At 68.9% G+C, this 113,999-nt stretch carries 100 protein-coding genes and 1 other RNA gene (2 of these 101 cut by a window edge); 56 read left to right on the top strand and 45 right to left on the bottom strand.

The window, feature by feature from the left end; all coding sequences use genetic code 11:
• The 17 genes from ftsZ to rnpB form a co-directional block, all read right to left on the bottom strand.
• Positions 1 to 616: the start of a cell division protein FtsZ gene (gene ftsZ / locus ED208_RS02530; RefSeq protein ID WP_199720483.1), read on the bottom strand. 644 nt of this gene lie to the left of the window's left edge; the window shows 616 of its 1,260 coding nt (coding positions 1–616); the start codon lies at positions 614 to 616; its stop codon lies off the left edge, out of view.
• An 84-nt stretch (positions 617 to 700) separates the two neighbouring features.
• Entirely contained in the window at positions 701 to 1,936 is a 1,236-nt protein-coding gene (gene ftsA, locus ED208_RS02535) for a cell division protein FtsA (protein ID WP_123210271.1), read from the bottom strand.
• The gene (locus ED208_RS02540) at positions 1,933 to 2,769 is read right to left on the bottom strand and encodes a cell division protein FtsQ/DivIB (protein WP_123210272.1); all 837 of its coding nucleotides are present in this window, start codon (positions 2,767 to 2,769) and stop codon (positions 1,933 to 1,935) included. The genes ftsA and ED208_RS02540 overlap by 4 nt, the downstream gene beginning before the upstream one ends.
• Positions 2,766 to 3,707, bottom strand: a complete 942-nt coding sequence (locus ED208_RS02545) for a D-alanine--D-alanine ligase (protein ID WP_123210273.1) — start codon at positions 3,705 to 3,707, stop codon at positions 2,766 to 2,768. The genes ED208_RS02540 and ED208_RS02545 overlap by 4 nt, the downstream gene beginning before the upstream one ends.
• Positions 3,704 to 4,606 (bottom strand): UDP-N-acetylmuramate dehydrogenase, encoded by a 903-nt coding sequence (gene murB, locus ED208_RS02550; RefSeq protein ID WP_123210274.1) that lies wholly within the window; start codon positions 4,604 to 4,606, stop codon positions 3,704 to 3,706. Before murB ends, ED208_RS02545 begins: the two co-directional genes overlap by 4 nt.
• Complete coding sequence (gene murC / locus ED208_RS02555; RefSeq protein WP_123210275.1) at positions 4,603 to 6,024, bottom strand: UDP-N-acetylmuramate--L-alanine ligase; 1,422 nt, start codon at positions 6,022 to 6,024, stop codon at positions 4,603 to 4,605. The genes murB and murC overlap by 4 nt, the downstream gene beginning before the upstream one ends.
• The gene (murG, locus tag ED208_RS02560; protein WP_123210276.1) at positions 6,021 to 7,079 is read right to left on the bottom strand and encodes an undecaprenyldiphospho-muramoylpentapeptide beta-N-acetylglucosaminyltransferase; all 1,059 of its coding nucleotides are present in this window, start codon (positions 7,077 to 7,079) and stop codon (positions 6,021 to 6,023) included. The genes murC and murG overlap by 4 nt, the downstream gene beginning before the upstream one ends.
• A 190-nt stretch (positions 7,080 to 7,269) precedes the next feature.
• Complete coding sequence (gene ftsW, locus ED208_RS02565; RefSeq protein ID WP_233574749.1) at positions 7,270 to 8,517, bottom strand: putative lipid II flippase FtsW; 1,248 nt, start codon at positions 8,515 to 8,517, stop codon at positions 7,270 to 7,272.
• A complete protein-coding gene (murD, locus tag ED208_RS02570) occupies positions 8,514 to 9,866 on the bottom strand; it encodes a UDP-N-acetylmuramoyl-L-alanine--D-glutamate ligase (RefSeq protein WP_123210278.1) in 1,353 nt (450 codons plus the stop codon). The genes ftsW and murD overlap by 4 nt, the downstream gene beginning before the upstream one ends.
• A gap of 13 nt (positions 9,867 to 9,879) precedes the next feature.
• Complete coding sequence (mraY, locus tag ED208_RS02575) at positions 9,880 to 10,965, bottom strand: phospho-N-acetylmuramoyl-pentapeptide-transferase (protein WP_123210279.1); 1,086 nt, start codon at positions 10,963 to 10,965, stop codon at positions 9,880 to 9,882.
• Entirely contained in the window at positions 10,965 to 12,341 is a 1,377-nt protein-coding gene (locus ED208_RS02580; protein ID WP_123210689.1) for a UDP-N-acetylmuramoyl-tripeptide--D-alanyl-D-alanine ligase, read from the bottom strand. The genes mraY and ED208_RS02580 overlap by 1 nt, the downstream gene beginning before the upstream one ends.
• Complete coding sequence (locus tag ED208_RS02585; RefSeq protein ID WP_123210280.1) at positions 12,341 to 13,828, bottom strand: UDP-N-acetylmuramoyl-L-alanyl-D-glutamate--2,6-diaminopimelate ligase; 1,488 nt, start codon at positions 13,826 to 13,828, stop codon at positions 12,341 to 12,343. Before ED208_RS02585 ends, ED208_RS02580 begins: the two co-directional genes overlap by 1 nt.
• A 210-nt stretch (positions 13,829 to 14,038) precedes the next feature.
• Positions 14,039 to 15,808 carry a peptidoglycan D,D-transpeptidase FtsI family protein gene (locus tag ED208_RS02590; protein WP_123210281.1) on the bottom strand — a complete coding sequence of 590 codons (1,770 nt, stop codon included), beginning with the start codon at positions 15,806 to 15,808 and terminating at the stop codon, positions 14,039 to 14,041.
• Positions 15,805 to 16,149, bottom strand: a complete 345-nt coding sequence (ftsL, locus tag ED208_RS02595) for a cell division protein FtsL (protein WP_233574750.1) — start codon at positions 16,147 to 16,149, stop codon at positions 15,805 to 15,807. The genes ED208_RS02590 and ftsL overlap by 4 nt, the downstream gene beginning before the upstream one ends.
• The gene (rsmH, locus tag ED208_RS02600; protein ID WP_123210283.1) at positions 16,146 to 17,090 is read right to left on the bottom strand and encodes a 16S rRNA (cytosine(1402)-N(4))-methyltransferase RsmH; all 945 of its coding nucleotides are present in this window, start codon (positions 17,088 to 17,090) and stop codon (positions 16,146 to 16,148) included. The genes ftsL and rsmH overlap by 4 nt, the downstream gene beginning before the upstream one ends.
• Before the next feature lie 63 nt (positions 17,091 to 17,153).
• Positions 17,154 to 17,579 (bottom strand): division/cell wall cluster transcriptional repressor MraZ, encoded by a 426-nt coding sequence (locus tag ED208_RS02605; protein WP_123210284.1) that lies wholly within the window; start codon positions 17,577 to 17,579, stop codon positions 17,154 to 17,156.
• A 388-nt stretch (positions 17,580 to 17,967) separates the two neighbouring features.
• Positions 17,968 to 18,364: RNase P RNA component class A (rnpB, locus tag ED208_RS02610), an RNA gene on the bottom strand.
• Between the two features lie 62 nt (positions 18,365 to 18,426).
• On the opposite strand from rnpB, the gene ED208_RS02615 reads away from it, so the two are divergent.
• The 3 genes from ED208_RS02615 to ED208_RS02625 are packed head-to-tail and all read left to right on the top strand — an operon-like array spanning position 18,427 to position 21,437.
• Positions 18,427 to 18,897: an SRPBCC family protein gene (locus ED208_RS02615; RefSeq protein ID WP_123210285.1), complete on the top strand. Its 471-nt coding sequence runs from the start codon at positions 18,427 to 18,429 to the stop codon at positions 18,895 to 18,897.
• Positions 18,898 to 18,906: 9 nt separating this feature from the next.
• Entirely contained in the window at positions 18,907 to 19,674 is a 768-nt protein-coding gene (locus tag ED208_RS02620) for an ABC transporter substrate-binding protein (protein ID WP_123210286.1), read from the top strand.
• Positions 19,675 to 19,685: 11 nt separating this feature from the next.
• Positions 19,686 to 21,437: a hypothetical protein gene (locus ED208_RS02625; protein WP_123210287.1), complete on the top strand. Its 1,752-nt coding sequence runs from the start codon at positions 19,686 to 19,688 to the stop codon at positions 21,435 to 21,437.
• Positions 21,438 to 21,538: 101 nt separating this feature from the next.
• Here the strand turns inward: ED208_RS02625 and hisD are convergent, their stop codons facing one another.
• Positions 21,539 to 22,843 carry a histidinol dehydrogenase gene (hisD, locus tag ED208_RS02630; RefSeq protein WP_199720485.1) on the bottom strand — a complete coding sequence of 435 codons (1,305 nt, stop codon included), beginning with the start codon at positions 22,841 to 22,843 and terminating at the stop codon, positions 21,539 to 21,541.
• Positions 22,836 to 23,471 carry an ATP phosphoribosyltransferase gene (gene hisG / locus ED208_RS02635; RefSeq protein WP_123210288.1) on the bottom strand — a complete coding sequence of 212 codons (636 nt, stop codon included), beginning with the start codon at positions 23,469 to 23,471 and terminating at the stop codon, positions 22,836 to 22,838. Before hisG ends, hisD begins: the two co-directional genes overlap by 8 nt.
• 138 nt (positions 23,472 to 23,609) lie before the next feature.
• On the opposite strand from hisG, the gene ED208_RS02640 reads away from it, so the two are divergent.
• Positions 23,610 to 24,260: a glutathione S-transferase family protein gene (locus tag ED208_RS02640; protein ID WP_123210289.1), complete on the top strand. Its 651-nt coding sequence runs from the start codon at positions 23,610 to 23,612 to the stop codon at positions 24,258 to 24,260.
• On the opposite strand, the gene ygiD is transcribed toward ED208_RS02640, so the two are convergent.
• The 8 genes from ygiD to ED208_RS02675 form a co-directional block, all read right to left on the bottom strand.
• The gene (gene ygiD / locus ED208_RS02645; protein WP_199720486.1) at positions 24,251 to 25,054 is read right to left on the bottom strand and encodes a 4,5-DOPA-extradiol-dioxygenase; all 804 of its coding nucleotides are present in this window, start codon (positions 25,052 to 25,054) and stop codon (positions 24,251 to 24,253) included. The genes ED208_RS02640 and ygiD overlap by 10 nt on opposite strands.
• A 44-nt stretch (positions 25,055 to 25,098) precedes the next feature.
• Positions 25,099 to 25,407 (bottom strand): Rdx family protein, encoded by a 309-nt coding sequence (locus ED208_RS02650; protein ID WP_123210290.1) that lies wholly within the window; start codon positions 25,405 to 25,407, stop codon positions 25,099 to 25,101.
• Positions 25,408 to 25,415: 8 nt separating this feature from the next.
• Complete coding sequence (gene yjjJ, locus ED208_RS02655) at positions 25,416 to 26,783, bottom strand: type II toxin-antitoxin system HipA family toxin YjjJ (protein WP_123210291.1); 1,368 nt, start codon at positions 26,781 to 26,783, stop codon at positions 25,416 to 25,418.
• 103 nt (positions 26,784 to 26,886) lie between these two features.
• Positions 26,887 to 28,152: a UDP-N-acetylglucosamine 1-carboxyvinyltransferase gene (gene murA / locus ED208_RS02660; RefSeq protein ID WP_123210292.1), complete on the bottom strand. Its 1,266-nt coding sequence runs from the start codon at positions 28,150 to 28,152 to the stop codon at positions 26,887 to 26,889.
• Positions 28,153 to 28,491, bottom strand: coding sequence for a hypothetical protein (locus ED208_RS16930; RefSeq protein WP_148044661.1), 339 nt, complete (start codon positions 28,489 to 28,491; stop codon positions 28,153 to 28,155).
• A gap of 27 nt (positions 28,492 to 28,518) precedes the next feature.
• Positions 28,519 to 28,737 carry a BolA family protein gene (locus tag ED208_RS02665; protein ID WP_123210692.1) on the bottom strand — a complete coding sequence of 73 codons (219 nt, stop codon included), beginning with the start codon at positions 28,735 to 28,737 and terminating at the stop codon, positions 28,519 to 28,521.
• 20 nt (positions 28,738 to 28,757) lie between these two features.
• The gene (locus tag ED208_RS02670; RefSeq protein ID WP_123210293.1) at positions 28,758 to 29,528 is read right to left on the bottom strand and encodes an ABC transporter permease; all 771 of its coding nucleotides are present in this window, start codon (positions 29,526 to 29,528) and stop codon (positions 28,758 to 28,760) included.
• Positions 29,529 to 29,786: 258 nt separating this feature from the next.
• A complete protein-coding gene (locus ED208_RS02675) occupies positions 29,787 to 30,710 on the bottom strand; it encodes an ABC transporter ATP-binding protein (RefSeq protein ID WP_123210294.1) in 924 nt (307 codons plus the stop codon).
• A gap of 78 nt (positions 30,711 to 30,788) precedes the next feature.
• Here ED208_RS02675 and ED208_RS02680 point away from each other — a divergent pair, with 78 nt between their 5' ends.
• The 15 genes from ED208_RS02680 (at position 30,789) to ptsP (ending at position 43,721) form a co-directional block, all read left to right on the top strand.
• Positions 30,789 to 32,249, top strand: coding sequence for a cryptochrome/photolyase family protein (locus ED208_RS02680; RefSeq protein WP_123210295.1), 1,461 nt, complete (start codon positions 30,789 to 30,791; stop codon positions 32,247 to 32,249).
• A gap of 60 nt (positions 32,250 to 32,309) precedes the next feature.
• Positions 32,310 to 33,533 (top strand): RsmB/NOP family class I SAM-dependent RNA methyltransferase, encoded by a 1,224-nt coding sequence (locus ED208_RS02685; RefSeq protein ID WP_123210296.1) that lies wholly within the window; start codon positions 32,310 to 32,312, stop codon positions 33,531 to 33,533.
• Between the two features lie 35 nt (positions 33,534 to 33,568).
• Positions 33,569 to 34,540: a KpsF/GutQ family sugar-phosphate isomerase gene (locus ED208_RS02690; protein ID WP_123210297.1), complete on the top strand. Its 972-nt coding sequence runs from the start codon at positions 33,569 to 33,571 to the stop codon at positions 34,538 to 34,540.
• Complete coding sequence (locus ED208_RS02695) at positions 34,540 to 35,055, top strand: KdsC family phosphatase (RefSeq protein WP_123210298.1); 516 nt, start codon at positions 34,540 to 34,542, stop codon at positions 35,053 to 35,055. The genes ED208_RS02690 and ED208_RS02695 overlap by 1 nt, the downstream gene beginning before the upstream one ends.
• Positions 35,056 to 35,061: 6 nt before the next feature.
• Entirely contained in the window at positions 35,062 to 35,613 is a 552-nt protein-coding gene (gene lptC, locus ED208_RS02700) for an LPS export ABC transporter periplasmic protein LptC (protein ID WP_123210299.1), read from the top strand.
• Positions 35,597 to 36,139 carry a lipopolysaccharide transport periplasmic protein LptA gene (gene lptA / locus ED208_RS02705; RefSeq protein WP_123210300.1) on the top strand — a complete coding sequence of 181 codons (543 nt, stop codon included), beginning with the start codon at positions 35,597 to 35,599 and terminating at the stop codon, positions 36,137 to 36,139. Before lptC ends, lptA begins: the two co-directional genes overlap by 17 nt.
• Positions 36,136 to 36,876, top strand: coding sequence for an LPS export ABC transporter ATP-binding protein (gene lptB, locus ED208_RS02710; protein WP_123210301.1), 741 nt, complete (start codon positions 36,136 to 36,138; stop codon positions 36,874 to 36,876). Before lptA ends, lptB begins: the two co-directional genes overlap by 4 nt.
• Before the next feature lie 86 nt (positions 36,877 to 36,962).
• The gene (locus ED208_RS02715) at positions 36,963 to 38,435 is read left to right on the top strand and encodes an RNA polymerase factor sigma-54 (protein ID WP_123210302.1); all 1,473 of its coding nucleotides are present in this window, start codon (positions 36,963 to 36,965) and stop codon (positions 38,433 to 38,435) included.
• A gap of 123 nt (positions 38,436 to 38,558) precedes the next feature.
• A complete protein-coding gene (gene hpf, locus ED208_RS02720) occupies positions 38,559 to 38,882 on the top strand; it encodes a ribosome hibernation-promoting factor, HPF/YfiA family (protein ID WP_123210303.1) in 324 nt (107 codons plus the stop codon).
• Positions 38,883 to 38,999: 117 nt separating this feature from the next.
• Entirely contained in the window at positions 39,000 to 39,452 is a 453-nt protein-coding gene (ptsN, locus tag ED208_RS02725; protein WP_123210304.1) for a PTS IIA-like nitrogen regulatory protein PtsN, read from the top strand.
• A 15-nt stretch (positions 39,453 to 39,467) separates the two neighbouring features.
• Positions 39,468 to 40,298, top strand: coding sequence for an HPr kinase/phosphorylase (locus ED208_RS02730; RefSeq protein WP_123210305.1), 831 nt, complete (start codon positions 39,468 to 39,470; stop codon positions 40,296 to 40,298).
• Positions 40,295 to 41,173 carry an RNase adapter RapZ gene (gene rapZ, locus ED208_RS02735; RefSeq protein ID WP_233574753.1) on the top strand — a complete coding sequence of 293 codons (879 nt, stop codon included), beginning with the start codon at positions 40,295 to 40,297 and terminating at the stop codon, positions 41,171 to 41,173. The genes ED208_RS02730 and rapZ overlap by 4 nt, the downstream gene beginning before the upstream one ends.
• Positions 41,173 to 41,571 (top strand): PTS sugar transporter subunit IIA, encoded by a 399-nt coding sequence (locus ED208_RS02740; protein ID WP_123210306.1) that lies wholly within the window; start codon positions 41,173 to 41,175, stop codon positions 41,569 to 41,571. Before rapZ ends, ED208_RS02740 begins: the two co-directional genes overlap by 1 nt.
• Positions 41,572 to 41,582: 11 nt before the next feature.
• Positions 41,583 to 41,858, top strand: coding sequence for an HPr family phosphocarrier protein (locus tag ED208_RS02745; protein ID WP_123210307.1), 276 nt, complete (start codon positions 41,583 to 41,585; stop codon positions 41,856 to 41,858).
• A 117-nt stretch (positions 41,859 to 41,975) separates the two neighbouring features.
• A complete protein-coding gene (gene ptsP, locus ED208_RS02750) occupies positions 41,976 to 43,721 on the top strand; it encodes a phosphoenolpyruvate--protein phosphotransferase (RefSeq protein ID WP_123210308.1) in 1,746 nt (581 codons plus the stop codon).
• Positions 43,722 to 43,989: 268 nt separating this feature from the next.
• Here ptsP and ED208_RS02755 read toward each other — a convergent pair whose 3' ends face one another.
• From ED208_RS02755 to ED208_RS02770, 4 genes are all read right to left on the bottom strand, one after another.
• Positions 43,990 to 44,823, bottom strand: a complete 834-nt coding sequence (locus ED208_RS02755) for an extracellular medium-chain-length polyhydroxyalkanoate depolymerase (protein WP_123210309.1) — start codon at positions 44,821 to 44,823, stop codon at positions 43,990 to 43,992.
• 91 nt (positions 44,824 to 44,914) lie between these two features.
• The gene (locus tag ED208_RS02760; RefSeq protein ID WP_123210310.1) at positions 44,915 to 45,979 is read right to left on the bottom strand and encodes an NADH:flavin oxidoreductase/NADH oxidase; all 1,065 of its coding nucleotides are present in this window, start codon (positions 45,977 to 45,979) and stop codon (positions 44,915 to 44,917) included.
• Positions 45,976 to 46,599: an ACP phosphodiesterase gene (locus ED208_RS02765; RefSeq protein WP_123210311.1), complete on the bottom strand. Its 624-nt coding sequence runs from the start codon at positions 46,597 to 46,599 to the stop codon at positions 45,976 to 45,978. The genes ED208_RS02760 and ED208_RS02765 overlap by 4 nt, the downstream gene beginning before the upstream one ends.
• Before the next feature lie 3 nt (positions 46,600 to 46,602).
• The gene (locus ED208_RS02770; protein WP_233574754.1) at positions 46,603 to 47,616 is read right to left on the bottom strand and encodes an enoyl-CoA hydratase/isomerase family protein; all 1,014 of its coding nucleotides are present in this window, start codon (positions 47,614 to 47,616) and stop codon (positions 46,603 to 46,605) included.
• Between the two features lie 467 nt (positions 47,617 to 48,083).
• Between ED208_RS02770 and ED208_RS02775 the strand changes: the two genes are divergently transcribed.
• Positions 48,084 to 48,308, top strand: a complete 225-nt coding sequence (locus tag ED208_RS02775) for an uL11 family ribosomal protein (protein WP_158608400.1) — start codon at positions 48,084 to 48,086, stop codon at positions 48,306 to 48,308.
• Between the two features lie 67 nt (positions 48,309 to 48,375).
• Here ED208_RS02775 and ED208_RS02780 read toward each other — a convergent pair whose 3' ends face one another.
• On the bottom strand, positions 48,376 to 49,659 hold the full coding sequence (locus tag ED208_RS02780) for an O-acetylhomoserine aminocarboxypropyltransferase/cysteine synthase family protein (RefSeq protein WP_123210313.1): 1,284 nt from the start codon (positions 49,657 to 49,659) through the stop codon (positions 48,376 to 48,378).
• 282 nt (positions 49,660 to 49,941) lie between these two features.
• On the opposite strand from ED208_RS02780, the gene ED208_RS02785 reads away from it, so the two are divergent.
• From ED208_RS02785 to ED208_RS02845, 13 genes are all read left to right on the top strand, one after another.
• Positions 49,942 to 50,724: an enoyl-CoA hydratase-related protein gene (locus ED208_RS02785; protein WP_123210314.1), complete on the top strand. Its 783-nt coding sequence runs from the start codon at positions 49,942 to 49,944 to the stop codon at positions 50,722 to 50,724.
• Between the two features lie 77 nt (positions 50,725 to 50,801).
• Positions 50,802 to 52,646 (top strand): acyclic terpene utilization AtuA family protein, encoded by a 1,845-nt coding sequence (locus tag ED208_RS02790; protein ID WP_123210315.1) that lies wholly within the window; start codon positions 50,802 to 50,804, stop codon positions 52,644 to 52,646.
• 62 nt (positions 52,647 to 52,708) lie between these two features.
• Positions 52,709 to 53,422, top strand: a complete 714-nt coding sequence (locus ED208_RS02795) for a TetR/AcrR family transcriptional regulator (RefSeq protein ID WP_123210316.1) — start codon at positions 52,709 to 52,711, stop codon at positions 53,420 to 53,422.
• Positions 53,419 to 54,921 (top strand): acetyl-CoA carboxylase biotin carboxylase subunit, encoded by a 1,503-nt coding sequence (locus ED208_RS02800; RefSeq protein ID WP_123210317.1) that lies wholly within the window; start codon positions 53,419 to 53,421, stop codon positions 54,919 to 54,921. Before ED208_RS02795 ends, ED208_RS02800 begins: the two co-directional genes overlap by 4 nt.
• A 157-nt stretch (positions 54,922 to 55,078) precedes the next feature.
• On the top strand, positions 55,079 to 55,666 hold the full coding sequence (locus tag ED208_RS02805; protein WP_123210318.1) for an acyl-CoA carboxylase biotin carboxyl carrier protein subunit: 588 nt from the start codon (positions 55,079 to 55,081) through the stop codon (positions 55,664 to 55,666).
• A gap of 3 nt (positions 55,667 to 55,669) precedes the next feature.
• Positions 55,670 to 57,277, top strand: a complete 1,608-nt coding sequence (locus ED208_RS02810; protein WP_123210319.1) for an acyl-CoA carboxylase subunit beta — start codon at positions 55,670 to 55,672, stop codon at positions 57,275 to 57,277.
• A 150-nt stretch (positions 57,278 to 57,427) separates the two neighbouring features.
• On the top strand, positions 57,428 to 58,447 hold the full coding sequence (locus ED208_RS02815; protein WP_123210320.1) for a Fic family protein: 1,020 nt from the start codon (positions 57,428 to 57,430) through the stop codon (positions 58,445 to 58,447).
• 86 nt (positions 58,448 to 58,533) lie between these two features.
• Positions 58,534 to 59,850: a UPF0149 family protein gene (locus ED208_RS17540; RefSeq protein ID WP_123210321.1), complete on the top strand. Its 1,317-nt coding sequence runs from the start codon at positions 58,534 to 58,536 to the stop codon at positions 59,848 to 59,850.
• On the top strand, positions 59,820 to 60,149 hold the full coding sequence (locus tag ED208_RS16935; RefSeq protein ID WP_148044662.1) for a hypothetical protein: 330 nt from the start codon (positions 59,820 to 59,822) through the stop codon (positions 60,147 to 60,149). Before ED208_RS17540 ends, ED208_RS16935 begins: the two co-directional genes overlap by 31 nt.
• 10 nt (positions 60,150 to 60,159) lie before the next feature.
• Entirely contained in the window at positions 60,160 to 60,717 is a 558-nt protein-coding gene (locus ED208_RS02830) for a DUF1697 domain-containing protein (protein ID WP_123210323.1), read from the top strand.
• A 42-nt stretch (positions 60,718 to 60,759) separates the two neighbouring features.
• On the top strand, positions 60,760 to 61,785 hold the full coding sequence (locus tag ED208_RS02835; RefSeq protein WP_123210324.1) for an alpha/beta hydrolase: 1,026 nt from the start codon (positions 60,760 to 60,762) through the stop codon (positions 61,783 to 61,785).
• A 45-nt stretch (positions 61,786 to 61,830) separates the two neighbouring features.
• Positions 61,831 to 63,732, top strand: a complete 1,902-nt coding sequence (locus ED208_RS02840; protein WP_123210325.1) for a propionyl-CoA synthetase — start codon at positions 61,831 to 61,833, stop codon at positions 63,730 to 63,732.
• A 149-nt stretch (positions 63,733 to 63,881) separates the two neighbouring features.
• On the top strand, positions 63,882 to 64,811 hold the full coding sequence (locus tag ED208_RS02845; protein WP_123210326.1) for an oxidoreductase: 930 nt from the start codon (positions 63,882 to 63,884) through the stop codon (positions 64,809 to 64,811).
• Positions 64,812 to 64,850: 39 nt separating this feature from the next.
• On the opposite strand, the gene ED208_RS02850 is transcribed toward ED208_RS02845, so the two are convergent.
• Positions 64,851 to 67,043 (bottom strand): TonB-dependent receptor, encoded by a 2,193-nt coding sequence (locus ED208_RS02850; protein ID WP_123210327.1) that lies wholly within the window; start codon positions 67,041 to 67,043, stop codon positions 64,851 to 64,853.
• Positions 67,044 to 67,122: 79 nt separating this feature from the next.
• Entirely contained in the window at positions 67,123 to 68,418 is a 1,296-nt protein-coding gene (locus tag ED208_RS02855) for an MFS transporter (protein WP_123210328.1), read from the bottom strand.
• Between the two features lie 245 nt (positions 68,419 to 68,663).
• Here ED208_RS02855 and ED208_RS02860 point away from each other — a divergent pair, with 245 nt between their 5' ends.
• The 8 genes from ED208_RS02860 to ED208_RS02895 all read left to right on the top strand — a co-directional run bounded on the left by ED208_RS02860 (position 68,664) and on the right by ED208_RS02895 (position 79,017).
• Complete coding sequence (locus ED208_RS02860) at positions 68,664 to 70,319, top strand: DUF1566 domain-containing protein (protein WP_123210329.1); 1,656 nt, start codon at positions 68,664 to 68,666, stop codon at positions 70,317 to 70,319.
• Between the two features lie 47 nt (positions 70,320 to 70,366).
• Complete coding sequence (locus tag ED208_RS02865) at positions 70,367 to 70,912, top strand: Lcl C-terminal domain-containing protein (RefSeq protein ID WP_158608401.1); 546 nt, start codon at positions 70,367 to 70,369, stop codon at positions 70,910 to 70,912.
• A 179-nt stretch (positions 70,913 to 71,091) separates the two neighbouring features.
• Entirely contained in the window at positions 71,092 to 72,966 is a 1,875-nt protein-coding gene (locus ED208_RS02870; RefSeq protein ID WP_123210331.1) for a DUF1302 domain-containing protein, read from the top strand.
• Positions 72,967 to 73,034: 68 nt separating this feature from the next.
• Entirely contained in the window at positions 73,035 to 74,120 is a 1,086-nt protein-coding gene (locus ED208_RS02875) for an esterase/lipase family protein (protein ID WP_123210332.1), read from the top strand.
• A 124-nt stretch (positions 74,121 to 74,244) separates the two neighbouring features.
• On the top strand, positions 74,245 to 75,510 hold the full coding sequence (locus ED208_RS02880; protein WP_123210333.1) for an NAD(P)/FAD-dependent oxidoreductase: 1,266 nt from the start codon (positions 74,245 to 74,247) through the stop codon (positions 75,508 to 75,510).
• A 59-nt stretch (positions 75,511 to 75,569) separates the two neighbouring features.
• The gene (locus ED208_RS02885) at positions 75,570 to 76,805 is read left to right on the top strand and encodes a serine hydrolase domain-containing protein (RefSeq protein WP_123210334.1); all 1,236 of its coding nucleotides are present in this window, start codon (positions 75,570 to 75,572) and stop codon (positions 76,803 to 76,805) included.
• 259 nt (positions 76,806 to 77,064) lie between these two features.
• Positions 77,065 to 77,610 (top strand): histidine phosphatase family protein, encoded by a 546-nt coding sequence (locus ED208_RS02890; protein ID WP_123210335.1) that lies wholly within the window; start codon positions 77,065 to 77,067, stop codon positions 77,608 to 77,610.
• Between the two features lie 75 nt (positions 77,611 to 77,685).
• The gene (locus ED208_RS02895) at positions 77,686 to 79,017 is read left to right on the top strand and encodes an MATE family efflux transporter (RefSeq protein ID WP_123210336.1); all 1,332 of its coding nucleotides are present in this window, start codon (positions 77,686 to 77,688) and stop codon (positions 79,015 to 79,017) included.
• Here ED208_RS02895 and ED208_RS02900 read toward each other — a convergent pair.
• Together ED208_RS02900 and ED208_RS02905 are read right to left on the bottom strand one after the other, a co-directional pair.
• On the bottom strand, positions 79,014 to 79,631 hold the full coding sequence (locus ED208_RS02900; protein WP_123210337.1) for a TetR/AcrR family transcriptional regulator: 618 nt from the start codon (positions 79,629 to 79,631) through the stop codon (positions 79,014 to 79,016). The two genes, ED208_RS02895 and ED208_RS02900, sit on opposite strands and share 4 nt — an antisense overlap.
• A 93-nt stretch (positions 79,632 to 79,724) precedes the next feature.
• Complete coding sequence (locus ED208_RS02905; protein WP_123210338.1) at positions 79,725 to 82,124, bottom strand: TonB-dependent receptor; 2,400 nt, start codon at positions 82,122 to 82,124, stop codon at positions 79,725 to 79,727.
• Between the two features lie 332 nt (positions 82,125 to 82,456).
• On the opposite strand from ED208_RS02905, the gene ED208_RS17440 reads away from it, so the two are divergent.
• From ED208_RS17440 to ED208_RS02925, 4 genes are all read left to right on the top strand, one after another.
• On the top strand, positions 82,457 to 83,803 hold the full coding sequence (locus tag ED208_RS17440) for an MFS transporter (RefSeq protein WP_199720487.1): 1,347 nt from the start codon (positions 82,457 to 82,459) through the stop codon (positions 83,801 to 83,803).
• Complete coding sequence (locus ED208_RS02915) at positions 83,800 to 85,755, top strand: S9 family peptidase (protein WP_199720488.1); 1,956 nt, start codon at positions 83,800 to 83,802, stop codon at positions 85,753 to 85,755. Before ED208_RS17440 ends, ED208_RS02915 begins: the two co-directional genes overlap by 4 nt.
• Positions 85,752 to 86,648 carry an alpha/beta fold hydrolase gene (locus ED208_RS02920; protein WP_158608402.1) on the top strand — a complete coding sequence of 299 codons (897 nt, stop codon included), beginning with the start codon at positions 85,752 to 85,754 and terminating at the stop codon, positions 86,646 to 86,648. Before ED208_RS02915 ends, ED208_RS02920 begins: the two co-directional genes overlap by 4 nt.
• 90 nt (positions 86,649 to 86,738) lie before the next feature.
• Entirely contained in the window at positions 86,739 to 88,286 is a 1,548-nt protein-coding gene (locus ED208_RS02925; protein WP_148044663.1) for an InlB B-repeat-containing protein, read from the top strand.
• Between the two features lie 315 nt (positions 88,287 to 88,601).
• On the opposite strand, the gene ED208_RS02930 is transcribed toward ED208_RS02925, so the two are convergent.
• Together ED208_RS02930 and ED208_RS02935 are read right to left on the bottom strand one after the other, a co-directional pair.
• Positions 88,602 to 89,294 carry a glycine zipper 2TM domain-containing protein gene (locus tag ED208_RS02930; RefSeq protein WP_123210343.1) on the bottom strand — a complete coding sequence of 231 codons (693 nt, stop codon included), beginning with the start codon at positions 89,292 to 89,294 and terminating at the stop codon, positions 88,602 to 88,604.
• Positions 89,295 to 89,725: 431 nt separating this feature from the next.
• On the bottom strand, positions 89,726 to 91,342 hold the full coding sequence (locus ED208_RS02935; RefSeq protein WP_123210344.1) for a peptide chain release factor 3: 1,617 nt from the start codon (positions 91,340 to 91,342) through the stop codon (positions 89,726 to 89,728).
• 117 nt (positions 91,343 to 91,459) lie between these two features.
• Here ED208_RS02935 and ED208_RS02940 point away from each other — a divergent pair, with 117 nt between their 5' ends.
• On the top strand, positions 91,460 to 93,625 hold the full coding sequence (locus ED208_RS02940) for a putative bifunctional diguanylate cyclase/phosphodiesterase (protein ID WP_123210345.1): 2,166 nt from the start codon (positions 91,460 to 91,462) through the stop codon (positions 93,623 to 93,625).
• Between the two features lie 32 nt (positions 93,626 to 93,657).
• Here ED208_RS02940 and ED208_RS02945 read toward each other — a convergent pair whose 3' ends face one another.
• The 3 genes from ED208_RS02945 to ED208_RS02955 form a co-directional block, all read right to left on the bottom strand.
• Complete coding sequence (locus ED208_RS02945; protein WP_123210346.1) at positions 93,658 to 96,213, bottom strand: TonB-dependent receptor; 2,556 nt, start codon at positions 96,211 to 96,213, stop codon at positions 93,658 to 93,660.
• A gap of 197 nt (positions 96,214 to 96,410) precedes the next feature.
• The gene (locus ED208_RS02950) at positions 96,411 to 97,175 is read right to left on the bottom strand and encodes a LytR/AlgR family response regulator transcription factor (protein ID WP_123210347.1); all 765 of its coding nucleotides are present in this window, start codon (positions 97,173 to 97,175) and stop codon (positions 96,411 to 96,413) included.
• A gap of 2 nt (positions 97,176 to 97,177) precedes the next feature.
• Positions 97,178 to 98,293 carry a sensor histidine kinase gene (locus ED208_RS02955; protein WP_123210348.1) on the bottom strand — a complete coding sequence of 372 codons (1,116 nt, stop codon included), beginning with the start codon at positions 98,291 to 98,293 and terminating at the stop codon, positions 97,178 to 97,180.
• 83 nt (positions 98,294 to 98,376) lie between these two features.
• Here ED208_RS02955 and argH point away from each other — a divergent pair, with 83 nt between their 5' ends.
• The 7 genes from argH (at position 98,377) to ED208_RS02990 (ending at position 104,681) form a co-directional block, all read left to right on the top strand.
• Positions 98,377 to 99,789, top strand: coding sequence for an argininosuccinate lyase (gene argH / locus ED208_RS02960; RefSeq protein ID WP_123210349.1), 1,413 nt, complete (start codon positions 98,377 to 98,379; stop codon positions 99,787 to 99,789).
• Between the two features lie 44 nt (positions 99,790 to 99,833).
• Entirely contained in the window at positions 99,834 to 100,097 is a 264-nt protein-coding gene (locus ED208_RS17755; RefSeq protein ID WP_366512203.1) for a hypothetical protein, read from the top strand.
• 67 nt (positions 100,098 to 100,164) lie between these two features.
• Complete coding sequence (locus ED208_RS02970) at positions 100,165 to 101,361, top strand: DNA cytosine methyltransferase (RefSeq protein WP_123210695.1); 1,197 nt, start codon at positions 100,165 to 100,167, stop codon at positions 101,359 to 101,361.
• Complete coding sequence (locus ED208_RS02975) at positions 101,358 to 101,963, top strand: Eco29kI family restriction endonuclease (protein WP_123210351.1); 606 nt, start codon at positions 101,358 to 101,360, stop codon at positions 101,961 to 101,963. The genes ED208_RS02970 and ED208_RS02975 overlap by 4 nt, the downstream gene beginning before the upstream one ends.
• A 130-nt stretch (positions 101,964 to 102,093) precedes the next feature.
• Positions 102,094 to 102,858, top strand: a complete 765-nt coding sequence (locus ED208_RS02980; RefSeq protein ID WP_123210352.1) for an SDR family oxidoreductase — start codon at positions 102,094 to 102,096, stop codon at positions 102,856 to 102,858.
• A gap of 4 nt (positions 102,859 to 102,862) precedes the next feature.
• Positions 102,863 to 104,056, top strand: a complete 1,194-nt coding sequence (locus ED208_RS02985; protein WP_123210353.1) for a PQQ-dependent sugar dehydrogenase — start codon at positions 102,863 to 102,865, stop codon at positions 104,054 to 104,056.
• Positions 104,057 to 104,063: 7 nt separating this feature from the next.
• Positions 104,064 to 104,681: a class I SAM-dependent methyltransferase gene (locus tag ED208_RS02990; protein WP_123210354.1), complete on the top strand. Its 618-nt coding sequence runs from the start codon at positions 104,064 to 104,066 to the stop codon at positions 104,679 to 104,681.
• 162 nt (positions 104,682 to 104,843) lie between these two features.
• Here the strand turns inward: ED208_RS02990 and ED208_RS02995 are convergent, their stop codons facing one another.
• On the bottom strand, positions 104,844 to 106,274 hold the full coding sequence (locus ED208_RS02995) for an alkaline phosphatase family protein (protein ID WP_123210355.1): 1,431 nt from the start codon (positions 106,272 to 106,274) through the stop codon (positions 104,844 to 104,846).
• Positions 106,275 to 106,418: 144 nt separating this feature from the next.
• Here ED208_RS02995 and ED208_RS03000 point away from each other — a divergent pair, with 144 nt between their 5' ends.
• Complete coding sequence (locus ED208_RS03000; RefSeq protein WP_123210356.1) at positions 106,419 to 107,348, top strand: alpha/beta fold hydrolase; 930 nt, start codon at positions 106,419 to 106,421, stop codon at positions 107,346 to 107,348.
• A 43-nt stretch (positions 107,349 to 107,391) separates the two neighbouring features.
• On the opposite strand, the gene ED208_RS03005 is transcribed toward ED208_RS03000, so the two are convergent.
• Entirely contained in the window at positions 107,392 to 108,045 is a 654-nt protein-coding gene (locus ED208_RS03005) for a hypothetical protein (protein WP_148044665.1), read from the bottom strand.
• A gap of 370 nt (positions 108,046 to 108,415) precedes the next feature.
• Here ED208_RS03005 and ED208_RS03010 point away from each other — a divergent pair, with 370 nt between their 5' ends.
• Together ED208_RS03010 and ED208_RS03015 are read left to right on the top strand one after the other, a co-directional pair.
• The gene (locus ED208_RS03010) at positions 108,416 to 111,514 is read left to right on the top strand and encodes a M36 family metallopeptidase (protein ID WP_123210358.1); all 3,099 of its coding nucleotides are present in this window, start codon (positions 108,416 to 108,418) and stop codon (positions 111,512 to 111,514) included.
• Between the two features lie 208 nt (positions 111,515 to 111,722).
• On the top strand, positions 111,723 to 111,956 hold the full coding sequence (locus ED208_RS03015) for a hypothetical protein (RefSeq protein ID WP_123210359.1): 234 nt from the start codon (positions 111,723 to 111,725) through the stop codon (positions 111,954 to 111,956).
• Positions 111,957 to 111,968: 12 nt separating this feature from the next.
• On the opposite strand, the gene ED208_RS03020 is transcribed toward ED208_RS03015, so the two are convergent.
• Complete coding sequence (locus tag ED208_RS03020) at positions 111,969 to 112,835, bottom strand: lysophospholipid acyltransferase family protein (protein ID WP_123210360.1); 867 nt, start codon at positions 112,833 to 112,835, stop codon at positions 111,969 to 111,971.
• A 92-nt stretch (positions 112,836 to 112,927) separates the two neighbouring features.
• On the bottom strand, positions 112,928 to 113,999 hold the 3' portion of the coding sequence (locus ED208_RS03025) for an acetyl-CoA C-acyltransferase (protein ID WP_123210361.1). 212 nt of this gene lie beyond the right edge of the window; the window shows 1,072 of its 1,284 coding nt (coding positions 213–1,284); the start codon falls outside the window, past its right edge — the gene reads right to left on this strand; it ends in the stop codon at positions 112,928 to 112,930.

Consider the following 113,999-nt stretch of genomic DNA (forward strand, 5'->3'; position numbering starts at 1 on the left):
CGGAGATGCCGAGCACCGCGTTCTGCAGCACGTCGTTGGCGGCCTTGAACGCGTTCATCAGGCTCACCGAGCCGCCGAGCACCAGCTTGAGCTTCTCGTTGGGGATCACGATCAGCGAATCCACGTGCTGCTGGAGCTGGGTGATGCCGTGCATGGCCTGCGCCATGCGCTTCTTGCCTTCGCTGGGGAAGGGCTTGGTCACCACCGCGACGGTGAGGATCTTCAGCTCCTTCGCCACCTCGGCGATCACCGGCGCCGCGCCGGTGCCGGTGCCACCACCCATGCCGCTGGTGATGAACAGCAGATCGGTGCCTTCCAGCATCTCGGCGATGCGCTCGCGGTCCTCTTCCGCCGCCTGGCGGCCGATTTCCGGGTTGCTGCCCGCGCCGAGACCCCGGGTGATCTCCATGCCCAGTTGCAACTGGTTGTTGGGGATGCACTTCTCCAGATGGTCGCGATCGGTATTGGCGCAGATGAACTCGACGCCGTTGATGCCGCTCTGGGACATCTGGTTGACGGTGTTGCAACCGCCGCCGCCGACGCCCATGACGCGGATCACCGCCGTGGTTCGCAGCCCATCCACCAGTTCAAACGTTTCCTGCATTGCACCTGCCATGACGAACCTCCTCGTATTGCCCTGCTGCTATTTCATGACGGCCTTGTGCCGTCGCCCTGAAGCCAAACCCAAAACACCAAAGAACTAGAAACTGCCCTTGAACCAGGCCTTCACCCGCGACAGCACATCGCCGCCGTCGCCACCGCCGACGGCGCCGCGCGCCAACTCCGGCTTCATCCGCTTGGCGTAGAGCAACAGGCCCACGCCAGTGGCGAGCCCCGGATCCCGGGACGCCGCCTCGATGCCCTCGACGCCGTGCGGCAAGCCGAGCCGCACCGGCACTTCCAGCACCTCTTCCGCCAGTTCCACCACGCCCGGCATCTGCGCCGACCCACCGGTGAGCACCACGCCGCCGGGAATGCGGCCGAACATGTCGGCGCGGTGCAGCTCCTTGGCGACGTAGCGGAACAGCTCTTCGTAACGCGGCCGGATCACCTCGGCGAGCATGTGCCGCGAGAAGGCGCGCGGCGGGTTCTCGCCGACGCTGGGCGCCTCGATGACTTCCTCCGCCTGCACCATCCAGGGCTGCGCGCAGCCGTAGTGGACCTTGATGTCCTCGGCGTTCTGGGTCGGGGTGCGGAAGGCCACCGCGATGTCGTTGGTGACCTGGTCGCCGGCGATCGGCAGCACCGCCGTGTGGCGGATCGCACCGCCCTGGTAGACCGCGATGTCGCTGGTGCCGCCGCCGATGTCGATGCAGCAGATGCCGAGATCCTTCTCGTCCTCGGTGAGCACCGCATCGGCGCTGGCGAGATGGCTGATGACCAGCTTCTCGACCGCCAGCCCGCACTTCTCCACGCACTTCTGCAGGTTCTGCGCGGCCGACACCGAGCCGGTGACGATGTGTACGTTCACGTCCAGCCGCACCGCCGACATGCCGACCGGGTCCTGGATGCCCTCCTGACCGTCGACGATGAATTCCTGCGGCAGCACATGCAGGATCTGCTGGTCGGCCGGCACCGGCACCGCCGAGCCGTTTTCGATCACCGAATCGACATCCTTGTGGCTCACTTCACGATGCTTGATCGCCACCACGCCGGACTTGGTCTGGCTCTTGATGTGGGCGCCGGTGATCGCCACATGCGCCATGCGCGCGCGGCAATTGGCCATGTGCTCGGCGTTTTCCACTGCGCGCTGGATCGCCTGCACGGTGGCGTCGATGTTGGTGACCACGCCCTTCTTCAGGCCACGCGCCGCCTGCTGGCCGATACCGACCACCTGCAACTTGCCTTCGGGGCTCACTTCGCCCACCAATGCCGCCACCTTGGAAGTACCAACGTCCAAGGCGAAGAGGTAACTGGGTTCGGGACGGCGACTCATGGCGAAACTCCGGGAACAGCAGGGGCGGCGGGCGGGACGCCGGCCGTGGACTTCGCGGTGGTCGCGCTCGGCGCCGGGCGCCAGCTGACCGCGAAGCCGTTGAGATAGCGGAGGTCCACGGTGTGGACCTCGCCGAGGCGGCTGGCCAGGGCCGGCAGCACGGTGGTTTTCAGGCGCTCCACCGCATCCAGCGGCGAGGCGCGGCCGAAGCGCAGATGGATGTCACCATGGCTGACCGCCACCCAGTCGCCACGCGCGTCCTGGCTGAGCGAGGCCAGCGCGAACGGCGTTTCCGCCAGGCGGTCGGCGAGCTGGCGGTACATCTCCATCACCTCGCGCTCGCGGCCGGGCGCGCCAGACAGGCGCGGCAGGCTATCCGGCAGCGTTTCGCCGCCGGGCGCAAAGACAATGCCCTCGGTGGACAGCGCCTCGGTCTCGCCCCAGCGGGCGTAAGGGACCCGCTCCCAGATGCGCACCACCAGCCGTGCCGGCCACTGGCGATCAACACGGGCATGCGCCACCCAGGGCAGGCGTTCGATGGCGAGCCGCACGGCTTCCAGATCGACCTCGAACAGCTGGCCGTCGATGGCGCTGGCGGCGGCGGCGCGCACTTCGTCGGCGCGCACGTGCTGCAACAGCCCCTGCACCGCCAGCTCGCGAGCCGGCGCATCGACGCGCGCCAGCAGCAGGCGACCGGCGACCAGGGTCGCGGCCAGCGCGCCCAGGCTCAGCAGCGCATTGCGCAGCAGCGGCGGCAGGCCAGCCGGGCCGGCCTGGTGGGGATCGAGGCGCTTGGTGTAGGGAGCGGACATGGGCAGGACGAGCGCGCTCACAGCGTCGCTTCCAGCAGGCGCCAGCACAGCTCGGCGTAGTCGATGCCCACCGCCTTGGCGGCCATCGGCACCAGCGAGTGCGAGGTCATGCCCGGCAGGGTGTTGAGTTCCAGCAGCTGCGGCCGGCCGTCCTCGCCGATCAGGAAATCCACCCGCCCCCAGTGCCGGCAACCGGCCAGCGCGAAGGCCTTGAGGCAGAGCGCCTGCACTTCCGCCTCGAAGCCGGCGTCCAGCCCCGAAGGGCAGTGGTAGCGGGTGTCGTTGCTGATGTACTTGGCGTGGTAGTCGTAGAACTCGCCGTCCGGCTCGATACGGATCACCGGCAGCGCGCGGCCGAGCAGGATCGGGCAGGTGAACTCGTCGTTCTTGCCGGCGCGACCGATGAACTGCTCGGCCATCACCACGCGGTCGCTATCGCCCCGCGCCAAGGCGTAGGCGGCGTCGATCTGCTCCGCCGTCTTGATCTTGCTGACGCCGACGCTGGAGCCATCCGCCGCCGGCTTGATGATGAATGGGTAGCCGAAGGTCTTCGCCGCCGCGTGGGCGTCGGCCAGCGACTCCAGCACGCGGAAGCCCGGCGTCGGCAGGCCCTCGGCCTTCCACACCCGCTTGGTGGTCAGCTTGTCCATGGCCAGCGCCGAAGCCAGCACGCCGGAGCCCGGATAGGGCAGGCCGAGCAGGTCGAGGATGGCCTGTACCGTGCCGTCCTCGCCGCCGGTGCCGTGCAGGATGTTGAACACCCGCACATAGCCCTCGGCCTTGAGCGAGAACAACTGCTCGGGCGAGGCGACATCCACGCCGTGGGCATCGACGCCGCGCGCGCGCAGGGCGGTGACGATGCCCTCGCCGCTCCACAGCGAGACCTGGCGCTCGGCGCTCCAACCGCCCATGAGCACGGCCACCTTGCCGAAGGCTTTGGGATCGGTGACGGCGCTCATGCGGCTTCTCCAACAATCTTCACTTCGGGGTGCAAGTCGAAACCGGTCCTGGCCTTCACCGTCGCGCGAAGATGCGCGATCAGCGCCTCGACATCGGCGGCGCGGGCGCCCTCCTCGGTAATCAGGAAATTGGCGTGCAGCGGCGACACATAGGCGCCGCCGATGCGGTGGCCCTTGAGGCCGCAGGACTCGATCAGCCGCGCAGCGTGATCGCCCGGCGGATTGCGGAAGGTGCTCCCCGCCGAGGGCTTGCCGACCGGCTGGCTGGCCTTGCGCTTGGCGAGGCTGTCCTTGGTGGCACGGGCGTGGCTGCCGTCGCTGTCCTCGCCCACCGCGAAGCGTGCGGCGAGATAGCCGAGCACCTGCTCCGGCGCCTCGACATGGCGGTAGCCGGTGACGAAGGCCTGCGGCGTCAGCCAGTGGGTGCTGCCGTCGCGCAGCACCACTTCCACCTCGCGGACCACCGGCCAGGTCTCGCCGCCCCAGGCGCCGGCGTTCATCGCCAGTGCGCCGCCGACCGTGCCGGGAATGCCGGCCATGAAGCCCAGGCCGGCCTTCTGCTGGGCGGTGGCGAACTTGGCCAGCCGCGCGCAGTGGGCGCCGGCCTCGGCATAGATCCGATCCTCGGCCTCCAGGTGGATGGCATCGAGCGCGCCGTGCAGGCCGATGACGGTGCCGCGAAAGCCGCCGTCGCGCACCAGCAGATTGCTGCCCAGGCCAATCCACAGCACCGGTTCCCCGGCCGGCAGCGCACGGATGAAGGCCAGCAGATCCTCGCGATCAGCCGGCTCGAAATAGGTGTCGGCGGGGCCGCCGACACGCCAGCTCGTGCGCGGCGCCAGACGCTCGCCCTGGCGCAGCAGGCCGCGCACCGACGGCAGCTTCAGCGCGGCGCTCATGGCGCGCTCCCGAAGGTCTGGAGCATCAGGGCCGGCGCGGTGCCGATGTCGCCGGCACCCACCGTGAGCAGCACGTCGCCGTCCTGCACCAGGCCGCGCAGGGCCTCCGGCAGCTCGGCAACCGTCTTGACGAACACCGGCTCGACGCGGCCACGAGCACGGATACCGCGCGCCAGCGCCTTGCCGTCGTAGCCGGCGATGGCGGCCTCGCCGGCGGCGTAGACCTCCAGCAGCAGCAGCGCATCGCAGTGCGAGAGCACCTCGCAGAATTCGTCGAACAGATCGCGGGTACGGCTGTACCGGTGCGGCTGGAAGGCCACCACCACACGCCGGCCAGGGTGCGCGGTGCGCACCGCCTCGAAGGTGGCGGCCAGCTCGCGCGGGTGATGGCCGTAGTCGTCGATCAGTTTCAGGCGCTTGCCTTCGACCAGGACCTCGCCGTGCGACTCGCAGCGGCGGCCGACGCCGGCGAACTCGGCGAAGGCCTTGCGGATCGCCGGGAACGGCACCCCCAGCTCGCGGGCGATCGCCACCGCCACCAGGGCGTTCTGGACGTTGTGGCGGCCCGGCAGGTTCAGGTGCAGCTCCTCGCGCACGGTGCCGATCTGCACCGTGAAGCGGCTGCCGCCACGCTCGGGCACCACCTCCACGGCGCGCACGTCGGCGTCCTCGGCAAAACCGTAGGTGAGCAGCGGCCGGCCAACTGCGGGCAGGATCTCGCGCACCACCGGGTCGTCGGCGCAGAGCACGGCGAGACCGTAGAACGGCAGCCGGTGCAGGAACTCGACGAAGGTGCGCTTCAGCACGCCGAAGTCGCCGCCATAGGTTTCGAGATGATCGGCGTCGATGTTGGTGACCGCCGCCATCATCGGCGACAGGTGCAGGAAGCTGGCGTCGGACTCGTCGGCCTCGGCGACCAGATACTGGCCGGCACCGAGGCGGGCATTGGCGTCCGCACCCTTCACCTTGCCGCCGACCACGAAGGTCGGGTCCAGCCCGCCCTCGGCGAGCACGCTGGCGACCAGGCTGGTGGTGGTGGTCTTGCCGTGGGTGCCGGCGATGGCGAGGCCGAAGCGGAAGCGCATCAGCTCGGCCAGCATCTCGGCGCGGCGCACCACCGGGATGCGGTGGGCGCGCGCATGCACCAGCTCGGGGTTGTCGGCCTTCACCGCCGTCGATACCACGATGGCGTCGGCGCCCTCGGCGTTTTCGGCCTGATGACCGAAGTAGAGCTTCGCTCCAAGCTGTTCGAGCCGCCGGGTGGCGGCCGAGGGCTTGAGGTCGGTGCCGCTCACCGCGTAGCCCAGGTTGATCAGCACCTCGGCGATGCCGGACATGCCGGAGCCGCCGATGCCGAGCATGTGGATACGGCGCACGCGGTGCATGGGCGCCCTGGCCATTTCACCGGGATTCATCATGGGCGCGCTCCTGCGGCGAGCAGACGCTCGACGATGTCTTCGGTGGCGCGCGGATGCGCGGCGGCACGTGCCTTTTCGGCGCGAGCCAGGCAGTCGGCGCGGCTGGCGTCGCGCAGCACCGCCGCCAACCGCTCGGCGGAAAGGTCGCGCTCCTGGATCAGCTCGGCGGCGCCCACCTGCACCAGCGCGCCGGCGTTGGCGGTCTGGTGGTCGTCCACGGCGTAGGGGAAGGGCACCAGCACGCTGGCCACCCCGGCCGTCGCCAGTTCGGCAACGGTGGAGGCACCGGAGCGGCACACCACCAGATCGGCCCAGGCGTAGGCGCCGGCCATGTCCTGGATGAACGGCGTCACCTCGGCCTGCACGCCGTGCTGGGCATAGGCCGCCTGCGCCAGCTCGACGGTGCGGCCGCCCTGGTGGCGCACCTGCGGACGCTGCGCCGGCGGAATCAGCGCCAGCGCCGCCGGCAACTTCTCGTTGAGCGCCTTCGCACCCTGGCTGCCGCCGACCACCAGCAGGTTCAGCGGGCCGCTGCGGCCGGCGTAACGCTGCGCCGGCGGCGGCAGCGCGGCGACTTCCGCCCGCACCGGATTGCCGACGGTGATGCCGCCGGCCAGTGCGCCGTCGAAGCCTTGCAGGGCCTGCCGGGCCAGCTTGGCGAGCTGGCGGTTGGTGTAGCCGGCGGTGGCGTTCTGCTCATGCACGAACAAGGGGATGCGCCGCAGCCAGGCGGCAACGCCACCGGGGCCGGCGGCGAAGCCGCCCATGCCCAGCACCGCGTCCGGCCGCACCCGCGACAGCACGCCCAGCGCCTGACGGATCGCCCGCAGGATCAGCAGCGGCGCGGTCAGCAGCTTGAGCAGGCCCTTGCCGCGCAGGCCGCTGACCTGCACGTATTCCATGGCGATGCCCTGCGCGGGGACGGTGCGCGACTCGAAGCTCTCCGGCGCGCCCAGCCAGACCACCTCGTGGCCGCGCGCGCGCAGGGCGTGGGCGACGGCGAGGCCGGGGTAGACGTGGCCGCCGGTGCCACCGGCCATGATCAGCACTTTCATGGCTTACCTCCGCCGTCCATGGCGAGACGGAGCGCCATCGGGAGAGCCCTGGGCGCGAATGGCCTAACGGGGACTGACATTGAGTCAGTCCCCGCCCAAGCCATTCGCCCATGTGCGCCCGCGCAGCGGGGCCGAATGCCATTCAAGGCATTCGTCCTGCTTCCGTCGCGCCCCGCCATGATCAAAATCTTCATGCGCCCGCCCTCCCCGCGCCCAGGCTGCGGCGCAGGCCGGCCAGCCAGTCGCGCAGGCCCAGGGGCGCGGTCTGCACCGCCTTGCCGGACAGGGTGCGGCCACGCGGCTTGGGCAGCATCGCCAGCGCCGCGCGGTTTTCGTAGTCGACGCGCAGCATCAGGCCCAGCATCAGGCTCACCGTCACCAGCGAGCTGCCGCCGTAGCTGATCAGCGGCAGGGTCAGGCCCTTGGTCGGCAGCGCGCCCATGTTCACCGCCATGTTGATCAGCGCCTGCAGGCCCAGCCAGCCGGCCAGGCCGTAGCAGAGGTAGGCGGCGAAGCGGCGGTCGAGCTGCTCGGCCTGCTGGCCGATCTTGAAGCCGCGCCAGACCACCACGCCGAACAGGGCGATCAGGCTCAGCACCCCGAGCAGGCCGAACTCTTCGGCGAGGATCGCGAAGATGAAGTCGGTGTGCATTTCCGGCAGGTACATGAGCTTCTGCACGCTGTTGCCAAGGCCGACGCCGGTCCACTCGCCACGGCCGACGGCGATCAGCGACTGGGTGAGCTGAAAGCCCGAACCCAGCGCGTCTTCCCAGGGATTGGTGAACGAAAGCACCCGCTTCATGCGGTAGGCGACGGTCATCACCAGCACGCTCAGCACGCCGCCGGCGAGCAGGCCGAGGCCGGCGACATATAGCAGCCGGGCGCCGCCCAGGAACAGCATCAGGAAGGTGACCGCGAGCAGGATCACCGTCGCCCCGAGGTCCGGCTCCAGCAGGAACAGCACCAGGATCGGGAACAGGAACACCAGGGGATTCAGGAAGCCGGCCAGCGAGGTCTGCAACTCCAGCTGCCGCTTCACGATGTAGCCGGCCAGCCAGACGATGAAGGCCAGGCGCACCGGCTCCGAGGCCTGCAGGCGGAAGAAGCCGGCGATGTCCAGCCAGCGCTTGGCGCCGTTCACCCGTACGCCGGCGAGCAGCACGGTCAGCAGCAGCAGCATCGCACCCAGCAACAGCCACCAGCGCTGCTTCTCCCAGAAGCCGGTGGGCACGCAGAACATGCCCCAGCAGGCAACCAGACCGACGCCGATGAACACCAGCTGGCGCCAGAAGAAATACATCGAGGAACCGCCCAGCTTCTCGCCGACGGCGACGCTGGCCGAGGCCACCATCACCAGCCCCCAGGCCAACAGCGCCGCGACGGCGCCGCAGAACAGGCCGTCGAGGCCGTACTTGGGATTGGGCAGTTCCAGGTTCACGGACGCCCTCCCGCCGCCAGTTCGCGCACCGCCGCCTCGAACTGCTGGCCGCGGTCCACATAGCTCTTGAACTGATCGAAGCTGGCGCAGGCCGGCGACAGCAGCACCGAGGCGCCGGGCAGGGTCAGCGTCCGCGCGCGGCGCAGCGCGTCGGCCATGCTCGCTTCGCGGTACACCGGCAGGGCGCCGTCGATGGCGGCCTCGATCTTGTCGGCGTCTTCGCCGAACAGCACCGCGGCACTGCCCTTGGCGGCCAGCGCGCCAGCGAGCGGCGAAAAGTCCTGGCCTTTGCCCTGACCACCGCCCAGCCAGATCAGCGGCGACGGCAGTCCGCGCACCGCCGCCAGCGTCGAGCCGACATTGGTGCCCTTGCTGTCGTTGTAGTAGCGGGCACCGTCGATCTCGGCGACGAAGGCGCAGCGGTGCGGCAGGCCACGGAAGTCCTGCAGGGCGCGCAGCACGGTGGCGCGCGGAATGTCGGCGGCCTCGATCAGCGCCAGCGCCGCCAGCACATTGGCGGCGTTGTGCAGGCCGGCGATCTTCAGCGCCGACAGCGGCAGGATGCGGTCGCGGGCGGTGGCCAGCCAGAGCTCGCCGCGCTGTTCGATCAGGCCGTACTCGCCGGGTGCGCGCGGCGCGTCCAGGCCAAAGCTGAGGCGGCGGCGGGCGGCATCGCTGTTGAGCCGGGTGGCGACATCGTCGCGGTTGACCACCGCCACCTGGCAGCCGTTGAAGATGCGTGCCTTGGCGGCGCCGTAGGCGGCCATCGAGCCGTGGCGGTCGAGATGGTCTTCCGAAAGATTCAGCACCGCCGCCGCCCGGCAGCGCAGCGTGTGGGTGGTCTCCAACTGGAAGCTCGACAGCTCCAGCACGTAGAGCTGGGCGCTGTCGGAGAGCACGTCCAGCGCCGGCGGCGCCAGATTGCCGCCGACCCCGACCTTGAGGCCTGCCGCCTTCGCCATCTCGCCGACCAGGGTGGTGACGGTGGACTTGCCATTGCTGCCGGTGATGCCGATGACCGGCACCTTGGCGTGGCGGGCGAACAGCTCGATGTCGCCGATGATCGGCACTCCGGCGGCGCGCAGAGCCTGCACGAAAGGTTCATTCAGCGAGACCCCGGGCGATACCACCGCCTCGCTGAACTGGTTCAGCGGCTCCGGCGCGGCGAAGCCGCCCAAACGGAACTCGAAGCGGCCGAACTCGGCGGTGAGCTGCTGGTGTCCGGCCGGCTCGGCGCGGGAATCGGTGATGACCAGGTCGGCATCCTCGCGCGCGAGGTAGCGCAGCGCCGAGACTCCGGAGAGTCCCAGCCCCACCACCAGCATGCGCTTACCCGAGTAGCGGCCCATGGTCAGTGCGTCCTCACCGGATCTTCAGCGTGGACAGGCCGATCAGCACCAGAATCAAGGTGATGATCCAGAAGCGGACGATGATCTTCGGCTCCGCCCAGCCCTTGAGTTCGTAGTGGTGGTGCAGCGGCGCCATGCGGAAGATGCGCTTGCCGCCCGAGTACTTGAAGTAGCCCACCTGCAGCGCCACCGAGATGGTCTCGGCGACGAACACGCCGCCCATGATCGCCAGCACCAGCTCCTGACGGACCAGCACCGCCACCACGCCCAGCGCCGCGCCCAGCGCCAGCGCGCCGACATCGCCCATGAACACCTGCGCCGGGTAGGCGTTGAACCAGAGGAAGCCCAGGCCGGCGCCGGCGATGGCGGTGCAGAACACCGCCAGCTCACCGACGCCGGCGATGTAGGGGATTCCCAGGTACTGCGCGAACTTCACATTGCCGGTGCAGTAGGCGAATACCGCCAGCGCCGAGGCGACCAGCACGGTCGGCATGATCGCCAGACCGTCGAGGCCGTCGGTGAGATTCACCGCGTTGGAGCTGCCGACGATCACCAGATAGGTCCAGACCACGAAGAACACCCCGAGCGGGATCGACACGCCCTTCAGGAAGGGCACGATCAGCGCGGTCTCCACCGGGGTCTTGGCGGTGAGATAGATCGCCAGCGATACCGAGAAGCCGGTGAGCGACAGCCAGAAGTACTTCTTGCGGGCGATCAGACCCTTGGGGTTCTTGTGCTTGATCTTGATGTAGTCGTCGGCAAAGCCGACCGCGCCGAACGCCAGGGTCACCGCCAGCGCGAACCAGACGAACTTGCTGGTGAGGTTGGCCCAGAGCAGGGTCGCCACCGTGATCGCCGCCAGGATCAGCAGACCACCCATGGTCGGCGTGCCGGTCTTTTTCAGGTGCGAGGCCGGGCCGTCGTCGCGGATCGGCTGGCCGAACTTGAACTGGTAGAGCCGCTCGATCAGCAGCGGCCCGAACACGAAGCTGAAGATCAGCGCCGTGAGGATGCCCAGCACCGCCCGCACGGTGAGATAGTTGAACAGGCGCAGGAAGGAGTAGTCCGCCTGTAGCCATTGCGCGAGGTGATAGAGCATCAGTGACTCCCCTCGGCGAGCGTGGCGCCGGGTTTTTCGTTGTTGTTGTCGGTGAGCGCGGCGACGACGCGCTCCATGCGCGCCGAGCGTGAGCCTTTAACCAGGATCGTGGTGCCGGCCGTGAGCTGGCTGCGCAGAGCGGCGATCAGTGCGTCCAGCTCGCTGTGCGATTGCGCGGCGCCGCCGAAAGTGCCTGCCGCCTCGGCCGACAGGCGGCCCAGCGTGTAGAGGCCATCGAGTCCCAGCGTGCGGGCCCGCAGGCCCGCGTCGGCATGCAGACGCGCCGCGTCCGGACCCAGTTCAGCCATGTCGCCCAGCACCAGCAGGCGTCGGCCGGACTCGCGCGCCAGCAGTTCCATCGCGGCGTTGAGCGAGGTCGGGTTGGCGTTGTAGCTGTCGTCGATCAGTCGCGCGCCGCTGACGTGGGTCTTCACGGCGACCCGGCCCTTGGGCGCCTCGACCTTCGCGAGCCCGGCTGCGATCACCGCCGGCTCCAGGCCCAGCGCGAACCCGGTCGCCGCCGCCGCCAGCGCGTTGGCGACGTTGTGGCGGCCGGGCAGTGGCAGCTGTACCTCGGCCTCGCCAGCCGGCGTGACCAGGAGGAAGCGGCTTTCGTCGGCGCCAGCCACCAGGCGCTCGGCACGCACGTCGGCGTGGCCGGCAAAGCCGAAGCTGACGATGCGGTTGTCGGCGGCGAGCTTGACCCAGAGGCCGGCATAAGCGTCGTCGGCGTTGATGACGGCGACGCCGCCATTGAGCGCAGCGAACATCTCGCCCTTGGCCTTGGCCACCCCCTCGCGCGAGCCAAAGCCTTCCAGGTGCGCGTCGCCAGCCTGGGTGACGATGCCGACGCCGGGGCGGGCGAGCCGGGCCAGCGCGGCGATCTCGCCGGCATGGTTGGCGCCCATCTCGATGACCGCCGTGCGGTGCTCGCGGCGCAGCCGGCACAGCGTCAGCGGCACGCCGATATGGTTGTTGAGATTGCCCTCGGTGTAGAGCACCGAGCCGCGCGCCGCGAACACCGCCGCCAGCAACTGCTTGGTGGTGGTCTTGCCATTGCTGCCGGTGACGCCGATCACCGGCCCGCCGAAGTGCCGCCGCCAGCTCGCGGCATAGCGTTGCAGCGCCACCAGGGTATCGGGCACCAGCAGTTGCGCGATGGGCGCATCCACCGAACGCGACACCAGCGCCCCGACCGCGCCCTTGGCGGCCGCCTCGGCGAGAAAGTCGTGGGCATCGAAGCGCTCGCCGGCAAGCGCCACGAACAGATCGCCCGGCTGCAACGCGCGGGTATCGGTGACCACGCGCGAGAACGGCGCGTCGTCGCCCTGCAAGGGCACACCGAGACGGCGCGCGGCGTCGGACAGGCGTTCCATCATGAGCCCGCTCCTACCAAGGCAGCGACAAAGGCGCGATCACTGAACGGCCGCACGTCCTTGCCATAGGTCTGGGTGGTCTCGTGGCCCTTGCCGGCGACTACCACCACGTCGTCGGCACCGGCCTCGGCGACGGCGGCGCGGATCGCCTCGGCACGGTCGTGGATGACACGGGTGCCGGCGCCCGCACCTGCGAGGATGTCGGCGACGATGGCGGCCGGGCTTTCGCTGCGCGGATTGTCGTCGGTGACGATCGCGAGGTCGGCGCCCCGCACTGCCGCCGCGCCCATCAGCGGCCGCTTGCCGCGGTCGCGGTCGCCGCCGCAGCCGAACACGCAGATCAGCCGGCCTGCGGTATGCGCGCGCACGGCTTTCAGAATCTGCTCCAGCGCCTCCGGCGTGTGGGCGTAGTCGACCACCACCAGGGGCTTCGCGGCCGGACCGCGATAGCCCTCGATACGTCCGGGCACGGTGTGCACCTGCGCCATCGCGCGCAGCGCATCCGGCAGGCTCGCGCCGCGATGCAGCAGCGCGGCGAGCGCGGCCAGCAGGTTGTAGGCGTTGAAGCGGCCGAGCAGACGGGTCTCCAGCCGGCCTTTACCCCAGCTGCTGTCGATCTCCATCGCCAGGCCATGGCTGGAGAGCTGGAGCTGGCGGCCGAGCAGATAACGCCCGGCGCTGGGGATCTCGCCATCGAGGCCATAGACCGTCACCGCGCGCCCCTCGGCGAGCAGTGCCGCCGCCCAGGCGGCGCCAGTGGCGTCGTCGCGGTTGAGCACCGCCATGCCACGGCAGTAGTCGCTGAACAGCCGGCGCTTGGCCGCCGCGTAGGCCTCGACCGTACCGTGGTAGTCGAGGTGGTCGCGGGTGACATTGGTGAGGATGGCCAGGTCGTAGCCAATACCGGAAACACGGGCCTGATCCAGGGCGTGGCTGGACACTTCCATCGCGCAGGCCTGCAAGCCCTCGGCGACGAAACCGGCTAGCAGCTCTTGCAGGCGGATCGGGTCGGGCGTGGTGTGGCTGGCTTCGCGCAGCGCACCCAGGCGGCCGAAGCCAATGGTGCCGAGGTAGGCGCAGCTGTCACCCAGGGCTTCCAGCCCCTGCGCGACCAGATAGGCGCTGGAGGTCTTGCCGTCGGTGCCGGTGACCCCGACCGTGAACAACTGGCGCGCCGGCTCGCGGTGGAAGCGCGCGGCGATCTCGCCGACGCGGCGCGACAGGCCAGGCACGGCGACCTGCGGCACCGGCAGATCGGCCGGCTCGGCGATGCCCGGCGCCGGCTCCCAGACCACCGCCGTGGCGCCGCGCGCCAGCGCGGTCTCGACGTGCGCCAGACCGTGGCCGGCGACACCCTTCACCGCCAGGAAGGCATCGCCCGGTTCCACCCGGCGGGAGTCGGTCTCGACGCCAGTGACTTCCAGCTCGGGGTTGTCGCTGGGCGCGGGCGCGAGGCCGGCCAGCAAGTCCTTCAGCAGGCGGCTCATGCGCGCGCCTCCACGAATTCATCCCCAGACTCAAGCGCAGCCGAGTCGGCGCGCGGCGCGCATTCCCGCACCCACGCTCGCAAAAAACGCTCGCGGCACCGTGTCATGCGCGCGCCTCCACGAATTCTTCCCCAGACTCAAGCGCAGCCGAGTCGGCGCGTGGCGCGCATTCCCGCACCCACGCTCGCAAAAAACGCTCGCGGCACCGTGTCATGCGCGCGGCTCCAGTGTGGCCGCCGAGGGCGGTAGGGAGACGGTCTGCGGCGCGGCGGCGTCCACTGGCTGGTCCTGCGGAATCTGCAGCAGGCGGGCAGCGCCGCCCATCACCGCCGAGAACACCGGCGCGGCAACCTTGCCGCCGTAGTACTGCCCGGCGGTGGGCTCGTCGACGAACACCAGCCCGACCAGACGCGGCGACTGCGCCGGCAGCACGCCGACGAAGGCCGACCAGTGACGACGGTCTTCATAGCCGCCGCTGGTCTTGAGCTTGCGCACGGTGCCGGTCTTGCCGGCAACGCTATAGCCCGGCACCGCCGCCTTGATGGCGGTGCCGTCGATGCTGACCACGCCGCGCATCATCGCCAGCACCTGGTCGGCGCTGCTGGCGCTGATCGCCCGGCGCGGCGGCGGCAAATGGTCGCGCTTGAGCAGCGAGAGCTGTGGCATCAGGCCGCCATTGGCCAAGCCAGCGTAAGCGCGCACCAGATGCAGGGCGCTCATCGACACCCCGTAGCCGTAGGCGGCGGCGGCGGTGTCGGACTGCCGCCATTTCTGCGGCATGCGCAGGGTGCCGGTGACCTCGCCGGGGAAGCCGAGCTGGATCGGCTCGCCGATGCCGAAGTTCTGGTAGCCGGTCCACAGCGCCTCCGGCCCCATCTTCAGGCCCATGATCGCGGCGCCGACATTGCTGGACTTGGCGAGCAGCTTGGCGAGGTCGACCACGCCCTCGGCGTGCACGTCGTGCACGGTCCAGGGGCCCACCGCCAGCTCGCCGTTGCCGGTGTCGATCAGGCTGCTCGCGGTGTAGGTGCCGGTTTCCAGCGCCTGGGCGACCATCAGGGGCTTGATGGTGGAGCCCGGCTCCAGGCGGTCGGTGATCGCGCGGTTGCGCAGTCCGACCTTGCGATCCTCCGGATTGTTGGGGTTGTAGGCCGGCTGCGCGGCGACCGCGAGGATGTCGCCGGTCTGCACGTCGGCGACCACGATCATGCCGCCGCTGGCCTTGTTGCGCTCCACCGCCGCCGCCAGTTCGCGGTAGGCGAGATATTGCAGGCGCAGGTCGAGCGTGAGTTGCAGATCGGCGCCGGCACGCGCGGCCTTCTCGCTGCCGCCATCCTCGACGATGCGGCCGTCGCGCGAGCGGATCACGCGGCGAAAGCCCTTCTCGCCTTCGAGCATGGTGTCGTGGGCCTTTTCCAGGCCTTCCAGGCCGTGACCCTCGGTGCCGCAGAAACCGACCACCTGGCCCACCACCTCGCCCGCCGGGTAGTAGCGCGAGTAGCCGCGCTCGGCGAACACGCCCGGCGCCTTGATCTTCAGCAGGCGCGCGACCACTTCCGGGTTCTGGTTCTTGAGCAGGTAGACGAACTTCTTCTCGCCCTGCGCCTTGAGGAACTTCTCGAAGTCCTTGGGCTTGCGTTCGAGCAGTTGCGCCAGCGCCTCGCGGTAGGGCGCGGCCTCGGGCGTGAGCAGTTCCGACGGCACCGCCCACAGCGAGTCCACCGGCGCCGACAGCGCCAGCGGCTGTCCGTTGCGGTCGAGGATGGCGCCGCGATGACCGATCAGCTCGACGGTGCGGATGTGGCGCTTGTCGCCCTCGGTGACCAGAAACTCGCGGTCCAGCACCTGTAGGTAGAAGGCGCGTCCGAGCACCGCCAGCGAGGCGGCCGCGAGCAAGCCGAGCACTGCCTGGCGGCGCCAGGGCGAGACCGGTTGCACGCCCGGCGGCGGCGCGGAGGTACGGCGACCGGGGACGCTCATTGCCCACCCCCGGCCGGCGCCGGCGCGCCGCTGCGCCCGGACACCATCACCGTCTCGCGCGGCTCGATCATCTTCAGCTGCTCGCGGGCGATCTGCTCGATGCGCGCGTGACTGCTGTGCGCGGCTTCTTCCAGCTGCAACTGCGACCACTCCACTTCAAGGTGGTCGGCCTCGTCGCGCAGGCGGCTCTGCTCGTTGGTGAGCGCGCGGTTGCCATGCTTGATCTGCACCACCCAGACCGCCGACACCAGGGCGGCGATGGTCAGCAGCAAGGGCAGCATCAGGCCGCCACCGGTCGGGGCGGTGCGCGGCGGCAGGCGCCGGGTCATCGGCGCGCTCACGCCGGCACCTCGGTGCGCTCGGCCAAGCGCAGCACGGCGCTGCGCGCGCGCGGGTTGCGGGCGCACTCGGCGGTGCTGGGGAACACCCGCTCCAGCTCGCGCAGCGGCGCGCTGGAAGCCGCCGGCGCCTCCTTCAAGTGCGCGTACTTGTCGCGCGCCAGGCGCGGGCCGGCGTGATCGCGGATGAACTGCTTGACGATGCGGTCTTCCAGGGAATGGAAGCTGATCACCGCCAGCCGGCCTCCGGGAGCCAGCACCGCGAGGCTGGCCTGCAGCACCTGCTGCAAAACCTCCAGCTCGCCGTTGATATAGATGCGGACGGCCTGGAAGCTGCGCGTCGCCGGGTTGATCTTGTGACTGCGCGGGCCGGGCACCGAGGCGATCAGGCTGGCGAGCTGGGCGGTGCGGGTGATCGGGGTCTCGGCGCGGGCTTCCACCAGCTTCTTGGCAATGCGCCGGCTGTTGCGCTCCTCGCCGTAGACGAACAGCACGTCGGCGATCTCCTCTTCCTTGGCGCGCGCCAGCCAGTCGGCGGCCGAGAGACCGGCGCGCGGGTTCATGCGCATGTCCAGCGGGCCGTCGTGGGAAAACGAGAAGCCACGCTCGGCGTCGTCGAGCTGCGGGCTGGAGACCCCGAGGTCGAGCAGGATGCCGTCGACCTTGCCGGCAAAGCCTTCGGACGCCGCAACCTCGGCCAGCGCCGAGAAATTGCGGGCGTGAAAGTGAAAGCCGGGACGCGCTGCAAAGTGGACGCGGGCGCTGGCCTCGGCTTCCGGGTCCTGGTCGAAGGCATGCAGGCTGCCGCCGCGCAGGGCGTCGAGGATGGCGCCGGAGTGGCCGCCGCGGCCGAAAGTGCCATCGACATAGAGCCCCTGCGGGCGCGCAGAGACACCGAGGCCGGTGAGCGCCTCGTCGAGCATCACCGGCCGGTGCGCGTGCATATCGCTATTGACCCCCGGCGTGGTCGCGCGGGGAAAGCTGGCTCCGTCCATGGCGCGCGAGCATCAGATGTCGAGCGCCGCGAAGGCGGCGGAATAGTCGTCGGCGACCGCGCTCCTGCGCGCCGCCCAGCCGGCTTCGCTGTACAGCGCGAAGAAATCGACCTGACCCACCAGAACCGCCGAGGAGCCGAGTTCGGCGCGGTACTGCGCCGGCACCAGCACACGGCCCTGGGCATCCATCTCGACCGCCATCGCCTCACCGACGAACTGCAGGCGCAGGGCGGCGCGCTGTTTCAGGTCGTGGTGATTGGGGATGACGTTCTTGGCGATGTGCTCGAACACCGGCTGCGGGTACAGCCGAAGTCCATCGGGCGTGCGCGTCAGGCTGAGCTGGCCCTGCGCCTCGGACAACAGCGCCGCGCGAAAACGAGCCGGGACGGCCATGCGCCCCTTCTCGTCGATCGTCACCGCGTGGTTGCCCGAAAACATCGTCGTCGCCCTGGCAGAGAGTGGAGCCCCGGTAGCTCCATTTCACTCCCTTTCATGGGCGATTATCCCACTTTCAACCACTTGCGCAAGCGATTTGCCGCAAAATTTTGTTTGTCGGCAATGACTTAGCTCAAGCTCATCATTTGTTTTTCAACATCATCAATAATCAATGAGTTACGAAACATTCTTAATGTTGAAGATTAAAAATAAATCGGAACCTGAATGCCCGCTGAGCGGACTTAGTTTGGTTTTTTGACACCGGCGCAGCTCCGCCAGGCCGTACCCCGGCCCAGCCCCGGCAGCCGGCCCGGAACGGTGATTTTTCATCCGGACCGACAGCCGCATGCGGCAGCCCGGTGCGGGCCGGCGCCTTCATGCCGTCGAAAAAAGTGGGAGCCGGCCTATAAGCCGGGTTCTGTCATAACCGCCGCCGCTTGCGCGACCACGGCCGGGACAACCATTCCTCTAGACCCACCGTCACCGGTGGGTTCCAGCAGCCTACCCGGAAGGGACGTGGGCCACGCCTGCTGTCTTGCGACAGCTCCTTCCCTATTTGGCCTTGCTCCGTGTGGGGTTTGCCGTGCCGGTCTGTTGCCAGACTCGCGGTGCGCTCTTACCGCACCGTTTCACCCTTGCCTGATCCCCTTGCGGGGCCATCGGCGGTTTGCTCTCTGTTGCACTTTCCGTCGGCTCGCGCCGCCCAGCCGTTAACTGGCACACTGCCCTGCGGAGCCCGGACTTTCCTCCCCCGTGACCGTCACGGCGGCGGTTGTCTGACCGGCTCCCACGCGCATTATCGCCCATTGGCGCAGACCAAGGGCCATCAAACAATCTGGAGGAGATCCCCATGGGACAGAAGAAATCCCAGCGCAGCCTGCGCTTCAGCCGCCAGTTTTCGGCGCCGCGCGGCAAGGTGTTCGCGCTGTTCGCCAGTCACGAACGCTTCGGCGCCGCGCTCGGCGGGCCGGCCGGCGTCAAGCTCGGCGCCCTGCGCCGGATCAAGACCAGCGAGGACGCCGGCAATCCCGATGGCATCGGCTCGGTGCGCCGCATCGGTTTCGGCCCCAGCGCCTTCGAGGAAACCATCGTCGGCTTCGAGCCCGGCAAGCGCATCGAGTACCGCATCAGCCGTGGCAGCCCGCTGAAGAACCACCTCGGCCAGATCGAGTTCCGCGACGTGCCGGGCGGCACCCAGGTGGACTACACCATCCGCTTCGAGCCACGCATCCCCGGCACCGGCACCGCCTTCGCGCTGCTGCTGCACAGCCTGATCTCCAGCGGCCTCAACCGCATCGAGAACGAATTCGGCGCCCTTTAAAGCGCCGCCATGCGGATCGTCTCGCACACCTGCTCGAACACCGAGATCGTCTGCGCGCTCGGCGCGGCGGACTTGCTGGTGGGCGTCGATGCCGATTCCGACCACCCTGCCGAAGTGGTCGCCGGCCTGCCGAAGCTGGGCCGCGACCTGTCGCTGGACATCGCCGCCGTGCTGGCGCTGAAGCCCGATCTGGTGCTGAGCTCGCGCACCCTGCCCGGCCACGATCCGCTGGTGCAGGCGCTGGAAGCCGCCGGACTGCGCACCCTGGTCTGCGAGCCGCTGCGCCTCGCCGACGTCTATACCGACATCGCCCGCATCGCCGAGGCCATCGGCCGCGCCGAGGAAGGCCAGCGCCTGGTCGCGCGGCTGCGCGAGGAGCTGAAACCCCACCCGCTGCGCGGCCGTCGTCCGCGCGTGCTGCTGGAATGGTGGCCCAAGCCGGTGATCGCGCCGACGCGCGACTCCTGGGCCACCGAGCTGATCGAACTCGCCGGCGGCGAGAACCCCTGGGGCCAGCGCCCGGGCAAGAGCAGCCCGCTGAGCGAAGCGGAGATTCTGGAAGCCGCGCCCGAGCTGGTGGTGATGAGCTGGTGCGGGGTGAAGGTGGAGAACTACCGCGCCGAGCTGGTGCGGCGGCGCCCGGGCTGGCAGTCCGTGCCGGCGGTGCGCGCGGGACAGATCCACGCCATCAGCGAGGAATTTCTCGGCCGCCCGGGGCCAAGGCTGGTGCAGGGCTACCACGCGCTGCGCCGCCTGATTGAGCAACACGTCCAGTAAGCCCTGAAATCATGACGACCCCCAAGCATCCTGGGCCCAGCTTCGCGTCCCCGGCCTCGCACCGACGCTGGCATCGACCTCTGGGGCCGCTGCTGCTCGCCTCCAGCCTCTGGCTGGTGGCCTGCGAGTCCGGCGAGGCGCCGAGCACGGACGACGGCCCCGGCGCAGTCGCCGAACGCGCGGCACCGACGCTGGAGTCGCGCCTGCCCGGCATCCGCACCGTGCCCGACCCACTGTGTCTGGAGGAGTACGCCGGCACCACCGGGCTGCTGACGCCCTCGCTGCTCGATGCCGATCAGTACAACGCGCTCGAAGGCGGCGCCGAGGCGGCGCCGGAAGTCGCCCGCGAGCTGCCTGGCGTGGTGCATCTGCGCGGCCGCCAGCAGTCCTTTGACGGCGAGCACTACTACGCGGTGCACGAAGGCCGCATCTACCTGAAGGCAAACCGCGAGACCACCGGCATCGACCAACCCTGGCGCGCCTTGCGGCTGCCGCGCTGCCTGGACGGCCAGGTGAGCGAGATCTCCGCCGACGGCAGCGTGTTGCTGGCGCTCAACCAGGCGCGGCAGATCTACACTCTGGACTACGCCAACGGCGCGATCGGCGCCGGCGGCTGGACCCGGCGCTGGGGGCCGTTCTTCTGGACCGACCTCGGCGGCTGGATCTTCGAGGACGTGCGCGACTGGGCCACCACCCATTTCACCGGCAGCGATGAGTACTTCGTCGATGGCGGCGGCTACAAGCAGGCGCCGGCCGGCATCCTCAATGTCTTCCTGCTGCGCGGCGACGGCCTGCGCATCACCTATCTCGACCCCTGGCTGCCGATGGATCAGAGCCGCGAGGTCTGCGGCCCCGAGCGCGGCACCACGGTAATGGCGGGCCTGAGCGGCAGCGGTTCGACCGCGATGGTGGTCGCCGCCGACGGCGAGATCTACACCCGCCTCTACGAATTCGATGTCTCCGGCGGCAACGCCATCTTCCTCGACTACAGTTGGCAGGATCAGCGCGAGCTGGCGCAGCCGAAGATCCAGTTGCCGCCGCCGGACTGGATACACCATCCGCGCGTACCGGGCCGCATCACCGACCGCATCAGCCTGCGCAAGCTGCCGCCCGGCAGCGAGCACCGCCTGATGCGCGTCGAGGGCCTGGATGCCAGCGGCAACAGCGGCTACTGGGAAAAGGATCAGGCCGACAGCAGCGCCCGCGCCTGGCGCTTTGTCGCCACCGGCGAACCCCTGCAAGGGCGCCTGCTGCCCCTGCCGCAACCGCATCGCGGCCAGGCCGAGGACTACCAGTATCAGGGCAGGCTCGACGGCTATTCGGCCGAACTGCTCGACTTCAACCCCTATTGCTCGCCGGCCCGGCTGCGCGTCGATGTCGCTGGCGAGGCGGTGGAACTGGAGCTGCACAGCACCGACGGCCTGCGCCAGGAACGCCGCGCGCGGGGGCTGGATCTCTACCCACGCTATTACCGCGCGGCGGTGAAGGTGCCCGAGCCACTCTGGCAGACGCGCAGCCAGCGCTCGGCGGCGGTGCAGGCCTTCCTGAACAAGCACTTCGCCGAGCGACCGGTGCTGGAAACCGAGCTGTACGCAACGCTGGGGCAAGTCCGCATCGCCCAGGCCTGCTGGACGCTGAGCCGCGACCCGGGGAACCTGCTCGACGCACTCACCCAGCCACCGCTGCTCGACCCTGGCACCGTGCTGGCGATTCTGCTGGCGCAGCAGGAAGACGGCCGTCAGCCGCCACTCTGCCTGCTCTAGAGAGCTTTAACGCCACGGGGAATAGTTGCGGCGGAAGGCGCCTCGCGAAGCGCTCCTGCACAGAAACGCCGCGATCACCGCAGCGCCAAGGGATCCTGGCGCTAGCTGCGGTCGCGAGCGCTGGCGGCGTGCGCCTGCAGGCCCTCGGCATCGGCGAGCGCGCCGGCGATCACCGCCAGCGGCTTGGCGCCGGAAGGCGTGCAACGGATCAGGCTGCTGCGCTTCTGGAATTCGTAGACGCCCAGCGGATTGCTGAAGCGCGCGGCGCGGCTGGTCGGCAGTACATGGTTGGGGCCGGCGCAGTAGTCACCGAAGGCCTCGGGCGTGTGGCGGCCCAGGAAGATCGCGCCGGCGTGGCGGATCAGCGGCAGCAGCGCCTCGGGCTCGGCCACCGAGAGTTCCAGATGTTCGGCGGCGACGCGGTTGGCGAGCGCAGCCGCCTCGGCGAGATCGCGCACCCGCACCAGGGCGCCGCGCTCGCGCAGGGCGGCACGGGCGATCTCCGCGCGCGGCAGCTCGGCAATACGCGCGTCCAGCGCCGCCTGCACGGCATCGAGAAAAGCCGCGTCCGGCGACAGCAGGATCGACTGCGCGTCCTCGTCGTGCTCGGCCTGGCTGAACAGGTCCATGGCGATCCAGGCCGGATCGGTCTGGCCATCGCAGATCACCAGAATCTCCGAAGGCCCGGCGATGGCGTCGATGCCGACGCGGCCGAACACCAGCCGCTTGGCGGCGGCGACATAGGCGTTACCAGGGCCGAATATCTTGTCCACCGCCGGCACCGTCGCAGTGCCATAGGCCAAGGCCGCCACCGCCTGGGCGCCGCCGATGGTGAACACCCGGTCCACGCCCGCGAGATGCGCCGCCGCCAGCACCGTGGCATTGGCTTCACCGCCCGGCGTGGGGGTGACCATCACCAGCTCGCCGACGCCGGCGACCTTGGCCGGGATGGCGTTCATCAGCACGCTGGAGGGATACGCCGCCTTGCCGCCCGGCACGTAAAGACCGGCACGGTCCAGCGCGGTGACCCGCTGGCCGAGCGTGTTGCCGTGCTCGTCCTCGAAACTCCATTCGGCGATCTTCTGGCGCTCGGCGTAGGCGCGGATGCGCGCGGCGGCGGCTTCCAGCGCCTGCTTCAACTCGGGCGCCAGGCCGTCCCAGGCCGCCTTCAGCGCCGCCTTCGGCAGCTCCAGCTCGGCGGCACCGGCCAGCGTGCGGCGGTCGAAGCGGGCGGTGTACTCCACCAGCGCGGCATCGCCGCGCAGGCGGATCGCTTCGACGATCTCGGCGCTGCGCGCGGCAACCTCCGGCGAGGACTCGGGCGCGCGATCCAGCAGCGCTGCGAACGCGGCTTCGAAGCCGGCCTTGGCGCTGTCGAGACGGCGGATGGCGACCGCTTCAGCCACGGACCGTCGCCTCGAACTGCACCAGCAGCTCGCGGATGCGGGCGTGCTTCATCTTCATCGAGGCCTTGTTGACCACCAGCCGCGAGGTCACCGGGCCGATCTGCTCGATCTCCACCAGGCCGTTGGCGAGCAGGGTCTTGCCGGTGGCGACCAGATCGACGATCACGTCCGACAGGCCGACCAGCGGCGCCAGCTCCATCGAGCCGTAGAGCTTGATGATCTCCACCTGCTCGCCGCGCGCCGCGTAGTGGCGCTTGGTGATTTCCGGGTACTTGGTCGCCACCCGCAGACGCTTGCCCGGCGTCGGGACATAGCCCTTGGGCGCAGCCACCGAGAGACGGCAGCGGGCGATGTTGAGATCCAGCGGCTCGTAGAGCGCGGCGCCGCCGTGCTCCATCAGGATGTCCTTGCCGACGATGCCCATGTCGGCCGCGCCGTATTCCACGTAGGTGGGCACGTCGGTGGGGCGGATGATGAGGAACTGCACGTCCGCCGCCTTGCTCGGCACCCGCAGCAGGCGGTCGATGTCGCCCGCCGGCTCCAGGCCCAGGGCCGACAGCAGCGGCAGCGACTCTTCGAGGATGCGGCCCTTGGAGAGCGCGATGGTGACGACGTTGGCGGAGTTCATGGCGCGCGCATTTTAGGTAGCTAGTCCCGGAATGTCTCATGCGGAAGCTTCACCCCGCCGATTACCGGCGGCTATCGCGGCCCGGCACGGCCCTTGCGCCCCTTACACTTCCTGCCTAGTCAGATTCCGGAGTCCGGCATGAAACTGGTCATCGGCAACAAGAACTACTCGTCCTGGTCGCTGCGCCCCTGGCTGCTGATGCGGGCGCTGGATCTGCCCTTCGAGGAGGAGCTGGTCCCGCTCTACCGGGAAGACTCCAAGCCGCGCCTGCTGCAGCACGCACCCTCCGGCCGGGTGCCGGCACTGCACGACGGCACCCTGGTGGTCTGGGATTCCCTGGCGATCGTCGAATACCTCGCCGAGCAGTACCCGGGCGTGGCGGTCTGGCCGCGCGATACCGAGGCCCGCGCGCATGCGCGCAGCATCTGCGCCGAGATGCACTCGGGCTTCACCGCGCTGCGCAGCCACATGCCGATGAACCTGCGCGCCTCGCATCCCGGCAAGGGCCAGACGCCAGCGGTGCTCGCCGACATCGCCCGCATCGACGACATCTGGCAGGACTGCCGGCGCCGCCACGCCCTGGAAGGCCCCTATCTGTTCGGCGAGTTCAGTGCCGCCGATGCCTTTTATGCGCCAGTGGTGACGCGCTTTGTCACCTACCAGGTGCCGCTCACCGAACTGGGCGACGAATACGTGGAAACCCTGCGCGGCCTGCCGGCCATGCAGGAGTGGTACACCGCCGCGCTGCAGGAAACCGAGCGCATCGAGGCCAGCGAGCCCTACGCCTGAGGCGCCGCCGGCGCGCCGATGCGGACCGCCATCATGCTGATCGAGCCCATCTCGATGCCGTCGGTGACGATCTCCGCCGCTTCTCCGGGCCGCTGCGCGCCGAGCACCGGCAGCAGCGGCCAGTAGTGCTCGGTGGTGGGCACCGACAGGCGCCCGGCTTCGCCCTGGCTGCGCCAGTCGATCAGGGCCTGGTGCTCGCCAGCGAGTATCCGCGCCCGCGCCCAGTCGTTGAACTGCGCGGCCCAGTCATAGGCCGCGCCGCCGTGCCAGTGGAGCGTGCGCAGGTTGTGCACGACGTTGCCGCTGCCGAGGATCAGCACGCCTTCCTCGCGCAGCGCAGACAGTTTTTGTCCCAAGGCGTAATGGAAGGCTTCGGGCTGGCTGGCGTCGAGGCTCAGTTGCAGCACCGGAACCTGGGCGTCCGGGAACAGATGCACGAGCACCGACCAGGCGCCGTGGTCCAGGCCCCAGGACTCGTCCAGCGCCACCGGCAGCGGCGCCAGCCGTTCGGCCACCCGCGCGGCCAGTGCCGGCGCACCCGGCGCCGGGTACTGCACCGCGAACAGCTCGCGCGGGAAACCACCGAAATCGTGGATGGTGCGCGGCTGCGGCATGGCAGTCACCGCCAGCCCGCGCGTCAGCCAGTGCGCGGAAACACAGAGCACCGCCTTCGGGCGCGGCAGCGACTCGCCCAGCCGCCGCCAGGCCTCGGTGTAGGCATTGCGCTCCAGGGCATTCATCGGCGAACCGTGGCCGATGAACAGCGCGGGCATGAGGGCGGCGGGCTGGGGCATGAGGTTTCCTCGGGATCGGATCAACTCAATTTGGGGGCGCGCGCTCAGTTTTCAGCCGACGGCCGGCGCTCGCTATGCCCCAGGTCGCGGTCCGGGGCGATGCGGTCCCGCAGACGCTGCTTGAGCTGCGCGAGATCGGGGAAGCCGCCGTCGGCCTTGCGGTCGCAGAGCAGCTCGCCATTGAGCCGCACCAGGAACACCCCGCCCTGCCCCGGCTTCAGGGCCACCTCGCCCAGCTCCTCGGCGAAGGTGGTCAGCAGCTCCTGCGCGACCCAGCCGGCGCGCAGGAGCCAGCGGCACTGGGTGCAGTATTCGATTTCGACGCGCGGTCTGCCGGACTGAGTCTGTTCCATAACTGGGCCTAAGCCAGACGCTCCGCGAGCCGCCGTAGCTCAAGGTGATTTTCGGCGGCGATGGTTCTGAATCCGCTGGAAACCCGCGCGTCGTTCGCCAGCCGCTGCCAGAAGTCCTGGGCCAGCGGCAACATCTCGCGATACGCGGACTCCAGTCCGCTCAATGGCGCCGGCGGCGCGAACCGGGGCGTCAACACCTCGCCCGCGCGCGGCACATACAGCATTGGCAGCATGTCGTAGACCGGCGCCAGAACGAACTGCCCATAGCCCGGCCGGGCAGGATCGTCATGGTGCAGACCCAGATTGCCGTTGTGCATGTCGGTGTTGGCGATCAGATAGCCAAAGGCGGCGATGCGCTCGATCCGCGCGCCGTCCTCCGCAGCCAGCCTTTGCCCCGCAACGAGGGCGCGGGCAATCGCCGGCCAGGCGCCACCGAGGCCGACGAACTCGGCATCGACGGCTTCCAGGCTGACCAGACTGCGTCGGCCATGCGCGCCGACGCGGTCGAAGCGCTCGACTTCCAGAAAGGCCCGCCCCCCGCACTCCAGCCATTCGCTGCCGGCGGCGGCGATCCCGGCTTCACGCAGCGTCATGAGCGCCAGATGCTCGGCGCGGAGCAGGTCGGCCCAACGCAGACCGATGGATTCCGAAACCGGCGGCGAGAACTTGACCAGCACGTCGAGTCCGTCCGCCCCTCGCCGCCGCCGGAGCAGGAACTTCGCCTGTTCGCCAGCCGCCGACGAACCGGCGGGCTGCCCCTGCATGGTCTGGTCGGCGAACTGCGGGTAGAGCGCCGGGCGCTGCGCGTCGTCCACCCCAGGCCGCGCGCCACTGGGCTCCAGGCTGGCGTCCCACCAGCGGCGGTAGGCGACCTCGCCCAGCAGGAGATCGCCTTGCAGATCGTCGCCGCGCATGCACAGGGCATAGAGGGTGGTCGCGGCATCCCATTGGCGGACATCGGCGGGCAGCCGCAGCTCGGGGTAGCGCTGCGGGAACAGGCGTCCCAGGAATCCCTGCGGGCGCAGATCGTGGATCCACCAGGGCAAGTCGGAGTAGAGCCGGGTGGCGGCGCGATCTCCGAGCGCGGATTCGAACCAGAACTCGCCGGCAGCGAGGCTGTGCAAAGTGCCGAGACGAATCGCCTCCCCCGCCCCGCTGACCCGGTAGATGGGAATCCCGCTGCCGAGATCGCGGACGGTCGCCAGCAGGCCGTAGCGCCGCGCCCTCGCCGCGCCCATGGGCAGCACCTGAGCGCGCAGGGCGGTCAGTCGCCGGGATAGCGTCGGCTGGCTCAGGCCGGAGAGCTCGGCAAGCTCCCTCGCGCTAGCCGTACCGAGCCCCAGCCGGCGGAGCAGATTGGAGGAAACGGCGTCCATGAATGCATCAATGAATGGATTCTCGAATCCATTATTGACGCAACCACCATTTCAAAACAATTAGTTACTTATTTTCAGCGAGCGATGATGAATGGATTCTCGCTCAAAACTGCCGGCCCACCCGCTTGATCTTCGCACCCAGGGCGCTGAACTTGCCCTCGATGTCCTCGTAGCCGCGGTCCATGTGGTACACGCGGTCGATCACCGTCTCGCCCTCGGCCATCATCGCGGCGATCACCAGCGCCGCCGAGGCGCGCAGGTCGGTGGCCATGATCGGCGCGGCGGCCAGGCGATCCTTGCCGGTGGTGATCGCGGTGTGGCCGTCGATGCGGATCTCGGCGCCCAGGCGGATCAGCTCCTGCGCGTGCATGAAGCGGTTCTCGAAGATGGTTTCCTTGACCACGCCGACGCCCTCGGCCAGGCAGTTCATCGCCATGAACTGCGCCTGCATGTCGGTGGGGAAGCCCGGGTGCGGCATGGTGTGGATGTTGACTGCCTGCGGCCGCCGCCCCTGCATATCGACCTCGATGAAGTCAGTGCCTGTGCGCACTAGGGCGCCGGCCTGCTGGAGCTTGACCAGCACCGCGTCGAGCATGGCCGGATCGGTGCGGGTAACGCGCACCTTGCCGCGCGTGGCCGCGCCGGCGACCAGGAAGGTGCCGGTCTCGATGCGGTCCGGCAGGACCGCATGACTGGCCTCGTGCAGCGCCTTCACGCCCTGGATGCGGATGGTGGTGGTGCCCTCGCCCTCGATCTTCGCGCCCATGGCGCGCAGGCACTTGGCGAGATCGACCACTTCCGGCTCGCGGGCGGCGTTTTCCAGCACCGTCTCGCCGTCGGCGAGGGTGGCCGCCATCATCAGGTTCTCGGTGCCGGTGACCGTCACCGTATCGAAGACGATGCGCGCGCCCTTGAGCTTCGCCGCCTTGGCATGCACGAAGCCGCCTTCCAGCGTGATTTCTGCGCCCATGGCCTTGAGGCCCATCAGGTGCAGGTCCACCGGCCGCGCGCCGATGGCGCAGCCGCCGGGCAGCGAAACGTGCGCCTCACCGCGCGCCGCGACCAGCGGCCCGAGCACGAGGATGGACGCCCGCATGGTGCGCACCAGCTCGTAGGGCGCGATGTGGGTGGTGATGGGCTTGGCGTCGAGACTGATCTCGTGCTCGCCGGTCTGCTCCACCTTCACACCCATCTGCGACAGCAGCTTCTTGGTGGTGTTGATGTCCCAGAGCTTGGGCACATTGCTCAGGTGCAGCGGCGCGTCCGACAGCAGCGCGGCGCAGAGAATCGGCAGGGCGGCGTTCTTGGCGCCGCTGCTGGCGACCTCGCCGGTCAGGGGGCCGTTGCCACCGACTATGAACTTGTCCATTCAATCCACCACGTAGAAATAAAAGTACTTCGGACGTTCACGTCCGGGGCCGAAAACCACGCTCGTCGCGACTCCCCGCTGTGAAACAGTAATATTCCAATCGAGAGTGTCCCCAAATTTCTCAACAAGACCGAGGTAACCCCCAACACCTTCGCGTCGAGTATCGGAATTAAGCTTGAAGAGCAGCCCCATGTCTTCGACAAAAATCCAAGGAGTCCTTCCTTGCTGCTCAGGGTCGCCAACGACGGTGTCTCGCCCACTCATCCACCAATCAAACAAAAGCTGATGAAATTCAGACTTGGTTAGCGCCGAGTCTCGTCCTATCTTTGGTAGTGGCATGACGCCAATTAGCCTCCAACGGTTACTTCAAGGCGTTCGGGTCTTGAGCTGAAGCGCGTGGATCTCACGACCCATCTTGTCCCCCAGCGTGGCGTAAACCAAACGATGCTGAGCAATCGGCATCTTGCCGGCGAACTGGGCCGAGACCACTTCGGCCTCGAAGTGCTGGCCGTCGTCGCCTTTCACCGTCACCTGGGCGTCCGGCAAGCCGGCCTGGATCAGGGCGGCGATCTGTTCTTTGGTCATCATTGGGGTTGGCCTTGGTCTTACTTGCGCATCCGGTAGCCGGTCATCAGCATCCACAGCGCCACGCCGGAGCAGACGATGAAGAAGCCGCTCATCCACAACAGGCTCTGCAGGATCGGCACGTCGGCGTGGCCGAAGAAGCCGTAGCGGAAGCCGTCGATCATGTAGAAGAAGGGATTGAGGTGACTGGCGGTGAACCAGAATTTCGGCAGCGAGTGCACCGAGTAGAACACGCCGGACAGGAAGGACAGCGGCGTGATCAGGAAGTTGGTGAAGGCGGCGATGTGGTCGAACTTCTGCGCCCAGATGCCGGCGATCAGACCCAGCGCCGCGAGGCTGCCGCCGGCGAGCAGGAATACGCCGACCAGGGCGAGCGGCTCGGCCACCGGCAGCGGCACGAACACCAGCGCGGTACCCAGCATCGCCACCGCCACCAGCAGGGCGCGCACCAGCGCTGCGAGGATGTAGGCGCCGAACCATTCCAAGGGGGAGAGCGGGGCCATCAGGGTGAACACGATGTTGCCCATCACCTTGCTCTGGATCAGCGAGGACGAGGTGTTGGCGAAGGCGTTCTGGATCACCGTCATCATCACCAGGCCCGGCACCAGGAACTGGGTGTAGGTGATGCCGTCGTAGCCCGGCACCAGGCGCCCCTGCAGGGCCTGGGCGAACACCAGCAGGTACAGCAGCGCGGTAATCACCGGCGCCGACACGGTCTGCCCGAGCACGGCCCAGAAGCGCATGACCTCCTTCTTCAGGAGGGTGACAAAGCCGATCTGGTCGGGGCTCATAAAGGCCTGTTAACACTATGGGAGTCGCTGCGGCCGAAGGCTGTTTTGGCGCAGCGCAAGGAAGGGAGGCCGCGCGATGGTTGATGCCATCGAAGGACTCGCTGACGCCGCGATGCGCCAAAACAGTCCGGCCCCGAAGGGTTGCTGACCCAAAGGCCGCCATGCGGCGTTGCCGGCCTCGCCAAGGCTCCAGCCTTGGCGTCGTTCGGCGCCTTGCCTGGCGACCTTTGGGTTAGCAACGCAGCGATTCCCATAGCGTTAACAGGCCTTAGTCAGCTCCAGGAAGATGTCTTCCAGATCGGGGTCGCGGGTGTGTACGTCCTCGATGTCGAGGCCGGCGGCACGCAAGGCGGCGAACACGCTGCCGATCGGGTGCTTGGAGGTTTCCAGCTTCAGCTCGAGGGTGCCGCCGGGAAGCTCGCTGGCGACCAGCGGCCGCAGTGCCTCCGGCAGTGCGCCACCGTTGCCCAGCTTCAGGCGCAGGAAGCGGAACGGATGGCGCGCCAGCAGTTGCGGCGTGGTCTCCAGCGCCTTGATCTCGCCCTTGTCGAGGATGGCGATGCGGCTGCACATCTCCTGGGCTTCTTCGAGGTAGTGCGTGGTCAGCACCACGGTGGTGCCTTTCGAATGCAGGTCGCGCATGAAGGTCCACAGCGTGCGGCGCAGTTCGACGTCGACACCGGCGGTGGGCTCGTCGAGGATCACCACCGGCGGCTTGTGCACCAGCGCCTGGGCGATCAGCACCCGGCGCTTCATGCCGCCGGACAGCGCCCGCATCGAGACATCGCGCTTGGCCTTGAGATCGAGCCGCTCCAGCATCTCGTCGATCCAGGGCCAGACCTCCTCGCCACAGCCGTAGTAGCCGGCCTGGATGCGCAGCATGTCGACGACGTTGAAAAACGGGTCGAACACCAGCTCCTGCGGCACCACGCCCAGCCGGCGGCGGGCCTGGCGGAAATCACTGACGGTGTCGTGGCCGAGCACCGCGATCCTGCCCGAGCTGGCGCGGCTCAGACCGGCGATGATGCTGATGAGGGTGGACTTGCCGGCGCCGTTGGGGCCGAGCAGGCCGAAGAACTCGCCGCGCCGGATGCTGAAGCTGACGCCCTTGAGCGCCTGCAAGGAACCGTAGGATTTGCGGACCTGGTCGATGACCAGCGCGTCCGGGGAGGGGGTATTCATTTCGGCGCGGATTATACGGGTGGCCGAGTGGCCGCTCGCGCCGCATCCAGACCTTTTAAGCCGCCGTAGAACGCTTTCATGCACTCCACCGACACCGCCATCGTCTGGCTCCGCCGCGACCTGCGCCTGGCCGACCAACCCGCCCTCCACGCCGCCGCCCAGCGCCACGCCCGGGTGCTGCCGCTGTACCTGCACGCCCCGGAGGAGGAGTCGCCCTGGCTGCCGGGCGCGGCCAGCCGCTGGTGGCTGCACCATTCCCTGAGCGCCCTGGCCGAGAGCCTGGCGGCACTCGGCAGTCCGCTGCTGATCCGCCGTGGCCCCAGCACGGAGGCGCTGCGTCAGCTGGCGCGCGAGACCGGTGCCGGCGCCGTCTACTGGACCCGGCTATACGAGCCCACCGGCATCGCCCGCGACCGGATGGTGAAGGAGGCCCTGCGCGCCGACGGTCTGCTGGCCGAGAGTTTCAATGCCGCCCTGCTGTTCGAGCCCTGGGAGTTGAAGACCGGCGGCGGCGAGCCCTACCGGGTGTTTTCCCCGTTCTGGCGCAATGCCGAGGCGCGACTGGACCACTTGCCGGCGCCACTGCCGGCACCGGCGCGTCTCAGCCCACCCGAACGCAGCGTCGCCGGTCTCAGCATCGCCGAGCTGAACCTGCTGCCGCGCATCCCCTGGGATGAAGGCTTCTACCCGCACTGGACGCCCGGCGAGGCCGGCGCCCGGCAGCGTCTGGAACAGTTCGCCGCCAGCGCCATCGGTCGCTACAAGGAGCAGCGCGATCAGCCTGCGGTGCCCGCCACCTCCGGCCTGTCGCCGCATCTGCACTTCGGCGAGCTGAGCCCGCGCAGCGCTCTGCTCGCGGCCCGCGAGGCGGCGCGCACTGCCAGCCCCGGCTGGCTGGCCAGCGCCGAGCACTTCGTCCGCGAGCTGGGCTGGCGCGAGTTTTCCCACCACCTGCTGTTCCACTACCCGGCCACCGACCGGCTGCCGATGTACGACAAGTTCGCCGCCTTCCCCTGGCGCCAACCGGACGACTACGCCAGCGACCTCGCCGCCTGGCAGCAGGGACGCACCGGCATCCCCATCGTCGATGCCGGCATGCGTCAGCTCTGGCAGAGCGGCTGGGTGCACAACCGGGTACGGATGATCGTCGCCAGCCTGCTGACCAAAAACCTGCTGATCCCCTGGCAGGAAGGCGCGCAGTGGTTCTGGGACACGCTCGTCGACGCCTCGTTGCCGCAGAACAGCCTCGGCTGGCAGTGGAGCGCCGGCTGCGGCGCCGACGCCGCGCCCTACTTCCGCATCTTCAACCCGGTGCTGCAGGGCGAGAAGTTCGATCCCGAAGGCAGCTATACCCGGCGCTGGTTGCCGGAACTGGCGCGGCTGCCGGCCAAGTACCTGCACCGCCCCTGGGAGGCTCCCTCGGAAATCCGCCGGGCCGCCGGCCTCGGCCTGGACAGCGTCTACGCCCGCCCGATCGTCGATCTCGCCCGCTCGCGCGACCGGGCGCTGGCGGCTTACGAGCAGATCAAGGCCGGCTAGCCGGGGCGGGGCGGTCGTGGACGCCGGCCTGCGTCCAACCTGCCACGTAAACTGTCGGCGATGAGCGACTCCCCCTCCTACCGCCGCGCCCACGTGGCCCGCGCCCGCGCCGCCCTGGCCGACATCGCCAGCGGCGGCCGCCCGGCCGACCAGATCCTCGACGCCCTGTTCCGCAGCCACCGCGAGATGGGCAAGCGCGACCGCGCCCAGGTCAGCGCCCTGGTCTACGGCGTGTTGCGCGACGCGCTGCGTCTGCAGGTGCTGACCGGCACCGAACCGGCCGCCTGGCTGGCGCGCCATCTCGCCGACCTCGGCGCCGACCCGAGTGCGTATGAGCTGCCGGCGGCTGCGGCACTGGCGCCGGTCTCGGCCGCCGCCGAGGCGAATCTGCCAGAGCCCATCCACGCGGCATTCCTTGCACAGTACGGCGAGGACGAAACCCGGGCGCTGGCCCAGGCACTCAACCGCGAAGCCCCGGCCGACCTGCGCGCCAATACGCTCAAGCTCGGCCGCGACGCGCTGCTGGCGCAGCTCGCCGACGAAGGCATCGCCGCGACCGCGACGCCGCTCTCGCCCTGGGGCATCCGGCTAAGCAAGCGCATTGCCAGCGGCGCGCGGGTGTTCGCCGAAGGCCTGGCCGAACCGCAGGACGAGGGCAGCCAGCTGCTGGCCCTGCTGGTGGCGGCGCAGCCGGGCGAGACGGTGATCGACTTCTGCGCCGGCGCGGGCGGAAAGACGCTCGCGCTCGCCGCCGCCATGCGCGACCGAGGCCGGCTGGTCGCCGCCGACAGCGCCACCGGCCGGCTGGCACGGCTTTCGCCCCGACTGGAACGGGCCGGCGTGGCCGGCGTCGAAGCCCGGCCGCTGGCCGCCGACGACCCCGAGCCCTTTCCCGATCTGGTCGGGCAGGCCGACGCGGTACTGGTCGACGCCCCCTGCTCCGGCACCGGCACCTGGCGGCGCAACCCGGAACTGCGCCTGCGCCCGGTCGATACGGCGGCGCTCGCCGGCCAGCAACTGGCCATCCTGGAGCGCGCGGCACGGCTGGTACGCCCGGGCGGGCGGCTGGTCTACGCGACTTGCAGCCTGCTGGCCGCCGAGAACGAGGCGGTGGTCGATGCCTTTCTCGCCCGGCATCCGGACTACGCCCCCGACCCCGCCGCCGGCCAACACTGGCCGCCGCTGGCCGCCCTGCTGGGCGCCGACCGGCGCCTGCGGCTGCTGCCGCACCGGCACGGCAGCGACGGCTTCTTCGCCGCGCCGCTGCGACGCCAGCCAGCCTGAGGGGTGCCCGGGCGAGCGCCTACAATAGCCACCCCATGAACTCCGAAACCCTGCTCGCCAGCGCCCGCCGCACGCTGGAAATCGAACGCGACGCCGTCGCCGCGCTGCTCCCCCGGATCGGTGCGGATTTCACCCGCGCCTGCGCCGCCGTGCTCGCCTGCAAGGGCCGGGTGGTGGTGACCGGCATGGGCAAGAGCGGCCATATCGGCGGCAAGATCGCCGCCACCCTCGCCTCCACCGGCACGCCGAGCTTCTTCGTGCACCCCGGCGAGGCCAGCCACGGTGACCTCGGCATGATCACCCGCCAGGACGTGGTGATCGCCATCAGCAACTCCGGCGAAACCGCCGAGGTGCTGACCATCCTGCCGCTGATCAAGCGCCTGGGCGTGCCGCTGATCGCGATGACCGGCAAGCCCGGCTCCACCCTGGCCAAGGCCGGCGACGCGCATCTGGATGTCTCGGTAACACAGGAAGCCTGCCCGCTCAACCTCGCCCCCACCGCCAGCACCACCGCCACCCTGGCGATGGGCGATGCGCTGGCGGTGGCGCTGCTGGAGGCGCGCGGCTTCACCCCCGAGGACTTCGCCTTCTCGCACCCGGGCGGCGCGCTCGGCCGGCGCCTGCTGCTGACCGTCGAGAACCTGATGCAGAAGGGCGAGCGCCTGCCGCAGGTGAGCCGCGAGGTGCCGCTCACCGCCGCCCTGCTGGAGATGACCCGCAAGGGCCTGGGCATGACTGCGGTGATCGACGCCGACGGCGTGGTCCAGGGTGTGTTCACCGACGGTGATCTGCGCCGGGTGCTGGACAGCGGCGTGGACGTGCGCACGGTGCCCATCGCCCAGGTGATGACGCCGGGCGGCAAGCGCATCGCCGCCGGTGCGCTGGCCGCCGAGGCGGTGCAGAAGATGGAAGCCGCCAAGATCACCTCGCTGATGGTGACCGACGCCGCCGGCAGGCTGATCGGCGTGATCCACCTGCAGGATCTGCTGCGCGCCGGGGTGGTCTGATGAACGCCCCCGCACTGCCCCCGAGCGCCGAGGAGCGCGCCCGCCAGATCCGCTGCGTGATCTTCGACATCGACGGCGTGATGACCGATTGCAAGCTCTACCTCACCCACGACGGCGAGGAGATCAAGGCGGTCAACGTCCGCGACGGCCTCGGCATCAAGCTGCTGATGAAGAACGGCATCGAGGTGGCGGTGATCTCCGGGCGGCCCAGCGTGGCCATGCAGAAGCGGCTGGAATTCCTGGACGTGAAGCACATCTGGCTCAACACCGAGGACAAGCTGCCGGCCTACCGCAAGCTGCTCGACACCGTCGGCATCAGCGATGCCCAGTGCGCGCACATGGGCGACGACGTCCCCGATCTGCCACTGTTCCTGCGCGTCGGCCTGGCGCTGGCGCCGGGCGACGCCCACCCCAAGGCCAAGGCGGCGGCGCACTGGATCAGCCAGGCACGTGGCGGCGATGGCGCGATCCGCGAGGCGGTGGACTTCATCCTCGCCTGCCAGGGCAAGGACTAATCCGGCATGGCCGCGCGCCTGCTGCTGGGCCTGCTGGCCTTGGCGCTGTCGGCCTGGCTGCTGGTCGGCGACTTCCACGCGCCGGTCGATCCGGTGGCGGAAGCCGCCCAGGGCTTTGCGCCGCGCTACAGCCTCGACCAGCTGAAGCTGTTGCGCACCGATGAAACCGGGCAGCCGGTGCTGGCCCTGAGCGCCGCCCACGCCGACTACTTCGACGACGGCTCGGCGGAACTGAAGACCATCGAGGCGCGCGGGCTGAGCGGTCTGGCGGCGCCCTGGCAGCTGCAATCGCCGCGCGGCCTGGTGCCGGTGGGCGAGCAGCGCCTGCAATTGCAGGCGCCGGTCACCGGCCTCGGCCGCTGGCCGGACGGCGAGCCGCTGAAGCTCTCGGCGAGCCAGGTCTGGATCGACGATCAGCACAAGCGCATTGAATCGGCGCAGCCGGTCGCCATAGAAAGCGAGTCGCGGTCGGCCACGGCGCGGAGCTTCAGCGCGCCTTTCAATGCCGCTTCGCTGCAACTGAATTCAGTGGAGATGCGCTATGCGCTACGCGATTAGTTTCCTGCTGCTGGCGCTGACCGCCGGCCTGGCCCAGGCCCAGAGCCCGGTGCGTCCCAGCGGCCCGATCACCATCACCGCCAAGAGCGGCGAGTGGCAGGACGGGGTGATGATCTACAGCGGCGACGTGCTGATGAAGTCCAAGACCCTGGAACTGCGCGGCGCCCGGCTGGAACTGCGCCAGCCGGGCGGCAACCGCGCGCCCTACGAGATCACCCTCACCGGCGAGCCGGCGTCCCTGCTGCACGCCAGCGAGACGCCGGCGGAGCTGCCGGTGGAGGCGCGCGCCAGCCGCATCGTCTACCGCTCGGCCAACCAGGACGTAGAGCTGTCCGGCAGCGCCCGGCTGCTGCGCGGCAAGGACGAGATCAACGGCGAGAAGGTGCGCTACAACGTGCCGAGCCGGCGGGTGCAGGCCGACGGCGGCGACGCCGGTCAGGTGCGGATCGTCATCGACGTGCCGGAGGAGGGCGCCGCCATCAGCCCGCCGAAGCCGGACAAGTCCAGCCCGGCGCCGCAGCCATGAGCACCCAGACATCGGCGCGACTGGTCGCGCGCAATCTGCTCAAGCAATACAAGAAGCGTACGGTGGTGCGCGATGTCTCGCTGGAGGTGGCGGCCGGCGAGATCGTCGGCCTGCTCGGCCCCAACGGCGCCGGCAAGACCACCTCGTTCTACATGGTGGTCGGTCTGGTCCCGGCCGACGGCGGTCGCGTCGAACTGGACGGCGAGGACATCACCCGCCTGCCCATGCACGCCCGCGCCAAGCGCGGCATCGGCTATCTGCCGCAGGAAGCCAGCGTGTTCCGCAAGCTGTCCACCGCCGACAACATCCTGGCGATCCTGGAAACCCGCGACGACCTCGATGCCGCCGGCCGCAAGGCCGAACTGGAACGCCTGCTCGGCGAGCTGCACATCGAACACATCCGCGACGGCCTGGGCATGAGTCTGTCTGGCGGCGAGCGGCGGCGGGTGGAGATCGCCCGCGCGCTGGCGGCGAATCCGCGCTTCATCCTGCTCGACGAACCCTTCGCCGGCGTCGATCCGATCGCGGTGCACGACATCCAGGCCATCGTCCATCACCTGAAGGCGCGCGGCATCGGGGTGCTGATCACCGATCACAACGTGCGCGAGACGCTCTCTCTCTGTGAGCGCGCCTACATCCTCGCCGAGGGCCGGGTGATCGCCGGCGGTTCGCCGGCCGAGCTTCTGGAAGACGCCACCGTCCGGCGGGTCTACCTCGGCGAAGGCTTCAAGCTGTAGCAGCCTGGAGTCTGGCCCACCGAGCTTGACATGCAAAACCTGTACCGCCGTTACAATGCGGCCATGAAGATGGACAGGGACACCCCATGAGGCAGGCGCTAGGACTGCGCACCGGTCAGGCGCTGACCATGACGCCGGCTTTGCAGCAGGCGATCCGCATGTTGCAGCTCTCGACCCTGGATCTGAAGCAGGAGATCCAGCAGGCCATCGAATCCAATGTGATGCTAGAGCTGGACGAGGACGCTGCCGGCGAGTCGCCGGACGACCTGGCGCCGGAGATGCAATCGCAGGATGGCGGCGGCGAAGATCACGACTCCGGCGAGGTCTCCGACCTGCGGGTCAGCGAGGACAACATCCCCGAGGAGATGCCAGTCGATGCCGACTGGAGCGACATCTACGACACCGCCCCCAGCCGCGAGAGCGGCGGCGAGGACGAAGAGGACCTGGCCGAGTTCCGTCGCGCCAACCTGCGCGAAAGCGAGACCTTGCAGGAACACCTGCGCTGGCAGGCGCGGCTGGCGCCGTTCAGTGAATGGGAAGCCGAAGTCGCCGACTACCTGATCGACGCCGTCAACGAAGACGGCTACCTGGAGAACTGGGACGAGGCCTGCGTGCATTTCCGCGAGACCATGGGCCTGGACCCGCGCCGGATCGAGAAGGTGCTGCGGGTGGTGCAGGACTTCGATCCGCCGGGTGTCGCCGCCCGCGATCTCGGCGAATGCCTCACGCTGCAATTGCACCTGCTGCCGGCCAACACCCCGGGCCGGGCGGCGGCACTGGCCCTGGTCGCCAAGCATCTGATGCTGATCGCCCGCCGCGATCTCGGCGCCCTGCGCCGCGCCTCGGGTTACGACGAGGCGGAGCTGAAAGTGGCGCTGGCGCTGATCCGCAGCCTGCAACCGCATCCGGGCCGGCCCTACGCGGCGCACGAGAGCGACTACATCGAGCCGGACGTGTTCGTCACCAAGCACCAGGGCCGCTGGAAGGTCAGCCTCAACCGCGAGGCCTCGCCCTCGGTGCGGATCAATCCGCACTACCTGGCGATGGTCAAGCGCGCCGACAGTTCGCGCGACCAGGTGACGCTGAAGACGCATCTGCAGGAGGCCCGCTACTTCCTGCACAGCCTGCAATCCCGCAACGATACGCTACTTCGGGTTGCCCAATGCATAGTTGAAGAGCAGCGCGCTTTTCTGGAATATGGGCACGAAGCCATGCGCCCGCTGGTGTTGCGGGATGTGGCCAGTCAGCTGGGGATACACGAATCAACCGTATCGCGCGCCACTGCCAACAAGTACCTGCTCACGCCCCGTGGGCTGTTCGAGCTCAAGCACTTTTTCTCCAGCCATGTGCAGACGGTCGGCGGCGGCGTGGCCTCGGCCACCGCCATCCAGGCCATGCTCAAGCGCCTGATCTCCGGCGAGCAGCCCAACCAGCCGCTGTCCGACGCCACTCTGGCCGAACTCTTGCAGAAAGAGGGCATCCAAGTAGCGCGGCGTACGGTTGCCAAGTACCGGGAAGCCCTGGGCATTCCGCCCTCACACGAAAGGAGGCCGCTGTAGTCGAGTAAGCAGAACCGGTTCGTGAGCCGCTGTGCCAGCGGCGACTGACGAACCGCTTTTGCGCCAAGCGCAGGAACCGTCAGGGGCTCCGGTTTGTAGGGCACCCACCTGAAGGAGTGAACGATGAATCTCACCATCTCCGGCCACCATCTCGACCTGACCGCGCCGATCCGCGCGTACACCAAGGAAAAGATGAAACGACTCGAACGCCACTTCGATCACCTCATCGACGCACAGGTGATCCTCTCGGTGGAAAAAGAGCGGCAGAAGGCGGAGGCGACGATCCGTTGTTCCGGTGCCACCCTGCATGCGGAGGCCATCCACAGCGACCTCTACGCGGCCATCGACCTGCTCGCCGACAAGCTCGACCAGCAGACCCGCAAGCACAAGGACAAGCGCCGCGACCACCACGCCAGCGAGGTGGTGCATCACCAAGCCAGCCTCTGAGCCCGGCGCTTAGACCAAGGACGGGACGCTCAAGCGTCCCGTTTTTGTTGGCGGCACCGCTATCATGTGCGCCTGAGCCAATAGAGCCCTGCCACAAGCCTTTCTGGAAGACCCACGATGAAACTCGCTGAAATCCTCTCCGCCAGCCGCGTCGTCGCCGGCGTCACCGTCACCAGCAAGAAGCGCGCGCTGGAAGAAATGAGCAAGCTGCTCGCCAAGGGCGCCGGCACGGTCACCGACGCCGAAATCTTCACCAGCCTCACCTCGCGCGAGAAGCTGGGCTCGACCGGCCTTGGCCATGGCGTCGCCATCCCGCACGGCCGCATGAGCGGCGTCGAGAACAGCATTGGCGCGCTGATCCGCCTCAAGCATCCGGTGGACTACGACGCCCATGACGGTCAGACCGTCGATCTGCTGTTTGGCCTGGTGGTGCCGCAGCAGGCCACCGAAACCCATCTCAAGCATCTGGCCGCCATCGCCGAGCTGTTCTCCGACGAAGCTTTCTGCAAGCAGGCGCGGGCAGCGGCAGACGATGCCGCGCTCTATGCGCTGGTCACCAGCCGCAGCTAAGTCAGCGCACGCACCATGACGGCTGCGCAGGCGGCCGTCGGCCTGTTCGATCCAGTACACCCCGCCCGCACCCTGGTGTTGGGCGAAGCGGCGTCTGCCTGGTGGCACAAGGCCGACGCCCAGACCCGGGAAGTGTTGCCCGCACACCTGGCCAGCGCCGGCGTCCGCGAGGTCTATCGCTGCCGTGGCGCCCCGCTCCTGGATGCGCCGACCTGGCAGCAGGCTGGCATCGGTCTGCACCAAGATCCCGGAACCGCCGCCCAGCAGCGGCTGGCGCGGCTGCGCGCGACCTGCGCCGACGCCTCACCGGGCATCACCCTGCACGGCGTGTTCCTCAGTGTGCTCGGGCTGGGCGTGCTGATCACCGGGCCGTCCGGCGTCGGCAAGAGCGAACTGGCGCTGGATCTGATTTCGCGCGGACACGCCCTGGTCGCCGACGACGCGGTGGAATTGCAGCGCCGCGCGGCGGACCTGCTGGTCGGCCGCAGCAGCCCCCTGCTGGCCGGCTTCATGGAGGCCCGTGGCCTGGGCGTGCTCGACATCGGTCGCTGCCACGGCCCCGGCGCGGTGAAGGCCCGCGAGCGCCTGGATCTGATCGTCCACCTCGACGACTCGCCGCGCCCGGGCTTTTCCGGCGAGGAGCGACTGCGCGGCCGTCGGTCCCTGCGCACGGTGCTGGAGGTCGCGGTACCGGAAATCTTCCTGGCGCGCGGCCTCGGGCATAATCTGGCCCCGATGGTGGAAACCGCCTGCCGCGACCACTGGCTGCGACTCACCGGATACCACGCCGCCGACGCCTTCGAGGCCCGGCAACAACTGCAGATCCTCGACCCGCCCACGCCATGAGCGAGACGCCCGCGCGCATGAAGCTCACCATCGTCAGCGGCCTGTCCGGGGCCGGCAAGACGGTGGCGCTGCGCCAGTACGAAGACCTCGGCTGGTTCTGCATCGACAACATTCCGCTGGGCTTGATCGAGCCCTTGCTGGTGCATGCCCTGCACAGCGGCGATGCCCGCTACAACCGGGTGGCCATCGGCGTCGATGCCCGCGCCGCACCGGCCGAAATCGAGGATTTCCCGCGCAGTGTCGAAGAACTGCGCGGCCGCGACATTGATGTCGACGTGCTGTTCCTGCAATGCGACGAGCAGGTGCTGCTGAAGCGCTACAACGAAACCCGCCGCAAGCATCCGCTGTCCGACGCCGAGACCTCCCTGGTCGAGGCCCTGCAACGCGAGCGGCGGCTGCTGAAACCAGTATCCGACGCCGCCGACAGCGTGCTCGATACCACCGGCCTCAACCTGCACGAGCTGCGCGAGGCCATCCACCGGCGCTTGCCGGAGGCACGCGCCGGCCGGCTGTCGGTGCTGTTCCTGTCGTTCGGTTTCAAGAACGGCGTGCCGGACGGCGTCGACTTCGTGTTCGACGCCCGCTGCCTGCCCAACCCGCACTGGGATCCGAACCTGCGTCCGCTCAGCGGCCGCGATGCCGCCGTCGCCGGCTGGCTGCGCGGCCAGGCCGGCGTGCTCGACTTCGAGCGCGACGTCGGCGGCTTCCTGTCCAGCTGGCTGCCGCGCTTCCAGGAGCAGGACCGCGCCTACGTCACCATCGCCGTCGGCTGTACCGGCGGCCAGCACCGCAGCGTCTATCTGGTCGAAGCCCTGGGACAGCAGTTCCGCGAGCGCTTCGGCCAGGTCATCGTCAAGCACCGGGATCTGGGCTGATGGCCGCCGGCATCCTCCTGGTCACCCACGGCAAGCTCGGGCATTTCCTGCTCGACACCCTGCGCGACATGATGGGCGAGCTGCCCAGCAAGGCCGACGTGCTGGAAGTACGGCGGGTGCAATCGCACGAGGCGCTGCTGCTGCAGGGCCAGCGCATGCTCGACAACCTCGACAGCGGCGATGGCGTGCTGCTGCTCACCGACGCCTACGGCTCCACGCCCAGCAACATCGCCAACAAGCTGGGCGCGCTGCGCAGCGAGCGCAGCCTGGTGGTGGCCGGCGTCAACCTGCCGATGCTGATGAAAGTCTTCAATTACCCGCAGCTGCCGCTGGACAAGCTGGCCACCGCCGCCATCGAAGGCGGCCAGCGCGGGGTCACCCTCTGCCCGCGCCCCTAAGGAGAATCCCCATGCCCGCCCTCGAACGCACGGTCGAAATCGTCAACCGCCTGGGCCTGCACGCGCGCGCCTCGGCCAAGCTGGTGACGCTGGCCAGCAAGTTCACCGCCGACGTGCGTCTGCGCAAGGATGGCCGCGAGGTCTCCGCCAAGTCGATCATGGGAGTGATGATGCTGGCTGCCGCCAAGGGCAGTTCCGTGACCCTGATCGCCGAGGGCGAGGACGCCCCGCAGGCTTTGGACGAGCTGGCGCAGCTGATCGCCGAGCGGTTTGGCGAGGAGGCCTGAGGTGAAGCAATTGCGGATTGCGGATGGCGGATGGCGGATTGGAAAGCCGGCGCGCGTCGACGCCGGTCAATCCGCCATCCGCCATCCGCAATCCGCAATCGTCTGCCGGAGCCCGGCATGAGCCTCTGGCTCAACGGCATCGGCGTCTCGCGGGGCGTTGCCATCGGCCGCGCACTGCGGCTGCACGCCAGCGATCTGGAGATTCCCGAACGCAGGCTGGCGGCCGGCGACATCGAGCACGAGATCACCCGGTTCTACGGCGCCCAGCGCCGCGCCCGCGACGAACTGCGCTCGGTACGCGAGCAGATTCCGCTCGGCACGCCCGGCGACATCGCCGCCTTCATCGACACCCATCTGCTGATGATGGACGACCGCTCCATCGTCGATACCACCGTCGCCAACATCCGCAGCCACCAGATCAACGCCGAGGCAGCGCTGAAGAAGAGCCGCGATGTGCTGGTGGCGGTGTTCGAGCAGATGGACGATCCCTATCTGAAGACCCGCAAGGACGATGTCGAGCACGTCGTCGCACGCATCCAGCGGGTGCTGATGAAGCAGGCGCAACCGAGTGCGCCGGCCGAGGGAGCGCCGAAATTCGACATCGCCGAGCCGACCGTGATCGTCGCCGACGACATCACTCCGGCCGACATCATCCTGCTCAGCCAGCAGCAGGTGGTGGCCTTCATCACCGAATTCGGTGGTCCGCTCTCGCACACGGCCATTCTTGCGCGCAGCCTCGGCATCCCGGCCATCGTCGGCCTGCGCGACGCCCGCCGCTGGCTGCGCGAAGGCGAGACGGTCATCGTCGACGGCGAGCAGGGCCATGCCCTCGCCGACCCCGACGCCCAGGCACTGGACTTCTTCCGCGCCAAGCAGCAGCGCCTGGCCGCCGAGCGTGCGCAGCTGGACCTGATCCGCGACCAGCCGCCGGTATCACGCGACGGCGTGAAGATCCGCCTGCTGGCCAACATCGAGCTTCCCGAGGACGCCGCCCACGCGGCCGGCATGGGCGCCGAGGGCGTCGGCCTGTACCGCACCGAATTCCTGTACATGAACCGCAAGGACCTGCCCGGCGAGGAGGAGCAGTACGACGCCTACGCCAAGGTGGTCAGCGCGGTGCAGGGGCCGATCACGATCCGCACGCTCGACCTGGGCGCCGACAAGCAGGTCGACTCCGGCGCGCGGCTCGGCCCCACGCCCAACAACCCGGCACTCGGCCTGCGCGCGATCCGCCTGTGCCTGAAGGAGCCGGAGCTGTTCCGCACCCAGGTCCGCGCGCTGCTGCGCGCCAGCCGTTTCGGGCAGATGAAGATCATGCTGCCGATGATCTCCAGCGTCGGCGAGTTCCGGCAGGCACTGGCGGTGATCGAATCGGCGCGCGCGCAATTGCTGCGCGAAGGCCAGGTGCTGGCCGACGACGTGCCGGTGGGCGCGATGATCGAAGTGCCGGCGGCCGCGCTTGCCGCGCCGATGCTGGCGCGGGTGGCGCGCTTCTTCTCGATCGGCACCAACGACCTGATCCAGTACACCCTCGCCATCGACCGCGTCGACGACGAGGTGAACTACCTCTACGACCCTTTGCACCCGGCGGTGCTGCAACTGATCCAGCGCACCATCGAAGCCGGCGTGCGCGCCGGCATCCCGGTGACCATGTGCGGTGAAATGGCCGGCGACGTGCGCTACACCCGGCTGCTGCTGGGTCTGGGGCTGCAGGAGTTTTCCATGCACCCGGCCAACGTGCTGGAAGTGAAGCGCGCGGTACTCGACGCCGATCTGCGCGAACTGCACGCCAAGGCCCTGCGCATGCTGGCCTCGGCGGATGTCGAGGAACAGCAGTCGCTGATCGCCGCGATTGGCCGCTAGACGCGGCGCCTGATTCGGCGCCTCACCCGGCCCTGGATGCCCGGCCGACCGGAACTCGGCGCCCGGCAGCCCCCCCGGATAATCGTCCCCGCAGAGGCTGCACACGCCGGCGTTCGACGGGCGCCTGACCCGCGCCATTCGGAGACAGCGCCGGCCCGGCCTTGTCCGCAACAGCGCTACCCCAGGGCCGGATCATCGAGCCGTGGCTCCCAGATAGACACGGTGGTGCGCCCGGACCAATCCCGCGATGGCGGGACGAAACCCAAGGCTAGTGGCTGCGCACCCAGTCGAGCACTTCCTGCGGCGCGGAAGGCAGGATCGAGTGCCGCACGCCCGGCTCCAGGCGCTGCCGAACTTCCACACCCATCGCCCGCAGGCGGTCGTAGTAGAGCTGCATGGTGGCGGGCGGGACGATGCTGTCGTCGGCCCCGTGCAGGAACAGCGTCGGCGGATGATTGGCGGGCAGCTGCGCCGGCAAGGTGCAGGTGCTGCCATTGCAGGTGGCGTAGGAGGCCGACTGGATGATCAGCGCCCGGAACCGCCCCGGGAAGCTCACGGCCATGCGCGAGGTGTTGTAACCGCCGCTGGACATGCCGGTGGCGTACAACCGGCGGGTGTTGATTGGCCCGAACTGGCCGGCACCCAGACCGTCGAACACCGCAGTCAGCACCCGGTAGTCCTCGGTATCGGTGTAGGGCTGGCTGACATCGACGCCGTAGGCGTTGGTGTCCCAATACTGCAGCAGGCGCGCCTGGTTGACAGTCGGCGCGATCACCGCGTAACCGGCATCCAGCAACTTGGCGAACAGCTGTGATTCGTACTGGAGGCCGGCGAGCATGGTGCTATTGCCGTTCCAGTAGTTGGGAAAGACGCCGGTCTGGTACCAGAGCACCGCCGGCCAGCCGCCGGCGGGCGGCGTGCCGTCCGGCAGCTGGTATTCCACCGTGCGGGTTCCGAGCCCGCCGGTCGGCACCTGCTGGGTGCGGTATTGGCAGCGCAGGCTGTCGATGCCGAGGAAACTGGAGGCTTTGCAGGACGAACTCGCCTGCGCCACCGGCGCAGCCAGCAGGGCCAGAATCAGCAGCAGAGGGCGTGCGCGCATCGGAGTTCCCGGTAAACCATGCCGGCACCGAAGAGCGCTGGCTGCGCATATTTTCACCGGACCTGAACCGGATTGCACGTTTCTCCGTCGTTCACCAGGCGCGCTGATACTGCGGCGGCGACGCCAGCGCCTGGCCCAGGGCCTTGGCGGCGTGGTAGGGCCAGTAGGGGTCGCGCAGCAGTTCGCGCGCCAGCAGCACCAGATCCGCTTCGCCAGCAGCGACGATCCGCTGCGCCTGCTCCGGCTCGGTAATGAGACCGACCGCAGCGGTGGCGATGCCCGCCTCCCGACGGATACGCGCCGCGAACGGCACCTGGAAACCCGGCGCCACCGGGATCGTCGCGCGCGCCAGCGTACCGCCGCTGGAAACATCGATCAGATCCACGCCCAGCTCCCCGAGCTGCCGTGCCAGCGCGATGCTCTGCTCGATCTCCCAGCCGTCGGAATCCGCCCAGTCGGTGGCGGAGAGCCGCACCAGCAGCGGCAGCCGCTCCGGCCAGACCGCGCGCACCGCCGTCACGATCTCGCGCAGCAGCCGCGTGCGATTGTCGAAGCTGCCCCCGTAGAAGTCCTCGCGCCGGTTGCTGAGCGGCGACAGGAACTGGTGCAGCAGATAGCCGTGCGCCGCGTGCAGTTCCACCAACTCGAAGCCGGCGGCCAGGGCCCGCTGCGCCGCCTGCACGAAAGCCGCCTTGATCGCTTCGATGCCGGCCAGGTCCAGCGCCTGCGGGGTTTGCGAGGCCTCGTTGAAGGCCAGGGCACTGGCCGCCAGCAGCGGCGACCAGCCACCGGCCTCGGCGCCGACCGGCCGGCCGCCCTCCCAGGGCGCGGCGGTGCTGGCCTTGCGGCCGGCATGCGCGAGCTGCACGCCCGGCACCGCGCCTTGAGCGCGGATGAAGGCGGTGACCGGCGCCCAGGCAGCGACGTGTTCCTCGCGGTAGAGCCCGGCGTCGGCCGGCGAGATGCGGCCCTCGGGACTCACCGCGCTGGCCTCGGCGATCACCAGGCCGGCACCACCGACGGCGCGACTGCCCAGATGCACCAGATGCCAGTCGTTGACCCGGCCATCGACGCAGGAATACATGCACATCGGCGAGACGGCGATGCGGTTGCGCAGGCTCAGTCCGCGCAGCTTGAATGGGTCGAACAGGTTCAAACGACAGTCTCCAGGGAAGAGGGGCGGGACTCGCGCAGGCCCTGCGCGAGCAGTTGTAGCGCCGACTGCCGCAGGTCGGCGAGCAGCTCGGCGAGATGCGGCCGCAGCGCCTCGGCGGCGGCCGGCCAATGCGCCGCCGCCGCCAGCAGCGGCTCCGGCTTGCGCAACCGCGCGGCGGTGCGGCGGATCGCCAGATCGATGCCGGCCGGCTCGCCGTAGGAGCGCAGCAGCGCGGCGAAACCAGCAGCGCTGCTGCTGCGGCCACCGGCGAGCAGGAACCACGCGCTGGCGTCCTCGATGGCCTGGCCGGCGCGGTCGCAGAACGCCGCCAGCGGCTCGTTCGAGTAATGCGACCAGTCCTGCACCAGCGCGTAGTCGGCGACCAGATCGAGCAGGATGCCGGCGTAGCGACGGCCGCCGTCCGGCCAGGCCGCGCGCAGGGCGAGGCTGCGCGGGTGCTGGTCGGTCAGCGCGTCGATGCGCCGGTGCAGCCGGATGCCCTCGGCGATCTCTAGCGGATAGGCGGAGAGCTCCGCCCCGTGCACGACATCGCCCAGCACCGAACCGGCGAGCGAGGTGCCGGTCTGGTCGGCGAGCCAGAGGTGGGCGAGAAAATTCACCGCTCAGTCCTCGATGGCATCGACCAGGCCCCAGGCCAGCGCCGTGGCGGCGTCGATCCGCCGCCCGGACAAGACCCAGCCGGCCAGCCGCTGACGGCCGATGCGGCGGGCGATGCTCACCGTGCCGCCGGCGCCGGGGATCAGTCCGAACTTCAGCTCCGGCAACTGGAACCAGGCGTCCGGCGTGGCCACCAGCCGACCGGCGAAGGCCGGAAACTCGATGCCCGAGCCGACGCAGGCGCCGTGCAGACGCACCGTCGTGCGCGGCGCGCAGGCCGCCAGCAGGCGCCCCGGCAGGGCGAGGCTGCGCACCAGATGCGCGGTCGCCGGGTCCGGCGCCGTACCGAACTCGCTGAGATCACCGCCGGTGGAAAAGCACTTGCCCTCGCCGCCCAGCGAGACCGACTCCAGGCTGTCGTCGGCCAATACCAGTTGCAGGGCCTCGATGAGCGCGTCGCGCATCTCCACGCTCATGCCGTTGCGCAGGCTGGGGCGATTGAGCCTGAGGCGCAGCACGCCGCTCTCGCGTTCGATCAGCACCGCCGGCCCGAGGTCACGGTGCCGCAGGGGCTCCGGCGCGCGATGCGTCCGCAGCCAGGCGCCGAACTCCGGTCCGGTCTGCAAGGTCGAGTAGGCCAGCGACTCGGCGAACAGCGCCGCCTCCAGCGGCAGGCCCTCACTGGCGCGCAGCAACTGCACCAGTACCGTCGCGGCCAGCGGCGTCCGGCGGATACCCGCGACCAGCGACTCGGCTTCGGCCAGCGTCGCCACCCGGGCATCGCAGGCCGCCGCCCAGGGCCCATCGCCGGAGCCGACCGCGATGCTTGGCCCCGGCAGCGCACGCAGCCAGTCCAGCAGCGCCGCGTACGGCGCGTGCGCGGCGTCGCCAGTCAGGTCCAGCAGCAGGAAGGGCGTCCCGCCCAACGCGGAGATCGCGGAGCGCGCGCCCGGATCCCGCGCCAGCAAACCCAGTTCGGCGAGGGAGGTCAGTGGCGGCATCGGCAGGGGATCGGACATGTCGCGAGCTTAATGCAGGCGGTCTGCGGAACAGCGCGCCGACGGAGCCACGATGACAGGCGCAGCGACATCAGCGGGTGCGCGGGCGCCTCGGCAGCGACCTGCGCCAGGTCGGCTTGCCACCGATCCAGGCCGCGACACAGGAGCGGTGGCTCAGCGGGCGGTACTCGGCCCGGCCTCGTTGAAATACCGGAGGGGCTTCCATGCGCGCGCGACCCCGCTTAGATTGGGTCACGGGAAAAAATCTTCGTCACACCGACGAAGCCAGAAAATCAGCAAGGGATGCATTCGCCCGAGAACGGGCAGGTTGTGGGGATCGTCGTAGTGACGCGCCGGGAGTGCTGCACACCCCGGCAGACCGCCGCTGTCTGCGGAGTCGGCGTCATCGCGGGCGACGGCCCCGCTGCGCGGATCCATCTCCATGAATGGAATCAACCGGCCGCAAGGTCATTCAACGGAGAGGGCGCATGTCGAGAAAAGTGCAGGGAATCGTCACCTTGGTTCTGGTCGCGGGCAACGCGGGGTTGTCGGAAGTCCTCGGGGCGGCGCTGGGGGCCTTCGGCGTCAACATCGAGTCCTTCATCAAGGACTTCAATGCCGCCACCGGCACCGGCTACTTGCCCGGCACGCTGTTGGCAACGACGGTGACCATCTACGACGACTACTCCTACACCTTCGTCACCATGCCCTGAGAGGCCGGGCACGCCAGGGGAGCAGCACTCCCCTGGCGTGCCCCGACACAGCACGAAGCGGGGCTGACTAAACCGCCGCCAGCGCCTGGTCGAGATCGGCGATCAGGTCGTCGATATGCTCGATGCCAATCGACAGCCGGATGGTGTCCTCGGTGACGCCCGCCTTCACCAGTTCCTCGGGCGAGAGCTGGCGATGGGTGGTGGAGGCCGGGTGCGCCGCCAGCGACTTGGCATCGCCGATGTTGACCAGCCGGGTGAACAGCTGCAGCGCGTCCTGGAAGCGCGCCCCGCCCTCGCGCCCACCCTGCACCCCGAAGGTGAGCAGGCCCGACGGCCGGCCGCCGAAGTAGCGCTGCGCCAGCGCGTGGCTGGGATGATCGGCCAGGCCGGCGTAGTTGACCCAGCGCACGCGCGGATGGCTCTGCAGATGCTTGGCCACGCGCAGCGCGTTTTCGGTGATCCGCTCCATGCGCAGCGCCAGCGTCTCGATGCCGGTCAGGATCTGGAAGGCGTTGAACGGCGACAGCGCCGCGCCGGTATTGCGCAGCGGCACCACCCGCGCCCGGCCGATGTAGGCCGCCGGCCCCAGGGCCTGGGTGTAGACCACGCCGTGGTAGCTGGGGTCGGGCTCGTTGAGCTGCGGGAAGCGCGCGGCGTGCTCGGCCCAGGGGAACTTGCCGGAATCGACAATCGCGCCGCCCAGGCTGGTGCCGTGGCCGCCGAGGTACTTGGTGAGCGAGTGGATCACGATGTCGGCGCCGTGCTCGAAGGGTCGCAGCAGATAGGGCGTGGCCACCGTGTTATCGACGATCAGCGGCACCCCGGCGGCGTGCGCGATCTTGGCCAGCGCGGCGATGTCGGTGATGTTGCCCAGCGGGTTGCCGATCGACTCCACGAACAACGCCTTGGTGCGCGCGTCGATCAGGCCGGCGAAACTTTCCGGCGCGCGCGGATCGGCGAAGCGCACCTCGATGCCGAACTGCGGCAGGGTGTGCGCGAACAGGTTGTAGGTGCCGCCGTAGAGGGTGCTGGCCGAGACGATGTTGTCGCCGGCGCGGGCGATGGTCTGGATCGCATAGGTCACCGCCGCCTGCCCCGAGGCCAGCGCCAGCGCCGCGATGCCGCCTTCGAGCGCGGCCAGCCGCTGCTCCAGCACATCGTTGGTCGGGTTCATGATGCGACTGTAGATATTGCCGGCCACCTTCAGATCGAAGAGATCGGCGCCGTGCTGGGTGTCGTCGAAGGAGAACGCCACCGTCTGGTAGATCGGCACCGCCACCGCGTGGGTGGTCGGGTCCGGCTTGTAGCCGGCGTGGACGGCGAGGGTTTCAAACTTGTGCGGGTTCGACATGGTCGTCACTGGGCCTGCGGTCGTGAAGAAAACCGGCTCCTGCGAAGGCAGGAGCCACCGCCCCGAACCTCGGGGAGCGCCGCACTCTAAGCGTCCATCGACCTGAATGCCTATGCAGTCCACTAGACCGATTTTGTCTTTGCTCAGTCCCGCTCGGGATCAGCCGCGGACGGCTGCCCGCAACGCGCCATCCACTGCGCCGCCGGCGGCTCCCATAAATGGGTGAGGCCGACTCACCAGGCTTGCCTCAGGCTTGCAGCCACTCTGAAGGAGAGCCTGCGAATGTCCGAGCAAGTCCTGATCGAGCGCCGTGGCGCTGTGCAGTGGATCATCATCAATCGCGAAGAGCGCCGGAACGCGCTCAACGAGGACGTGGTCCGCACCATTGATCGCGGCATCAAGGAGGCGGTCGAGGGCGGCGAGGTGAAAGCCATCGTCATCACCGGGGCCGGCGACAAGGCCTTCTGCGCCGGCGCCGATCTCGCCAAGGGCACCAAGGGGTTTGCCTTCGCGGTCGACTTCTCGCGGCCCAAGCACTACATCGTCGATCTGTTCAAGCGCCTGCAGGAATGCACCCTGCCGGTGATCGCGCGGGTGAATGGCCATGCGATGGCGGGCGGCTTCGGCCTGCTCTGCGCCTGCGACATGGCGATTGCCGCCGACGACATCCGCATCGGCACCACCGAATCGAAGATCGGCGTGACGCCGATGATGATCCTGCCCTACATGCTGCGCGTGCTGCCGCCGCGCAAGTTGCAGGAGATGTGCATCACCGGCGAGCAGTTCAGCGCGCGGGAAGCCTACGACTGGGGCCTGCTCAACTACCTAGTGCCGCGCGCCGAACTCGACAGCAAGCTTGACTGGTTGCTGGCGCGCATCACCGACAAGTCGCCGACCGCGATCCGGCTCGGCAAGCAGGCCTTCAACGCCACCCGCGACATGGGCCTGCGCGAGGCGCTGGAGTATGCGCAGGCGATGGTGCCGGTGATGTCCAGCACCAACGACGCGAAGGAAGGCATGGCGGCCTTCCAGGAAAAGCGTGCGCCGAACTTCACAGGGACGTGAACGTAGGGTGGGCTTAAGCCCACCGGACCAGCGACGCGTGGGCTGAAGCCCACCCTACGATGCAAAGGAAATTGGCAATGAGAGAACAGGTTCGTATTGGTTGTGGCGCCGGCTTCTGGGGCGACTCGGCCGAAGGCCCAAAGCAGCTCGTCGACTCCGGCGAGATCGACTACCTAGTGCTCGACTACCTGGCCGAGATCACCATGAGCCTCCTGGCACGCGCCCGGGCCAAGGACCCGGCCGCCGGCTACGCCACCGATTTCCCCTCGCTGGTCGCGGCGCTGGCGCCGAAGCTCAAGGAGCGCGGCATCAAGGTCGTCACCAATGCCGGCGGCGTCAACCCACAGGCCTGCAAGGCGGCCATCGAGGACAAGCTGCGCGAGAAGGGCATTGATCTGAAGGTCGCCATCATCACCGGTGATGACCTGCTGCCGCGCGCCGCCGAGTTTGCCGACACGAAAGAGATGTTCAGCGGCGAGACCCTGCCCGCCAAGCTGTGGAGCATGAACGCCTATCTCGGCGCCTTCCCCATCGCCCAGGCGCTGGATGGCGGCGCCGACATCGTGCTCACCGGCCGCTGCGTTGACAGCGCGGTGGTGCTCGGCCCCCTGATCCACGAGTTCGGCTGGCAGGCGACCGACTACGACCAGCTTTCCGCCGGCAGTCTCGCCGGCCATGTGATCGAGTGCGGCGCCCAGGCCACCGGCGGCGTCAGCACCGACTGGCAACTGGTGAGCGCCGACTGGGACCGCATGGGCTTTCCCATCGCCATCTGCAAGCCGGACGGGAGCTTCGTCGCCACCAAGCCGGTCGGCACCGGCGGCCGCGTCACGCCGGAGACCGTGGCCGAACAGATCGTCTACGAGATCGGCGACCCGGCCAGCTACATCCTGCCGGACGTGGTCTGCGACTGGCGCGAGCTGAAGCTCACCCAGCTCGGCGACAACCGCGTTGAAGTCCGTGGTGCCAAGGGCCGTGCGCCGACCACGCACTACAAGGTCTCGGCGACCTACCAGGACGGCTTCCGCAGCACCGGCACGATGATGATCGGTGGCGTCGATGCGGTGGCGAAGGCCGAGGCCGTCGCCGCCGCCATCCTCAAGCGCACCCGCGCGCTGATGACCAAGCGCGGGCTCGCCGACTACCTGCGTACCGACATCGAGGTGCTGGGTAGCGAGGCCAACTGGGGGGCGAATGCCCGCCGCCGCGACACGCGGGAGGTGATCCTGAAGCTGTCGGTGCACCACGCCGACAAGAACGCACTGGAAATCTTCGGCCGCGAGTTCATTCCGCCGGCGACGGCGATGGCGCAGGGCATCACCGGCTTTTCCGGCGGCCGGCCTTCGCCCACACCGCTGGTGCGGCTGTTCTCCTGCCTGGTGCCGAAGACGGCTGTTTCCATCGAGGTGGATGGACAGAGTTTTTCCCCCTCCCCCCTCGCGGGGGAGGGGCGGGGAGAGGGGGGCGTGCGCGAAGCGCAGGTGGAGACCTCACCCGAGAGCGCCCCGCCCCCTCTCCCACAAGGGGAGAGGGGACTGAGCGCACAAGAAGCGGGGAGTGTGTCGGTTCCCCTGATCGCCCTCGCCTACGGCCGCAGCGGCGACAAGGGCGATGCCGCCAACATCGGCGTGCTCGCTCGCAAGCCCGAGTTTCTGCCGCTGCTGCGCGCCCAGCTCACGCCGGAAGCAGTCGCCGCCTACTTCGCGCACTACATGCCGAGCAAGGTCGAGCGCTTCGAGATTCCGGGCCTGAGTGGCTTCAACTTTCTGCTCCACAACGCGCTCGGCGGCGGCGGCATGGCCAGCCTGCGCTACGACCCGCAGGGCAAGATGATGGCGCAGATCCTGATGGATTTCGCCGTGCAGATTCCGGCCCATCTCCTCCCCCCGCAAGCGGGGGGAGGTCGGGAGAGGGGCGGTTAGGTGCTACGCCAAACGCCCCCACCCCAACCCTCCCCCGCAAGCGGGGGCGGGAGTCAAAGCCCATGAGCAGCGCCAAGCCCGCCCGCGTACATGCCCCGCGCCTGGCGCGCGAGCAGCGCGTGGACGAGATCCTGCTGGCCGCCCGCGACTTGTTCTGCGAAAAGGGTTACGAGCTGACCGCCGTCGCCGAGATCGCGCTCAAGCTGGGCGTGGTCGAGGGCACCATCTACAAGTACTTCGCCACCAAGCGCGAGTTGCTGCTGAAGGTGCTGGAGTACTGGTACGAGGAGATGTTCGGGGACTACGCCCGCGACCTCGCCGGGCAGTCCAGCCACCGTGCGCGCCTGCACCTGTTGATCTGGCGTCACCTGCGCTCAGTGCGCGACTTTCCGCGCCTGTGCCGACTGATGTTCCGGGAAGTGCAGTCCGAGCACGACTACCGTGGCTCCCTGCTGCACGACCTCAACCGTCGCTATACCCAGCTGCTGGTCGATGTGATCGAGGCCGGCATCGCCGGCGGCGAGTTCCGCGCCGACCTGCCGGCGCCACTGCTGCGCTCGCTGGTCTATGGCGGAATCGAACACCACAGTTGGGCCTACATCATGAACGCGACCGTCAAGAACGGTCGCAACGTCTGCGGACGCGGGGCGCTCGACATCGACAGCCTGGCCGAACAGCTCACCACCCTGGTCTGCGAGGGCATCGCAGTCCGTCATTCCCATCCCTCCTCCGCCCCGATCCGGGGCGAGGACATTCCGCGCGGAGCCAGTGCATGAGTGCAGTCCCCGATACCTCACAATGGCCGTTCAAGTCGGTGCTGGTCGCCAACCGTGGCGAGATCGCGGTGCGCGTGCTGCGCACCGTGCAGCAGCTCGGCCTGAAGGGCATCGTCGTCTACCACGCGGCGGATCGCGGCACCGCCGCAGTGAAGATGGCCGATGAGGCCATCGAGATCACCGGCGCCACGCCGGTCGCCAGCTACCTCGACGGCGCGCAGATCATCGCCGCCGCGAAAGCCAGCGGCGCCGGCGCGATCCACCCCGGCTACGGCTTTCTCTCCGAGAACAAGGGCTTCTGCCAGGCTGTCGAGGCGGCCGGCATCCGCTTCATCGGCCCGACGCCGGAGCAGATCGACCTGATGGGCGACAAGGTGCGCGCGCGCAACTTCGTCGAGAAGGCCGGCTTTCCGGTCGCGCCCTCGGCCATCGAGGACGACGATCCCAAGACCTTCGTCGAGCGCTCGCGCAAGGTCGGCGCGCCGCTCTTGATCAAGCCCAGCGCCGGCGGTGGCGGCAAGGGCATGCGCATCGTCCGCGACCTCGCCCTGCTGGAGCAGGAGATCGAGCGCGGCCGCAGCGAGGGTCAGCGCTACTTCGGCGACGGTCGTCTGTATTGCGAGCGCTACATCGAGAACCCGCGCCACATCGAGGTGCAGGTGCTGGGCGACGGCCAGGGCGGTGTCGTGCACGTGTTCGAGCGCGAGTGCTCGGTGCAGCGGCGCTTCCAGAAGATCGTCGAGGAAACCCCCTCGCCGGCGCTCAGCCCCGAGCTGCGCGAGAAGATCTGCGAGACCGCCGCCGGCATCGCCCGCTCCATTGGCTACCGCAACGCCGGCACGGTCGAGTTCATCTTCGGCCAGCAGGGCGAGTTCTATTTCCTCGAAATGAACACCCGCCTGCAGGTCGAGCACCCGGTCACCGAGCAGATCACCGGCATCGACCTGGTGCTGCAGCAATTGCGTGTCGCCGCTGGCGAAAAGCTCGGCTTTGGCCAGGGCGATGTGAAGTCCAAGGGCCATTCCATCGAGTTCCGCATCTACGCCGAAGACGCCGCGCGCGGCTACACGCCCACCACCGGCCCGGTGCTGGTGCTGCATCCGCCGCAGGGCGAGGGCGTGCGCTGGGACAGCGGCATCCTCCAGGGCGGCGAGGTGACCTCGGCCTTCGACCCGATGATCGCCAAGCTGATCGTCACCGGCAGCGACCGCGCCGACGCCATCGCCAAGGGCGACGCCGCGCTGCGCGACACCGTGCTGCTCGGCTGCAAGACCAACACCGCCTTCCTGCGCCGGCTGATCGCCCATCCGGCCTTCGTCAGTGGCGATGTGCACACCGGTTTTCTCGACGCCAACCCGCAGATTGCCGCCGAGCCGGAGCTGCCGGGCGGCACCTTGCAAGCCCTGCTCGCCGCTTCCGCGCTGAGCACCCGGCCTATGCGCGACATCGCCGACGCAGTGCCGGACATGCATGCCGCCATGGGCGGCTGGAGGAATTGATATGAAGCATCAGAAGCACTCGCGCGATGCGCTCGCCCCCCTCTCCCTTAATCCCTCCCCCACGAGGGGGGAGGGAGACGAGGGGCGCGGCCTCGCGGTTGTTTGTCTCCTCTCCCCCCTCGTGGGGGAGAGGTCGGGAGAGAGGGGGAGCCTCTAAATGCAACACGCCTTCAAGCTCGGCGATGCCGAGCACAACACCGCGCTGTCGCGCTCCGCCAGCGCCTACCGTCTGCACTTCGGCGAGCAGGTGCTCAATGTCGATCTCAAGACCGGCGCCGACGGCCGCGCCTGGCTGACTGTCGGCGAGCGCCACCTCGAGGTCGTGATCGCCACGCGCGGCGACGATGTCTTCGTGCATTTCGACGGCGAGGCCTACCAGCTCCGCTACCGCCATCCGCTGGATCGTCTCGCGGCGGCCGGCGGCGGCAGCGCCGAAGACCACATCCGGGCGCCGATGCCGGGCAGCATCGTCAGCGTCTCGGTCAAGCCCGGCGATGCCGTGACCAAGGGCCAGACCCTGCTGGTGATGGAGAGCATGAAGATGGAAACCACCATCGCCGCGCCGCGCGACGGCGTGGTCGCCGTCGTCACTTACGAAAAAGCGCAGACCTTCGACCGCGATGCGCTGTTGCTGTCTCTGGTTTCCCTCCCCCGCGATGCGGGGGAGGGCCAGGGTGGGGGCGGTTCGACCCCCAAGAAAACGCCCCCATCCCAACCTTCCCCCGCGAGCGGGGGAAGGAGCTAAGCCATGAAACGCATCGAATCCAAACTCAACACCGCGTCCGCCGACTTCCAGGCCAATGCCGAGCACAACCGCCGTCTTGCCGAAGAGTTCAAGGCCAAGCAGGAAGCCGTCCGCCACCGGCGTCCGCAGCGCGACATCGACCGCCTGCGCCAGCAGAAGAAGCTCTTGGTGCGCGAGCGACTGGAGCTGCTGCTCGACCCGGGCACGCCGTTCATGGAGCTGTCCTCGCTGGCCGCCAACGAGGCCTACGACGGCGAGGTGCCGGGCGCGGCCTGCGTCACCGGCATTGGCATCGTCTCCGGCCGCGAAGTGGTCATCAACGCCGGTGACGCGAGTGTGAAGGGCGGCGCCTGGTATCCGCTGACGGTGAAGAAGACCGTGCGCGCGCTCGACATCGCCATCGAGAACCGCCTGCCGGTGGTGCACCTCTGCGACTCCGCCGGCGGCTTCCTGCCCTTGCAGGCCGATCTATTCGCCGACAAGTACATGGCCGGCCGCATCTTCCGCAACCAGTGCATGCTCTCGAAGATGGGCGTGCAGCAGGTCTCGGTGGTGCTCGGCCACTGCACGGCGGGCGGCGCCTATGTGCCGGGCCTCTCCGACTACAACGTGATCGTGCGCGGCACCGGCGCGATCTTTCTCGCCGGCCCGCCGCTGGTGAAGGCGGCGACCGGCGAGGACGTCAGCGTCGATGAACTCGGCGGCTGCGACATGCACACCAGCGTCTCCGGCACTGCCGACTACCCGGCCGGCTCGGAGGAAGAAGCGATTGCCATCGCCCGCGACATCGTCGCGCAATTCAAGCGTCCCCAGAAATCGCACATCGAATGGCAGGCGCCGGAGTCGCCCTACTACGACGGCCGCGAGCTGTATGGAATCTTGCCGCGCGACATCAAGGCGCAGTTCGACATGAAGGAAGTGATCGCGCGCCTGGTCGACGGCTCGCGCTTCCACGAATACCAGCCCAATTACGGCAAGACCCTGATCTGCGGCTACGCGCATCTCTGGGGCTACAAGGTCGGCATCCTCGCCAACAACGGCGTGCTCTTTAACGACAGCGCGCTGAAGGGCGCGCACTTCATCGAGCTCTGCAACCAGGCGCGCACGCCGATCATCTTCCTGCAGAACATCACCGGCTTCATGGTCGGCAAGGAATACGAGCGCCGCGGCATCACCAAGGACGGCGCCAAGATGATCATGGCGGTCAGCAACTGCGAGGTGCCGAAGTTCACCGTGATGTGCCACGGCAGCTTCGGCGCCGGCAACTACGGCATGAGCGGCCGCGCCTTCGACAGCCGCTTCCTGTTCAGCTGGCCGCAGTCGCAGACCAGCGTGATGGGCGCCGAACAGGCCGCCAACACGCTGGCGGACGTGAAGATCCGCCAGCTCGCCAAGCAGGGCAAACAGCTCAGCCAGGCCGACATCGACGCCATCCGCGACCCGGTGCTCGGCGAGTTCAAGCGCAAGCAGAGCGCCTGGTACACCACCTCCGAAATCTGGGACGACGGCATGCTCGATCCGGTGGATACCCGCAATGCGCTCGGCATCGCGATCTCGGCGGCGCTGAATACGCCCATCGGCGATCCGCGTTACGGGGTGTTCCGGATGTAAGGCCGGAGCCAATTGCGGCGAGTCTTGATGGGCGCTCACTCTCGTCGTCCTTATCCAAGATTGGAGGCCGAACATTGGATAAGAACCACGAAGCGAGGCGCACTGGACCAATAACTTGACTGATACTGGACCAATAACTAAGGTCCGGTCATGGCCTACCAGCCCCACTTCGAGATCACTCCGCCGCTGCTCTCGCGCGTCGAGCAGATTGCCGCGCTGCGCGAGCGCATCCTGGCGGCGGCAATCCAGGTCTCCTGGATTCCGGCGTTGCAGCGCGACAGCCGTTCGCGCAACGTCCACGCCTCGACCGCCATCGAAGGCAACCCGCTGACCCTGGAGCAGGTCCGCGCTCTGGAGGAAGGACGCGCCCTCTCCACCCCTGGAGAACGCTCGCGCCGCGAGGTGCTGAACTACTTCGCCGGCCTGCGCTACGTCGAGAAGCACGCCAAGCTCGACCGCATCGGTCACGACGATCTGTTCGAGCTGCACCTGATCCTCGCCGGCGAAGTCATGGACCAGGGGCAGGCGGGCCGCTACCGCACCATCAACGTCCGTGTCGGCAATTACGTACCGCCACCGCCGGCCGAGGTCTCGGGCCTGATGTTCGAGCTGCTGGATTGGTGGAACCGCCAGTCCAGCCAACTATCGCCGGTGCTGAGTTCAGCGATTCTCCACTACCGCTTCGAGGCCATCCATCCGTTCGCGGACGGCAACGGCCGAACCGGCCGGGCGCTCGCCCTGTGGGAGCTGTACCGGCGCGGCTTCGACACCCACCACATCTTCTCGGTGGACGAGTACTACTGGGAGGACCGCCCTGGCTACTACCGTGCGCTCAATGCCGTCCGTAAACAGGGCGAAGACCTCAGCGACTGGCTGGAGTACTGCGCCGACGGCTTGTTGAAGACCCTGGAACGGGTCTGGCTGCGTATCCAGAGCCTGAATACCGCCCGACCCGAGCGGCTAGTACTCAAGCCAAGGCAAGAGGAGCTGCTGCACCTGCTACGCGATCACGACGGCCTCGCGCCCGCTGAAATCTGGGCCGCGATGAAGCTGTCGCGACAGGGCGCGCTGGACCTGCTGCGGCCGCTGATCGAGGCCGGGCTCGTCGAGAAGCGCGGAACCCAGAAGAGCGGGCGATACTTTCTGAAACCGATTCGACCTTCCCCCTAGGACCCATGCCCACACTCAACTGGATCGGCAAGGAAGCGCAGGCGCCGCGATTGATCACGGCGTATCCCGCCAGTTGAGCAGGGCGCATGACCACCCTGCGCTGCACCGCCAAGCTACTCAAGGCACTCAAGGCCACGCCGGTCGAGTCACCGCCACCGCCTGACAACCGTCTGGGCGAGTGGACAGCGAATCTCGTCCGCTACGGCCGCAAGGCCTTCGTGCTGGCGGTGAACGAGCCAACGCGGCTGGGGCTGATGATCGACGCTGCTCCCTACGCCAGCCTCGGTGAGCGCTTCACCGAGCAGTTGCTCAACAGCCTGCTGTGGCTGGGCATACCGCCCGAGCAGGCTCTGGCCGAGGCCGAGGCGAGCTGCCCGAGGGGTTTCGCGCGCAGCAACTCGGCCTCGGTGCTCGCGACCATCAACCGCTACTGCTTCGATATGGAGGCGCACTACCACTACGACCGCGAGTTGACGGCGATCGACCTAAGCCGGCGTCTGCTGAATGAGGTGGTGTTGAGCCCGGCGCATATCCGCTTTCCGGCCGACCGGGTGCGCGAAGCCTTTGACCTGCCGCCCGAGCGTCCTCGTCGCGTCGCCTTCGTCGAGCCGCCGCCCGACCAGCCTGGCGCGACTCGCCTGCTCCGGCCGGAGCCGCGCCCATCGGCCGGTGTGTCCGGCGGATACGGGGCCGGGATACCCAAGCCACCCGCCGGCTTCGTTGATCCGGGCGCGTCACTCACCGCCGGCGAGCTGGACGAGCTGAGCGCTTTTCTCGCCCAACCCCGCCTGCGCGAGCGGGCGATGGACCTCGCCATGCTGGAGGGTTACGCCGCTGCGGTGGTGATTGCGCCGGAGGTCGTGCTGCCCTCCGACTGGCTGCCCTGGGTCTGGGACCTCGACGACGGCGCCGAGCCGGCCGACTTCGAGACCGAGGCCGAAGCGCAGCGCATCCTCGGCCTGGTGATGCGCCTCTACAACGGCGTGGCCCGCGCGTTCACGCACGAGCCGGTCGACTTCAAGCCGCTCTATCTGCGCGACAGCCGCTGGGACGCCCGCCGTTGGTGCGAGGGCTTTCTGATCGGCCTCGACTTCGACGAGGCGCAATGGTTGTCGCTGATGGACCAGGAGCGGACCTGGTTCACGCCCTTCGCGCTGCTGGGCAACGGCGAGGAAATCCTTCAGGAGGAGTACGACTGCGGCAATGTCGAGCGCTGGAAGGCGATCATTCCGCAGCGGCTGGTGCAGATGCGCGACCACTGGCGCCGGCATCGTCCCGAGCCGGAACCACCACCACCGCCAATGCGCAGAAGCGAGCCCAAGGTCGGTCGCAACGATCCCTGTACCTGCGGTAGCGGCAAGAAGTTCAAGAAGTGCTGCGGCGCGCCGCAGACCCTGCATTGAGCTTAACGCCATGCACGACCGTTCCTTGCCTGCTGATCGTTCCCCTGCTGGAGGCCGCGCCTGCTCCCACAGGCCGCCCCGACTACTCACATCTCGGCGATGCCGAACTTCAGCACAGCATGTCCGCAGTCAGTTGCTGGCTGGCGGCGATGGCACTGCTGGGCCTCTACGCCTGGTGGCGCTATCGGCGCAGTTACCGGCCGGCAAAGGGAGGCTTCACGCCGCGACCGGCATTGCGGCTCGTCGTCGTCGTCGCGGCCGCCGCCACGGAGGCGCTGGTCAAGCTCGGGTTGCTCTGAGCCGATAGCCATGACGCGCTGGATCGCTCTGCTCCGCGCCGTCAACGTCGGCGGCACCGGCAAGCTGCCGATGGCGGAGCTAAAGGCGATGGCCGAGGCGCTGGGCTTCGCGCAGGTGCGCACCTACATCGCCAGCGGCAACCTGCTGTTCGAGAGCCACCTGAGCGAGGCGGCGATCAAGGCGGCGCTGGAATCGCGCCTGGCGCAATACGCCGGCAAGCCGGTCGGCGTGTTGGTGCGCACGGTGGCGGAGATGGCCGCAGTGGCAGCGGCGAATCCCTTCGCGGACGCGCCGGGCAACCGCGTGGTGGCGATCTTTCTCGACGCTCCGCCCGGCGCTGAAACGCTCGCGCAGGTCCGGCACCAGAAGGACGAGCGGTTGGCGCTGGGCGCGCGCGAAATCTACGTGCACTACGGCGCGGGCATGGCCGACTCCAAGCTGGTGATCCCGGCGGCGAAGAGCGGCACCGCGCGCAACCTGAACTCCGTCGCCAGGCTGGCGGCGATGGCCGCTGAACCCGGCTGGAGCCGTGCCGGGCCGGACCAGCTGCCCGCCCCACTCGCCTGAACGGACGACGCCCGCACCGCGCGGCGGCCTAGACTGCCGGGCATGCGCAATCCCGACTCCGCCGCCATCCCCGCCCAATCCAGCGCCCCCGATGCGCCCCAGCCTCTGGGCCCAGGCCCGGTACGGCTGAAAGCGGTGCGGGTCAGCCTGCGCAGCCGGCTGATCGTCTGGCTGCTGCGCAAGCTGCTGCGGCCGCTGGTGGGCTGGGCCGCCAACGGCTCCTACGCGCGCATCGCCAGGGTGCAGTTGCTGCTGGCTTCCCAGGCCTGCAAGGACAGCAGCGGCCTGCCGCTGGACTACCGCGTGCTCGGCCAGGTGCCGGGGCATGTGGTCGGCGACATCCAGGACCGCAGCCAGCCGGTGATCCTCTATCTGCACGGCGGCGGCTTTCTGGCGCCGGCGGTGCCGGCCACCCATGTCTGGCTGCTGGCGCGGATGTGCGCGGAGCTGGGCGCCTCCGGCTTCATGGCCGACTACCGGCTGGCGCCGTTCAACAAGTTCCCCGCCGCGCTCGACGATTGCGAGCGCGCCTACCAGGCGCTGCTGGACCTCGGCCATGACCCGCGCCGCATCGTGGTCATGGGCGAGTCGGCCGGCGGCAATCTCACCCTCGGCACCCTGCAACGCATCAAGAAGCGCGGCTGGGCGATGCCGGCCTGCGCGATTCCGATCTCGCCGGTCACCGAGATGGGCCGCGTGCACGCGCCGCCGTCGCGGGCGCTGAAGATGAAGCGCGACCCGATCCTGCCGATCGACACTCTGCAGCGGGTGGACGAGCTGTATGCCGGCGGCTGGGACGCCTCCGATCCCGAGCTGTCACCGCTGTACATGGATTGCAGCGGCCTGCCGCCGCTGTACTTCCTGGCCTCCGACAACGAGGTGCTGCTCGACGACACCGTGTTGCTGGCGCGGCGCGCGCAGGCCGCCGGCGCGCTGGTACAGCTGGATGTCTGGCCGGTGTTCCCGCACGCCTTCCCGCTGTTCGGGCAGCTGTTCCCGGAAGTGCGCGCGGCGCGGGCGGACATGCTGGCCTTCATGCGCAAGCACCTGGCGAAAACGGCGGCGTGAAGCCGGTCTCCCGGTCACCGGGAGCAGAACAAGAATGGAGGACCGATGAGCCATTACCAGAACACCTACCGGCGCTCGCTGGATCAGCGCGACGCCTACTGGGCCGAACAGGCCGCGCAACTGCACTGGGACCGCCCCTGGGACCGCGTGCTGGATGACTCGCGCCCGCCGTTCTACCGCTGGTTTCCCGGCGGCCGGCTCAACACCTGCTACAACGCGCTGGACCGCCATGTCGATGGCGGCCGCGCCGAGCAGGCGGCGCTGATCTACGACAGCCCGCTGGCCGGTGTGGTGAAGAGCTACAGCTACCGCGAGCTGCGCGACGCGGTGGCGCTGTTCGCCGGCGCGCTGCGCCAGCAGGGCGTGCAAACCGGCGACCGGGTGGTGATCTACATGCCGATGGTGCCGGAGGCGGCCATCGCCATGCTCGCCTGCGCGCGCCTCGGCGCGGTGCACTCGGTGGTGTTCGGCGGCTTCGCGGCGCCGGAGCTGGCCAAGCGCATCGACGACGCGCAACCGGTGCTGATCGTCTCCGCCTCCTGCGGACTCGAACCGGGCAGGACCATCGCCTACAAGCCGCTGCTCGACCAGGCCATCGAGCTGTCCACGCACAAGCCGTCTCGCTGCATCGTGCTGCAACGGCCGCAGTGCGCGGCCTCGCTCATCGCCGGCCGCGATGTCGATTGGCAGGCAGCACTCGCCAGCGCCACGCCGGCCGACTGCGTGAGTGTGGCCGCCACCGATCCGCTCTACGTGCTCTACACCAGCGGCACCACCGGCAAGCCCAAGGGCGTGGTGCGCGACCACGGCGGCCACGCGGTGTCGCTGGTGCATTCGATGAACGTGGTCTACGACACCCAGCCTGGCGAGGTGTTCTGGGCGGCTTCCGACGTCGGCTGGGTGGTCGGCCACGCCTACATCGTCTACGCGCCGCTGCTGCAGGGCTGCACGACGGTGATGTACGAAGGCAAGCCGGTGGGCACGCCGGATGCCGGCGCCTTCTGGCGGGTGATCGCCCAGCACCGGGTGAAGACCTTCTTCACCGCGCCCACCGCCTTCCGCGCGATCAAGAAGGAAGACCCCCAGGGCGAGCTGCTGAAGCAGTACGACCTCTCCGCCTTCAAGGCGCTGTACCTGGCCGGCGAGCGCAGCGACCCCGACACCATCCGCTGGGCGCAGCAGTTGCTGAAGGTGCCGGTGGTGGACAACTGGTGGCAGACCGAGCTGGGCTGGCCGGCCATCGCCAACTGCCGTGGCGTCGAGGAAAAGCCGGTGAAGCCGGGCTCTGCCAGCGTCGCCGTGCCCGGCTACGACATCCGCGTTCTCGATGCCGAGGGCGGCGAGCTGGACGCCGGCGAGATCGGCAACCTCGCCATCAAGCTGCCGCTGCCGCCCGGCACGCTGCCGACGCTCTGGAACAACGAGGCCGGCTACCGCGACACCTACCTGAGCCGCTACCCCGGCTACTACCTGGCCGGCGACGCCGGCTATGTCGATGAGGACGGCTACTGGTGGGTGATGTCGCGCATCGACGACATCATCAACGTCGCCGGCCACCGGCTCTCCACCGGCGCGATGGAGGAGGTGCTGGCCGGGCACCCGGATGTCGCCGAATGCGCGGTGATCGGCGTGGCCGATGCGCTCAAGGGACAGTTGCCGGTGGGCCTGGTGGTACTCAAGGCCGGCGTCAGCCGCAGCCCGGAGACGGTCTGCAAGGAACTGGTCGAGCGGGTGCGGCAGGAAATCGGCGCGGTCGCCGCGCTCAAGCAGGTGGCGGTGGTCGCGCGCCTGCCCAAGACCCGCTCCGGCAAGGTGCTGCGCGCCACCATGCGCGCCATCGCCGACGGCGCCAGCTACAACGCGCCGGCCACCATCGACGACCCGAAGACGCTGGAAGAAATCGCCGCCGCGCTGCACGGCCTGGGATATGCCGGCGCCAAGGGCTGAGGCACCCCCTTCCGTCGCTACGCGCCACCTCCCCTGCAAGCAGGGGAGGCACCGATACGCCTCCCCTACGTCGTAGGGGAGGTGGCGCCGAAGGCGACGGAGGGGTCGCCGTCAAAGCTTCGGAGAATCCGCAATCAGGAGCAGCCACCATGAGCCACACAGCCTGGACCCGCGCCCACCTGCCCTCGCTGGCCGGCCGGCAGGCCATCGTCACCGGCGCCAACAGCGGCCTTGGCCTGGAGACCGCCGTCGGCCTCGCAGCGGCTGGCGCGCACCTGGTGCTGGCCTGCCGCAGCCCCGAGCGTTCCAGCGCCGCGCTCGCCGAACTGCGGCGGCGGGTGCCGGGCGCCAGCGCCGAGCTGATGCGGCTGGATCTCTCCGACCTCGCCTCGGTGCGCGCCTTCGCCGACCAGTACGGTGGGCGGCGGCTGGACATCCTGGTCAACAACGCCGGTGTCATGGCGCTGCCCTATGCGACCACCAAGGATGGCTTCGAGCTGCAGATCGGCACCAACCATCTCGGCCATTTCGCGCTCACCGGCCTGCTGCTGCCGCGCCTGCTGGCGACGCCCGGCGCGCGGGTGGTGACGGTGGCCAGCATCGCCCACCGCGCCGCCAGCGGCTTCGCGCTGGATGACCTCCACTGGCAACAGCGCCCCTACAACAAGGCGCAGGCCTATGCCTGCAGCAAGCTCGCCAACCTGCTGTTCAGCCTGGAGCTGGACCGCCGCCTGCGCGCCGCCGGCCACGGCCTGATCGCGGTCGCCGCGCACCCCGGCTATGCCGCCACCAACATCGGCCTCAACACCGCCGACGGCGAGCGCAATGCCCTGGAGAAACTGGCGATCCGCATCGGCAACGCGCTGTTCGCGCAGTCCGCCGCAGGCGGCGCCCTGCCCAGCCTGCGCGCGGCCGGCGACCCGGCGGTACGGGGCGGCGAGTACTACGGCCCGCGCGGCCTGTTCCAGTTCGTCGGAGCGCCGGTGAAGGTGGGCCATCACCCGCGCGCCGGCGACCCGGAGCTGGCTCGCAGGCTCTGGCAGCAGTCGGAGCAAGTCACCGGCCTGCGCTACCTCTAGGGCGAACGGGGGCGCTGCGTCGGCGATGCGACCGGGCGCTCAGAAGCTCAGCGCAAGCTGTATCCCGATCCGGCGCGGATCGCCCTGGCGCGCATACAGCGTGCCCAGGGTGGCGCGGTTGAGGCTCTCGACGTAGCGCTCGTCCAGCAGGTTGTCGGCATAGAGCGTCCACTCGACACGGCCGCCGGCGTCGGCCAGCGACAGTTGCGCGCCCAGCAGCGAGCGCGCGTCGGCACGAAAGCTCGGCAGATTCGAGGGCTGGGTGAAGAAGGAGCTGCGCCAGTCGTAGAGCAACTCGCCACGCAGGGTATCGAGCCCCAGCCAGGCCTGCGCCAGACGGCGCCGGTAGTCCAGCGAGGCCGAGCCGCTCCAGGCCGGCGCGAACTCGCTGCGACGGCCGGAAAAATCGACGCCCGCACCGCCACCGTCCTTGAACTCCCGGTACTCGGCGTGCAGCCAGGCGGCGGACAGCCGGCCGCCGAAGCCATGCCAGCCGGACCCCGCCAGCTCCAGCTCCGGGCCCCAGATCCGCACCTTGCCGGCGTTGGCCATCACCGGCACCACGAAGCTGCCGTTCGGCTGGAACTGCGAGACCTGGAAGTCGCGGTACTCCGACACGAACAGCGCCGCGTTGGCGCGCAGCCGGCGCGCCAGCCAGTCGCTCTTGAAGCCGAGTTCGAGGCTGTCCACGGTTTCCGCCTCGAACCGCGCCGGCTGGGTCCGGGGCGCGAACTGGGTGTCGACGTCGTAGCCGCCGTCCTTCACCCCCCGGGCATAGCGCAGGTACAGGCGCGCCTGCGACCAGGGGCGATAGCTCAGCGCCAGATCGGGCGATAGCGACAGCGCCTCGTCGCGGTCGAGCGCCTGCGGAATCGCCGACACCCCCAGCGACTGGTAGCCGCCGCTGACCTCGGAGCGGTAGCGCAGCCGTTGCGCCAGCCAGGTGGCGCGCACCCCGGCATCGAGCCGCCAGTCCGCCGCCAGCCGGTAGCCGAGCGTGCCGAACAGCGCCAGCGAGCGGGTGTGCACTTCCGGGTAGAGGTCGACGAAGTCACCCGGCGCCAGCGCCGGCACCACCGCGCCGATCTCCGACAAGGCCAGCAGCTGCCGCTCCGAGTGCGGCCGCTGGTCGTAGTAGTAGAGCCCGAGCAGGCCGTCCAGACCCAGGCCGGGCCAGTCCCGGCGCAGCCGCAGTTCCTGGCTCAGGCGCGGGTAGCGGTCGGTGTAGTCGATGAGGTTGTAGTCGCGCGGCGAGTAGTCGAGATCCACCCGCCAGTGCCGCACGGCGTAGCGGTAGGCGCTGATCGAGGTCAGCTCCACCGGGCCCGGCGTCCAGTGCAGAGTGGCGGCGAGGCCGCCGTTGCGGTTCTGATCGGTCTGCGGGGTGTTGAGCGCGACCTGGAACAGCGCCGGTGGCAGCGCCGGCCCAGTGCCAAAGGTGCCGCTCAGCGACTCGCCGGTGGGCATCTGCGAGGCCTGCAAGGCGAGATCGCCGGCGAGGTCGAGCCGCAGCTCCGGGTCCGGCTGCCAGCGCAGGCGCCAGCGGCCAGCGGCCTCGCGGTTCTGGTCCAGCTCGCGGCCGTCGACCTGGTTCAGCGTATAGCCCTGGCGCCCCGCCAGCGACAGGCTGGCACGCATGCGCAGGGCCGGGCCCGCCAGCGGCGCGTCGAGCGCCGCCGCCAGCCGGCCGTAGCCGCCGTCGCCGTAACCGGCGCGGACCTGCAAGGCGGTGTCCTCGCCGGGTTCGCGGGTCATCAGGCTGATCGCGCCGGAGACGGTGTTCTGGCCGAACAGACTGCCCTGCGGGCCGCGGATCACCTCCACCCGGTCCAGATCAAGCAACAGCGCATTGGCCGAGGGCGGCGTGCTCAGCAGCACCCCGTCCACATAGAGCCCGGCGCGCGGCTCGAAGCCCACCTGCCGGCCGCCGCCACCGACGCCGCGCAGGTACACCGCGCGCACGCCGTTGAGGTCGCCGAGTTGCAGGTTGGCGACCCGGCGACTCAGCTGGCCGACGCTGGTGAGCCGCTGGCTTTCCAGCGTCTCGCCGTCGAGCACGCTCAGCGAGGCCGGCACCTGCTGCTCGGGCGCGTCCTGCGGGTGGGCAAGGACCACCACCGGGTCCAGCCGCAGCGCCAGCGGGTCGGCGGCCAGTGCCGCGCCGGCCACGCAGAGCCCGGCGCCGGCCAGCAGCAGGCGGGGGGCACGGCTACGCCGGGTCTTTCTGGGCATGCCCGTTTCTCCTCCGGGAATTCGCGAGCGGCAGATTAGCGGCTTGGCGGCATTTGCGGCGTGCCGCCGGACTCGCCGCTCAATGGACGGCCGTGGCCTCGGCGGCCGGCGGCCGCGCCGCCCGCAGGGCGGCCCTCAGCAGCAGGGCAGCGAGCAGCTGTGCGCCGCCGCAGACGATGAACATGGACTTGTCCAGCGCCTGGTCGTCGTTGAACACGGCGTGGTTGAGCACCCCGACCAGGGTGGGCCCGAGCCCGAGCCCGAGCAGGTTGGTGAGCATCAGGTTGAGCGCGACGGCGCGGCCGAGCACCTCCACCGGCAGCAGCCGCTGCAGCGCCGCCGGCCAGAGCACCGAGGGCATGGACAGCAGGAAGGCGGCCGGCACCACGCCGGCCATCGCCAGCCGGCTATCCACCGGCAGCAGATAGCCGAGACCGAACAGCAGGCTGGCGACGGCGGTGTAGACGCCCAGCCGCAGGGGGGCGGCGGCGTCGCCACGGTGGCGCGGCCGGTCGGCCAGCCAGCCGGCAAACAGCACGCCCGCGCCGCCGGCGAGCATGACGCTGAGGCCGTAGGCGAGGCCGAAGGCGCCGGGCGTCCAGCCGTGATTGCGGATGAAGTAGCTGGGCAGCCAGGCGGCGCTGGCGTAGGCCGAGAGCGCGAACATGGCAAAGCCCAGGTTGTGCAGCAGCAGCAGACGCCGGTGCGCCCATAGCAGGCGCAGACCGGGCCGGCGGCCGCCGGCCGGTGCCGGGCGGGGCGGTTCGCGCACGGTCAGCAGCAACAGGGCGAGTAGCGGGCCGGCCAGGGCCAGCAGCACCAGCACGTACTGCCGGGGCCGCAACTCGCCGAGCAGCGGCAGCGTGGTCGCTCCGGGCTGGACGCTGACCTGGGTCAGCAGGCCGCCAATGGCGACGGCGGCGCCCACCCCCAGGCAGACGCCCAGGGCGTAGATGCTGTTGGCGCGGGCCACCTGGTGCGGCGGGAAGCTGCTGGCGATCAGCGAATAGGCGGCCGGGGCCAGGGCGGCCTCGCCGACCGCCACGGCGGCGCGGGCGATGAGCAGATCGCCATAGCCGCGCGCGTAGGCCAGCGCCGCCACCGCGCCGCTCCAGAACAGCAGCCCGGCGATGATCAGATTGCGCCGGTTGCCACGGTCGGCGAGCGCGCCCAGGGGCAGACCCGCCACCGAGTAGGCCACCGCGAAGCAGAGGCCGAGCAGCAGGCCGACCTGGCTGTCGTTGATGCCGAAGTCGGCACGCAGCGAGCCGACCAGCAGGTTGAGAATCTGGCGGTCGAGCAGCGACAGCGTCGAGGCGAGCATCAAAACGCCAACGACGTACCAGGGGTAGTAGCGAGAAAGGGGCTGGGGCATATCCCGCCAGCTTAGCGGTGCAGCTCCGCCTTTGGCGGCTGGCTTAAAGAGACGCGACCGGCGACGGCCGCCCCGGCGTCGTGCTGGAACTGGGCGATGCAGGGCGGTCCGGAAACCCCGAGAACACCTCAAGGCGCGCAATCCCCTCCCCAAATGGGGACTGCCCGGCGTCGCCCCCGCGCACCACCATCGCTCCCGACCTGTCACAGCCCCCCGTGGCAGGCGCTCACCGCCTCGGGAACCACATGGACGACCTCATTCACACCGCTGCGGCCCACCGGCCGCACCAGCCCGGGCGCCGTCACTGGCTGAGCCTGGCCCTGCTGCTCAGCGCCGGCCTCGCCGCCTGTGGCAGTGACCAAGCCAGCGTCGATCTCACGCCGCCGGTGACACCCACCACCTTTACCGCCAGCGCCAGCGCCGGCAGCGGCGGCCGCATCAGCCCGGCGAGCCAGACGGTGAACGCCGGCAGCACCGCCAGCTTCACGGTGAGTGCCGACAGCGGCTTTCACCTGCTCGGCGTCAGCGGCTGCGGCGGCAGCCTGAGCGGCAGCAGCTACACCACGGCGCCGATGAACGCCAACTGCGCGATCAGCGCCAGCTTCGAGGCGGACGTGGTCACGCCCAGCCGCTACACCATCAGCACCAGCGCCGGCGCTGGCGGCAGCATCAGCCCGACCAGCCAGGTCGTGGATGCCGGCGCGGTGGCGAGCTTCACCATCACTCCCGACAGCGGCTTCGTCGTGCAGGATGCCAGCGGCTGCGGCGGCGCCCGTGACACCAGCAACGTCTACACCACCGCCGCGATCAATGCCGACTGCACCATCACCGCGAGCTTCGTCGCCGAACCGCCGGCGCCGCTGGTGACGGTCACCGCCAGCGCCGGCGCGGGCGGGCAGATCAGCCCCGCCAGCCAGCAGGTCCGGCGCGGCGGAACCACCGTCTTCACCGTCACCGCCGATAGCGGCTTTCGCATCCGCGCGGTCAGCGGCTGCGGCGGCAGCCTCGCCGGCAACAGCTACACCACCGGCGCGATCATCGACGCCTGCGAGGTGAGCGCCAGCTTCGAGGCCGAGGCGCCGACGGCGGCGGCGCGCAAGCTCAACGACACCGGCGTGGTCTACTGCGCCCGCGAGGTCGGTCGCAACGACGGCGACAATCGCGTCGAATGCGGCGATGCCAGCGTCACCAACGCCGCCCAGCAGGATGTCAGCCAGGGCCGCGACGCGCAGGCGCTGGCCGGCACGCTCACCAAGGTCGGCGCCAGCACGCCCAACGCCGGCACCAAGGCCAACGGCTTCGACTTCACCAAGCTCGACAAGGACGGCAATGCCCTGGCAGCCGACGCCGCCTTCTGGCGCTGCACCCGGGACAACGTCACCGGCCTGATCTGGGAAAACAAGACCGACCAGGACGACCCCAGCAATCCCAGCGACGGCAGCCTGACCACGGCCGACCTGGAGCTGCACGACAAGGACAATACCTATAGCTGGTTCAACAGCGACGCCAACAGCAACGGCGGCAACTCCGGCACCGCCACCAACGGCGTCTGCGCTCCGTCCACCCGCTGCGACACCGAGAAGTTCGTCGCCGACGTGAACGCGATGGGCCTCTGCGGCGCCAGCGACTGGCGGCTGCCGACCGTCGATGAATTGCAGAACATCGCTGACCGTGGCCGCCAGTTCGGCACCCGGCCGGAGACCAGCATGGCCATCGACCCCGGCTACTTCCGCTTCACGGAGTACTTCCAGCCGCAGGTGTACTGGTCGAGCAGCCCGGCGGTGCTAGCCGAAGAGGTGTGGGTAGTGAGCTTCAAGGACGGCATCCGCGGCGACGATTTGAAGCGCCGGAACTACTCGATCCGCCTGGTTCGCGATCCAGCGGCGGCCGTGCCGCGCTGAACCCGGCCATGCACTCCCTCACTTACGTCCACCACAGGAGCACGGCCATGCCGGTTTCCAAATTCCACCGCACCCTCCTCACGGCGCTGCTGCTGGGCCTCGGCCTGAGCGCCGGCGCCCAGGCGCAGCAGGTCTGCAATGCCAGCCTCGCCGCCACCCGGCCTGACAGCCAGTACCGCATCAGCGCCGACGGCAGCGAGGTCACCGACCTGACCACCGGCCTGATCTGGAAGCGCTGCGTCGAGGGCCAGAACTGGGACGCCGACAACCAGCAGTGCAGCGGCACGCCGACCGCGATGGCCTGGCCGGCGGCGCTGGTGCACGTCAGCGCCCAGACCGGCGGCTGGCGGCTGCCCAACCTCAACGAGGCGCTCAGCCTGCTGGAGGCGGGCTGCAAGACCCCGGCGCACAACGTCTCGGTATTTCCCTCACCGACCACCGCCAGCCAGCTCTACCACCTGAGCACCAGCACGCCGCACGCGGACAGCGACGGCGACCGCTGGGTGATCGACTTCCAGGCCGGCGTGGATCGCCAGAGCACCAAGCGGGTCGCCACCTCGCTGCTGCGCCTGGTGCGCGAGCCGCAGCCTTGAGCCGGCCCGGCGCCGGCGTGGAAGCCGGCGCCGGGGGCAACTGACGGCCGAGTCCTCGTCAATTCGGAGGAGTGAGCCGGGCCTGCGGGCCACTACATTGCCAGGGAGGTTCCGGTTCCGCTCCGGAGCCACGGCAGGGCCCACGGAATAGGCGCCCGCACACATGGCATGGAGGCGACATGGCAGCTGGCAACGGCGCCCGGGCGGGTTTGGCCCTGGGTCTGATGGGTGGTATCGCGACGGGCACGGCACAGGCCGCTTCCTATGACTTCTTCGGCCTCGATGCCGAAACCCAGTTCCAGGCCGGCTACGCCCTGGGCCTGCGTCTGGAAGACCCCGACAACCGCATCATCGCCACGCCGCCGAGCCCGAAGATTCCGATCCCCGACGCGCTGAAGCTGCCGGAGTCGAACAACTACGACGACGGCGACCGCAACTTCAAGAAGGGCGCGCTGATCAACAACCGCGTCACCGCGCTCGGCGAGATCATGCTCAAGAAGGACGAGTACGGCCTGCTGCTGCGTGGCGATGCCTTCTACGACGACGTCTATCGCCGGCTCGACAACGACAACAACTCGCCCGACACCATCAACAAGACCGGCGGCCGGGTGAACGAATTCACCCATGCCGCGCGCTACTACGACGGCCAGCGCACCCGCCTGCTCGACGCCTATGTGTACGGCAGCTGGTACATCGGCGACAGCGCGGCGTTGAACCTGCGCATCGGCCAGCAGGTGGTGGCCTGGGGCGAGAGTCTGTTCTTTTCTGGCGTGGCGCTGGCGCAAGGCCCGGCCGACGCCACCAAGGCGACGGTGCCGGGCGCGGATGTGAAAAGCATCCTGCTGCCGGTCAACCAGGTGTCGCTGCAACTGGCGCTCAACGAAGACCTCACTCTGCTCGGCCAGTACAAGCTGGAGTTCAAGGAGGTCGAGCTGAATCCGGTCGGCGAGTTCTATTCGGTGAGCGACGTGGTCGGCCCCGGCGCGGAATTCATCTACGGCATCAAGAACCCGGTGCACAAGGATGTGCTGGCCGACACCATCCTCAACGCGCCGGACCTGCTGGGCGCGCTCTACCCGGCGCTGCAACCGCTGTCGCCGCTGCTGAACCCGGTGCTCGGCTTGCCGCTGATCCCGGAAGTGGTGCGCGGCGTGGTCGGCCTGGTCGGCGCCACCGGCGTGCTCGACGGCGCGCCGAAGAACATCAACGTGCAGCGCCGCGAAGACATCCGCCCCAGCGACTACGGCCAGTGGGGTCTGGGCCTGCGTTACCGGCTGACGCCGGAAACCACCGTCGGCGCCTACCGCCTGCGCTACCACAACACCACCCCGGCGCCGGTGCAGAACTACGGCTACGCGGTTCTGCTGCCGGGCGCCGGCGGCCTGCCCGACATCACCACCCAGTTGCTCGGCGTGCAGGTGCCGGTGACCTACAACATCCGCTACTTCGACGGCATCGACCTGTCGGCGCTGAGCTTCTCCACCAGCCTGTTCGGCGCCAACGTCGCCGGCGAGGTGATCTACCGCGAGGGCGTGGACGTGCTGGTGGATGTCGATGGCGGCCTGCTCGGACCGGTGCCGACGCCGACCCGCGGCAAGGTCGGGCAGGCGCTGCTGTCGGCGATCTACACCATCGGTCCGCGCGCCTTCTGGGACTCCTTCACCCTGGTCAGCGAACTGGGCTATGTCCACGTCGAGGATGTCGATGCCGCCTGTGGCCCGACCAGCTGCTCGGAGCAGCTCACCTACACCCGCGACGCCTCCGGCTATTCGATACTCGGCATCCTCGAACGCAAGGCGGTGTTCGATGGCTGGGACCTGCAGATTCCGGTGACCTTTGCCGGCGTGATCGGCGGTCATTCCTCGCTGCTCTCGGGCCTGGGCTCGCTGATGGGCGAGGGCGACTACCGCGCCAGCCTGGGCGTCAACTTCACCCGCCTGCAGACCTTCACCGTCGGGCTCAACTACAGCGCCTTCCTGGGCGAGCCGGACTTCAAGGAGCGGCCCTACGCCGACCGCGACAACGTCTCGCTGAGCCTCACCTACCGCTTCTAAGCCGAGTGGCCGAGGCGGGTAGCGGCGCTGGCGCGATACTGCGCGCCAACGCCAGCGGGAGGAGAACCATGGCCAGGAACCAGCGCGGACGCCGTATCCGCGTCGCTACAGGCTTCAGCGCCTTCGGTCTGGCGCTGCTGCTGGCCGCCTGCGGCAGCGAGGCCGAGCCAGCCAGCGCCGCCAACGGCTGGGCCGGCGAGCCCAAGCTGGAGACGCCGGTCGAACAGCTCGACGCGGCGCTGCACTGCACGCCCTTCGAGCACCCGGACAAGCCGCCGGTGCTGCTGGTGCACGGCACCTTCACCACCGGTGCCGAGCAGTACGAGTGGACCTACATCCCGCTGCTCAGCGAGCGCGGCTACGACGTCTGCGCGGTGACCTACCCCGACCGTGGTCTGGGCGACATGCAGGTCTCGGCGGAGTACGTGGTGCATGCGCTACGGCGCATCCACGCCGAGACCGGCCGCCAGGTAGCGATGATCGGCCACAGCCAGGGGGCCGGCATGCCGCGCTGGGCGCTGAAGTGGTGGCCTTCGGCACGCGCGGCGGTCGCCGACTTCGTGTTGCAGGCGGGGCCCAACCACGGCACCGCCATCTCCGATCCGGCCAGCCTGCTGGCCGGGCTCGGGCTGCCCTTGCCGCTGCCCAGCACCGGTGGCCTGCCGGTGCCGCTGCCGGCGGCGGTGCGGCAGTTCGCGCCGGCCTCGCTGTTCACGAGCGCCGTCAATCGCGGCGACGAAACCCCCGGCGACATCGACTACACCAGCCTCTACACCCAGTTCGACGAGCTGGTGCAGCCGGTGAGCCCGGTGCCGACCGCCGCCCTGGACTGGCAGCAGAACAATCCCAAGGTCAGCAATCTGCTGTTGCAGGATCTCTGCCCCGGCCGCTTCGTCGATCACGTCAGCATCGGCCTCACCGACCGCCTGGCCTTCGAGCTGACGCTGGACGCGATCAGCCAGCCCGGCCCGGCGAATCCCCAGCGTGCTGGCGGCGCCGCGCTCTGCGGGCTGGCGGCGATCATCCCCGACCAGATCATCAGCACCAATGCCGCCAGCGGCCTGGTCAACATCCTGCGCGCCGAGCTGAGCGGCGGCGCGCCGGCCCTGCACCTGGTCAGCGAGGAACCAGCGCTGAAGGACTACGCGCGTTGAGCCGGCACCGGCGCCGGTACTGCAAACGGGCGAAGACGCCGGCGGCCGGCTTGCCGACCATCGGCGCGCCATAATTGCGCTCCCCGCGCAGCCTGCGCTCCACACCGAATGGGCCTTACGCCGCATGAGCGACACCGATAGCAGCAGCACCGCCGGCAGCACGCCGGAATCCGTTTTCGTGATCGTCGGCGCCGGCCAGGCCGGCGGCGAGGTTTCCGGCGAACTGCGCAAGCAGGGCTACACCGGCCGCGTGCTGCTGATCGGCGAGGAGGAGCAGATCCCCTACAAGCGGCCGCCGCTGTCCAAGGGCTTTCTCGCCGGCAGCGTCACCGAGGAGTCGCTCTACGTCAGCCCGCGCGCCAAGCTGGAGCAGCTCAACATCGAGTTTCTCGGTGCGACCCGGGTGAGCCGCATCGACCGCGCGCGCCGGGTGGTGGTGCTCGCCGACGGTCGCGAGCAGCGCTACGACAAGCTGGCCCTGACCACCGGCGGCCGCGCCCGCCTGCTGTCGCTGACCGGCGCCGACAAGCCCAACGTGCTGCCGCTGCGCAGCATCGCCGACGTCAAGAAGCTGCAACCGCTGTGCGTCGCCGGCAAGCGCGCGGTGGTGATCGGCGGCGGCTTCATCGGCCTGGAAACGGCGGCGGTGATGCTCAAGCTGGGCCTGCACGTCACCGTGCTGGAAGGCCTGCCGCGCGTGCTGGCCCGCGTCACCGCGCCGGAGGTGTCGAGCTTCTTCGAGCGCATGCACCGCGAAGCCGGCGTCGATCTGCGCACCGGCGTGCAGATCAGCCATCTGGAAGGCGAGGCGCAGGTCGAGACGGTGGTGCTCACCGACGGCAGCCGCATCGCGGCGGACTTCATCATCGTCGGCATCGGCGTGGTGCCCAACACCGAGCTGGCCGCCGAAGCCGGACTGGAACTGGACAACGGCATCGTCGTTGACCAACACGCCCGCACCAGCGACCCGGACATCGTCGCCGCCGGCGATTGCAGCAATCACCCGAGCAACTTCGCCGGCCGCCGCATCCGCCTGGAGTCGGTGCAGAACGCCATGGAGCAGGGCCGCATCGCCGCGCGCTCGATGCTCGGCAAGGACGAGGCCTACCAGAACGTGCCCTGGTTCTGGTCCGACCAGTACGACCTCAAGTTGCAGATGGTCGGCCTCTCGCAGGGCTACGACCAACTGGTGCTGCGCGGCGACCCGGCCACGCAGCGCAACTTCGCCGCCTTCTACCTCAAGGCCGGCAAGCTGATCGCCGCCGATACCGTCAGCCGCCCCGGCGAGTTCATGCTCGCGAAGAAGTGGGTGGCCGAGGGCGCGGTGCTGCCGCCAGCGGCCCTCGCCGACGACAGCCAGCCGCTGAAGAACCTGCAAACGGCGGCCTGAAGCGCTGACGGACTGAACCTCAGACGCCACACGAACAAGAACGGCACCGGATCAATCGGATGAGCAAGAGCCGCTGGGTGCAGGTGCCGAAGGATCTCGGGCCGCTGAGTCAGATCGACCACGCCGCCGAGCGCAGCGCGCAGGACACCGGCGTCAGCGACGCCGACCGCGAGCGCATCTGGGCGGCGATGCAGGGCCTCTACCGCGCCGGCGTCCACCCCGCCATCACCCTGGTGATGCGCCGCCAGGGGCAGATCGTGCTGAAGCGCTCCATCGGCCGGGTGTCGGGCAATGCGCCGGGCGAGATCGGGCCGGAAGTGCCGCTGCACCCGGACTCGCCGGTCTGCCTGTTCTCGGCCTCCAAGGCGATCACCGCGCTGCTGGTGCACAAGCTCGCCGAGCAGGGCCGCCTGCGGCTGGATGATCGCGTCGCCGACTACATCCCGGAGTTCGCCGCGCGCGGCAAGGGCGCGGTGACCATCCGCCAGTTGCTGGCGCACCGCGCCGGCATCCCGACCCTGCCGGTGAAGCACCCCGACCCCTCGCTGCTGCAGCACTGGGACGCGCTGGTGCACCTGCTGTGCCTGGCGCCGCCGTTCGACCCGCGCTTCGAGAAACAGGCCTACCACGCGCTCACCGTCGGCTTCATCGTCGGCGAGCTGATCCGCCGGGTCAGCGGCCGCGAACTGCGTGACTACCTGCATGAAGTGCTGACCGGGCCGCTGAAGCTGGACAGCATGAGCTTTGGTCTGGCCCCCGAACGCCGGGCACTGGCGCCGAAGAGCCATGGCACCGGGCCCAAGCCGTTCTGGCCGGTGACGCAGTACGCGCAGCGCATCATCGGCGTCAGCTTCGAGCGCGCCGCCGAGGCCGCCAACGAAGACGGCTTCCTGTCTTCGGTGGTGCCATCCGGCAACATCTTCGCCAACGCCGACGACGCCTGTAAGGTGTTCCAGATGCTGCTCAACGGCGGCGAGCTGGACGGCGTGCGTATCCTCAAGCCGGAAACCGTCGCCGAGGCGGTGCGGCCGGTCGGCAATATCCAGTACGACGGCATGCTGATGGTGCCGCTGCGCTTCTCCGCCGGCTTCATGCTCGGCGAATCGCCGTTCGGCCTGTTCGGCCCGAAGAGCCACGAGGCCTTCGGTCACCTCGGCTTTGTCAGCGTGCTGTGCTGGGCCGACCCACGCCGCGACATCTCGGTGGCGCTGCTCAACACCGGCAAGTCGATGGCGCCGACGGCCTTGCTGCAACTGGCGCGGCTGTTGGGCGCCATTGGTCGCGCTGGGCGCTGAGCCGCTGAATCGCTGAATCGCTGAATCGCTGAGTCGCTGAGTCGCTGAGTCGCTGAGTCGCTGAGTCGGTCGAAGCTACGCACTACTCCTCTCTCCCCTCGTGGGAGAGAGGCTGGGAGAGAGGGGGGCTTTACCGTGCGCTCCGAACCCGCCCCCTCTCCCCTACCCCTCTCCCACCAGGGGAGAGGGGAACCCATCCGTTTGTTTGTGGCGGCGCTTGCGGTCTAGGCTGGCGTTGGTTCTGCTCACAAAAGCCGCCATGCCTCATCCACTGTCCTCACTCCTGCTGGCCCTGCTGCTGAGCCTCGCCGGCCCCGCCGCACAGGCCGCGCCCAGCCTGGTGCTGCTGGTGCGCCATGCCGAGAAAGCCAGCACTCCCGGCCACGACCCCGGCCTTTCCGCCGCCGGCGAAGCGCGCGCGCAGGCGCTGGCGGCGGCGCTGGCCGAGGCGCGGGTCGGCGCCATCCTCACCAGCCCGCTGCGGCGCACCCGCGACACCGCCGCGCCGACCGCTGCCGCGAATGGGCTGAAACCGCAGGTCGTCGGCTTCGAGGGCGGCACCGCCGCCCATGTCGCGGCGGTAGCGGCCGCCGTGCGCGCGCAGGACGCCGCCACCGTGCTGGTGGTCGGCCACGGCAACACCGTGCCGGCGATCCTGGCGGCGCTGGGCGGGCCGGTGCTGCCCGACTTCTGCGAGAGCTCCTACGGCCACCTGCTGGTGCTGAGCCTGGATGCGAGCCCGCCGCGCCTGCTGCGCGCCCGCTACGGCGCCGCCGATCCGGCGCCGGCGAGCGGCTGCCAGTAAGGCGCGCGAGGCGCGCAGGCGCCAGAATGCGCGGCGGCCAACCGGCCGCCGCCCGCCACCGGAACCTCCCGCCCCTTGCCGACCACCCCCGCCAGCCGCCGTCGCGAGATCTGGGCGCTGTCGCTGCCGATCATCGGCGGCATGACCTCGCAGAACGTCCTCAACCTGGTGGACATGGCGATGGTCGGCCAGCTCGGCTCCTCGGCCCTGGCCGGCGTCGGCCTCGCCAGCTTCATCAACTTCATGGCGATGGCGCTGGTCACCGGGCTCTCGGCCAGCGTGCAGGCGATCGCCGCGCGGCGCATCGGCGAAGGCCGGCCCGAGCAGGCCGCCGCGCCGCTCAACGGCGGGCTGATCCTGGCGGTGCTGATCGGCCTGCCGATCTCGCTGCTGCTGATCGCGCTGGCGCCCTGGCTGTTCTCGGTGCTCAACCCCGACCCAGCGGTGGCCGCGCAAGGCGTGCCCTACTTGCAGATGCGCCTGCTGTCGGTGGTGGCGCTGGGCATGAACTTCTGCTTTCGCGGCTACTGGAGCGCGGTGAAGCTGACCCGGCTGTACATGCGCAATCTGATCTGGATGCACAGCCTCAACATCGCGCTCAACTACTGTCTGATCTTCGGCAAGCTCGGCCTGCCGGCGCTAGGCACCACCGGCGCCGGCCTGGGCACCAGCATCAGCCTGGTGATCGGCACCGCCACCTACTTCTGGCTGGCGCGCCGGCACGCGGCGGGCAGCGGCTTTCTGCAACGCCGGCCCAGCCGCGAGGAATGCCTCAGCCTGGTGCGCCTGGGCCTGCCCAATGCCGTGCAGCAACTGCTGTTCGCCACCGGCTTCGTGGTGCTGTTCTGGATCGTCGGCCGCATCGGCACCGCCGAGCTGGCGGTGGCCAATGTGCTGGTCAACATCACCCTGGTGACGGTGCTGCCGGGCATGGGCTTCGGCATTGCCGCCGCCACCCTCTGCGGCCAGGCCCTGGGGCGCGGCGCCATCGACGACGCGCAGCGCTGGGCCTGGGAAGTGTTCCGCCAAGCCGTGTGGCTGCTGGCGCCGCTGGCCGCCGCGATGCTGCTGCTGCCGGGCCTGATCCTGTCCGCCTTTGTCACCGATCCCGCCCTGGTGGCGCTGGGCCGCGTGCCGCTGCAACTGGTCGGTGCGACGGTGCTGGTCGATGCCCTGGGACTGATCCTGATGAATGCCCTGCTCGGCGTCGGCGCCGCCAAGCTGGTGATGCTGGTCGCCGTGGGCCTGCAATGGGGCCTGTTCCTGCCGCTGGCCTGGCTGCTCGGGCCAGAGCTGGGTCTGGGCCTGAACGCGGTCTGGCTGGCGATGCTGGCCTATCGCGGCGTGCAAACCGGGCTGTTCACGCGCGCCTGGCGGCGGCGCGGTTGGGCGGGGATTCGGGTCTAGCGGCCTGGCGCCGTCGCTTGCGCTTGCGCGCCGACGACCAGCAATTCGATCTGGCGCCGGGCCGCCGCCGTATCGGCTTCCACGCCCAGCAGAATCTGGCGGTCCAGATCGTTGAGCACCGCGAGCTGGCCGCCGACCAGCGCCTCAAGCAATTCGGGGCGCGCGATCACCGCTTTACCCTCCGGCAACAGGGCAACAGCCCGCGCGAGAAAGGAGCGCCAGGCTTGGAGGCTGGAAAGGAACTGCGCGCGAATCTTGGCGTCCTGCCTTGCCAGGCCCATCAACTCCATCGTCAGCACGCCCAGAGCCAGGCCCTTGGCGGCGCGGTAACGCGCCAGGCAGTGGTCGATGATTTCCCAGAAGTCGGTGCTGCTGGCGAAGCGCTCGAAGAAGAAGCCCGAGTCGAAGCGCAGGGTGTTGCGTTCGATCAGCGCCAGCAGCATCTGGTCCTTGCTGCGGAAATGGCTGTAGACCGCTCCAGTGCTCATGCCCGACTCGCGCACCACATCGGTCATCGCGGTGTCGGTGATGCCTTTCTTGCGGATGCAGCGGGCCAGAGCGTCGAGCACTTCCTCGCGCCGCTGCAGCATGTAGCTTTCACTTCTCTTCGGCATGTTGGGGCGGTATCCGCCGCGACTGAAGGTTGACCCGGCCCGGCTGGTTGTCGGGGCCGGATTGTAGCTTCGAGACCTCGGCGCGGCGCCGGCTTAGAACTCCAATGCCAGACGCAGACTCAGGGTGCGCGGCCGGTTGTAGGTGGTCGAGAGATGATCCTCCTCCGGTGAGCCGCCAGCGATACTGACGATGGCGCGGGCATCGGTCAGATTGGTGAGGGCCAGGCTGAGGGTAGGCCGCAGCGCCCAACGGGTGGCGGTCGCGCCCAGATTGAGGTTGTAGGTGCTGAAGCCAAAGACCGGATAGTCGTGCTGGATGTCGTTCCAGGCGTGGCCCTGGTAGCTGTGGAACAGCGCACCGCTGAGCTGCCAGGCATCGAACTCGCGTTTGTAGGCCAGCGTGGTGGCGCTCTGGATCTTCGGCGACAGCGGCATCTCCGAGCCCACCGGCACCTCGGTGCCGTCCTCGCTGGTGAACACCTCGGTGGTCCGTGCCTGGATGTAGGCGCCGGCGTAGGACAGCGACAGGCCACGGATCGGCAGCAGCAGGCGCAGCGTGCCCTCCACACCTTGGCTGCGCGCACCGCCGACGTTGTCGACATAGGACGACAGTCCGCTCGGCGCCACCTGGAAGACCTGCGGATTCTTCCAATCCAGCAGGAAGGCGGTGACATCCAGGCGCAGGCGCCGCTGGAACCAGTCGGTGCGGACGCCGATCTCGTGATTCCAGAGCGTGCTGGAGTCGAAGGTCGGATGCGATTCGTCGGAGCCCGGAACTGCAGTGGGTTGCAGGTTAACGCCGCCGAACTGGAACCCGCGCGAGACGTTGGCGTAGAGCAGGACGTTGCGGCTGAGCTTGAGCGTCGCCGCCAGCTTGGGGCTGAAGCCCTTGCTCTCCACCCCGATGTTGCGCGGCGCGGTATCGCCACCACGGGCAAGGGTGGTCACCAGCCCCTTGGACTCGGCGTCGCCGGACACTTCCGAACGGTACAGGCGTGCGCCGGCGGTCAGTTCCAGGCGGTCCCAGAACTCGGCCGACAGCTCGCCGAACACCGCGCGCTCGCGGGCCACCAGCGGATGGAAGCTGCTGTTGGCCAGGCTCAGGCCCTGTTCGGTGGTCGCGCCTTCCACCAGCCCCGGCAGCAAGGGGCCGAGCAACTGCAGAAAATCGGTCAGGTACTGGGTGTTGGGAACGTAGACATTGGTCAGCGTGTCGGCGCTGTATTCGCTCAGGTAGACGCCGCCGAGCCAGTTCCATTGACGCTGACCGGCAAGCGATTGCAGGCGCAGCTCCTGCATGTAACCGCGCGCGTCGGAAAGCTCGGACCCGCCGATGCTGGCGATACCGGCGGTGGCCAGTTCCGGCGCCACGGTATAGCTGGCATCGAGGTCGTAGTCGGTGAACTTGGTCTGGTAGGCGCTGACCGACACCAGTTGCGCCCAGTCAAAGCGGTAGCGGGCCTCCAGACTGGCCAGCTCGAACACGTATTTGGTGGGGCTAGAGCGCGGTGCGTCGTCGCGCTCCAGGCGGCCGTCCTGGTTGGTGGCGAAGCCCTGTTCGTCGCTGCTGCGCGACTGCCGCATGTAGGCGGCGTTCAGACTCAAGCGCTCGCCGGGCTCCCAACGCCCCATCACCCGTCCACTCCATTTGCGGGCAGCGTCGGCGTCCTCGCGTTGCTCCTGGGCCGTTCCAACGTCATACACCCCAGGAATCCGCTGCCAGACGCCGGCGGCGCGCAAGGCGGCCGAGCTGCCCATCGGCACATTGATGGCGGCACCATAGGTCGGTCCGTACCCGCCCTGCTCGATGCGCGTGCCTTCGGCAAAGGCCTTGCCCTCCCAGCGGCCGAGTTCCGGCGCGTTGGGGACATAGCGGATGACTCCGTTCAGCGCCGAGGCGCCGAACAAGGTGCCCTGCGGCCCCTTCAGCACTTCCACCGTGCGCAGATCGAAGGGGTCAGGGTCGACCACGAAGAAGCTGCCGTAGGGGTCGGTCAGCGAGACATCGCCGATCAGGCTGCCGGTGGTCTGGTTGGCCCCGTCGCTCGGCCCCACGCCCCGGATGGACAGCTTGCGCGCCTTGTCGGCGCTGGCGTCCTGCATGCTCAGGCCGGGCACCTGATCAATGAAATCCTTCAGCTCACGGGCACCGATGCTTTCCAGCTCGGCGCCACTGAGCGCGCTGATGCTCGCCGGAATCTTGCGCACCGAGCGCTCGCGTTTGGTCGCCGTGACCACCACTTCCTCAAGCTGGGTCGCCGAGGTTGGCGGCTGCTTTTCGGCGGTCGGCGCCGGCTCGGTGGCGGACAGCTCGGTGGCGGACAGCTCGGTGGCGGACAGCTCGGTGGCGGACAGCTCGGTGACCGGCAGGGTCGCCAGCGCTGGCGATTCCACCGGCTCCGGAGCCGGCTGCGCAAGGGCGACCTGCCCGGTCACGACCAGAGCAGCCAGCAACGCGGCCGAGGACAGCGCCAGGGCGCGGGACGAGCACATGATGAATCCCCTATAAAAGAACGACTCGTCGTTATATTTTCACGATTTCACGAACTTGTCACCTCCGCCCATTCGCCGCTGCGAGACAAGGCGGAATATCGCCATTATTATATTGTTTTTTCTGATTATTTTAACAATAAAGCACTCCTTAAAATGTCATCACAGAGGCCTACAATTTCTCATAAATCGACATCTTGTTCGTTTTTAAATAGACTACGTCCTGCCTCGAAACCGGCCATCGCCGTGCAGCGCACCACGCCCCCGATCCCCACCCCAGCAGCCACCACCGGCAGGTCAGACCCGGCAGACCCAGCCCCTCGGAAGCAGCGGTCATGACCCGCGACTGGCGGCAATCGCTGGCCTTTGGCCTGGGCGCCGCGGCAGCGTCCTGGCCGCACACCCTGATCGCGGTGTACCTGTTGTTCTTTCTTACCGAATACGCGGGGATCAACCCGGCGCTGGCCGGCCTGGTGCTGGCGGCCCCGCGCATCTGGGACATGGCGATGGACATCCCAGTCGGCCGGCTTTCCGACCGCTGCGCCCACGGCCCCGGTGGCCGGAGGCGCCTGGTGCTGTGGAGCGCCATCGCCCTCAGCAGCCTGCTACCGCTGACCTTCTACCTCCCGCCCACCGACAACGTCTGGCTGCGCGCCGCCTTCTTCACCGTGGTCGGCATGGCACACGCCTCGGCGTTCTCGGCGTTCAGCGTCAGCTACATGGTGCTCGCCGACGAGAACGCGGGGGGCCACACTCGACGCAACGTGCTGATCGCCGCCGCCGCGATCTGCACCGTGGCTTTCAACGTCGCGCTGACCGCGCTGGCGCCGAAGCTGATCGCGCTCGGCGGCGATGGCCCCGACGGCTATCTGTTCATGAGTCTGGCCTTGCTGCCACCGGCAGTCCTGTTCTTCGGGTTTGGCTATCGGGCCGTGGGCCAAGAAGCCGGCAACGCGCCTGCGGCATGGCCACCGCGACACGAGCGCCTGCTACCGCAATTGCGCAGCACCTTCGGCAACCGGGCGTTCTGGATGCTGATCGGCATCCTGCTCTGCCACACCCTGGGCATGGGCTGCCTCAACGCACTCGGCATCTACGCCAACAAGTACCTGCTGGAACGCCAGGCCGAAGACCTGGTGGCGCTGCTCTCGCCCATCGCCGTTGCCGCCCTGGTCGGCATGCCGCTGGCGGTGCCACTGGCCAATCGCCTGGGCATAGCCACGGCCATCAAGCTGGGCCTGGGTGTGCAGGCCCTGGGGCTGTTCCTGCTCTGGCTGGCGATGGTGCAACTGCCGGCGCTGCTCATCCCCGCCGGGGCACTGGCAGGCTTGAGCACCGGCGCGCTGACGCTGTGGCTGATGGGCGCAGTGCTGGACCTCTGCAAGAGCGAGGGCGATCCGGTGCCCAAGGGCGTCTATCTGGGCATCTACTACGCCGTGCAGAAACTCGGGCAGTCGGCCGGCGGCCTGCTAGCCAGCGGCGGCCTGGCGCTGATCGGCATCGGCTCGGGCACCCCCTCGACGCCGGAACTGCGTCTGGACCTCGCGGTGCTGACGCTGATTGGCCCCTTCGCCCCTCTGTTGCTGGGCTTCTGGCTGGCGCTGCGCATGCCCTGGCCCCAGCACCCACCCCCCTCACCCGACTCCGCGACGCCCGCCGTCGGCGCGCCGCCACCTCCATGACGCTCTCCGCCCCCCTCATCCCGCGACGCCTGCTGCAGGGCAACCCCAGCCGTCTGCAAGCCCAGATCAGCCCCGACGGCAGCCGCCTCAGCTTTCTGGCGCCGGTCGATGGCGTGCTCAACCTCTGGCTGGCGCCGGTGGCGACGCCGGAACAGGCACTGGCCCTGACCCGCGACCGCCAGCGCGGCATCCGGCAGTACGGCTGGACCCCGTCCGGCCGCCAGCTCTGGTATCTGCAGGACCAGGGCGGCAACGAGGACTTCCAGCTCCATGTGGTGGATCTGGACGAGGGTCAGGTCCGCAACCTGACGCCGTTCCCCGGCACCCAGGTCCGCCTGATCGGGCTCAGTCGCCGCTATCCAGAGCAGGCGCTGGTCGCCATCAATCGCCGCGACCGGCGCTGGCACGATGTCTTCCGCCTCGACCTGCGTAGCGGCGAGCTGGCGCTGGTGCTGGAGAACAACAGCTACGCGCTGTTCCTCGCCGACGACGAACTGCGCCTGCGCCTGGCGGCCAAGGCCACCGCCGACGGCGGCATGGAAGTCCATGTGCCGGAAGACGGGGAGCGCTGGCGTGCGCTGTTCCGGGTCGGCGCCGAAGACGTGGTCACCACCAAGCCGCTCGCGATGGGCCCCGCCGCCGAATCCACGGCCTACTTTCTCGACAGCCGTGGCCGCGACACCGCGGCGGCGGTCGCCATCGACCTGATCAGCGGCGAGCGCAGCCTGCTGGGCGAGCACCCTGCGGCCGACGTCCTGGAGTTGCTCGTCAACCCGATCAGCCTGCGTCCCGAAGCCTGCCGCAGCGACCATCTCGCGCCGGAATGGCTGGTGATCGGTGCCTCGCTGAACGAGGATCTGGCGCGTCTCGCCGCCCATGCCACCGGCGGCGATTTCCAGATTCTCAGCCGCAGCGCCGACGACGGCCGCTGGATCGTCGCCTTCAGCAGCGATACCCAGCCAGGCCAGTACGCGCTCTATGAACGCGACAGCGGCAACATCCGTCCGCTGTTCGTCGCGCGCCCGGAGCTGGAAGGCTGGCCGCTGGCGCCGATGCGTTCCCTCACCCTGCGCGCCCGCGACGGCCTGCCGCTGGTGTCCTACCTGACGTTGCCGGCCGACACCGCCCTCGACGCCGCCGGCCGTCCCCGGAACCCCTTGCCGATGGTGCTGCTGGTGCACGGCGGCCCCTGGGCGCGCTACCACTATGGCTACAACGCCGAACACCAGTTCTACGCCAGCCGTGGTTACGCGGTGCTCGCGGTCAACTTCCGCGGCTCCACCGGCTTCGGCAAGGCCTTCGTCAACGCCGGCAACCACGAATGGGGCGGCAAGATGCACGACGATCTCGTTGATGCCGCGCACTGGGCCGTGGGCGCCGGCATCGCCCAGCGCGAGCGGATCGCCATCATGGGCGGCAGCTACGGCGGCTACGCGGCGCTGGTGGGCTTGAGCTTCACCCCCGATCTGTTCGCCTGCGGCATCGACATCGTCGGCCCCTCCAACCTGGAGACCCTGCTGGGCTGCTTTCCGCCGTACTGGGGGGCGATCTTCGAGCAGTTCGCCCTGCGCACCGGCGACCCGCGCACCGAGGACGGCCGACAACTGCTGCGCGAGCGCTCGCCGCTGCACCGCGCCGAGGCCATCCGTAAACCCTTGCTGATCGCACAGGGCGCCAACGATGTGCGGGTAACTCGCCAGGAATCCGACCAGATCGTCGCCGCCATGAAGGGCAACGACCAGCCGGTGACCTACGTGCTCTATCCCGACGAGGGGCATGGGTTCGGCCGCGCCGAGAATCGGCTGTCGTTCATGGCGCTGACCGAAGCCTTCCTGGCCCGCTTCATGGGTGGCGCCTGCGAGCCGCTGGGCGATGCGCTGGACGGCAGCAGCCTGCAAGTCCTGGAAGGCGCCGAATGGATTCCCGGCCTTGGCGGTCCCCGCCAAGCATGACCCGCCCCATCGCAGCAAGCAGCGGCGGGCTGGACTTGCTCTGCCCGGTCGGCGACGGCCTGCAACTGGCTTGCACCGTGCGCGGCGCGGCCGACGAGTCGCCCTGTTTTGTCCTTGAGTCCGGCGCTGGCGGGATCGCCGCCGCCTGGGATCACATCGCCAACGCGCTGGCCGGGACCGCCAAGGTCATCAGCTACGACCGCGCCGGGCTGGGCGACAGTCTGGGCTTGCCAGTGCGGCAGGACGCCGAGGCCGGCGCCCAGCGCCTGGATGCCCTGCTCGCCAGCCTGCGACAGACCCGACCCTGCATTCTCGTCGGCCATTCCCTGGGAGGCCTGCTCGCCCAGTACTACGCGGCCACCCGGTCCGGGCGCGTCGCCGGGCTGGCTCTGATTGATCCGACCCCGGCCGCGCCCTCGCTGCTGGCCGGCCGTCGCCTGCTGGGCACCTACCGACTGCTGCTACGAGGCCTAGCGGTACTGACACGCCTGGGGCTGCGGGCCGCGCTGCCGAAATCCGCCACCGGTCGGACGCCGCCGCCCGCCCTGGTCCAGGCGGCGCGGCGCGCGGCCGGCAACCCGCAGCACCTGCGTGCATTCGCCGGCGAACTGGCGGCGCTGGATGCGACGCAAGGCCAGGTCCGCGCGCATCCACTGCCGGCCTCCATGCCGATCCTGATCCTGTGCGCCGACCACCGGCTGGACCCGGACGGCGGCGACTCGGAGCTGTGGCGGCACCGGCTCGCCCTCGCCGACGACCAGGGCGGACAGTGCCTAAGCATCGCCGGCGCCAGCCATCTTTCGCTGTTGCTGGAGCCGGAGCACGCGCATCAGGTGAGCCAGCATCTGCGCACATTCGCTACCCTGCTGGCCGGGGCGGCCCGGTCCGGCTGAGCAGAGGACGCCGCCCGCCGGTTGTCACTGATCGTTCACCATCGGTCGCTAGGCTCGCGCGCCTTCCGCCCGAGCCCACGAGCCTCGACCATGCCATTGCTCCGCTACATCGCCCTCGGCCTGCTGGGACTGCTGGCCGCCTGTTCCACGAATGAGGACCCGGCAACCGCCACAGTTCCAGCGCCACCCAGCCAGTACCAGCTCAACCTCAGCAAGATCGGCGCGGGCCGGGTGCTGTCCACCCCTACCGGCATCGACTGCGGCGAAACCTGCACCAGCGGCTTCGCCGCAGGCAGCACCGTGAGCCTGCGCGCCGAGGCGGCAACGGCACAGCGTTTCGTCGAATGGCGCGGCGCCTGCACCGGCAGCGGCGAATGCCGGGTGACCATGGACAACCACCATCTGGTGACGGCGGTGTTCGAGCCGGAGCTGATCGTCGATCCGCCGCCCACCGCCCAGACCTGCGATCCCTACACCGGCCCGGCGCTGAGCAGCCTGCACGCCTACGAGGGCTCGCTGCACGAGCACTCCAGTTATTCCGACGGCGACATCCACAGCACGCCCGGCGACTACTTCCGTCTGATCCGCGACCAGGGCTATGCCTACACCGGCTCCTCCGAGCATTCCGACACGCTCGATGCCGGGGTGTTCATCTCGCTGGGCAGCGACTGCTTCAGCACGCCCGACGGCCTGCTCACCTGCCTGACGCCCAGCGTCGATGAACTGGCGAAGTGGAACAGCGTCGCCAGCCAGGTGGCGGAGGTCAGCGATGGCCACAGCTTTCTGGGCATCCGCGGCTTCGAGTGGACCTCGGACCGCTTCGGCCACATCAACGTCTACTTCTCGAAGAACTTCAGCAATGCCAAGACCGACGGCGGCTACCTGCTGACCATGGAGAGCTTCTGGAGCTGGTTCACCCGCGACCCCGGCATGCCCGGGCTGGGCGGCTCGCTGACCGCGCCGGTGCCGTTCGGCGGCGGCAACGACGGGCTGGCGCACTTCAACCACCCCAACGACAAATGCCTGTCGGACAGCGATGCCGGTTGCGACTGGAACGGCTTTGAACTGATCCCCGACGCGGTGGAGCGGATGTTCGGCATGGAGGTCTACAACGACGGCAATGGCGACGACCGCTACCTGCCCTACTACCTCACCGCGCTGGACAAGGGCTGGCGGCTGGCGCCGATCGGCTCCGAGGACGAGCACGAGCTGCACTACGGCAGCGAGGATCGGCCGAAGACCGTGACGCTGGCGGAGTCGCTGGACGAGACCGGCTTCCGCGCCGCCTGGCTGGCACGCCGCACCTACGCGCTCTCGCCAGGCTGGCATCTGCGCGCGGAGCTGAGCGCCGACGGCGGCCATCCGATGGGCTCGCAGCTGAGCTGCGCGGCCGGCAAGACCGTGCCGCTGGAGGTGAAACTGCGCCAGAAGGACGGCAGCGCCTTCAGCGGCGAATACCGGCTGTACGCCAGCGGCGGCAGCGAGCCGCTAGCCGTGCAGCAGGGCGACTCGGCGCGCTTCGAGCTGCCGGTGCCAACGGTCAGCGGCGAGACCCGCTGGTACTTCGTGCGCGTGCACGGCGGCGCCGACAACAAGTCGGTGGCCTATCTCGCACCGGTGTGGGTGAGCGCGAAATAGGCGATTGCCTTGAATGGCAATCGCCCGCGCGAACGCCAGGCCATGGATGGCCTGGCCGGGGGTTGGCGAATCCGCAGGGTCGCGCCAGGGACGGCAAGCTAAGGCCCCCACAAGAACCCAGAACCGGCTTGCGCACGGCCAGCCGTATCCGGGGCCGGCCAACGCCCCCACCCCAACCCTCCCCCGCGAGCGGGGGAGGGAGCTGGTCGGGAGGGAACTCTCGGGCAGGTACTACCGACTGCAAGCGCCGCTGCTGCAAGCCGCCCACAAAAAACGGGGCCTATCCAGGCCCCGTTTCGGTCTGCCGCGCCGTGCTCAGATGCGGATCAGATTGCTGCCTTCGACGCGGACCCGCTCGCCGGAGCTGATGCCGGAGGGATCGGCCACCCGCACGGTGCGGGTGCTGCCGTTGTCCATCTGCACGGTCACGTCGTAGACGGTGCTGCTGCGCATGCGCTTCTCGATCTCGTTGCCGGCGTAGCCGCCGCCCGCCGCGCCCACCACCTTGGCGGCGGTGTTGCCCTGGCCGCGACCGAACTGGTGACCGATCACCGCACCGGCGATGGCGCCGGCCACCGCACCCATACCGCTGCCTTCGCCCTGCACCTGCACGGCGCTGACGCCGGCGACGGTGCCGCAATCCTGGCAGACCGGCTTGGGCTCGGGCTTGCTGACCGCCACCGGGGTGGGGGCGGCAGCCGCAGCCTGCTTCTTCTTGCTCGCCTTCTCGGCGGCGGCGGCGCGCGCCTTGGCGTCCTCGGCTTCCTTGCGGGCGGCTTCAGCCTCGGCCTGGGCGGCCTCCAGTTGCTTTTGTGCTTCCTCCGCCTTCGCGGCGGCTTCCTGCTCGCGCAGTGCCGCCAGCTCCTGCTCGGCCTTCTCGGCCTGCGCCTTGGCCTCGGCGAGCTGCTGCTCGACCTGGGCAGCGGTGCTGTCGGACTTGTTGCAGGCAACCACGCCGAACGCCAACGGCGCGGCCAGCAAAACCAGAATCAGTGACTTCTTCTTCATGACACCCTCCTGTGGGTGATTATTGAGTCGCGCTCAGCCTGCGGTAGACGAATGAATCGAGGCTGAACCCTAAACGCCCTCCTCGCCCGGATGTCGCGGCGGCCAAAACCGTCGCGGAGCGCGGCGCGATTGGACACTGCGGTGGGGGGATTTGTCGATGCTTGGGGGCATAGCCCGGGGCGGACAGCCACTGGCTGGCACTTCGACTCAAACAGCGTCGCTGCCATCCATGGCGGGGCTACTCACCCCGATCTACCCCCTGGGCGACCATCCATGGTCGCCCGTCGCAGGGGCGGGACAGCCACTGGCTGGCACTTCGGTGCAGGCTGGATCGCTGCCATCCATGGCGGGACCACTCACTCCGATCTACCCCCTGGGTGGCCATCCATGGCCACCCGTCGCACGGGGCGGACAGCCACTGGCTGTCCGCCTTATCCGTGCGACCCCACTACATGCGTTCGGGTATCCAGGAACTGGATGTCGGGGAAGCGCTCCTTGGCCATCGCCAGGTTCACCGCCGAGGAGGCCAGGTATACCAGCTCGCCGTAGTGGTCCTTGGCGATGCGCAGCTCGTTCTTGTCGACGAAGTCCTTGAGCTTCTTGGGGTCGCTGCACACCACCCAGCGAGCGCAGTGCACGGTGACCGGCTCGAAGGCGGAGGCGACGCTGTACTCGTCCTGCAGGCGGTACTGCACCACGTCGAACTGCAAGGTGCCGACCGCGCCCAGCACCACGTCGTTGTTGGTGATCGGCCGGTAGACCTGGGTGGCGCCTTCTTCGCAGAGCTGGTCCAGGCCCTTGTTGAGCTGCTTGGCCTTGAGCGGGTCCTTGAGGATCACCCGCCGGAACAGATCCGGGGCGAAGCTGGGGATACCGGTGAAGCGCAGGTTCTCGCCCTCGCTCAGGCTGTCGCCGATGGCGATGGCGCCGTGGTTGTGCAGGCCGATGATGTCGCCGGGATAGGCTTCTTCCACCGCCTCGCGGTCGGCAGCCATGAAGGTGAGCGCGCTGTTGACCCGCACCGGGCCATCGAGCCGCACCGAATGCAGGCTCATACCCTTGCGGTAGACGCCGCTGCAGACGCGCAGAAAGGCCACGCGGTCGCGGTGCTTGGGATCCATGTTCGCCTGGATCTTGAACACGAAGCCGGTGAACTTGCCGTGCTGCGGGTAGACCTCGCGCTCCACGCCGTTGAACTCGGCGATGCGCGGCAAGGGACTCGGCGCCCAGTCGGTGAAGCCGTTGAGCAGCTCGCGCACGCCGAAGTTGTTGATGGCGGCGCCGAAGAACACCGGCGTCAGCTTGGCGGCGCGGTAGTCGTCCAGGTTGAAGCCGTCCCCGGCCATCTGCACCAGGTCGATCTCGTCGAGCAGGGTCTGGTAGACATCGCCGAAGCGCTCGGCCAGGCCGGGCGCGCGCAGGCCGTCGATGGTCTCGATCTCCGACACCCGGTGCTTGTCGCCGGAGTAGAGGTAGAAGCGGTCTTCCAGCAGGTGGTAGACGCCCTTGAAGTCGCGGCCCATGCCAAGCGGCCAGGTGATCGGCGTGCACTTGAGGTTGAGCACCTTCTCCACCTCGTCGAGCAGCTCCAGCGGCGGGCGGCCCTCACGGTCGAGCTTGTTGACGAAGGTGATGATCGGGGTGTCACGCAGCCGGCAGACCTCCATCAGCTTGATGGTGCGGGTTTCGACGCCCTTGGCGGCGTCGATCACCATCAGCGCCGAGTCCACCGCCGTCAGGGTGCGGTAGGTGTCCTCGGAGAAATCTTCGTGCCCGGGGGTATCAAGAAGATTGACCACCTTGCCGTTATAGGGGAACTGCATCACGGAGGTGGTTATGGAAATGCCGCGCTGTTGCTCCAGCGCCATCCAGTCGGAGGTCGCGTGGCGCGAGGCCTTGCGCCCCTTGACCGTGCCCGCGAGCTGGATCGCCCCGCCGAACAGCAGCAGCTTTTCGGTGAGCGTGGTCTTGCCGGCATCAGGGTGGCTGATGATGGCGAAAGTGCGGCGCAGCTCGGCTTGCTGCGCGATGCGCTCGAGGACGGACATGAGACGCGGGAGGCAATTCAGGGCCGCGCATTGTAGGGCCTGCGCCGGCCGGCCGGGCCGAGCCCCGGGCCGGCGCCAGGGCCTGACGCGTCTGCGCGGCTCCGGAGCCTGCCCGCCATGAACCAGATTCCACGCGGCCTGCGCCTGGCCGGATCCGGTCGCGGCACCGGCGTGCGGCTGCGGCTGCGGCTGTTGCTGGCCGGCCTCGCCACCCTGCTCGCCTGCGCGCTCTACCTGGGCTGGGCCGGCGTCACCGACAGCCGCGCGGATCGTGCCCTGTCGGCGAGGGTCGAGCACACCCTCGATGGCTTGGAGAGCATCCTCGAAGCCCAGAGCGCACTGACCAAGCTGCGCCGCATCCTGTTCGTCAGCGCCGACCTGGGCGCGGCCCAGGGCCAAGCCGGTGCCGAACTGGGTCCGGCGGCACTCTCGGCGCTGGGCGAGTACCAGAGCGTGGTGAGCGCGCTGGAGCCGCTGGACGCCAGCGTGCACCAACTGCTCCAGAGAACCGGCGAGGAGCTGGTCGCCACCGCGCTGAGAGCCGCCACGCCGGAAAACGGCGATGTCCTGAGCGCCAGACGCCGGTTGGTGGTCGATTTCCCGAGGATCAGCGGCCCGGCCGAGCTGGCGCTGAGCCAGCTCGCCACCGGCTTCCAGCGCGATTTCAACGCCGCCCAGACCCAGGCCCGGACCCAGGAGTCACGCGCCGAGACGATCAGCGTGCTCGCCATGGTGGTGCTCGGCGCGGTGATCTTCGGCCTGGCCTACCTGGTGTCCGGCTCCATCCTGGCTCCGCTCAACCGCATCCACGCCTCGCTGCTGCGCCTCAACGCCGGCGAGCGCCTGGAGGCCTCGCCGGTGGCCGGCAACGACGAGTTCGGTCAGATCGGCCAGGCCTTGCACGAACTGTCGCGCTTCACGGGTCACTTGCAGGAAGTCGCCTTCGTCGATGGCCTCACCCGGCTGCCCAACCGGCCCCGCTTCGAGACCGATCTGCAGGACTGGATCAGCCGCCAGCGCTCGTTCGCCCTGGTGTTCGCCGATCTCGACCAGTTCCGCACCATCAACGACGGCTACGGCCACCGTTTCGGCGACAGCGTGCTGTGCAGCGCCGCCGAGCGCCTGCGCACCCTCACCAACCAGGGGCAGGTCTACCGCTACAGCGGCGATCTGTTCGTGATGCTGCTGCCCTATGCCGGCGAGGACTACCGCAGCCAGATCACCAGCCAGGTCGAGTTGCTGCGCCAGGGCATGGCCGAACTGGGCCTGGTGCAGGACCGCCGGCTGCCGTTCTGCGCCAGCTTCGGCGTGGCGGTGTACCCGGACGACGGCAGCGCGCCGGAAACCCTGGTGTGCGCGGCCGACGCGGCGATGTTCCACGCCAAGCGCCAGGGCCGGAACACCGTGCAGTTCGCCCGCCACAACTACGCGCTGCAGGCGCGGCAGCGGCTGGATCTGGCCGACGAGATGCGGGTGGCGCTGCGCGAGGGACAGATCACGCCCTACTTCCAGCCGATCATCGACCTCGGAGTCGGCGAAGTGGTCTGCGCCGAGGCGCTGGCGCGCTGGCGGCACCCGGTGCGCGGTTTCGTGCCGCCCGACGAGTTCATCGGCATCGCCGAAGATTCCGGTCAGCTCGATGCCCTCACCGACCAGTTGCTGCGCAGCGCCTGCGCCGCCGCCGCGCAGTGGCATGCCGCCGGGCTGAATCGCCGGCTGGCCTTCAACCTGTCGGCGCGGCAGGTGCGGCCCGGCGTGGTGGAGATGATCTCGGGCGTGCTGCGCGAAACCGGCCTGCCAGCCCAGCGCCTGGAGGTGGAGATCACCGAAAGCGCCTTCATCGAGCGGCCGGAGCTGGCGGAACGGCTGCTGCGCGAGCTGCGCGGCCTGGGGGTCGGCGTGGCGCTGGACGACTTCGGCACCGGCTACTCCTCGCTCAGCTACCTGCTGCGCTTCCCCATCGACAAGATCAAGGTCGACAAGAGCTTCGTCAGCCAGCTCGAAGGCCAGCGGCAAGCGGCGAAGATCGTCGCCGCCACCATCGCGCTGGCCTCCAGCCTGGAGATCACCCTGGTGGCGGAGGGCGTCGAGCGACTGGGCCAGATGCTGACGCTCTACGAACTGGGCTGCCGACAGCAGCAGGGCTGGCTGTTCGCCAAGGCGATGCCCGCCGCCGAGTTCGAGCAATGGGTGCGCAGCGCGCCGCTGCGGCTGGACGGCGTGGTGCGCAAGCAGATGGACGCCAGCAACGAACCTCTGGGCGAGGCCGGGCGCCGCGCCTGAAGCCGCGAGGCCAGGGTTCACCAGGGAGCGGCTCAGCGCAGCTCCAGTCGCGCGCTGAGGCCATACGTGCGCTGGTCGCCGACCACCGCACCGTAATCGCCAACGCCGTAGATCGGATTGATGGCGGCGATGTAGTCCTCGTTGAACAGGTTGCGCACCCAGACGGAAACCTCGACACCGCGCGCGTGTTTCAGCCCGAGGCGCAGATTGCTGAGGCTGTAGGCGGCGATCTCCGAGCCACGGCCGCGCTCCACCGTGCCGTAGTAGTCGCTGCGGTAACTGGTGTCGAAGGCGCCATAGGCCTCGACGTTGTCGGCCAGGGCGCGAGTCACCTCGATGCCACCGGTGGCGGTGATGATGGGCGCGTTGTACAGGCGCTTGCCGGAGAGATCCTTGGTGCTGGTGCGGGCGTCTTCGTCCGGCGCGTTCTTGAAGTCGACGGTGACCGCCCGCCCGTAGCTACCGCCGGCGCGCAGGCTCAGCCAGGACCAGGGCCGCGCGCGGCCCTCCAGCTCCAGGCCTTGCAGGCGCACCTTGCCGACGTTGAGCAGGTTCACCTGCGCCGGATTGGGGAACAGCGTCGGCTCGTTGTCGAAGGTCAGCGCCTGGTAGTTGCGGACGATGCTGTGGTAGGCGGCGAGATTGAGGCCCAGGCGACGGCGGAAGAACTGGCTCTTCAGGCCCAGCTCGAAGCTGGTGGCGGTCTCCGGCTCGAAGGTCTCCTTCACCGACGCGCCGGTGACGCCGAGGTTGATGCCGCCGGCCTTGTAGCCGTGGCCGATGCTCAGATAGCTGCGCACCGCCGGGGTCCACTGATAGCCCAGCGCGAACTGCCCGGAGAACTGGCCCTCGTCATAGCTGGTGGCGCGGCTGTAGGGCGCGCCGATCACCTGGTCGAGAATCAGCCCGAGCGTGTAGTTGCGCGGGTCCGGGAGGCCGAGCGCCGCGAACAGCGCGCCCGGCAGTTGCGGCAGGCTGGCGGGATCGTTCGGGTCCACCGTGCCGCCGGTGTTGGAGGCGGTACGGGTACGCACCACGCTGCCCTTCTTCAGCTCGCGGGTATAGCGCAGGCCGAAGGTGGCGTCGAAGCGCGGCGTGAGGTGCCAGTCCAGCGAGCCAAACAGGGCGCCGCTGCGGCTGGTCTGCTCGCCGCGGGTGAGGTTGGCGGTGCCGGCGGCGTTCTCGCCGGGTGCGATGAGGTCGAACAACAAGCCGGAATTCGACTGCGTCAGCGGCAGGCCGGTGACATCGCGCAGGATGCCGCCGAAGGCCCAGGGGATCAGATCCTTGCCGACCACGAAGCGGTCCAGGGCTACCAGCCGCTGCTCGATCAGGAACAGGCCGCCGACCAGATCGACATCGCCCTGCTGGCGGGCCAGGCGCAGCTCCTGCGACCACTGTTGGTGATTGTTGATGGAGCCGGACAGCGGCACCAGCTCGCGGCTGGTGGCGTCGTCGTTGTAAGGCACGAAGCGCCAGTCGCGCCAGGCGCTGATGCTGGTCAGCGTGGTCGCGCCGCCGTCGCCAAAGCTCCAGTTGATCTCGTTGCTGACCGCCTTCTGGTGCATCTCGATGCTGACCTGGCTGTCGTACTGCACCTGCCGGGCGTAGGGGTTCACCGGCTCGCGCTGGTACTCGATGTAGGCATCGCGCTGCTGGATCGCCTCCCGGTAGCTGGTGAGCAGAAACACACAGCAGTCCTCGTGGGCGTCGGCGTACTCGTAGATCAGCCGCGAGCTGAAGCTCTCGCTCGGCGCCCACAGCAACTGGCCACGCAGGCCGCCCTTGTTCTGGTTCTGGAACGTCCGGTCGTCATGGAGGTTCTCGATGCTGCCGTCGCGGCGGGTCAGGTAGCCGGTGAGCCGGCCGGAGAGCGTCTCGCCGATCAGCCCGCCGTTGATGCTGCCGCGCCACTGCCGGTAGCCGAGGTTGCCGACGCTGCCCTCGGCTCTGGCCTCGAATTCCGGGGTCGGCGCCTTGGTGACGATGTTGAAGGCACCGGCGGTGGTGTTCTTGCCGAACAGCGTGCCCTGCGGACCGCGCAACACCTCCACCCGCTCCAGATCGACCAGATCGAATACCGACAGCCCCTGGCGGCCGAGGTACACGCCATCGAGGAACAGGCCGACGCTGCTCTCCAGACCGTCGTTGGCCGACGACGAACCGAGGCCACGGATGGTGTAGCTGGTCAGGCGCGGATTCGGCACCGAAACCACCAGGCCGGGCACGCGTTCCTGAATGTCCTGCGGACGGTACAAGCCGGCAGCGGCGAGTTGATCGCCGTCGAGCACGGTCATCGAGATCGGCACCACCTCGACCTTTTCCTTCTTGCGACGGGCGGTGACCACCACGGTATCCAGCGCTGCGGGACTCTGTACCGTCTCGGCCGCCACCGGCGGCGTCGGCGCCGCCGCCGCCGGCAAGGTCTGCACCGGCAGACTCTCCAGCGTCGGATTGGCGCCGGTGGGCTCCGGTTCGGCGCGCGCGAGCTGGCTGGTCAGCAGCAGGAGCAGCAGGAGCAAGCCCCGGGAAGCCATCGGGAGCAGGGGCTTTTCGGCCAAGGCGCTGGCCAGCAATTTCGGACGCATGGGAACCGGGACCGCAAGGAAATTGCGGCCTATTCAACCCACTGCGCGGGCACCAAAGAAATATCGATTGCTTCTATCGACATTCGCGAACGCCGGCGTGGCCGGCCCATGCGGGGCTTCAGCGCGGGGCGACCGGCTGGCTGCCCGGCACCTCAGGAGCGGCCCGCAACCTGGTCAGGCGCGCCCCGGGCGCGGTCTCAGGCTTCGCCCTCGTGCGTCAGGAAGCGCCGGACCTCCGACAAGCGCCGGCGTGACACCGGCAGCAGGGCGGTGGAATGCCGCACCCGCAGGCCGTGGGCGGAGTCGTCGTCTTCCTCGGCGCCACGGCGGCGCTCCAGGCTGGCGATGTACTTGGTGGCGACCAGGGCCTTGCGGTGGATGCGCAGGAACAACGGCGCCAGGTCCTCTTCCAGCGTCTTCAGCGACTCTTCGATCAGCACCTCGCCGTGCAGATGGCAGACGGTGGTGTATTTCTGGTCGGCCAGGAAATACAGCACGTCGTCCACCGGCACCCGCACCAGGCCCTCGCGGGTGGTGGCGAGGATGAACTCGCGCGCCGGCTTGGCATTGGGGTCGTGGGCCGGCGGCGCTGGCTTCTGGGCGCGCGACAGCTTGCGCACCTTGAGCAGCGCGTCGCGCAGCTTTTCCTTGCGGATCGGCTTGAGCAGGTAGGCGTCGGCCTGGGCATCGAAGGCCGACAGCGCGTGTTCGGCGTAGGCGGTGGTGAAGATCACCGCAGGCGGGGTGTCGAGCTGGGCCAGCTGGCGGGCGACGGTGATGCCATCGACGCCGCCCATGCGCACGTCGAGCAGCACCAGATCGGGCTCTTCGTCCTCGATCAGGTCGAGCGCGGTTTCACCGTCACCGGCTTCGCCGATCACTTCGTAGCCGGGAAACTCCGCCATCAGCCGCCGCAGGCGCTCGCGCGCCAGCGGTTCGTCGTCCACGATCACCACCCGCATCGTCAATCCCCCTCGTCACTGGCCCCTGGCGTTCCGCTCTGTAGGCCCTGAGTGTCTTCCGTCGTATAGGGAACCTGGATCCGCGCCCGGTAGACCGGCCCGGTCTCGGTGCGCTCTGGTCCCTGCTCAAGTGTTGCGGTGTCACCGTAAATCAGCTTGAGCCGCTGGGCAATGTTTTCCAGGGCCACACCGGTAGATTCGCGCTTTGGGGCGTCTTCGGGTGGGATCGGGTTCTCAACATCAATCACCAGGCGGCTGCCCTCGCGATGGATCGCGACGGTGATCCCGCCCCGGGCGCGCAGGCGCGACACCCCGTGATGGACGGCGTTCTCCACCAGGGGTTGCAGGATCAGCAGCGGCACCCGGGCGGAGTGCGCCTCCGGCGCGATCTCCCAGTTGATCCACAGCTTGTCGCCCAGGCGCACCCGCTCGATGCGCAGATAGGTCTTGACGAACTCCACCTCCTCGGCGACCCGCACCAGGCGGTTGCGCTTTTCCAGGCTGGCGCGGAACAAGTCGGCGAGGTCGATCACCATCTCCTCGGCCTGCTCCGGATTGGTGGAGATCAGCGAAGCGATGGAATTGAGCGAGTTGAACAGGAAGTGCGGGCGGATGCGCGCCTGCAAGGCCAGGTAGCGCACTTCCGAATCGGCCCGCACCTGCGCCTGCAACTGCGCCCGCCCCCAGAAGTAGCGCAGCAGCAGCAGCGACAGGATGGCGCTGATGGCGACGTTGCGGACGATGAACTCCTCGCGGGTCTCGCTCACCGGCTGTGCCCAGGCCACGTACTTGAGCAGCCACCAGCTGGCGTCGGAGATCACCAGGGTCACCAGCACCAGCAGCCCCCAGCAGACGAAGAACACCACCCCGACCCGCGCCAGCCGCAGCCAGCGGCGTGCGAGGCACAGCACCACCGCGCTCGACAAGCCCAGCCACTGCAGATAGAGCGACAGCAGCATCAACTGCTGCAGGGCCTCGCCGCCACGTTCGGCGCCGACCAGGGTGAGGATCACCGCCACCATCTCCATCACCAGGATCAGCAGCCACACCGCCTCGCCCCGGCAGAAATTGGGGATCAGGTTGTGCTGGCTTTCCGGTTGGACGACCGCTTTGTTCATGAGGGGTCTGGCAGAGGGACGGCGCACCTATAATGCCGCGCCCGCCGCCACTGCGGCGCCCACCGAACGCCGTAGCCGACCCCATGAGCCAGGACGCCAGCCCCCCCGCCGCCGGAGCCGCAACCAAGAACGCGATGTGGAGCGGCCGCTTCAGCGAGTCCACCTCGGCCCTGGTGGAGCGCTTCTCGGAGTCGGTATCCTTCGACCAGCGGCTTTGGAAGCAGGACATCGCCGGCTCCCAGGCCCACGCCCGCATGCTCGGCAAGGTCGGCGTGCTCGCCGCCGCCGATGTCGAGGCGATCATCACTGGGCTCGACGGCATCGCCGCCGACATCGCCGCCGGCCGCTTCGCGTGGAGTCAGGCGCTGGAAGACGTGCACATGAACATCGAGGCGCGGCTCACCGAGCGCATCGGCGAGGCCGGCAAGCGCCTGCACACCGGCCGCAGCCGCAACGACCAGGTCGCCACCGATGTGCGCCTGTACGTGCGCGACGCCATCGACGAGCTGGTCGGCTTGATCGACGCCCTCGCCGCCGGCCTGCTCGATCTCGCCGAGCGCGAGGCCGACAGCGTCATGCCCGGCTTCACCCACCTGCAGGTCGCCCAGCCGGTGACCTTCGGCCACCACATGCTGGCCTGGCGCGAACAGGTGCTGCGCGACAAGGCGCGCCTGCTCGATGCCCGCAAGCGCGCCAACATCCTGCCGCTGGGCAGCGCCGCGCTGGCCGGCACCGTGTACCCGCTGGACCGTCATTACGTCGCCGAGCAACTCGGCTTTGCCGGCATCACCGAAAACTCGCTGGACGCAGTCAGCGACCGCGACTTCGCCATCGAGACGGTCGCGGCGTGCAGTCTGGTGATGGTGCATCTGTCGCGCTGGAGCGAGGAACTGATCCTGTGGTCGACGCCGATGTTCGGCTTCATCGCCCTGCCCGACCGCTACTGCACCGGCAGCTCGATCATGCCGCAGAAGAAGAACCCCGACGTGCCGGAGCTGGTACGCGGCAAGACCGGCCGCGTGGTCGGCGATCTCAACGCCCTGCTGGTGCTGATGAAGGGCCAGCCACTCGCCTACAACCGCGACAACCAGGAAGACAAGGAGCCGCTGTTCGACGCCCTCGACACCGCCCGCGACTGTCTGGCGCTGTACGCCGACATGGCGCCTAACATCGTGGTCAAGCGCGACAACTGCCGCGCCGCCGCCGCCAAGGGCTTCTCCACCGCCACCGACCTCGCCGACTACCTGGTGAAGAAGGGCCTGCCGTTCCGCGACGCCCACCACGTGGTCGGCAACAGCGTCGGCTACGCCGCGAAACAGGGCCGCGACCTGCCGGAGCTGTCGCTCCCGGAACTGCAGCAGTTCAGCCCGCTGATCGCCGAGGACGTCTACGCCCACATCTCGCTGGACGCCAGCGTCGCCGCCCGAACCACCTACGGCGGCACCGCGCCGGCGCAGGTGCGCGCGGCCATCGCGCGGGCGCGGGCGAAGACTTAGCAGTGGACACGCTGTCTTCAGGCGAGCGCTGCCGCCGCATGGGGATGGTCAGAGGGCGGGACACCAAGCCGGAGCCCTTCGTCCGTGGATACGCTCACAGGCTTGGTTACCGCTACCGTCTCGCTGTCGCCGATCTGCCGGGACCAGCGGATTTGGTTTTTCCGCGTTATCGCAAGGTGATTTTCGTGCACGGCTGTTTCTGGCACCGGCACGCAGCCCAAACCTGCGCATTGAGCAGGTCGCCAAAATCACCCGTGACCGTCGTAACATCTCCGCACTACGGCGACAGCACTGGGGCGCGTTGGTGATTTGGGAGTGTCAGTTGCGGAACCCTAATCGCATTGAAAGCCGTATCGGGAGATTCCTGGGATGAGCATCCGAGCACTTGAACTATTCGCTGGCGCGGGCGGATTGGGCATGGGGATGAGCCTATCCGGCGTTAGTCCGGTCGCGGTGGTCGAATGGGATTCCTGGGCATGCGACACCATCCGAGAGAACCAGCGCCGGGGGCATCCCGTTGTTGGCGACTGGCCGGTCGTTGAAGGCGATGTTCGCGATATCGACCTTTCGTCGCTACCAGCCGACTTGGACTTGGTTACCGGTGGCCCACCTTGCCAACCATTCTCCATGGGCGGCAAGCACCTAGCCCATGACGACAGCCGCGACATGTTCCCGGCGGCGATCAACATCATCGCCAGGCTTAGACCTCGTGCATTCCTCATCGAGAACGTGAAGGGACTGACCCGGTCTAGCTTCGCCAATTACTACCAGTACATCCTGTTGCGGCTGGAATATCCGGAAGCCACGCCACGCCCCGGAGAGGACTGGATGGAGCATTTGCGCCGCCTGCAACAGGCACGCAGCAGCGGTGGCTTGCGTCAGTCCTTGGCCTACAACGTGACTCCGACGCTGGTGAACGCCGCCGATTACGGTGTGCCGCAGCGACGCGAGCGAGTATTCATCGTCGGGTTCCGGCGCGACCTCGGAGTCGAGTGGCACTTCCCGCGTGAAACACATTCCCTCGACGCGCTGCTGCACTCTCAGTGGGTTACCGGAGACTACTGGCGTCGCCACGGCATGGAAGCTCCAGCAATGCCTGTCGGGCTGGCGGCCCGAGTGCGCCGCTTGCGCGAGAGTCTTCTTCCTCCAGAGCACCAACCCTGGCTGACCACGCGCGACGCATTAGTGGGACTACCCGAGCCAGGGACGAGCGACCTCTTTCCGAATCATCGTCAGCAGCCAGGTGCGCGGGCTTATCCAGGCCATACCGGCTCCCCCCTGGACCTGCCAGCGAAGACGCTCAAGGCGGGCGACCATGGTGTACCAGGCGGAGAAAACATGCTGGCCTATCCCGATGGCCGGGTGCGCTACTTCAGCCTGCGCGAAGCAGCCCGCATTCAGACCTTCCCGGATGGCTACGTCCTCCATGGCTCTTGGAGCGAGGCGATGCGGCAGTTAGGCAACGCGGTGCCAGTGCGACTCGCTCAGGTCGTCGCTTCCAGCCTGGTGGAGAAGCTCGCGCTATCGCGAATGGCGGAGGCCAAGTCTCGGGCCGGACGGCGGGCAGCATGAGCAACGGGAAAGTCGTCACGTTCAATCCACTGGACCGACTGAACCTCGGGGCAAGCGTCACCAGCGCGCTACTCCAGTCGGAGGCGGTTCCGTTAGCGGGCCTTCCTCGTTTTGTCGGCGCTGGAATCTACGCCCTCTACTACCGCGGCTCATTCGACGCCTACCGATCCCTCGCCTCCCAGAACCGAGAAGCTTGGAGTCAGCCAATCTACGTCGGCAAGGCCGTTCCGGCGGGTGCGCGCCAAGGTGGCATGGGGCTAGGAGACAATCCCGGCGTGGTCCTGCATACGCGACTGCGCGAACATGCTGAAAGCATTCGGCAAGCCGAAAACCTATCGGAGGCCGACTTCGCATGCCGCTACCTGGTCGTGGAAGACATCTGGATTCCGCTCGCCGAGTCCCTGCTGATCGCTCGCTTCGCTCCCCTCTGGAACAAGGTCTTGGATGGCTTCGGCAATCACGACCCGGGCAAGGGCCGGCACCAAGGCCTACGTCCTCGCTGGGACTGCTTGCATCCGGGACGGCCATGGGCCGCTCGACTGCGAGAGCGCCCGGAGCCGGCCTCTCTCATTGAGTCCGAAGTTCGCCAGTACTTGGGTTAACTCAATCAGTTCGCGGCACCGTCGGAATCGCCAACCCGAACCGCACCGGTTGCACCCACCCAAGCCGACACAGGTGACGGCACCGCCGCCCTTGCGCAAACTGACGGCCTTTCGCCGGCCGACCTTAGCAATGAAACCGCAAACCGTCCTCGTCACCGGCGCCAGCGCCGGGTTTGGTGCCGCCATCGCCCGCCGCTTTGCCGCCGATGGCGCCCGGCTGATCCTCGCCGGCCGCCGTGGTGAGCGTCTGCAGGCGCTCGCCGCAGAACTATCAGTGCCCTGTCTGGCGTTGCCGCTGGACGTGCGCGAGCGCGCGGCGGTGGAGGCGGCGGTCGCGGCGCTGCCGGCGGAGTTCGCCGGCATCGATCTGCTGGTCAACAACGCCGGCCTGGCCCTGGGCATGGAGCCGGCGCAGCGCGCCAGTCTCGACGACTGGGAGCAGATGGTCGATACCAACATCAAGGGCCTGCTGTACCTGACCCGCGCGCTGCTGCCGGGCATGGTCGCGCGCGGTCGCGGCCACATCGTCAATCTCGGCTCCATCGCCGGCGAATGGCCCTATGCCGGCGGCAATGTCTATGGCGGCACCAAGGCCTTCGTCCGTCAGTTTTCGCTCAACCTGCGCGCCGACCTGCTCGGCACGCCGGTGCGGGTCAGCAATGTCGAGCCCGGCCTGTGCGGCGGCACCGAGTTCTCCAATGTGCGCTTCCACGGCGACGATGCCCGCGCAGCCAAGGTCTACGAAGACACCCAGCCGCTGAGCGCCGAGGACATCGCCGACACCGTGCACTGGATCGCCACCCGGCCCGCGCACATCAACATCAACACCATCTCGCTGATGCCGACCTGCCAGGCCTTCGCCGGCCTGGCCGTGCATCGCGGCCCCTTGGGCTAGCGCGATGCGACTCGCGCGCCCCGGGCGGCGCAGCCTGTTGCTCGTCGGCGCGCTGGCGGCGCTGTCGCTGCTGGCCTACCGGCAGGGCGATCTGCGCGCCACCGCAGCGGCGGTCGGACTGCCGCTGCAATTCCCCTCGCAGGCCGGCACCCTGGTGGTCAGCGAGCTGGCGCGCGGCCTCGAACAACCCTGGTCGCTGGCCTTCCTGCCCGACGGCAGCCTGCTGGTCAGCGAGCGCCCAGGGCGACTGCGCCTGGTCAGCCGCGAGGGCCGGATCGGCGCGCCGATCAGTGGCGTGCCGGCGGTGCACGCGCGCGGCCAGGGCGGCCTGCTGGACGTGGCGCTGATGCCGGACTTCAGCGCCAGCGGCGGCGTTTGCTTCAGCTACGCCGAACCGCGCGGCGAGGACGCCAGCGCCACAGCGGTGGCCTGCGGCCGCCTCGACCGGGCCACGGCCAGCCTGCGCGAGCTGCGGGTGATCTACCGCCAGGAACCGGCCCTGGCCGACAGCGACAACCACTACGGCTCGCGGCTGGCCTTCGCGCCGGACGGCACTCTGTTCGTCACCCTCGGCGAACGCTATTCCGGGCGAGAGCAGGCGCAGACGCTGGACAACGGCCTGGGCAAGGTGGTGCGCCTGCGCCCCGATGGCGGCATCCCTGCCGACAATCCTTTCGTGGGCCGTGCCGGCGTACGGCCGGAGATCTGGAGCTACGGCCACCGCAATCCGCAGGGCGCGGCGATCCACCCGCAGACCGGCGCACTGTGGATCACTGAGCATGGCCCGAAAGGCGGCGACGAGCTGAACCGGGTGCTCCCGGGCCGCAACTACGGCTGGCCGGTCATCACCTACGGCCGCGAGTACTCGGGCCTGAAGGTCGGCGACGGGCTCAGCCAGAAAGAAGGCATGGAGCAGCCGCAGCACTACTGGGTGCCGTCAATCGCCACCAGCGGCCTGGCCTTCTACACCGCCGACCGCATCCCCGCCTGGAAGGGCAGCGCCTTTGTCGCCTCGCTGAAGTTCGGGCAACTGGCGCGGTTGAGCCTGGACGGCGACAAGGTAGTCGCCGAGGAGCGGCTGCTGGAAGGCCTCAACCGCCGTCTGCGCGACGTGCGCCAGGGGCCGGACGGCGCGCTCTATCTGCTGACCGACGAAACCAATGGCGCGATCCTGCGCCTCGATCTGCTGAAACCCTGACGCCGCCATGGGCCTCTACGACCGCTACCTGCTGCCGCACCTGATCGACTGCGCCTGCGGCAACCGCCATGTGCGCGGCGAGCGCGCCCGCATCGTGCCGCTGGCGCAGGGACGGGTGCTGGAGATCGGCATCGGCACCGGCCTCAATCTCGAGCACTACGACCCGGCGCGGGTGAGCAGCATCTTTGGCGTTGATCCCGCCGCCGAGATGCAGGCGCTGGCGCGCCAGCGTGCCGCGCGCATCGGCATTCCGGTGCAGACCGTGCCCCTGGTGGTGGAGCAGATCGGCGCCGAGGACGCCAGCTTCGACAGCGTGGTCTGCACCTTCACGCTCTGCACCATTCCCGACGGCATCTCGGCGCTGCGCGAAATGCGCCGCGTGCTCAAGCCGGGCGGCGAGCTGCTGTTCTGCGAACACGGCCTGGCGCCGGACGCCGGCGTGCGCGCCTGGCAACACCGGCTCAATCCCTGGTGGAAACCGCTGGCCGGCGGCTGCCATCTCACCCGCGATGTGCCGCGACTGCTCGAAGACGGCGGCTTCCGGACCACCGCGCTGGAGCGCAAGTACCTGCCCGGCCCACGGCCGATGACCTACGTCTATAGCGGCCGCGCGGTCGCTGCCTGACGAAGTTTTCTCAGAGCGCGCGGTCGGCTTTCGCCGAGGGCGATCAGCGCCGCCGGTTGGTCCCTCCGCCGCTCTCGCTCGCCCCCTCCCGACCTTTCCCCGCAAGCAGGGGGAAGGAGACCGGCCGGCAGACGGACATGGCGCCAGAGCGACGCGGGCGCACTACCAGCGGAAGCCGGCGCGACGGGCCTTTTCCTGCAGGGCCTCGATCTCGTCGGCGTGCGCGCGCATCGAGCCGGTCATGCCGGCCGCGCCCGGCGCCGGCAGGCCGATGCCGCCCAGGGCGCAGATCTGGCTGTAGGGATTCAGCGGCACGCTGAAGGCCGGCGCCTCCGTGCGCGGCGCGCTGTTGAAGTCCAGCGCGTAGGCGAGGTTGTTGGTCGCCGCCGCGCGCACCCCGAGCGGCTCCAGGCCCCAGCGCCATTCCATGAACTTGAGGATGGAGTTGGGCTCCAGCAGCATTTTTTCGACATGACCGCGCCTGGCGCGCGGGCCGATCAGCACACAGGGCACGCGGAAGCCCAGGCGGCCGTCGTTGCCGACCTCGTCGCGCTCGGCATCCGACACCGGCATGTACGGCGGCTCGACGTGGTCGAAGAAGCCGCCCCACTCGTCGTAGCAGATCACCATCAGGGTCTTGTCCCAGGTCGGCGACCGGCGCAGGGCGTCGTAGATGCCGTTGAGGAAGGACTGGCCGTTGCGGACGTCGGCGTGCGGGTGGTCGTCGTTGCAGAGGTGATCGAGGCCGTCGTTGTAGAAGAACGGATCGACGTAGCTGATCGCCGGCAGCAGGCCGGCAGCGGCCTCCAGCGCGAAGCTGGCGTAGGGCCGCGAGATGCCCAGGTACTTGCCGCCCCAGATCGCGGTGTAGGGCAGATTGTTGAAGTAGTAGCCGGTGCTCACGCCAGCCTCGGCGGCGGCGTCCCAGACGGTGCGCAGGGTGGAGGTCTTGGGCAGCACGTCGAACAGGCCGCCGCTGTTGTTGTTGCGGTCGCTCTGGCCGCAATGGATGTACATGCGGTTGGACTGCGTGGAGGCGAGCATGCCGCTGTGGTAGCGGTCGCAGATGGTCCATTCCTGCGCGCAGCCGGCGTAGAAGGGCAGCTCTTCGGCCGTGTAGTAGCCGATCGGGAACAGATCGCCCACCGGCGTATCGCGCAGGAAGCCGTCCATGCGACCGCCGTTGATGATCGCGTGGCCATGGTCGTAGCCGTGCGGCGGGTCTTCCAGTCCGCAGCCCTGATAGTCGGTGGACAGCCGGTGCGTCGCCTGCAGCTTGCCCTCGGCATCCGGGTACAGCAGCCCGGCCTGACGGCCGTTGGCGCCCGGCACCCAGCCCAGCATGTGGTCGAAGGAGCGGTTCTCCATCATCACCACCACGAGGTGCTCGATGCCCGACTCCTTGGGGTCCGGCAAGGGCCCACTCGCCGAGGGCGCGGTGATCCACTGGCCCGCAGCGGCGCTGTCGCCGCCCGGCGCCGAGGAGCTGCCACCGACGCCGCAGGCGGCGAGTCCGCCGGCCGAGACGGCAGCGCCGACCAGGCCGGCCTGCTTGAGGAATTCGCGACGGTCCAACGGTGGCGGCGGTGGCATGAGGGCTTCCCGGAAAATGCTGTCCGGCAGGGTAGAACAGGCTTGATGACCAACCGTGCAGCAACGGCCGGTTGGGGCTGATTTACTACCGCCGGCCGGCCCGGGCGCTTTCAACAATGGCGATTGTCGGTAGCGTCGGCGGCCATGTCACACGCCCCCATGCGCGACGGCGCACGCCTGCACCATCACAGCCTCGGACGCGGGCCCACGGTCGTCCTGCTGCACGGCTTCGCGATGCCGGCCGCGCTCTGGCTGCCCTTCATCGCACCGCTGGCGGCGCGCTACCGCTTCGTGCTGCCGGACCTGCGCGGCTTCGGCGGCTCGCACCAACTGGCGCTGGCGCAGCCGCGACTGCTCGACCAGCACGCCGACGATCTCGCCGACCTGCTGGCGCATCTGGGCGAGAGCGAGGTGATTCTCGGCGGCCTGTCGATGGGCGCCTGCACCAGCCTGCAATACCAGCGCCGCTACGGCATGGCCGGCGTGCGCGCCTATCTGCACATGGACCAGGCACCCTGCGTGCTCAACGGCCCGGACTGGCGCGACGGCCTGCTCGGCAGCCGGCAGGCGATCAAGCTCGGCCAGTGGAGCGGCCTGATGCGCGATCTCGAACACTGGCGCGGCCAGCGCTTCGAGCAGATTCCGGCGGCGCTGCGCCAGCGGCTCTGGCAGACCCTCGCCGAGTTCTTCAGCCACGCCTTCGCCGGCCGCGCCTGGCAAGGCATCAGCGGCCTGGCGCGCCACGAGACACTGATCCGCCGGGTCGCCCCGACCAGCAACTGGCCGGTCTACATGGACGCCCTGCGCAGCTATCTGCGCGACGACTACGACTGGCGTCCGAGCCTGCCGGCAATGCCGGTGCCGATGCGCGCCTTCGTCGGCATGGACTCCACCATGTACCCGGCGCGCGGCCAGTTGCGCCTGCCGGAATGGGTGCCGCACTGCGAGCTGGTGCGCTTCCAGCGCTGCGGCCACGCGGTGCCGTTCGAGAGTCCGCGCCAATTCGTCTGGGAACTCGGCAAGTTCCTGGCGGCGCACCGTCGCGAGTTGCGGCCTGTGACCGTCACCGCCTGAGAGCAAGCCGCAGATCGGCGGCGCGCTCGGGCCGCCGCTCCGCTCAGTGGTTGCGGCAGTTCAGATCCCACATCCGGGCGTTGATCCGGCGCAGCTCCTCCCGATAGCGCTCCGCCTGCCAGCCGCTGTGCGCCTGTCGGGTCGCCGCATTGATCTGCTGCTTCAGGTCCTCCAAGCGTTCGCATTCGAGAGGCGGTCTCGGCACCAGTGTCGGCGCCCGCTGCGCTGTCCACGCCGTCGCCGGCTTGGACGATCCGGGCACCATCTCCAGCACCTCCGGCAGGGCCACGGCGCCAAACCCATGCAGCTGCGCATAGCGCGCGTAATCGCCACAGGCCGAACGTTGTAGCGAGGGATACTCGCCGCCGGCATTCATCCGCGTCATCCGCTGGCAGTAATCCCGCAGCGACTCCAGGCGACTCCACTCGGAGGCGCTGGGGCCGCTGGGCACCGACGGCGGCGGCACGGGCTGCGCTGGCGAGTTCACCACCGACGGTGCTACCGGCGAGGTCGGCGCCGGCTCTGCAGCAGGCGGCAGCGATGGCGACGTGGGCGGCGGCTTGCCGTACTGGTAGGCGAACATCAGCCCGACCAGCAACACCAGAGCGACGATCACCACTTTCAAGCGCTCGCCCGATTCGTCCCTGGGCGGCCCACGCCGATAGGCCGGTCGCACCGGCGGCCTTAAGTCTTTCATCCCTAATTCCCCGAGTCCCTGGTTTCTAGGTTACGGGTCTCCGCAGTCCCTCGCGGCGCCCATCGCAATCCTGCCCGGCACCGGCGCAAGCTGCCAGCTCCATCCCGGAATCCCAACCTGAGACTGGTGTCGGCACGACTTGTGCTGCATATTCGCCGCCCGCCGGAACTCGCGAAATTCGAGAAAGCCGGCAACAAACGACGCAGGAAGCGCAGAGAAAGTTTGGAATTTGTCGAGCTTTTGTCAATTCGACCGATTCCATCCCCAGTCTTCAAAGTCAGCCGCCCAAGGAAGGCTGACGGCAGGGACTGGATCTGGGTCTTCCGCCGGGTTTGATCCCTCAACCTTTGCCTTTGACCTTCGAGTTTCGATGAAACTGCAAACCTTCTGCCTTTCCTCCACCTTGGGCCTGGCCCTGGGTGCGAGTGTCGCGCCTCTTTACGCCGCCACGGGCGGCACACCCGCCGTCGTCGCCCACAGCGTCGCCGCCTCGAAGGCCTCGACCACCAGGGTCGGCGAGCGCGTCAACGGCCTGCCCAACGTGGATCGCTTCGGCCTTGATCTGCGCAACGCCAAGGCGCTGGCCCCGATTCCGCAGGCCGGCTTCGAGGGTCGCCCACAGTCGGCGCTGTTTGATCGGCAACTGGGTCTGCCGACCTTTCTCTGGGCCCGCACCGACGCCCAGCCGGTGGCGGTGGGCGCGCTGACCACGCGCGAGCAGCTCATCGCTCGCGCCCGTGCGCAACTGCGCGCCGAAGCCTCGCTGCTGAAGCTCAGCGAGGAGATGATCGCCAACGCCAAAGTCACCGACGCCCAGTACAACGGCAACGGCGCGGCGGTGGTGCGTTTCAAGCAGCAGATCAACGGCCTTGAGGTGTTCAGCCGCAGCCTGAACGTCATGCTGGACCGCACCGGCAAGCCGGTTGCTGTTTCCGGCTACTTCGCCAGCGGGCTGGATGCCGCCTCCCTGGCCGGCCCGGCGTTTTCGCGCAGCCCGGCGCAGGCCATCGCCGCTGCGGCCAGCAGCCTGGGCCTCGGCAAGGCGCTGAGCACCTCCCTGATCCAGCCGATGGCGAAGGCGCTCAGCCCGCAGTCCGGCAGCTTCCAGTGGTTCAAGGCGCCGGCGCTGACCGGCGGCAACCAGATCTGGGAGCGCATGCCGCGTTCCAAGGCGATCTACTACCCGCGTGGCAACAACACGGTCGAGCCGGCCTACTACGTCGAGCTGTTCAGCCTGAACAAGAACGACGGCGCCCGGAGCGGCTATGGCCTGGTGGTCTCGGCCGCCAACGGCCAGATCCTGCACCGTCGCAACCTGGTTTCGGATGCGGTGCCCTTCAACTACACGGTGTTTGCCGACGGGTCCGACAACAACTTCCACCCCTGGGATTCGCCGCTGGGCAACGGCTACGCGCCGTTCCCGGCCGACGCCGACCCCAAGGTGAAGCTGCCGCGCATCTCGACCGTGGAAACCGCGCCCAAGGTCACGCTGGTGGCGACCAGCGGCCTTGAGGAAAGCCACCCCTGGCTGGCCGACGATGCGACCACCACCAAGGGCAACAACGCCGAGGCCTGCCTCGACCTGTTCGACCCCTCCGTGGTGGCCGGCCTGATCCAGATTCCGCTGCTCAACCGCTGCGACGCGGCGTTCGGCGACCTGTACCCCACGACCACCAGCGCCAACACCTTCGACTACGCGATCGCGCCGAACGAGGACCCCAGCCACGAGAACGCGCAGAGCGCGGCGGTGGTGAACCTGTTCTACATGGGCAACTGGCTGCACGATCTCTGGTACGTGCACGGCTTCAACGAAGAGGCGGGCAATGCCCAGGCCGACAACTACGGCCTGGGTGGCCAAGACGGCGACCCGCTGTTCCTGCAGGGCCAGGACGGCTCGGGCCGCAACAACGCCAACATGTCGACCCCGGCCGACGGCTCCTCGCCGTCGATGCAGCAGTACCTGTTCGATGGCCCTCCGAACGGCTTCGTGAAGCAGGCCTCGCCGACCGAGCTGGACTACGTGTTCTCGGTGGGCACGTTCACGCCGCAGAACTACGACGTGTCGGCCACCGATGTGGTGCTGGCCGACGATGGCATCGGTGAGGCAACCGACGGCTGCGGCATTGCCAACCCGATCCCCGACCCGACCGGCCTCGGCCTGCTGCCGAGCAACCTGCCGCCGCCGCCGGACTTGAGCCTGTACGGCAAGATCGTGCTGGTCGACCGTGGAACCTGCGCGTTCACCACCAAGGCGCGCTGGGCGCAGATCTCCGGTGCCGCCGGCATCGTCATCGTCAACAACACCGGTGGCGAGCCGATCCCGATGGCGAACTCCGACCTGCCGATCGATCTGCCGCTGCCGCAGTTGCCGGAGCCGCTACCGCAGTTGCCGACCAACACCGACTTCACCTACACCATCCCCACGGTGATGATCCGGATGGCCGACGGCGCGGCGATCAAGGAGCAACTCGCGGCCGGCACCACGGTGCAACTGGCCTTGCACCGCGAGCCGAGCATCGACATCGACGGCACGATGGACAACCAGATCATCGCCCACGAGTTCTTCCACTACGTTCACCATCGTCTGACCAACTCCAGCAACCAGCAGTCGGGAGCGATGAGCGAGGGCTGGGGTGACACCGATGCGCTGATGGTGTCGGTGCGCCCGGATGACCAGCTTCTGGCCGGCAACGACCACTGGCAGGGCGCCTATGGTCTGGCGGGTTACGTGATCGACAACTTCTACGCCGGCATCCGCCGCGTGCCATACACCACCGACATGGAGAAGAACGGCTTCACCCTGAAGCACATCTCCGACGGTGAACCGACCCCGGACGGCGGCGCTGGCGCCAGCAACTCGGAAGTGCACAACGCCGGCGAGATCTGGGCCAACCAGATGTGGGAATGCTACGCCGCGATCCTCAACCGGCATCCCTTCCCCGAAGCGCAGACCCGCATGAAGGACATCATCATCGCGGGCCTCAAGGGCACGCCGGACGACGCCACCTTCACGGAAGCGCGCGACGCCATCCTGGCGGCGGCCAAGGTCGTTGATGACTGCGACTACCGCGCCTGCGCCAATGCCTTCGCGAAGCGCGGTTCCGGCCCGAACGCGGTTTCGCCGGCCCGCGACAGCTCCGACCTGACCGGCGTCGAGGAAGACTTCACGGCCTACGCGGAAGCCTGCCCGGTCAGCGGCTCGTCGTCGGGTGGCAGCAGCTCCGGCGGCTCCTCCGGAACCTCCTCGGGTGGTAGCAGCGGCACCAGCTCCGGTGGCAGCTCCGGCACCTCCGGCAGCGGCTCGGGCTCGGGCGGCTCTTCCGGCACCTCCTCGGGCAGCAGCAGCGGCGGCACTTCCTCGTCCTCGGGCGGCAACACCGGCAGCTTCGGCGGTGGCGCGCTGGGTCTGCCCATGCTGCTGAGCCTGCTCGGCATGGGCCTGCTGGGACGCCGTCGGCGCCAGGCCTAAGCCGAACGCGCGGTAACAAAAAACCCCGGCACCGTTTTGGTGCCGGGGTTTTCTTTTGCCTACGGCCCAGACCGCCCGGCCCGACTGTGAACTGGCGCAAGCACTCACCCGATCCGGGGACGCCCGGCAGCCCGCGCTTGGCACGGTCGATGAATGAATCCTGGCAAGTCTTCCGGGATTCCCGCTTTCCCTGCCAGGCCGTACTGCCATGCTCCTGCCCTACTTCGACTACCAAAGCCCCCTGGGTGCACGCTACCGCTATGTGGTGACCGGCCAGATGCTGTCCAGCGGCTACGAATGGGTGGCCAAGCTCTGGCGCGACGGCGAGAAGCAGCCGGCCTTGCGCGGCCGCCTGCCGGAGGCGAGCAGCGCCATCGAGGAAGCCCGTCTGCGGGCGGCGGTGGAAGCGGCGATCCGCGCAACCGACGCGGTTGCCGCCTGAAGTCTGCCGGCGCTAGTGGCGGTAGAAGTCCGGCTCGCCGGGCGGACGCCGCCGGAAGCGCTTGTAGCCCCACCAGTACTGCTCCGGGCAGGCACGCACGCACCGCTCCAGACCGGCGTTCATCGCAGCGGTGGAGATCAGCACATCGGGGTCGTAGATGCCAGCCGGCGCTTCCAGGTAATGGCCGATGTAGCCGCGTGCGCCGGGCAGACGCTCGCCCCACATGAACACCACCGGCGCGCCGGACTCGGCCACCAGCCGGGCGATCAGCGTCGGCGTGTGCGCCGGCACGCCGAGGAAGGGCACGAACACGCCACGGCCTTCCGGCGGATCGTGATCGGGCATGTAGTACACGCCCAGCCCCTCGGCCAGCAGCGGCAGCGCGGCACGGCGCACGCCGGCCTCGGCCTTGACCATACGGCCGCCGAAGCGGCAGCGGCCGCGCAGTGACAAGTCGTTGAGCGCGCCCTTCTGCGGCTTGTAGAGGCCGTAGAAGGGATAGCTGGCCGACATCGGGATTGCCACCGCCTCGAAGGCGCCCTGGTGCAGGGTCAGCAGGATCACGCCCTTGCCCTGGGCGAAGGCGCGGTCCAGCACCTCGATGTTGCGCCACTCGCGCACGCCCTCGCGCACCGCGCGCGCCGGGCCGAGCCAGACCCGCGCGGTCTCGACATAGGTCATGAATTCCTGCGCCAGCGAGGCGCGGACGATACGCGCCTGCTCGGCGGCGCTCAGCTCCGGCAGGCAGTGGGCGATGTTGATCAGCCCCACGCGCTTGCGGCTGGAATTGCTGATCCACAGCAGCCAGCCGATGAAACGCCCCAGGCCTTGCAGGACAGGCAGCGGCAACCAGGCCAAAACGGTGAACAGGACGCGCATCGGCGGGGCTCGATGGGGCAGGAATGAGGGGCGGCAGCCTAGCAGCTTGCCGCCCCTTGTCACTCCGCCGATGGGAGGGCGTCCCGCGAATCTCAGGCCGCTTGCAGCAGCACCACGCTGCCCTGACCGCCGTCGGCGCAGATGCTGACGATGGCCAGCGTGCCGCTGGGCATCGCCGCGAGCTCCTTCACCGCCTGGCTGAGGATGCGCGCGCCGGTGGCGCCGAAGGGATGGCCGAGGGCGACGCTGCCGCCATTGGGATTGACCCGCTCGCGCGGGAAGCCGCCCAGCTCGGCCGTGACGCCGGCGCGGTCCCTGAGAAAGGCCTTGTCCTCCAGCGCCTTGATGTGGAACAGCACCTGCGCCGAGAAGGCCTCGTGGATCTCCCACAAGCCGACATCGCTGTACTTCAGCCCGCGCCGCGCCAGCAGCCGCGGGATGGCGAAGGCCGGCGCCATCAGCAGGCCCTCGTGGCGGAAGTCGATGGCGGCGATCTCCCAGTCCACCAGCTTCACCTTGGGCGTGTTCGCCGGCAGCTTGCCCAGGCCGGCCTCGGTGCCGACCCAGATCGCGGCGGCGCCATCGGTGAGCGGCGAGGAATTGCCGGCGCTGAGCGTGCCCTGGCCGCTGGTACGGTCGAAGGCCGGCGGCAGCTTGCCGAGTTTTTCCAGCGTGGTGTCCTTGCGCGGAATGCCGTCGCGTTTGGTTTCACCGACCGGGATCACCAGATCGTCGAAGAAGCCGCGCTCCCAGGCCGCCACCGCGTTGCGGTGGCTGTCGTAAGCCGACTGATCCTGCTCGGTGCGGCCGATCCGCCATTCCTTGGCGGTGATCTCGGTGTGCTCACCCATGCTCTTGCCGGTGGTGCGGTTGGTCACCGCCGGGATGTAGAGGCCGACATCGGCGAGCTTGAGGCTGGCGAGGTGGCCCAGCTTGTCGCCGATGGTCTTGGTCTTCTGGAACTTGCGCAGCCAGTCCGACAGCGTCTGGCCGAGGCCGATCTGCACGCGGCTCATGCTCTCCACGCCACCGACCAGCGCGAGCTGGCGGCTGCTGTCGTTGAGCATGCCGGCCGCCTCGATGGCGCCGATCATGCTGGTCGAGCAGGCCATGATGGTGGAGAAGGCGGTGATGGTCGGCGGCGCGCCGGCCTCCATCAGCACC

The sequence above is a fragment of the Stagnimonas aquatica genome, assembly GCF_003730135.1.
Taxonomy (GTDB): Bacteria; Pseudomonadota; Gammaproteobacteria; order Nevskiales; family Nevskiaceae; genus Stagnimonas; species Stagnimonas aquatica.

Bases quoted from the DNA above. Each gene is read 5' to 3' on its own strand.
- ftsA (WP_123210271.1), bottom strand. From the start codon at position 1,936: ATGAGTCGCCGTCCCGAACCCAGTTACCTCTTCGCCTTGGACGTTGGT.
- ED208_RS02545 (WP_123210273.1), bottom strand. From the start codon at position 3,707: ATGAGCGCCGTCACCGATCCCAAAGCCTTCGGCAAGGTGGCCGTGCTC.
- murB (WP_123210274.1), bottom strand. From the start codon at position 4,606: ATGAGCGCCGCGCTGAAGCTGCCGTCGGTGCGCGGCCTGCTGCGCCAG.
- murC (WP_123210275.1), bottom strand. From the start codon at position 6,024: ATGATGAATCCCGGTGAAATGGCCAGGGCGCCCATGCACCGCGTGCGC.
- murG (WP_123210276.1), bottom strand. From the start codon at position 7,079: ATGAAAGTGCTGATCATGGCCGGTGGCACCGGCGGCCACGTCTACCCC.
- murD (WP_123210278.1), bottom strand. From the start codon at position 9,866: ATGGGCCGCTACTCGGGTAAGCGCATGCTGGTGGTGGGGCTGGGACTC.
- mraY (WP_123210279.1), bottom strand. From the start codon at position 10,965: ATGCTCTATCACCTCGCGCAATGGCTACAGGCGGACTACTCCTTCCTG.
- ED208_RS02580 (WP_123210689.1), bottom strand. From the start codon at position 12,341: ATGGAACGCCTGTCCGACGCCGCGCGCCGTCTCGGTGTGCCCTTGCAG.
- ED208_RS02585 (WP_123210280.1), bottom strand. From the start codon at position 13,828: ATGAGCCGCCTGCTGAAGGACTTGCTGGCCGGCCTCGCGCCCGCGCCC.
- ED208_RS02590 (WP_123210281.1), bottom strand. From the start codon at position 15,808: ATGAGCGTCCCCGGTCGCCGTACCTCCGCGCCGCCGCCGGGCGTGCAA.
- rsmH (WP_123210283.1), bottom strand. From the start codon at position 17,090: ATGCACGCGCACCGGCCGGTGATGCTCGACGAGGCGCTCACCGGCCTC.
- ED208_RS02605 (WP_123210284.1), bottom strand. From the start codon at position 17,579: ATGTTTTCGGGCAACCACGCGGTGACGATCGACGAGAAGGGGCGCATG.
- ED208_RS02615 (WP_123210285.1), top strand. From the start codon at position 18,427: ATGGGACAGAAGAAATCCCAGCGCAGCCTGCGCTTCAGCCGCCAGTTT.
- ED208_RS02620 (WP_123210286.1), top strand. From the start codon at position 18,907: ATGCGGATCGTCTCGCACACCTGCTCGAACACCGAGATCGTCTGCGCG.
- ED208_RS02625 (WP_123210287.1), top strand. From the start codon at position 19,686: ATGACGACCCCCAAGCATCCTGGGCCCAGCTTCGCGTCCCCGGCCTCG.
- hisG (WP_123210288.1), bottom strand. From the start codon at position 23,471: ATGAACTCCGCCAACGTCGTCACCATCGCGCTCTCCAAGGGCCGCATC.
- ED208_RS02640 (WP_123210289.1), top strand. From the start codon at position 23,610: ATGAAACTGGTCATCGGCAACAAGAACTACTCGTCCTGGTCGCTGCGC.
- ygiD (WP_199720486.1), bottom strand. From the start codon at position 25,054: ATGCCCCAGCCCGCCGCCCTCATGCCCGCGCTGTTCATCGGCCACGGT.
- ED208_RS02650 (WP_123210290.1), bottom strand. From the start codon at position 25,407: ATGGAACAGACTCAGTCCGGCAGACCGCGCGTCGAAATCGAATACTGC.
- yjjJ (WP_123210291.1), bottom strand. From the start codon at position 26,783: ATGGACGCCGTTTCCTCCAATCTGCTCCGCCGGCTGGGGCTCGGTACG.
- murA (WP_123210292.1), bottom strand. From the start codon at position 28,152: ATGGACAAGTTCATAGTCGGTGGCAACGGCCCCCTGACCGGCGAGGTC.
- ED208_RS16930 (WP_148044661.1), bottom strand. From the start codon at position 28,491: ATGCCACTACCAAAGATAGGACGAGACTCGGCGCTAACCAAGTCTGAA.
- ED208_RS02665 (WP_123210692.1), bottom strand. From the start codon at position 28,737: ATGACCAAAGAACAGATCGCCGCCCTGATCCAGGCCGGCTTGCCGGAC.
- ED208_RS02670 (WP_123210293.1), bottom strand. From the start codon at position 29,528: ATGAGCCCCGACCAGATCGGCTTTGTCACCCTCCTGAAGAAGGAGGTC.
- ED208_RS02675 (WP_123210294.1), bottom strand. From the start codon at position 30,710: ATGAATACCCCCTCCCCGGACGCGCTGGTCATCGACCAGGTCCGCAAA.
- ED208_RS02680 (WP_123210295.1), top strand. From the start codon at position 30,789: ATGCACTCCACCGACACCGCCATCGTCTGGCTCCGCCGCGACCTGCGC.
- ED208_RS02685 (WP_123210296.1), top strand. From the start codon at position 32,310: ATGAGCGACTCCCCCTCCTACCGCCGCGCCCACGTGGCCCGCGCCCGC.
- ED208_RS02690 (WP_123210297.1), top strand. From the start codon at position 33,569: ATGAACTCCGAAACCCTGCTCGCCAGCGCCCGCCGCACGCTGGAAATC.
- ED208_RS02695 (WP_123210298.1), top strand. From the start codon at position 34,540: ATGAACGCCCCCGCACTGCCCCCGAGCGCCGAGGAGCGCGCCCGCCAG.
- lptC (WP_123210299.1), top strand. From the start codon at position 35,062: ATGGCCGCGCGCCTGCTGCTGGGCCTGCTGGCCTTGGCGCTGTCGGCC.
- lptA (WP_123210300.1), top strand. From the start codon at position 35,597: ATGCGCTACGCGATTAGTTTCCTGCTGCTGGCGCTGACCGCCGGCCTG.
- lptB (WP_123210301.1), top strand. From the start codon at position 36,136: ATGAGCACCCAGACATCGGCGCGACTGGTCGCGCGCAATCTGCTCAAG.
- ED208_RS02715 (WP_123210302.1), top strand. From the start codon at position 36,963: ATGAGGCAGGCGCTAGGACTGCGCACCGGTCAGGCGCTGACCATGACG.
- hpf (WP_123210303.1), top strand. From the start codon at position 38,559: ATGAATCTCACCATCTCCGGCCACCATCTCGACCTGACCGCGCCGATC.
- ptsN (WP_123210304.1), top strand. From the start codon at position 39,000: ATGAAACTCGCTGAAATCCTCTCCGCCAGCCGCGTCGTCGCCGGCGTC.
- ED208_RS02730 (WP_123210305.1), top strand. From the start codon at position 39,468: ATGACGGCTGCGCAGGCGGCCGTCGGCCTGTTCGATCCAGTACACCCC.
- rapZ (WP_233574753.1), top strand. From the start codon at position 40,295: ATGAGCGAGACGCCCGCGCGCATGAAGCTCACCATCGTCAGCGGCCTG.
- ED208_RS02740 (WP_123210306.1), top strand. From the start codon at position 41,173: ATGGCCGCCGGCATCCTCCTGGTCACCCACGGCAAGCTCGGGCATTTC.
- ED208_RS02745 (WP_123210307.1), top strand. From the start codon at position 41,583: ATGCCCGCCCTCGAACGCACGGTCGAAATCGTCAACCGCCTGGGCCTG.
- ptsP (WP_123210308.1), top strand. From the start codon at position 41,976: ATGAGCCTCTGGCTCAACGGCATCGGCGTCTCGCGGGGCGTTGCCATC.
- ED208_RS02755 (WP_123210309.1), bottom strand. From the start codon at position 44,823: ATGCGCGCACGCCCTCTGCTGCTGATTCTGGCCCTGCTGGCTGCGCCG.
- ED208_RS02770 (WP_233574754.1), bottom strand. From the start codon at position 47,616: ATGTCCGATCCCCTGCCGATGCCGCCACTGACCTCCCTCGCCGAACTG.
- ED208_RS02775 (WP_158608400.1), top strand. From the start codon at position 48,084: ATGTCGAGAAAAGTGCAGGGAATCGTCACCTTGGTTCTGGTCGCGGGC.
- ED208_RS02780 (WP_123210313.1), bottom strand. From the start codon at position 49,659: ATGTCGAACCCGCACAAGTTTGAAACCCTCGCCGTCCACGCCGGCTAC.
- ED208_RS02785 (WP_123210314.1), top strand. From the start codon at position 49,942: ATGTCCGAGCAAGTCCTGATCGAGCGCCGTGGCGCTGTGCAGTGGATC.
- ED208_RS02790 (WP_123210315.1), top strand. From the start codon at position 50,802: ATGAGAGAACAGGTTCGTATTGGTTGTGGCGCCGGCTTCTGGGGCGAC.
- ED208_RS02795 (WP_123210316.1), top strand. From the start codon at position 52,709: ATGAGCAGCGCCAAGCCCGCCCGCGTACATGCCCCGCGCCTGGCGCGC.
- ED208_RS02800 (WP_123210317.1), top strand. From the start codon at position 53,419: ATGAGTGCAGTCCCCGATACCTCACAATGGCCGTTCAAGTCGGTGCTG.
- ED208_RS02805 (WP_123210318.1), top strand. From the start codon at position 55,079: ATGCAACACGCCTTCAAGCTCGGCGATGCCGAGCACAACACCGCGCTG.
- ED208_RS02810 (WP_123210319.1), top strand. From the start codon at position 55,670: ATGAAACGCATCGAATCCAAACTCAACACCGCGTCCGCCGACTTCCAG.
- ED208_RS02815 (WP_123210320.1), top strand. From the start codon at position 57,428: ATGGCCTACCAGCCCCACTTCGAGATCACTCCGCCGCTGCTCTCGCGC.
- ED208_RS17540 (WP_123210321.1), top strand. From the start codon at position 58,534: ATGACCACCCTGCGCTGCACCGCCAAGCTACTCAAGGCACTCAAGGCC.
- ED208_RS02830 (WP_123210323.1), top strand. From the start codon at position 60,160: ATGACGCGCTGGATCGCTCTGCTCCGCGCCGTCAACGTCGGCGGCACC.
- ED208_RS02835 (WP_123210324.1), top strand. From the start codon at position 60,760: ATGCGCAATCCCGACTCCGCCGCCATCCCCGCCCAATCCAGCGCCCCC.
- ED208_RS02840 (WP_123210325.1), top strand. From the start codon at position 61,831: ATGAGCCATTACCAGAACACCTACCGGCGCTCGCTGGATCAGCGCGAC.
- ED208_RS02845 (WP_123210326.1), top strand. From the start codon at position 63,882: ATGAGCCACACAGCCTGGACCCGCGCCCACCTGCCCTCGCTGGCCGGC.
- ED208_RS02850 (WP_123210327.1), bottom strand. From the start codon at position 67,043: ATGCCCAGAAAGACCCGGCGTAGCCGTGCCCCCCGCCTGCTGCTGGCC.
- ED208_RS02855 (WP_123210328.1), bottom strand. From the start codon at position 68,418: ATGCCCCAGCCCCTTTCTCGCTACTACCCCTGGTACGTCGTTGGCGTT.
- ED208_RS02860 (WP_123210329.1), top strand. From the start codon at position 68,664: ATGGACGACCTCATTCACACCGCTGCGGCCCACCGGCCGCACCAGCCC.
- ED208_RS02865 (WP_158608401.1), top strand. From the start codon at position 70,367: ATGCCGGTTTCCAAATTCCACCGCACCCTCCTCACGGCGCTGCTGCTG.
- ED208_RS02870 (WP_123210331.1), top strand. From the start codon at position 71,092: ATGGCAGCTGGCAACGGCGCCCGGGCGGGTTTGGCCCTGGGTCTGATG.
- ED208_RS02875 (WP_123210332.1), top strand. From the start codon at position 73,035: ATGGCCAGGAACCAGCGCGGACGCCGTATCCGCGTCGCTACAGGCTTC.
- ED208_RS02880 (WP_123210333.1), top strand. From the start codon at position 74,245: ATGAGCGACACCGATAGCAGCAGCACCGCCGGCAGCACGCCGGAATCC.
- ED208_RS02885 (WP_123210334.1), top strand. From the start codon at position 75,570: ATGAGCAAGAGCCGCTGGGTGCAGGTGCCGAAGGATCTCGGGCCGCTG.
- ED208_RS02890 (WP_123210335.1), top strand. From the start codon at position 77,065: ATGCCTCATCCACTGTCCTCACTCCTGCTGGCCCTGCTGCTGAGCCTC.
- ED208_RS02900 (WP_123210337.1), bottom strand. From the start codon at position 79,631: ATGCCGAAGAGAAGTGAAAGCTACATGCTGCAGCGGCGCGAGGAAGTG.
- ED208_RS02905 (WP_123210338.1), bottom strand. From the start codon at position 82,124: ATGTGCTCGTCCCGCGCCCTGGCGCTGTCCTCGGCCGCGTTGCTGGCT.
- ED208_RS17440 (WP_199720487.1), top strand. From the start codon at position 82,457: ATGACCCGCGACTGGCGGCAATCGCTGGCCTTTGGCCTGGGCGCCGCG.
- ED208_RS02915 (WP_199720488.1), top strand. From the start codon at position 83,800: ATGACGCTCTCCGCCCCCCTCATCCCGCGACGCCTGCTGCAGGGCAAC.
- ED208_RS02920 (WP_158608402.1), top strand. From the start codon at position 85,752: ATGACCCGCCCCATCGCAGCAAGCAGCGGCGGGCTGGACTTGCTCTGC.
- ED208_RS02925 (WP_148044663.1), top strand. From the start codon at position 86,739: ATGCCATTGCTCCGCTACATCGCCCTCGGCCTGCTGGGACTGCTGGCC.
- ED208_RS02930 (WP_123210343.1), bottom strand. From the start codon at position 89,294: ATGAAGAAGAAGTCACTGATTCTGGTTTTGCTGGCCGCGCCGTTGGCG.
- ED208_RS02935 (WP_123210344.1), bottom strand. From the start codon at position 91,342: ATGTCCGTCCTCGAGCGCATCGCGCAGCAAGCCGAGCTGCGCCGCACT.
- ED208_RS02940 (WP_123210345.1), top strand. From the start codon at position 91,460: ATGAACCAGATTCCACGCGGCCTGCGCCTGGCCGGATCCGGTCGCGGC.
- ED208_RS02945 (WP_123210346.1), bottom strand. From the start codon at position 96,213: ATGCGTCCGAAATTGCTGGCCAGCGCCTTGGCCGAAAAGCCCCTGCTC.
- ED208_RS02950 (WP_123210347.1), bottom strand. From the start codon at position 97,175: ATGCGGGTGGTGATCGTGGACGACGAACCGCTGGCGCGCGAGCGCCTG.
- ED208_RS02955 (WP_123210348.1), bottom strand. From the start codon at position 98,293: ATGAACAAAGCGGTCGTCCAACCGGAAAGCCAGCACAACCTGATCCCC.
- argH (WP_123210349.1), top strand. From the start codon at position 98,377: ATGAGCCAGGACGCCAGCCCCCCCGCCGCCGGAGCCGCAACCAAGAAC.
- ED208_RS17755 (WP_366512203.1), top strand. From the start codon at position 99,834: ATGGTCAGAGGGCGGGACACCAAGCCGGAGCCCTTCGTCCGTGGATAC.
- ED208_RS02975 (WP_123210351.1), top strand. From the start codon at position 101,358: ATGAGCAACGGGAAAGTCGTCACGTTCAATCCACTGGACCGACTGAAC.
- ED208_RS02980 (WP_123210352.1), top strand. From the start codon at position 102,094: ATGAAACCGCAAACCGTCCTCGTCACCGGCGCCAGCGCCGGGTTTGGT.
- ED208_RS02985 (WP_123210353.1), top strand. From the start codon at position 102,863: ATGCGACTCGCGCGCCCCGGGCGGCGCAGCCTGTTGCTCGTCGGCGCG.
- ED208_RS02990 (WP_123210354.1), top strand. From the start codon at position 104,064: ATGGGCCTCTACGACCGCTACCTGCTGCCGCACCTGATCGACTGCGCC.
- ED208_RS02995 (WP_123210355.1), bottom strand. From the start codon at position 106,274: ATGCCACCGCCGCCACCGTTGGACCGTCGCGAATTCCTCAAGCAGGCC.
- ED208_RS03000 (WP_123210356.1), top strand. From the start codon at position 106,419: ATGTCACACGCCCCCATGCGCGACGGCGCACGCCTGCACCATCACAGC.
- ED208_RS03005 (WP_148044665.1), bottom strand. From the start codon at position 108,045: ATGAAAGACTTAAGGCCGCCGGTGCGACCGGCCTATCGGCGTGGGCCG.
- ED208_RS03010 (WP_123210358.1), top strand. From the start codon at position 108,416: ATGAAACTGCAAACCTTCTGCCTTTCCTCCACCTTGGGCCTGGCCCTG.
- ED208_RS03015 (WP_123210359.1), top strand. From the start codon at position 111,723: ATGCTCCTGCCCTACTTCGACTACCAAAGCCCCCTGGGTGCACGCTAC.
- ED208_RS03020 (WP_123210360.1), bottom strand. From the start codon at position 112,835: ATGCGCGTCCTGTTCACCGTTTTGGCCTGGTTGCCGCTGCCTGTCCTG.